The sequence below is a fragment of the Limnohabitans sp. JirII-29 genome (assembly GCF_003063395.1).
Lineage (GTDB): Bacteria > Pseudomonadota > Gammaproteobacteria > Burkholderiales > Burkholderiaceae_C > Limnohabitans.
Window position 1 is genome coordinate 1 of sequence record NZ_NESB01000006.1, and the last position, 112171, is coordinate 112171.

Genomic DNA, 112171 nt, shown 5'->3' on the forward strand with positions numbered 1-112171 from the left:
GTGTTGGCTCGCATCCACAGCCACCCAAATGCCCGCATCGAAGAGTTACTTCCGCACTGCTGGAAGCCCGCAAGTCCGACCGTGTGAACACTCGCCCACAAAATAGGTGGGAAGACCGGACGCTCACTTTTTATTTACAGTGTTTTTGAAATACTTTCGCTTGCACCACCATGCATGGATGTCAAATGCAAAAGCCGTTACTGCATCAATCAGTAACGGCTTTTATTTGGAGGCGCGACCCAGAGTCGAACTGGGCTAAACGGATTTGCAATCCGGTGCATAACCGCTTTGCTATCGCGCCATGTCTTTGACGAAAAAGGGAAGCGGTTGCTTCCCTTGTCAATTTGGAGCGGGAAACGAGGCTCGAACTCGCGACCTCAACCTTGGCAAGGTTGCGCTCTACCAACTGAGCTATTCCCGCAGAACCGCTATTGTAACGCGTTTTTAAAGCGAAATACAAGCGCTTACAAAAATCAATGCTTGACCGCTTCGTTTTTGGGCGTTTCCGTGGCCGCTGTTGCCGCCAAAGCAGGCGCTTCGTCAGGCAACGGCGTGGGCATACGCTCAAGAGCGATCTCTAGCACTTTGTCGATCCACTTGACAGGCACGATTTCCAAGCCGTTCTTCACGTTCTCAGGAATTTCTTGCAAGTCTTTGATGTTTTCTTCTGGGATCAACACCGTCTTAATCCCACCGCGTAGAGCAGCCAAGAGTTTTTCCTTGAGACCGCCAATCGCTGTCACCTCACCGCGCAGCGTGATCTCACCGGTCATTGCAACATCAGCCCGCACAGGAATACCTGTCAAGGCAGAAACCAAAGCAGTGGTCATCGCAGCACCTGCGCTAGGACCATCTTTCGGGGTCGCACCATCTGGAACGTGGATATGAATATCGCGTTTTTCAAGCAAGTCATCAGAAATACCCAAACGACGTGCTCGGCTACGCACGACGGTACGAGCGGCTTCAACGGATTCTTTCATCACATCGCCCAAAGAACCTGTGCGTGTGATGGTGCCCTTGCCCGTCATGATGGCAGCCTCGATGGTGAGCAAGTCGCCCCCAACCTCCGTCCATGCCAGCCCCACCACTTGCCCCACTTGGTTTTGCTGTTCTGCACGACCGTAGGTGTATTTACGCACCCCTAAGAAGTCGGGCAAATTGTCAGCATCCACTTTGACCTGTGGTTTCATTTGCTTGAGCAGCAAGGCCTTGACCACTTTGCGACAAATCTTGGACAACTCGCGTTCGAGCGAACGAACGCCTGCTTCTCTTGTGTAGTAGCGCACGATGTCGCGCACGGCAGACTCGTCCACCACCAACTCTTCGTCTTTCACACCGTTGTTTTTCATCTGCTTAGGCAGCAGATATTTCATGGCGATGTGCGTTTTTTCGTCTTCGGTGTAGCCCGACAGTCGAATGACTTCCATGCGGTCCAACAGCGCAGGGGGAATGTTCATTGAGTTGGATGTAGCAACAAACATCACGTCGCTGAGGTCGTAGTCGACTTCAACATAGTGATCCCCAAACTTGTTGTTTTGCTCCGGATCCAATACCTCGAGCAACGCGCTGGATGGATCGCCACGGAAGTCTGTTCCGAGTTTGTCCACTTCGTCCAACAAGAACAGGGGGTTGCGTGTGCCCACTTTGGTCAAGCTTTGCAAGACCTTGCCAGGCATCGCACCAATGTAGGTGCGGCGATGGCCACGAATTTCTGCTTCATCGCGCATGCCACCCAACGCCATGCGCACATACTTGCGCCCAGTCGCCTTGGCAATGGATTGACCAAGCGAGGTTTTACCCACGCCAGGAGGCCCCACCAAGCACAGGATAGGGGCTTTGACTTTGTCAACACGTTGCTGGACTGCGAGGTATTCCAAGATGCGGTCTTTGACCTTGTCGAGCCCGTAGTGGTCCTCGTTGAGCACGTCTTCGGCATTGCCCAAGTCGTGTTTGATTTTTGTTTTTTTGCTCCAAGGCAGGCCCACCAAGACATCGATGTAGTTACGCACCACACTGGCTTCAGCCGACATAGGAGACATGAGCTTGAGTTTCTTCAGCTCTGCATCAGCCTTCTTGCGGGCCTCAACAGGCATGCGTGCAGCTTTGATCTTTTTTTCGATCTCTTCAATGTCTGCACCCTCCTCGCCTTCGCCCAATTCTTTTTGGATGGCTTTGACTTGCTCGTTAAGGTAGAAATCGCGTTGGTTTTTTTCCATCTGGCGTTTCACACGGCCACGGATTTTTTTATCAACGTTGAGGATGTCCACTTCCCGTTCGAGCTGCTCGAACAGATTTTCCAAGCGGTCTCGTACCAGCGCTAAATCAAGCACCACTTGCTTGTTTTCTAACTTAAGCGGCAAGTGCGCCGCGATGGTGTCGGCCAAACGACCTGGATCGTCAATGCTGGCAATGGAGGTCAAGATTTCTGGAGGAATCTTTTTGTTCAGTTTGACGTACTGGTCAAACTGCTGCATCACAGCGCGGCGCAGAGCTTCAACCTCGCTGTCTGTCTCAGCGGCGAGCACCTCCACAGGTGTCAAATTGGCAGTGAAATGCGATTCGCCATCTTCGATACCGTTTACGCGTGCGCGTTGCTGCCCCTCGACCAACACTTTGACAGTGCCGTCTGGCAGTTTGAGCATTTGCAAAATGGTGGAAACGCACCCGACCTCGAACATATCAGCGACGGATGGCTCATCTTTGGCGGCAGCTTTTTGAGCCACCAGCATGATGCATCGATCTGCGGACATGGCAGATTCGAGCGCTTTGATGCTCTTGGGGCGTCCGACAAACAACGGAATCACCATGTGCGGGAACACCACCACATCGCGCAAGGGCAACAGTGGCAGATCAATCGGGGTAGCAGGCAGCGGGGGTTGTCCAGACATGGTCAGCCTTCCAATAAAAAGGGGACCAGCACTTTCGCCGTCCCCGAGGTGAATCTTTTAGGCCTTTTTGGCGGCCTCTCGGTACACCAACAAAGGGGGTTTATTTTCGTCGATGGTGGCTTCTTCAACCACCACTTTCTCGACATTCGTTGTGTTGGGTAATTCGAACATGGTGTCGATCAGCGATTGTTCAAGGATGGAACGCAAACCTCGGGCACCAGTTTTACGCGCCAAGGCTTTTTTAGCAATTGCTCGCAGGGCACTGGGGCGGACTTCGAGCTCAGCGCCTTCCATCGCAAACAGCTTGCCGTATTGCTTGATCAAGGCATTCTTGGGTTCAGTCAAGATTTGCACCAAGGCGTCCTCTGTCAACTCGGCCAAGGTCGCCACCACAGGCATACGACCCACAAGTTCTGGAATCAACCCAAACTTGATGATGTCTTGCGGTTCCACCTCACCGAACACTTCGGTCAAGCTGCGGCTTTCTTTGCTCTTGACCGTGGCACCGAAACCAATGCCGGAAGCTTCGGTACGGCTTTCGATCACTTTCTCAAGACCGGCAAATGCACCGCCACAAATGAACAAGATGTTGGTCGTGTCAATTTGCAAAAAGTCTTGGTTGGGGTGCTTGCGCCCACCCTGCGGTGGAATGCTGGCCATGGTGCCCTCAATCAACTTGAGTAAGGCTTGCTGCACCCCCTCACCTGATACGTCGCGGGTGATGGATGGGTTGTCAGATTTGCGCGAAATCTTGTCGATTTCGTCGATGTACACAATGCCACGCTGCGCGCGCTCAACGTCGTAGTTGCAGCTTTGCAGCAATTTTTGAATGATGTTTTCAACGTCTTCACCGACGTAACCGGCTTCGGTCAAGGTGGTGGCATCGGCCATGACGAACGGCACGTCCAACATGCGTGCCATGGTTTGGGCCAGCAAGGTCTTGCCAGACCCGGTAGGGCCGATCAACAAGATGTTGCTTTTGGAGAGCTCGACATCTTCTTTTTTAGCGCCTTCTTTGTGCTTCAAGCGCTTGTAGTGGTTGTACACCGCCACAGCCAAGGTGCGTTTGGCAGGCTCTTGTCCAATGACGTAGTTGTCAAGGTTCGCTTTGATTTCTGCCGGGGTAGGTAAATCACCGCGTGTCTCTGCCGCCACATCGCCAGCAGGCAGCTCGTCTCGAATGATCTCGTTGCACAAATCGATGCACTCATCGCAAATAAAGACCGAAGGTCCTGCAATGAGCTTTTTCACCTCGTGCTGGCTCTTACCGCAGAAAGAACAGTAGAGGTTTTTTTCGCCAGAAGCGCCTTTTTTGTCGGCCATGAATTTGCTTTGAGAAGGTGCTAAAAAATGTTGAGTCGATGATACCCAAATCAAAAGCGGCGCTTCTGGGTACGATGACCCAAAAAAGACGCCGCCTTAGAAACCAAACGCTGCGTACTAAGCGCGTTTGTTGATCACTTGGTCGACCAAGCCGTAGTCCTTGGCTTCGTCTGCACTCAGGTAATAGTCACGTTCGGTGTCTCGCTCGATTTTTTCAAGCGGCTGCCCTGTGCGCTCAGCCAAGATTCGGTTGAGTTGCTCACGTGTTTTCAAAATTTCACGGGCGTGAATTTCGATCTCGGTAGCTTGGCCTTGGGTACCGCCCAGGGGCTGGTGAATCATGACCTTCGAATTAGGCAACGAGAAGCGTTTGCCCTTCTCGCCTGCGGCCAACAAGAACGCACCCATGCTGGCGGCCATGCCGATACACAGGGTGGAGACTTGAGGCTTGACGAAGTTCATCGTGTCGAAAATCGCCATACCTGCACTCACAGAGCCGCCTGGTGAGTTGATGTAGAGCGAAATGTCTTTGTCAGGGTTTTCGCTTTCCAAAAACAACAACTGCGCCACCACCAGATTAGCGGTTTGGTCGTTGACTGGACCGACCAAAAAGATCACGCGCTCTTTGAGCAGGCGTGAATAAATGTCGTAAGACCGCTCGCCGCGGCCCGACTGCTCGATCACCATGGGGATCATTCCCAAGGCTTGTGTGTCCAGTGCGCTCATAGTGTTTCCTTGTTGACGAAGACAGATCAGGATTGGCCCATCAATTCGTCGAATGACACGGCTTTGGCCGTGACCTTCGCCTTAGACAAGATGAAGTCGGTCACGTTGTTTTCAATGACGATGGCTTCAACTTCGCCCAAACGGCTCATGTCGCTGTAATACCACTTGACCACATCGGCAGGTTTTTCGTAGCTTGAGGCCAACTCTTCGATGTGCGCTTTGATCTGCTCAGCTGTGGCGTGCAACTCATGATTGCGCACCAACTCAGCCACCACCAAGCCCATGCGCACGCGCTTTTCAGCTTGTGGGCGGAACACGTCGTCAGGGATAGGGGCTTTGTCAGCATCTTTGATGCCACGTGCTTTCAAATCCGCACGGGCGCCTTCGATCATACGGTCCAGCTCAGCTTGCACGCTAGCCTTGGGTAAATCGAGTTCAGCGACCGTCACCAAAGCGTCCAAAGCGGCTTGCTTGTTGCGACCCAGCAAGCGGAACTTCACTTCGCGCTCCAGGTTGTTTTTGATGTCAGCACGCAAGCCTGCCACGGTCGCATCCGCCACGCCCAAAGACTTGGCCAACTCGTCAGTCACTTCAGGCATGTGGGCGGCTTCGACCTTTTTCAAAGTCACCAAGAAGTCGGCTTGTTTGCCCGCTACGTCTTTGCCGTGGTAGTCGGCGGGGAAATTCAGCGGAAAGGTTTTGCTTTCGCCCGACTTCATACCGCGCACCGCATCTTCAAATTCCTTGAGCATTTGGCCTTCGCCAAGCAAGAACTGAAAGTCTTCGGCTTTGCCGCCTTGAAAAGGCTCTCCGTCAATCTTGCCTTCAAAGTCAATGGTCACGCGGTCGCTGTCTTCAGCGGCACCCGTCAACCCACGCTGCGCGAAGGTACGACGCTGTTTGCGCAAGATTTCAATGGTTTTGTCGATGGCGGCGTCGGTCACTTCAGCAGAAGCTTTTTCAACTTCAATGCTGGCCAAGTCGCCCATCTTGACTTCGGGGTACACCTCGAAAATCGCCTCGAAAGCCATTTGGCCTTCTGGAGAGGCTTCTTTTTCAGAGATACGGGGCTGACCAGCGACACGCAGCTTGGCTTCATTGGTGGCAGCTGCAAAAGCCTCGCCCACCTTGTCGTTCATGACTTCGTAGTGGGTGGAATAGCCATAGCGCTGTGCCACGATGTTCATTGGCACCTTGCCTGGGCGAAAGCCGTCGATCTTGACTTGACGGGCAACGCGCTTGAGGCGGGCATCCACTTCCTTGGCAATGACATCCACCGGCAACGTGAGGGTGATCTTGCGTTCCAGTTTTTCCAAAGTTTCAACGGTCACAGCCATGCGGTTTCTCCTAAATTGGCATTGTCAGCAACAGCCCTCAATGGGTCAGTTGCCATGAATCATGTGGTGCGCGGGGCGGGACTCGAACCCGCACATCCTTGCGGACGTCAGGACCTAAACCTGGTGCGTCTACCAATTTCGCCACCCGCGCGGGTTTTTTCAAAGAACAACGGGCGGTCTTTGTGAAAGACCACCCGCCTGAAATCGGTCAACCTGTTATTTTATCCGTTTACGCCGCTGGTTTTGGCCGCTCGACTCGGAACCAGGCAGCGTACATGGCAGGCAAAGACAACAAGGTCAACACCGTTGCCAGCGCCAGCCCCCCCATGATGGCCACGGCCATAGGACCCCAAAACACGCTGCGGGTGAGAGGAATCATGGCCAATACGGCGGCTGCAGCAGTCAACACAATCGGGCGCAAACGCCGCACAGCGGCTTCCACAATGGCCTCCCAAGCCGCCACCCCGTTGGCGCGATCTTGTTCAATTTGATCAATCAAAATCACCGAATTGCGCTGAATCATGCCCATCAACGCGATCACGCCCAGCAATGCGACAAAGCCAAAGGGGCGATCCAGCGCAAGCAAGGCTGCGGCCACTCCGGCCAATCCCAGCGGCCCAGTCAAAAACACCAGCAGCGCACGACTGAAGCTTTGCAACTGCAGCATCAACAAGGTGAAGGTGATGAACAACATCATGGGCATCCCTGCCGAGATGGAGCTTGAGCCTTTGGCACTCTCCTCCACCGCACCCGCGACCTGAATGCGATAGCCTGAATCTTGGGTTTGTGACCATTGCGCTTCCAACTTTCGAAGATCTGGTAACAACTGATCAGTCACCGTCGCACCTTGCAAACCTTCAATGATGTCGCATTGCACCGTGATCGCGTATTCACGCCCTTCACGCCACATCACCCCAGGCTCCCAAGAAAACACGGGTTTGGCGATTTGCGTCAGCGCCACCATGCGACCACTGGCCGTCGGGACATATGCATTGGTCAGGTCACTGATGGCGTCACGCTCATCGACGGGTTGACGCAAGACGATGTCAATCAGTTTGTTGTCTTCACGGAATTGCTCAACCGTGGAGCCGACCAACAACGTACGGGCAGCTTGGGCCAACGATTGGCTAGTCACGCCCAAGGTACGCGCCTTGGCCTGATCAACCTCCAAGCGAATCACTTTCACCGATTCATTCCAGTTGTCGTTCACGCCACGCGCTGCGCTGTTAGCACGCATCACTGCCTTGACCTCGTCAGCATGTTCACGCAAAACCTTGGGATCAGGTCCCACTACCCTAAATTGCACGGGGTATGCAACGGGTGGCCCGCTGGGCAACAGCTTTACACGGGCACGCGCCTCAGGAAATTCTTGCGCCAACATGGTAGGCAGCGCCAAGCGCAAGGACTCTCGACGCTTCAAATCTTCTGGCACCACGATCAACTGCGACACATTGGTCTGCGGAAATACTTGGTCGAGTGGCAAATAAAAACGTGGAACACCTGAGCCAATCCAAGAACTGACTGTTTGCACGCCGGCTTCTTTGAGTAAGCGCTGTTCCACCGCTTGCGTCACGCTCTCGTTGAGTTTGAAAGAGGTGCCTTCAGGAAACCACAGATCCACCAAAATTTCGGGGCGACTCGAATCGGGGAAGAACTGCTGTTGCACACGCCCCATCCCCACCAGCCCCAAGACAAACAACAACACAGTGATGCCAATGGCCTTCCAGCGATGCACCACACACCACATCACCGCCCGGCGAAAGTGCGTGTAGAACGGGCCATCGAACAACTCGTGCTCAGCATGGGGCTTCACATTCAGCAACAAGGTCCCCAAGTAAGGCACAAAGTAGACCGACACCCACCAGCTCAGCACCAACGCAGCCACGGTCACCGCAAAAATGGCATAGGTGTACTCACCCACCGTTGAATTGGCCATGCCAATGGGCAAAAAACCAGCGGCGGTGATCAACGTGCCTGTCAACATCGGCATGGCGGTGACTTCATAGGCAAAGGTGGCCGCACGCACACGGTCATAGCCCTCTTCCATTTTGCGCACCATCATCTCCACGGCGATGATGGCGTCGTCCACCAGTAAGCCCAAAGCGATGATCAAAGATCCGAGAGAGATTTTGTGTAGACCAATGCCTAAATAATGCATCGCCAAAAAAGTCATGGCTAACACCAAAGGAATCGTGATGGCCACAACCAAACCCGGGCGAATGTCTACATGCCAGCCGAACCGTCCACCTTTGTGCAGGCCGAGCGACACGAAACTCACCAACAGCACAATCAAGACAGCCTCAATGAGCACTTGAACAAACTCCCCCACGGAGCTCATCACGGCCTTGGGCTGGTCTTGTACCTGCACAAGTCGCACCCCTGCAGGCAAAGTTTGTTCTATTTTTTGAGTCGCGACCTTGAGCGATTTACCCAAAGCGATGATGTCGCCCTTCTTGGCCATTGAAACACCCAAGGCAATCACAGGTTGGCCCTGGTGATGCACTTTGACAGAGGGCGGATCAATGTAGCCACGCTGCACAGTGGCAATATCCCCCAAGCGCAACTGTTGGCCCGAGCTGCCGCGAATCGGCATGGCTCGCAATTGCTCCGCCGTCTCGAACTGGCCTTCAATACGCACTTGCAACACATCCAGAGGCGCTTGCACCGACCCCGCGTTCTCGACAGCGTTTTCTTGTCCCAACTGTGCCAGCACCGCATTCAAGTCGAGGCCAAGCTGCACCAAGCGCTTTTGTGGAATTTCGATGAATATCTTTTCGTCCTGCACGCCAAACTGTTCCACCTTGGCCACATCAGGCACGCGCAGCAGCTGTTGCCGCACATCGTCGGCAAAGCGTTTCACTTCGGCAGGCGTGAAACCTGGCGCATCCAGTGCATAAATCACACCAAATACATCACCAAACTCGTCATTGAAAAAAGGGCCTTGCACACCCGCTGGCAAGGTGTAACGAATGTCGCCAATCTTTTTTCGTACGGTGTACCAGGCATTGGGCACATCGCTGGGTTTTGTTGAGTCTTTGAGTTGAAAAATGATTTGTGACTCACCTGGCTTGGAGTAACTGCGGATCTTGTCCGCATAAGGAACCTCTTGCAGCGTTCGCTCCAATTTATCAGTCACTTGTTCTGCCACTTGCTGCGCCGTGGCACCAGGCCAATAGGCACGAACCACCATGGCACGAAAGGTGAAAGGCGGGTCTTCGTCTTGACCCAACTGGAAATAGGCTGCGATGCCCAACACCATCAACACCACCATCAGGTAGCGAGTCAGCGCAGGATGTTCCAGGGCCCATTGAGATAAGTTGAATTTATTCATGCTCAATCTCACTTGCGGGCCTGGTAAAGCGAGACCTTTTGTCCCGGGTTCAGCACATGCACGCCCGACACCACCACTTGGTCGCCATTCTTCAGCCCGGCGCTGACCACAGCATCGTTGCCATCAGCAGTATGGACATCGACCGCTTGTGGTTTCACCGTCATGGTTTGCGGGTCAAGCAACCAGACCGATGTCGCACCGCCCTCTTCACGCAAGGCGCTGGTGGGCAACTTCACCACGGCAACACCAGACGCAGCCGCCATAGAAGGCAAAGTCACCGTCACGGTAGCACCCAGCACCACATCGGCCTCATCGCGCCCTAAGCCAGACGGCAACATCGCTTTGACTACGAAAGAGCGGGTCACAGGATCGGCACTGGCAGATACATCACGCACTTTGGCTTGCAAGGTTTTGCCGCTATTCCACAGCCGAACCGCCACAACGCTTCCTGGTTTGAGGGCCGGCAGTTTGTCTTCTGGCACCGAGAACACCACATCCCGTGGACCGTCCAGCGCCAGCCTTACCACCGACTGGCCGGCGGCCAAGACTTGACCTGCACTGGCGTCCACCGCAGTGATCACGCCTGCGCCATCCGCCAGCAAGCGGGTGTAGCTTGACTGGTTGCCTTGCACTGCGTTTTGGGCTTGCGCCTGTTGCCATTGGGCCTGAGCAGATTTGTACGCGGCCTCACGACGCTCCAACTCGGCCGAACTGATGAAGCCTTGTTTGTATAGATCTTGATAACGCTTCAAATCAGCCCCAGCCAAATCACGGTTGGTCTGCGCCACCAACACTTGTGCGGCTGTGGCATCGGATGCCAAACGGTAGTCTTGTGCATCAATGTGCGCCAGCTCTTGGCCTGCTTTGATACGTTGTCCCAATTCGACTGAACGGCTGAGTAATTTTCCAGCGATGCGAAAACCCAAACCTGTCTCCACGCGCGCACGAATCTCACCCGAAAATTCCAAACCCAAATCTGAACTCACCGCCCCCACGGTCATGACCTTCACAGCGCGCACAGGTTCTTGCAAAGGTTCAGCCTTATGACAAGCCGACAGCATCAGCGCACACAGGGCAGACACCACAAAGTAAATCAAAGTAGAGAATTTGTACGGCATAAAGTATTCAAAAATTTAATGACTGACTGGTTATTAATTCTAGCAAGTGAAAAAAAACTGTCAAGCGACAATCCCTCTTCACATGGCAAGCATTGATCATTACGAAAATTTCCCTGTTGCGTCCTGGCTGTGTCCGGCCCATCTACGCCCCGCCGTGGCGGCGCTGTATCACTTCGCCCGTACGGCTGACGACATCGCTGACGAAGGTGACGCCCCGGCACACCACCGCCTCAACGACTTGGCCGAATACCGCGCAGATTTAAACCTCTGCTTAGCAGGCTCAACGACACCAAGCCAACGCTGGCCCGTGTTATTTGCGGCCCTCGCACATGCCGTCCAACAGCATCAGTTGCCAGCCCAACCTCTGCACGATTTATTGGATGCCTTCGAACAAGACGTGGTCTATACCAGCGTCGGTCAAGGCTACCGCAACCGCGCCGAACTGCTGGATTACTGCCGTCGCTCAGCCAACCCCGTAGGGCGGCTGATGCTGCATTTGTACGGGGTGAGTGACAACACCTCGCTGCATCAAAGCGATGCCATTTGCACCGCGTTGCAACTGATCAATTTTTGGCAAGACCGCCCACTTGATTTAGCACGTGGGCGCAACTATTTGCCACAAGCTCACGCCCTTGAAGAAGAACTCCAGTTTGCTCGCGCGCTGATGAACCAGGGCGCGCCTTTGGCCAAGCGTGTCCAAGGGCGCGCAGGATGGGAGCTGCGTGCAGTTGTCCAAGGCGGACTGCGAATTTTGGACAAACTGGAGGCTGAGCAAAATCGCCCTCGCCTCAACCGTACAGATCTGCTGTGCATTGCCTGGCGTTGCTTGCGCATGTAGCCGTCTTCAACAACCCAGATAATGGGTCCTTCATGACACCTCAACAATACGTTCAACAAAAAGCTGCGGCTTCAGGCAGCAGCTTTTATTACGCTTTCTTGTTTTTGCCACCTCAGCGACGTGCAGCGATCACAGCGTTCTATGCGTTTTGCCGCGAGGTCGACGATGTGGTGGATGAAGTCAGCGATCCAGGCGTCGCGCAGACCAAACTGGCTTGGTGGCGCAACGAAGTACACCAAGCCTTCGCGGGTCATCCACAGCACCCAGTGATGCAAGCTCTGCAACCACTGTGTGCAGAATTCGGCATTGAAGAGACCATGTTGCAGTCAGTGATCGAGGGGTGCGAAATGGACCTCACACAAACCCGTTACCTCGACTACCCCAACCTCACCCGATACTGCCATTTGGTCGCCGGCGTTGTTGGCGAGGTATCGGCACGAATCTTTGGCCAGACGGATCCCGCCACCACCGATTACGCACACACGCTGGGGCAGGCATTTCAACTCACCAACATCATCCGTGATGTGGGCGAAGACGCCTTGCGTGGACGCATTTACCTGCCGGTGTCTGAATTACAGCAATTCGATGTGAAAGCACACGAGGTGCTCAACCGTCTTGACTCAGAGCGCTTTCAAGCGCTGATGCAGTTCCAAGCCCAACGTGCCCATGCCTTGTACGACCAGGCTTTGGGCCAACTGCCCACTGCAGATTGGCAAACCCAAAAACCGGGGTTGATGATGGCCAGCATCTACCGCACATTGTTGCGGGAAATCGAAGCCCAGAAATTTCCCGTGCTGCAACAGCGTGTGGCACTGACACCTCTGCGCAAGCTCTGGCTGGCCTGGAAGATGCAAGCTCTCGGGCGCTTCTAAACCAGGGTGTCCATGAAACAAGTCCGCATCGTGGGCGCCGGCTGGGCTGGACTGGCTGCTGCAGTCGCTGCCGTGCAGCATGGCATGCAGGTCCACCTTTACGAAACAGCCCATATCAGCGGAGGACGCGCCCGCAAACTGCCACAGACCTTTGCTGGTCATCCACTCGACAACGGTCAACACGTGTTGATTGGCGCCTACCGAGACACACTGGCCTTGATGCGCACAGTGGGCTTAGAACCCGAAGCCTTGCTCAAGCGCATGCCACTGAACCTGCAATTTGCCAACGGTCAAGGGCTCGCATTGCCCGATGGCCCCGCGCCTTGGAACGTGCTGGCAGGCATCGCACGAGCACGTGGATGGACCTGGCATGACAAAACTCATCTGCTCTACGCCTGTTGGCAATGGCAACGCAATGGCTTCATATGCCCCAGTGACTGGACAGTGACCCAGTTGTGTACTCACAGCAAATTGTCACCCAGCGTATGTGAACAACTGATTGAGCCGTTGTGCCTGTCGGCACTCAACACATCTTTGCACGAAGCCAGTGCCCTGGTTTTTTTACGCGTTCTGCACGACGCACTATTGAGTGGCCCGGGCAGTGCTGATCTGCTAATACCCACGTGCGACCTTGGCGCTTTGTTCCCCGAAACCTGCCTGCGCTGGTTACAAAGCCAAGGTGCGCACATTCACCTGGGCCATCGCATCACCGCTGAAGACTTGATACGCCCAGAGTTTCAACCCCAGCCCAGACAAGCCCTGGTACTGGCGTGCACCGCACGGGAGGCTGCGCGTTTGACCGCGACACACCATCCGCAGTGGTCACAACAAGCAGCAGCCCTCACGCACACCGCCATCACCACCGTCTACCTGCATTGCACAGACAAAGCATTTGCAGGTTTGAGTCAACCCATGGTGGCGCTGCACAGCAGCGCTCAGCAGCCGGCTCAGTTTGTGTTTGATCGCGGCGTGCTGACACAGCAAGCCGGCTTGTTAGCCTGCGTGGTCAGCGCCAGCCAGGGAGAACGCCACGACATCGCTGAACGTGTACAACAACAAGTCTCTCAGCAATTGGGCTTGCAGGATCTTAGCGTCGTGCAAACTGTGGTCGAAAAACAAGCCACCCTGGCCTGCCTGCCCGATCTCGTGCGGCCTGAAACCTGCATTGCACCTCACCTCTTTGCCTGCGGCGACTACGTTCGGGGGCCCTACCCGTCGACCCTGGAAGGCGCAGTACGTTCAGGGCAACAGGTAATCGCACAGTTGCGTCACCTCTGACAAGGTCAAGGGCTGGGGCGAGTCGTGTGTCCAATCACGGGCATGGGTATTGACCCAGACCGTCTGCATGCCCACCCCACGTGCACCCACCGCATCAGCCAAGGCATCGTCACCTACGTGCAGTACCGCCTGTGGGGGCAGACCGAGTTGGCGTGCCGCAGCTTCAAAAATGCGCGGATCGGGCTTGGCCACACCGCAGTCACGTGCGCTCACCGAGGCTTGAAAATAAGGCCCCACTGGCGTGCGAAACACATCTGCATTGCCGTTAGACACCGCCACCAAGGGATAGCGTGCTGCCAAACGCGACAAGGCCTGCACCACCCCGTCGAACACAAATACCTGGTTGCGTGCGGCAAAAAAGGCATCAAACGCAGCCTCAGCCAAATGCTCAGCCTCACCTGCACGGCGCAGGCTCTCCCGAATCGATGCCAAACGCAAAAAACTCAAGTCATGGCTGCGCTCGGGATGACGGGCATCAATCAAAGCACGAATCTCGCGTCGCACCTCCAAATTGGCAGATAAGCGCGCTGTTTGCGGCGCATGGGTGGCCAGCCACTCGGCAAGCACTTGGTCTGCATGGGCGATGGTGGGCGCAATGGGCCACAAGGTGTCGTCGAGGTCGAACGTGATGGCGTGTATTTGGGTGGGGTCAATCATGGCTGGGCGAGAATACCGCATGCTGTTTAAACCTGCTTTCTCCCCCGAACCCTCGTTCCGCCATGGACAAGCCCCGCGCACCGCCGTCTTGCTGTGCAACCTGGGGACCCCTGACGCCCCAACGGCCAAGGCCCTGCGCACCTACTTGGCTGAATTTTTAGGTGACCGACGCGTGGTAGAAATTCCACGCCTGATCTGGCTGGCTATCCTGCACGGCATCATCTTGCGTATTCGTCCTGCCAAGTCGGCTCAGAAATACGCGAGCATTTGGACCGCTGAAGGCTCCCCCCTCAAGGTCTGGACTGAACGTCAGGCCCAAGCCTTGCAACAAGCGTTCCATGCACATGGCCAAGATGTGATCGTCGATTACGCCATGCGCTATGGCAGCCACGACATCCCTACTCAACTCAACGCACTCAAAGCCCAGGGTGCCACGCGCGTTCTGCTGCTGCCTGCCTACCCGCAATACTCTGGCACCACCACCGCCAGCGTGTTCGATGCGGTCTACAGCTGGGGCTTACAGACTCGCCTGCTCCCTGAGTTTCGCTTCATCAACCACTACCATGACGATCCAGGCTACATCACCGCGTTGGCCGAGCGCGTGCGCCACCACTGGGCTGAACACGGTCAAGCTGAACGGTTGGTGATGAGCTTTCATGGCGTGCCTGAGCGCACCCTGCAGTTGGGCGACCCTTACCATTGCGAGTGTTACAAAACGGCGCGTCTTTTGGGCGAGGCTTTGGGGCTGCGCAAAGACCAATACCAAGTCACCTTTCAATCGCGCTTTGGCAAAGCCAAGTGGCTGGAGCCCTACACAGAACCCACCCTCATCGCCATGGCACAACAAGGTGTGAAACGGGTAGATTTGATTTGTCCCGGCTTTACCAGTGACTGCCTGGAAACCTTGGAAGAAATTGCGCAAGAAGCCCAAGAAGCGTTTCATGCCGCAGGCGGAGACACCTTCCACTACATCCCGTGCCTCAACGACAGCCCGCAGTGGGTAGATGCCATGCGCAGCTTATGCCTGCAACACATGGCAGGATGGCCTATGCCGGCAGCTCCAGCAGCAGCACTGGAGATCAGTCGTCAAGAGGCTTTGGCGTTAGGGGCTCAGCAATAAACGGGTGATACATGCGCCCTGCGGGACGCGCAGCTTTGCTGCACCCCGCGCAAGCAATCAAAGAGATTTGGCTGACGCCGCTGTAACCGGTGCGGAAGCCGCAGAGGCAGACGCAGGCGCTACAGCATTTGACGCCGCGGGCCGCGCTGCACTGGCAGATGCCGTCACACCTGAAGTCCACACCTTTGCAGCGGCAGACGTCACGGCGGCGCTGGCCGCCTCGACAACAGGTGCGACATCAGAAGCAGTGGCGAGCTTGTCCACCGCCTCTTGCTCACCATTTGGCACCATCAGCACCGGAGGCGGCGCGGATTCTGTGGCAACAGACTCAGGCGCGGGTCGCATCACGGCGGCCACGCCCAGGGCCGCTGCAAACAGGCCCAGAATCGCCCACAAGGAAACTTTGGCTTTGGGTGCTGACACCGAGGCTTCGTTTGGCGACGCAACAATGGGCTGCGGGGTGTCTGATCCAGTTTCAAGCTCTGTCGGCTGCGACTCAGAGAAAGACGATACGTGGGTCAATGCATCGGTTTCAGCTTGCGACACCATAGCCACCGCCGTCTCCGTCGACAAGGCCACGGCAGGTGCAATGAACCATTGCTCTTGCGTCAGCCCTAATAAACTGCCAACTTTTTTAACGGCTGTGAGTTTGACGCTGACACTGTAAAAAGAACTGGAACCGCCCTCTTCCAGCTGGCGAATCTGACGGATCGACATGCAAGAGCGCGTCGCCATGTCACTCAAGGTCCAGCCACGCGCCTCACGGGCCAAACGCAGGGCCACACCATTGATGGTGGATTCTTGTTCAACAGGTGTCATGGCAATCTAACAGTCAAAAAGTGACAGGTAAATATGATCACTTCACCAACAGCAGCTCACCTTTGATTGATGCGCCCTTCTGGACTGACAGCGTTTGGTACACCACGTGGCCATCGACAGAGGCAGACGACGTCACGATCAATTCGTTGCAAGTGGCTGTCCCTGAAAACTTGCCCTTGATGTGCAAACTGCTGCACGTCACAACCCCGTCAACCTGACCGCGTGCACCAATGGTGAGCTCATCCACCTGGATTTGGCCATTCAATGAACCTTCCACGTGAATCGCACCTTTGGCAGAAATCTCACCACGGAAGGAGAAGCCTTCACTCAGGATAGACGGCTTGGAAGCGGTGGTTGAAATCATGTCCATCATGGTGTTTCTCTGTGGAATAACAGGTGCTGACGCCGAGGCCTGCTGAGCCGCCTCTTGCACATCGTTCTCAACGCTAAGCTCTGAGGCGCTGTCGCTAGGGAGATTAGTGTTGTTGGTTTTGGATTTGTTGAACATATTGTGCCGTCCGTATGACTTTTTGAGGATTGACGGGATAGCCGCCAATCAAGATTTCCAAATGCAAATGCTTGCCCGTTGACGAAGACCCTGTGCTGCCAATGTTGCCCAACACCGAGTCGGTGGTGACTTTGTCACCCAATTTCACATCGATGTTGGCCAAATGCCCATACAAAGACTCCACGCCGTTGGTGTGGCGAATCACCACCGTGTTGCCATACTGCTGGTGGTATTGGGCCAACACCACAATGCCAGGCTTGACGGGATGCACCTTTTCATCACCTGTTTGGCTCAACATATCCAAGCCTGTGTGGAAATGCGTCTGACCCGTGATCGGGTGGCGACGAATGCCGAAATCTGAGGTGACGCTGTAATTGGGCACAGGCATCAAACTAGGCAAGGCATACAACACCTCGCGCAAAGAACGGTTGGTGGCCAACTGGTCTGCCACTTTGCCACGCAACAACGGGTTACCCTTCACATCGTCATCGATGTTGAAACCACCATTGGCTGCGTTTTGCTGAATGATCTTGACAATCTTCTCGGTCAATCCGGAAGACTCCAGTTGCGACTTCATCGTCACGTTCTCTTGTGACACAGCAACCATCGACGTGTCTACAAAACGGCGGATGCTCATGTCTCGATCACGGATGGTTTGAGCCAACGCGACCATTTGCTCATCGTTCATCGACAGCACTTCACCCTGCTCTGAATCTGCGGCACTGCTCAACAAAGCACGGTACACCTCTTCATGTGAGCGCTCCAATTTGGCACGACTCATCATCAGGCTGACGCTGGTGAACAACAACACCAAAATTGCAATCAGCATGGCTCCTGTGACCACGATGCCAGAACGCACCAAAGCACGTTGCACCCGCGCGGTCACATTCAAATAATGGACATCTCCGTTTTGCTCCAGGATGATGCGAGCGTCTTCGTATTGACGCGTCCATCCATCGGACACCAGTCCGGGCAGCATGCGGGCACCCCTAATGAGTCGACGAATCAACATGAGAGAAAGCGCGTCAGACGGCTGGTGCCGTACCGCCGATGCTCACCGCAGAACCGTCTGCCCCTTGGCTCAAAGTTCCTTCGATTTCGCCGCCCTTTTCGATCTCAATTTCCATGTACTGGACTTTGCCGGCAATCTTGCCAGTGGAGCGAACGATCAAGCTTTTCTCACTGATGATGGTGTTGTGCAACTGACCGCGCACATCAATCACTTTGGCCGACACACGCCCAGTGATCTTGCCTGTTGGGCCGATCAACACCTCTTCTGCAGTCAAATCGCCCTCAATCACACCATTGATGATGGCTTTTGAAGGCACAGTGAACGTGCCTTTGACGACCACGCCGTCACCAATAACAACACTTTCAAGCGAATCAGACTGATTGGACATAAAAACTCCTTCTTTTGATTTTAGCAAATAAACTGCCAAAAACTACATAAGAAGGAGGTTTATATTCTTCAATATGGCAAAAAAAAGTGATTCACAACAATAACTTAGAGCACTTTTTGAAAGTATTTCTTAAAATTTTAGAAACAAAGACTTACAAATCTAAAACCAACACAGCTGTTTTGGAACGCGAACAGCAAGGGGTGAATTGATCGTTGGCTGCTTGCTCCTCAGGGGTCAGGTACAGGTCTTTGTGGTCAGGAATACCCTCCAACACCCGAACCAGACAAGTGCCGCAGACACCTTGCTCACAGGCAATTGGCACATCGACGCCTGCTTTGTGCAGTGCGTCAACCACGGTTTGGTCTGCCCCCACCTGAATTTCTTGGCCTGAACTGGCAATCTTGACGGTGAATGCGGCATCCGTTGCGTCATGCACCACCTGACCGCCAAAAAATTCAAAGTGCAATTGGTCTTCAGGCCAAGACTGCGCGCGCGCTGTGGCCAACACCGCATCCATGAAGCCCTTGGGTCCACACACATACAAGTGCTGCCCGGCTTGCGGCACCCCAATCAAGGTAGCCAAACTGACTGGCGGATCCTGCGGGACATCGTCCCAATGGGTGTGCACGCGAGACGCAAACGCTGACGAGGCAAAGCGGTCGACAAATGCAGCCTTGCTGGCTGAACGCGCAAAGTAATGCAAGGCAAAGTCAGCACCGTCGTTCGAGAGCTGTTCGGCCATCGCCATCAGCGGCGTCACGCCAATGCCACCCGCCAACAACAGGTGCTTCTTGGCATCGGTCGCCAACGGAAAATGGTTCTTGGGTGCACTGATCTCGAGCAGCTGACCTTCTTTCACCTGTGCATGCACCGCTTCTGACCCACCGCGAGAGGCAGGGTCGCGCAGCACGGCAATTTGGTAACGCTGCGTCTCGCTGGGTGGGTTGCACAAAGAATACTGACGCACCAAGCCTGAACCTAAGTGCACATCAATGTGCGCGCCCGCCGTGAAGGCAGGTAACACGCCTCCTTCCACAGGCAGCAATTCCAAAGAACAAATACCGTCCGCCTCGTCGCGCTTGCGTGCCACGCGCACTGTCAAAGTTTCAACGGTCATACGGAACCTTCGGCAGCCACACCTTGTTCTTGTGCAATCAAACGGTCCAACACGCGGCGCGATTGCACACCACCCGCGTCAATGTTGAGTTTGAGCAATTCACGTGTCGGATAGGCCAACAGATTTTTTTGTTGCAACTGCAACATCTCCAAGTCTTCGCCAAAAATTTTGCCTTGGCCTTCGCGAATGGTTGCGGTCAGCTCCGCATCGTTGGGCTTGAATTTGCGTGCCATGCCCCAGTGGTACCAAATAGACGTTTCGGTTTCAGGCGTGATGAAGTCCACCACCACACTCGAAGCTTTGACATCATCCGGCGCGTTGTAGCCACCTTTGCCGGCCAAGGCCACGCCCACTTCAATCATCACGTGACTCGGCGGCGAGAAGCGGCAAATCTGCCAACGGTCCACCGGCTGGTCATCGGGCAGGTCGTTGCCGCGCAAAGCCATCTTCCAAAAAGGGGGCGCAGAAATGCCGTCCATGAAACGGCTGGTCACCACCAAGTCACCCTCGGTTTTGGTGGTGCAAGGCACTTCGTCAATCTCTTTTTGCCCGATGCTGTTGGCGTGCACATAGGTCTCGTGCGTCAAGTCCATCAGGTTGTCGATCATCAAGCGGTAGTCGCAGCCAATGTGATACAACCCGCCGCCATAGGCCCAAGCCGGGTTGTCGAAAAACTCGAACACTGGCATCTGACTTTCGTCGGCCAAACTCGCCTCACCAGGCCAGACCCAGACAAAACCATAACGCTCCACCACGGGAAAGCTGCGAATGGCTGGGAAGCCCCGCACACGTTGCCCAGGCATGGAGACCGTTTTGCCATCACAGCCCATTTGCAGGCCGTGGTAGCCGCACACCAGCTTGCCTTCACACACAAACCCCAGAGACAAAGGTGCGCCGCGATGCGGGCAAAAATCTTCCAGCGCGGTAGCTTTTCCGCCATCACCACGGTAGAACACCATGCTCTCGCCACAAATTTTTCGGCCCAAAGGCTTGTCCGTGATCTCTGCAGCCGAACAGGCCACGTACCAAGTATTTTTCAAAAACATCGCCAACTCCTTGTGTCTTGTTTCAGTGATCAGGCAACCTGCGCTGTATCCACGCGGGCTACACCCAGCAATTGGTCCAGCAACTCAGGTGCGTCCAGCAAACTCTCGGCGCTGCCGGTGTGCACCACACTGCCGTGGTCTAGCACCACTGCGCGGTGACTGATGGCCAAGATGGCCTGCGGATGCTGCTCCACAATGATGGCCGACAGGCCTTCTTCGCGGGTGATACGCGCAATTGCACGCAGCAACTCTTCCACGATGATCGGTGCCAAACCCTCCAGGGGTTCGTCCAGCAACAGCAAGCGCGGGTTGAGCACCAAGGCGCGGCCCACAGCCAACATTTGCTGCTCACCGCCCGACAACTGCGTGCCCAAATTGGTCTTGCGTTCAGCCAAGCGCGGAAACATCTCATACACCCGCTCAGGTGTCCACGGTTTGGCACTGTGGCCCGCACGTCCAGGACGCACCACCGCGGTCAAGTTTTCGTGCACCGTGAGCGATTTGAAAATACAACGCTCTTGGGGCACCCAGCCAATGCCGGCAGCTGCGCGCTGGTGCGATGGCATCCCACTCAAGGTTTCGCCGCCCAACACAATGCGTCCGCCGTGCTGACGCGTGGCCCCTGCCAAAGTGTCCATCAAAGTGGTTTTGCCCGTGCCGTTGCGCCCCAGCAAAGCCAAGGTTTCACCCTCGGCCAAAGAAAAGCTCACACCGTTCAACACCACCGCTTCGCCATACCCGGCGCTCAGGTTTTCGACTTGCAGCAAATCAGACATGCGCGCTCTCCCCATGGCCCAAATACACCGCCTTGACTTGCGGATCGTTGGCAATTTCTTGCGGTGTCCCCTCGGTCAACACCGCACCATTCACCAACACTGTGATGCGGTTGGCAAAGCCAAACACCAGGTCCATGTCGTGCTCAATCAACAGCACCGACACATCGCTGGGCAAAGCCGCCACCGTTTGCAGCAGTTCTTCGCGCTCGCCTGCGGGCACACCCGCCACGGGCTCGTCGAGCAACAACACACGCGGCTCACAAGCCAAGGCAATGGCCATCTCCAACAAACGGCGCTTGCCGTAGGCCAAATGCTCGGTGCGTTGGTTCATCACCTCACTCAAGCGGAACATGGCCAGCAATTCCTCACAGCGCGCCACCACCGTCTCGTTGCTGCCCAACACTTGCCACCAGCGGTTGCCCAAACCACGCTGCTGCGACACCACCATGGCCAAAGTCTCCAGCGGCGTCATGCTGTTGAAGAGCTGGTTGATTTGAAACGTCCGCACCATGCCGCGTCGCACACGTTGGTGCGGTGCCAAATGCGTGATGTCTTGACCTTCCAGAGTGATACGCCCTTCCGTAGCGGGTAACACCCCGGTCATCAGGTTGATCAAGGTGGTTTTGCCTGCCCCGTTCGGCCCGATCAAGGCGTGGCGTGCACCACGGGTCACACTCAGATTCACATGGTCGGTGGCCGTGATCCCGCCAAAGCGTTTGACCAAGCCCTCCGTCTTCAAGACGATCTCTTGCGTGCTCATGCCGCACCGCCTTTCTTTGAGAACCAAGTCCAAGGCCGAATCAGACGCTCACGCCCCACCAGCACCAAGACCACCAGGAACAGGCCGATCCAAAACGTCCAATACTGCGGCGTGATGCTGGAGATCACGTCGTGCATGAGCTTGAACACCACCGCACCCACCACACCTCCGTACAACCAACCCACACCGCCAATCACCAACATCAGCATCACGTCAGCAGAGCGCTCCAAAGAGAACACATCCAGCGAGGCAAAGCCCGTGGTCTGTGCCATCAACGCCCCCGCTGCACCCGCAATGCCCGCTGCCACGGTGTAGACCACCGCCAAACGTGCATGCACGTGGATACCAATCGCCATGGCACGCAAACGGTTGTCGCGCACCGCCATCAAGGTGGCACCCCAAGGCGAATGAATCAAACGACGCGCCAACACAAACAACAACAACAGCACCGTCAGCGAATACCAAGCGGCGGTTTGGCCCATCAAATCGAACTCAAAACGTCCCAGCACAGGCCCGAGCACCACGCCCTGCAAGCCATCGGCGCCGCCCGTCAACCAGTCCAGCTTGTTGGCCAGCTCCAACAAGATCAAGGCCATGCCCAAGGTGACCATCAAACGCGTCAAATCGCTGCCACGCAAAATCGTCATCGAGCACAAAGCGCCCAAGCCCGTCGCAGCCACAGTGCCTACCAGCAAGCCCACCAAAGGATCAGGCATCACCAACTTGGCAAACAGTGCAGCGGTGTATGCGCCAAAACCCAAAAAGGCTGCATGCCCTAACGACACGATGCCGGCATAACCCAACACCAAATCCAGGGACACACCGAACAAGGCCACGATGGCAATCTCGTTCACGATCAAGGCGTGCTGCGACACAGCCCACGGTGCCGCAAAGGCCAGCGCCCAAAACAACGGCTCCCACGCCTTGAAGCGTGCGGTGTTCAACAAAGAGTCACGTGCAGTCATCACTTGCCTCCTTGGCGAACAAACAAACCTTGGGGACGCCAAATCAGAATCACCAACATCAGCGAATACACAATGAATGCGCCCAACTTGGGCACGTAATATTTACCCGCCACATCGGCAATGCCCAACAGCAGCGCGGCCAGCAACGGCCCCGTGATCGACGACGTGCCACCCACGGCCACCACGATCAAGAAATACACCATGAACTTGAGTGGGAACGTGGGGTCCAGACCCAACACCTCAGCGCCAAGTGCACCACCCAACCCGGCAAGTCCCGAGCCCACCGCAAAGGTGGCAGCAAATACCACGTTGACGTTGATGCCCAAACCTGCAGCCACCCGCGAGTCGTCCACACTGGCGCGCAAGCGACTGCCAAAACGCGTAGCCGACAACACATACTGCAAAGCCAGCGTCAGCGCCGCGCACACCGCAATGATGAACAGGCGGTAATGCCCCATGCCCAAAGCGCCGTCCCACAGCTCGGTGCGGCCTTTGAGCCACTCGGGCAGTTGCATGATTTGTTGCTGTGAACCGATGAAGTAGTCCACCAAGGACACGGCCATGAAGGCCAGGCCGATCGAGAACAACACTTGGTCCAAGTGCGGCTTGCTGTACATAGGGCGGTACAGCGTGCGCTCCAACACCGCGCCCAACAAGGCCGTGCCCACAAAAGCCACCGGCAGACACACCAAAAATGGCACGTCGTAGTGCTGCATCAGCACCACCGTCAGGTACCCCCCTGCCATGGCAAAAGCACCATGCGCGAGGTTGATGAAATTCATCAAGCCCATCGTCACCGACAGGCCCACCGCCAGAATAAAAAGAAGCATGCCGTAGGCGATGCCGTCAAACAGAATGGTCACTTGGTTTTTCCTGGGTCTTTGACGTCTTTGAGGGTCGAGAACTCTTGGTTGTAGAGCTGACCGTTGACCTTCTCCACCTTGCGGATGTAGATGTTGTGCACCGCGTCGCGGGTCTGCGCGTCGATGAACATGGGGCCACGTGGACTCTCAAAAATTTGCCCCTTCATGGCGTTGAGCAAGGCCTCGCCCGAACCCGCCTTGGTAGCTTTCGCAGCTTCGTAAATCACGCGCATGCCGTCGTAGCCGCCCACGGCCATGAAGTTGGGACGCAGGCCGTTGTTGGCCTTTTCAAATGCAGCCACAAACTTCTTGTTCAACGGCGAGTTGTGGGATGCCGAATAGTGGTGTGATGTCACCACGCCCAAAGCCACGTCGCCCATGCTGTTCAAGATGTCGTCGTCGGTGATGTCGCCGGTGCCAATCATCTTGATGCCCGCTTTGTCCATGCCGCGCTCGGCGAACTGTTTCATCAAAGCAGAACCCGCGCCGGACGGCACAAAAGCAAACAAGGCATCGGGCTTGAGGTCACGCACTTTTTGCAAGAAGGGTGCAAAGTCAGGGTTGCGCAACGGCACGCGCAAGGTCTCGATCACTTGGCCACCGTTGAAGGTGAGACGGTCTTTGAAAAACTTCTCGGCGTCAATGCCCGGGCCGAAATCCGACACCAAGGTCACCACCTTTTTGATGTTGTTGCTTGGGGCCCAATCGGCCAAAGCCACGGCCGCCTGCGGCACGGTGAAGCTGGTGCGCACGATGTAAGGCGACGCTTCGGTGATGCTGGAGGTGGCAGCAGCCATCACCACCAGCGGTGTTTTCGATTGGGTGGCAATCGGCGCTGTGGCCAAGGCCAAGGGCGTCAGGCCAAAACCAGCCAACACATTCACCTTGTCGTTGACCACCATCTCTTGCGCAATGCGACGGGTCACGTCCGGTGCGCTGGTGTCGTCTTTGACAATCAACTCCACCTTCTTGCCAGCCACCATGTCACCGTTTTGCGCCATGTACAAGCGGGCTGCCGCTTCAATTTGCTTACCGGTCGAAGCAAACGGCCCGGTCATAGGCAAGATCAAGCCAATCTTGAACTTGTCTTGTGCCATGGCGCTGCCGACACAAGCCACCATGGCGGCGGCCGTCACGGCGCTCAAGAAAAAACGTTTGTGCATGGGGCTCTCCTGTTAAATATCAAAAAAGGGACGCTCAATGCGGGCGTCGAATCAATCGACCACCGGGCACCGAATCAGGACTGTGCATGGCATCGCGCAAATTGCGCTGTGCCAAGCGGGAATGCTCACGCATGATGGCCTCAGCCCGCGCGCCTTCGCGGCACGCAATGGCGTCGAGCACCTGGCGGTGCTGGTCCTGGGCCACGATCAACATGTCACGTGCTTGGGGTGAGTTGGCCTGCGCCAGCACAAAGCCGGAGGGCGAAGCGAATGGCATGCTCGCCACCCGCTCAAGCTCGGGCCGTAAAAACTCGCTGCCACACAAGTCGGCCAAGATTTGGTGAAACCGACCATTGAGCAGCACGTAATTTGAAAAACCTTCGTCGGTCAGTTGAGACGGTGCCAGCACGACATCGATCTGGTCCAAGCACGCTTGGGCCTGAGACATCGCCACAGGATCGGCCCCGCGCTGCGCCGCCCACTGCGCGGCCAAGCCTTCGATGGCGCCACGCAACTCAATGGCATCCGCCGCATCGCGCTCAGAGAACGTGCGTACCGCATAACCACCACTGGGCCATGCCTGCAACAAACCCTCTTGTTCCAGCCGCATCAGGGCCGCTCGGATGGGTGTGCGCGACACCCCCAAGCGTTCGGCCACCGCCAATTCGGTGATGCGTGCACCGGCGTCTAATTCGCCCGCCAAAATCATGTCGCGCAACTTGAGTTGCACTTTGACAGCCTGTGACCCACCCTCTTCTTGAGGGGCCAACACGGAGGCTGAATTTGACATAGACAAACCGTTCATGCGGCGGCATTGTATACATCAAGGGCATTTTTGAATGCTGAAACAGGCTTATTGAGGGTAACCCCCTGATTTTTGTATCCAATTTTTCAATGACGCGCCTCTCCTGATGTCACCTTCGCAACTGCCGCTACTGCGTGAATCCTGGCGTTGACGCACACTCCATGCATCGCTCAAAAAACAAGACGGAGACAGTTATGAAACGACGCGAACTCATCACAGCACTGCCCCTGGGCATAGCTTTGGCCAGCACAGGCTACGCCCAAAGCGCCTACCCCAACAAGCCCATCCGTTACATCGTGCCAGTGGCTGCGGGGGGTGGCTCCGACATGATTGGGCGCGCTGTCTGCGAACGACTCGGCAAAGTTTTGGGACAACCCATGTTGGTCGACAACCATGGTGGCGGCGGCGGTGTGATTGCCTCACAAATGACGGCCAAATCACCCGCCGACGGGTACACCCTGATGCAGGGCTATGTCGGCACCCACGGCACAGCACCGGCCACGCGCAAGCTGCCCTATGACGCGGTGAAAGACTTCACCCCCATCGGCATGATTGGCAGCACACCCAATGTGCTGTGCATCAACGCGGCGTTGCCCATCACCGATGTCAAAAGCTTTCTCGACTACGTGCGTCAAAACCCTGGCCGTGTCTCCTACGGTTCAGCCGGCGCAGGTTCGCTCACCCACATGACCGCCGAGTTGTTCAAACTGCAAACTGGCGCGTTCATGGTGCACATTCCCTACCGAGGCATTGCACCCGCCACCACCGACTTGATTGCAGGCCAAACCCAGGCCATGTTCCCGGGACTCGCAGCTGCCCTGCCCCATATTCGCGGCGGACGCATCCGAGCCCTGGCGGTCACAGGCAGCCAACGCCACCCACAACTCAAAGACGTGCCCACCATGGAAGAAGCGGGGCTCAAAGGCTTTGACGCGCAGCAGTGGTACGGCATCGTCGGCCCAGCAGGTATGCCTGCGCCCATTGTCAAACAACTCAACGAAGCCTTGGCCAAAGTACTGGCCCAACCAGACTTCAAAGAAAAGCTGTCTGGCGAAGCGGTGGAACTCATCCCCATGTCGCCCGAGGCTTTTGGTACCTATATGAAAGCCGACATCGCGCGCTGGAGCGCATTGGCCAAAGCACGCGGCATCATGCTCGACGCTTGACTCACGCGCGCTCTTACACTCACCCGATTTTTTAACCTTTCCACCCACCACTGACTCAGACTTGTATGGCCATCAACACCACCGTCGCAGCCGACCACAACGCCCCTCCCGTCACCCAAATTTTGGCCAACTACGTTGCCACCCATCCCTCCAAAGGCTGGAGCGATGCGGTTGACCACGAAGCCCATCGCACTTTTCTGAACTGGCTCGGTTGCGCCGTCGGTGCCGCCGACCACGCCGCCGCACGCGCTGCACTGGCCGCCGTGCAAATGCTCGAACCCGCACCCCAAGCCTGCATTGCTGGCCGCAAAGAACGGGTCGACATTGGCAGCGCAGCCTTGATCAACGGCATCACCTCGCACACCTTTGACTTTGACGACACCCACCTCAAAACCATCATCCACCCCGCTGGCCCCGTGGCCTCGGCGCTGCTGCCTCTGGCCGAACACCTGGGCTCTAGCGGCCGTGAGGTGATTGACGCCTTGGTGCTCGGCATCGACGTGGCCTGCCGCATGGGCAACACCGTCTACCCCGAACACTACGACCGTGGCTGGCACATCACCGGCACCACCGGCATGCTGGGTTCAGCCGCAGCCTGCGCACGCTTGCTCAAACTCAACACCGAGCAAACCGCCATGGCGCTGGGCATTGCGGCTTCGCAGCCCGTGGGCTTGCGCGAACAGTTTGGCACCATGACCAAACCCTTCCACCCTGGTGCCGCCGCACGCGCGGGTTTGATGTCGGCCCTGCTGGCCAAACAAGGTTTCACCGCCAGCCCCAAAGCCCTGGAAGCCCCACGTGGCTGGGCCCAAGTGGTCTCCACCAAGTACGACTGGAACGAAGTCACCCACGAACTCGGTAAGCGCTTTGAAATCAGCTTCAACACCTACAAGCCCTTTGCCTGCGGCATCGTCATCCACCCCAGCATCGACGCCTGCGTGCAACTGCGCGAACAAGGCGTCAACGCCGACGACGTGGAACGCATCGAGTTGCGCGTGCATTCGCTGGTGCTCGAACTCACGGGCAAGAAAGAACCCAAAGACGGCCTGCAAGGCAAGTTCAGCGTCTACCACGGCTGTGCCGCCGGTTTGATCTTTGGTCGTGCGGCCGAAGAAGAGTTTGACGACCACATCGTCACCCGCGCCGACGTGGTGGCCTTGCGCAACAAAGTGCAAGCCACCGTGGACAACAGCATCCGCGAAGAAAGCGCCGACGTCACCGCCTTCCTCAAAGACGGCCGCAAAGTCCATGTGTTTGTCGAACACGCCATCGGCTCGGTGCAACGCCCCATGAGCGACCAAGCCCTGGAAGCCAAATTCCATGGCATGAGCGACGCCGTGATTGGCACCGAGAAAACCCATGCGCTGATCCAAGCGTGCTGGAACCTCGGCCAAGCCTCTGACCTGCGTGGTTTGGCTGCGTTGGCCGCACGCTGAAGCGTGTGACGGCTGTGTTCAAACCCATCGCCTCTGCCGACCGTCTGTCTGTGCAAGTCGCAGAACGGTTGGCTGCGGCGATTCAGCAAGGACACCTGAAACCCGGTGACAAACTGCCCACCGAAGCCAAATTGGTGGAGCAGTTTCAGGTCAGCCGCACCGTGGTGCGCGAAGCCTTGTCACGGCTCAAATCGATTGGCCTCATCGAGTCGCTCCAAGGCAGCGGTATTTATGTCAACGCACACCCGGTGTTTCAACCCCTGAACTTCGATGCCAAGCACGCGGCCTCGCGTGAGGCCGTGATTCAAATCGTGGAGGTACGCCGAGCCTTGGAAGCCGAATGCGCTGCATTGGCTGCTGCCAAGAGAACCGACAAAGACGTGCGCGAGATTCAAAAAGCCCTCGACTCACTCGACAAAGCGGTCGCCCGTGGCCACGACGGTGCCGAAGAGGACGTGAAGTTTCACCGCGCCATTGCCAAAGCAGCGGGCAACCCGTTTCTCATCAGCACGCTCGACTACCTGTCGCAGTTTTTGCGCGAAGGCACTCGCGTGACGCGCGCCAACGAAGCACGCCGCAGTGACTTTGCCAACGCCGTGCGCAACGAGCACCACGCCATTGTGCAGGCCATCCAAAACGGTGACAGCAAACAAGCGCAGCGTGCGGCCACGCTGCACATGAAAAATGCAGCCAAACGCATTCAGCAAGCTGACCCCAGTTTTTGGACACAAGAAGGCGGCGTACTGGCCCTGCCATTGGTGAAAAAAGCCTCAGGGTAAACCCCTCTTTTGAGTCCTCCGGGTCGCTTGAAATTTGTATGACAATCACACGAATTTTTTAAAAATACACCATGCAAACCACAGCTCTCACAGTCGGTCTTGTTGGCCTAGGCGCCATGGGCAGTGGCATGGCCGCGTCCTTGCGTCGTGCCGGTCACCCCTTGTATGTGTTCGACGTGCGCCCTGATGTGGCCCAGGCCTTTGTGCGCGAAGGCGGCGTGGCCTGCGAATCGCTGGCCGAGTTGGGTGCCGCTTGCGATGTGGTGATCTCGGTGGTGGTCAATGCCGCACAAACCGAAGAAGTGCTGTTTGGCAAAGACGCCAACGGCATGGGGTGTGCGCACGCCATGAAGCCGGGCAGCGTGTTTGTGATGTGCTCCACCGTCGACCCCAATTGGTCGGTGGCCATGGAAGTGCGCTTGGAACAACTTGGCCTGATGTATGTCGACGCGCCCATCTCCGGCGGTGCGGCCAAAGCTGCCAGCGGCGAGATGACCATGATGACCGCCGCAAAACCTGAGGCCTATGCCAAATGCGAGGTCTTACTGCACGCCATGGCGGCCAAGGTCTACAAGCTCGGCGACAGCGCGGGCGCGGGCAGCAAAGTCAAAATCATCAACCAGTTGTTGGCCGGCGTGCACATAGCCGCCGCCGCCGAAGCCATGGCACTGGGCTTACGCGAGGGCGTAGCCCCCGACGCCTTGTACGAGGTGATCACCCACAGCGCGGGCAATAGCTGGATGTTTGAAAACCGCATGGCCCATGTGCTGGCGGGCGACTACACCCCCTTGTCTGCGGTGGACATCTTCGTCAAAGACTTAGGCCTGGTGCTCGACATGGCGCGTGCCAGCAAATTCCCGCTGCCGCTCTCTAGCACCGCACACCAGATGTTCATGCAGGCCTCGACGGCTGGCTTTGCACGCGAAGACGACAGTGCCGTGATCAAAATTTTTCCTGGCATTGAGTTGCCTCAAAAATCATGAAAACCGTCGACACCTCTGTGCTGCGCGTCGCCTACGAGGAGTGGAACCCACAGGCTGAACACGCCATCGTCTTGCTGCACGGCTGGCCCGACAGCACCCGTTGCTGGGCCCAGGTGGCGCCCGAGCTGGCCGCCGCAGGCTACCGCGTCATCGTGCCTGCGCTGCGCGGTTTTTCGCCCACCACATTTCTCAAACCCGACACCCCACGCACCGGCCAACTCGCCGCCTTGGGCCGTGACTTGGTGGAACTGGTGCAAGCCTTGGATTTGCAACAACCCGTGCTGGCCGGACACGATTGGGGGGCACGTGCTGCGGCCAATGCCTGCGGCCTAGAACCCGGCATCGCCAGCCATTTGGTGATGATGTCGGTGGGCTATGGCACCAACAGCCCAGACCAAACGATCAACCTGGAGCAAGCCCGCAACTACTGGTACCACTGGTACATGGCCACCCCACGCGGCGCAGACAGCGTGCACCATGAGCGCCGTCGTTTCACCCAAATGATGTGGGACACCTGGGCCCCCGAGGGCTGGTACAAGGCGGCAGAGTTTGAAGCCACCGCCGATGCGTTTGACAACGCCGACTGGCCCGAGATCGTGCTGCACTCCTACCGCCACCGCTGGGGCCATGCCCCGGGCGACCCCGAGTACGCAGCCGACGACGCCGCCCTCAACCCCGCCCCGGTGCTGTCACTGCCCACCTTGGTGTTGCACGGCGGCGCCGACAGTTGCAACATCCCTGCGGGTTCGGCGGGCAAAGAACATTTCTTCAGCGGCCCCTACCAACGTCAGGTGATCGATGGTGTGGGTCACTTCCCGCAACGTGAAGCCCCTTATGCCGTGGCACGCGCCATTCTTGACTTTTTGCAAGCGCACGCGAAAACCACTAGCCATGCCATGTGAGTGCTTGGCGATAATTCCAACAATTTCTACAGGAGACCTTTGAATGACCACTCGACTCAAAACAACTGCCTTGAGCACCCTGCTCGTGGGCCTGCTGGCCGCCACCGGCGTCCAAGCACAAACCGTGCTGAAAATCGGTTACCCCACCACGCAAGCCTCGCACTATGGCGTGGGCAGCACCGTGTTTTGCGACGAAATTGAAAAAGGCACGCAAGGCCGCTACAAATGCCAACAGTTCCCCAGCAGTGCCTTGGGCGGTGAGCGCGAAATGATCGAAGCCGTGCAACTGGGCACGCTCGATTTTGTGAACACATCCACCGGCCCCGTTGGTAACTTTGTGCCCGAAGTCAAGATCGTCGACATCCCCTTTCTGTTTCGTGACTACGACCACGCCCGCCACACCTTGGACGGTCCCATTGGCCAAGAAATCCTCACCAAGTTCCCCGCCAAAGGCCTGATTGCCCTGTCGTGGACCGAGAACGGTTTCCGTCACATGACCAACAACAAGCGCGCCATCGTCAAGCCCGAAGATGCCTCGGGCCTGAAGATGCGCACCATGGAAAACAAGGTCCATATGGACGGCTACCGTGCCTTTGGCATTCAGCCCACACCTATGGCCTTCCCTGAAGTGTTTGGCGCGCTGCAACAAGGCACCGTGGACGGTCAAGAAAACCCCATCCCCGTGATCTTGGCTTCCAAGTTCTCGCAAGTGCAAAAGCATTTGTCGCTCACCGGTCACGTGTACTCACCGGCCTTGTTGATCACCTCGCCGCGCGTGATGAACAAACTCAGCGATGCCGACAAAAAAGTGTTCTACGCAGCCGCCAAGAGCGCCACCATTGCCCAGCGTAAAAAGGTCAATGACGACGAAGCCAGCGGCATCGCCCAGCTGGAAAAAGAAGGCATGACCGTGGTGCGCAAAGTCGACGGCCCAGCCTTCCGCAACTCGCTGCGCACGGTGTACGCCGAATACTCGAAAGAGTTTGGCGCAGACAATATCCGCAAAATCCAAGACGTCAAATAAGTCCTCAGGCCTCACACGAGGTCCAAGGCTCAGGCGGGGGCGCGAAGTGCCTGGCACTTCACCTCCCGCTTTTTTGATGGTCCTTTCAATCGCACCCACCCACCGCTGCCATGAAAACTTTTGAACGTTATTTTTTAGCCACCAACCGATGGATGCTCATCGTCATGCTGGCGGTGATGTCGGTCATCATCTTTGCCAACGTGGTGCTGCGCTACACCACCAGCCAATCCATTGAGTGGGCCGAAGAAGTGGCTCGCCACATGATGATCTGGCTCACCTTCATTGGCTGCGGTCCGGTGCTGCGCTACGGCGGTCACATCGCGGTAGAAAACTTGCAAGACAGCTTGCCACGCCCCTTGGCCATCGCCTTGCGTGTGGTGATTGCCTTGTTGCTCACCGGCTTGTTTGTGTTTTGCATCTGGTTCGGCCTGGAATACATGGATCGCACCCAATACCAACAAACCCCCGCCACGCAAATTTCGTTTGCCTACATTTACGCGGCCTTGCCCATTGGCATGGCCATGACTTTGATCCACTGGCTGTTGATCGTGCGTGACTACGTGATCGATCGCCAGTTCGCCTCAGACGCCCACTTCGACGCTACCGCGAGTGCCTCCCTATGAATGCCAGTGTCATCCTCCTCATTTCGGCCTGTATCTACCTGGCCATCGGCGTGCCGGTGGCTTTTGCCCTGGGTCTGTCCACCGTCACCGCACTGCTGGTGTCGGGCAACTTTCCACTCATTGTGTTGCTGAAAGAAACCTTCACGGGCATCGACAGCTTCCCACTCATGGCGGTGCCGTTCTTCATCTTGGCGGCTGAGTTGATGAGCGGCGGCTCGCTCACCGAGGTGCTGCTCAAATTTGCGGGCCAGTTCGTTGGCCACAAACGCGGTGGCCTGGGCTACACCAACGTGGTCTCGCTCACTTTCTTCTCAGGCATTTCGGGCTCGGCATTGGCCGACGCCGCAGGCCCAGGCTCCATGCTGATTCGCATGATGGACAAGGCCGGTTATGGCCGTGCCTATGCAGCCGCACTCACCGCATCCACCGCCATCGTGGGTCCCATCATTCCCCCCTCGATCATCATGATCATCTACGCCTTGGCCGACGACAACGTCTCAGTCGGCGCCTTGTTTGTGGCGGGTTTGATTCCGGGTGTGTTGATTGCCGTGGCCATGTGTGCAGTGAACTGGTATGTCTCCAAGCAACGCAACTACAAAGGCGACAACGAATTTCCCACGCGCAGCGAAATGTGGCAAACCACATGGAAGGCCATGCCCGCCATCTTGCTGCCAGTCATCATCTTGGGCGGCATGCGTGCCGGTTGGTTCACCCCCACCGAGGCCTCAGTGGTGGCAGTGTTCTATGCACTCTTGTGCGGCAAGTACGTCTACCGCACGCTCGAGTGGAAAGCTGTGCCTGACATCTTGTCGCGCTCGGCCCTCTTGACCGCTTCGGTGCTGTTGATCATTGGCATGTCGGCGTCCTTCGCCTGGGTGCTGACCATCGAAGGTGTGCCGCAAATCGTGGCCGGTTGGATTGCCGATATGCACCTGAACGCTTGGACGTTCTTGATCGTCATCAACGTGTTCTTGCTGCTGTTTGGCATCTTCATCGAACCCCTGCCGGGCGTGATGGTGCTGGTGCCCATCCTGGCCCCTGTGGCGGCCAAAGTCGGCATCGACCCGATCCACTTTGCCATGGTGGTGATCTACAACTTGACGTTGGGCATGATCACACCCCCAGTGGGCGGTTTGCTGTTTGTCACCTCCAACGTGTCACGCGTGCCTTTGTCTGACTTGACACGTGAACTCACCCCCTTCTTGTGGGCCCACGGTGCGGTGCTGGTGGTGCTGACTTTTGTGCCAGCGCTCAGCAACTGGCTGCCCCATGTGATGGGCTTCCAATAAAACGCGAGGTTGCATGACCCACCCCATCCGCCTAGGCTGCATTGCCGACGACTTCACGGGTGCCACCGACCTGGCCAACAACCTGGTGCGCGCTGGCATGCGCGTGGTGCAAACCATCGGTGTGCCCACCGAGCCATTGAACGCCGAGTTAGGCGCCGAGGTGGACGCGGTGGTGGTGGCGCTCAAGTCACGCACCATTCCACCTGCGCAAGCCATTGCCCAATCGCTCGATGCCTTGCGCTGGTTGCAAGCCCAGGGGGCCGAGCAGATTTATTTCAAATACTGCTCCACCTTTGACAGCACCGCCGAGGGCAATATTGGCCCCGTGACCGAGGCCTTGATGGCCGCACTGAACACCGACTTCACCATTGCCACACCGGCCTTCCCCGACAACGGGCGCACCGTGTTCAAAGGTTATTTGTTTGTGGGCGATGTGCTGCTCAACGAGTCGGGCATGCAACACCACCCGCTCACCCCCATGCACGACGCCAACCTGGTGCGCGTGCTGCAAGCGCAGTCACAAGGCAAAGTGGGCCTGATCGACCACCGCTGCGTGGCGCAAGGCGCGCAGGCGGTGCTTGCACGCATGGCCGAACTGCAAGCCCAAGGCGTGCGTCTGGCAGTGGTAGACGCCGTCAGCAACGACGACTTGCTGCGCCTGGGGCCGGCCTTGAAACACCTGCCCTTGGTCACCGCCGGTTCAGGGGTGGCCATTGGATTGCCCGCTAACTTTGGCTTGAGCGCCAACCCCAGCGCCAGCCAGTTGCCACCCGCCCGTGGTGCGCAGGCCATCGTCTCGGGCAGTTGCTCCACAGCCACGCGTGGCCAAGTGGCGCATTTCATCGCCAGCGGTCGTCCCGCGTTTGCTCTCGACCCCTTGGTGCTGGCACGCAGCCCCGAGGCAGCAGCCGAGGTGGTGGCGCAGGTCTGCGCCTGGGCCGCGCCCCACTTGGCCTCAGGCCCGGTGCTGGTGTATGCCACGGCAGAGCCTGAAGCCGTCAAAGCCGTGCAAGCGCAACTGGGTGTGGATGCGGCGGGTGCGCTGGTGGAACACACCCTGGCCGACATCACACGTGGCCTGCTCGCTCTGGGCGTTCGCCAATGGGTGGTGGCCGGTGGCGAAACCTCGGGCGCTTGCGTGCAAGCCCTGGACATCACGCAACTGCACATTGGCCCGCAAATCGACCCGGGCGTGCCCTGGTGCCACGCACACACGCCCGTCGGCCCCGTGCACCTCACGCTCAAGTCGGGTAACTTTGGCAGCCCCGACTTCTTCACCAAAGCGCTGGCGCAACTCCAGCATTGACACGCCCATGACCGAAACCCAAGCCCGAGAAGAGATCTGCCGCATCGGCCACAGCCTGTTTGCGCGTGGCTACGTGCATGCCACGGCGGGCAACATCAGCGTGCGCTTGGACGACGGTTTCTTGATCACCCCCACCGATGCCTGCTTAGGCTTTCTCGACCCCGCGCGCTTGGCCAAGCTCGATGCACACGGCCATCAGCTCAGTGGCGACAAGGCCAGCAAAACCATCGCGCTGCACACCCGCATCTATGCCGCCGCGCGTGCGTTTGACGCCCACACCGCCTGCGTCATCCATACCCACAGCACCCACTGCGTGGCGCTGACCTTGCGCGCCCCCCACATGGGCCTCACGCAAAGCACCTTTGCGGCCCCGCACGAACTACTGCCTGCCCTCACGCCCTACTTTGTGATGAAGGTAGGCCACGTGCCCGTGATCGACTACCACCGCCCTGGCGACGCACAAGCCGCCGAGGCCGTGGCGCGCACCATCACCCGCTATGGCGAACAAGGCACGCCTATTCGGGCTGTCATGCTGGCACGCTTAGGGCCCAACGTGTGGCACGACTCCCCTGCTGCGGCCATGGCCACGCTGGAAGAACTCGAAGAAACAGCCCGCCTGGCCTGCTTGGCCCCCACCGACACGCGCGCGCTCAGCGCCAGCCAGATTCAAGAGCTGCGCCAGACCTTTGGTGCGTGTTGGTAAGAGCTGCCCAGGCACAACGCCACACACACCCTGAACGCCTCCGTCTTTTTTTCTTGACGCTTCACACCTCCCAAAGACCATGCCTCAATTCGCCGCCAACCTCACCATGATGTACACCGAGTTGCCGTTTCTCGACCGCTTTGAAGCAGCGGCACAAGACGGCTTTACAGCGGTGGAGTATTTGTTTCCCTATGCGTTTGGAGCCCACGAACTGTCGGCTCGCTTGCAAGCCCACGGCTTGCAACAAGTGCTCTTCAATGCCCCTCCCGGCGGCACCGATGCCGCCAGCATTGACGCGGCTTGGGCAAGCAACACCCGTGGCATCGCCAGCATTCCTGGACGCGAAGCCGAGTTTCAAGCCGGTGTGCAATTGGCCCTGCGCTATGCCGAGGTGCTGCACTGCCCACGCATCCACCTGATGGCCGGCCTGCTGGGTGAGGGCCAAAGCCGCACCAGCAACTTGCCCACCTACCTCAGCAACCTGCGCTGGGCAGCGACCGAGGCGGCCAAGGCGGGCTTGGACGTGCTGATCGAGCCCATCAACACGCGCGACATTCCGGGTTTCTTTTTGAACCGCCAAGACCACGCACACGAAATCATCGAGACCGTGGGTGCCGCCAACCTCAAGGTGCAGATGGATCTGTACCACTGCCAAATCGTCGAAGGCGATGTGGCCATGAAGATTCGGCAATACCTGCCCACAGGCCGGGTCGGTCACTTTCAAATTGCGGGCGTGCCCGAGCGTCATGAGCCCAACATCGGTGAAATCAATTACCCGTATCTGTTTGATGTGATCGACGAAGTCTCGCAAGCGTGCAACTGGCAAGGCTGGGTCGGCTGCGAGTACCGCCCCCGTTTGGGCGGCCAAGCCGGTGGCACGTCGGCTGGTCTGGACTGGTTACGCGCACGCCGCTGATGGCTGGATCAGCCACTCTCCCAGCCACACCTACGTTGCACACACGGCACCCGCTTCACCTTTCACACGCCACTCACTCGTCACGCACCATGTCACAGCACTTCATAAACAACCAATGGGTCGCAGGCGCCTCGGGTGAATCGATCCCCGTGATCGACCCATCGACGGGTGACACCTTTGCCGCCATCGCACGCGGTAACGCCCACGACATCGACCAGGCCGTGGTTGCGGCACGTCAGGCTTACCAAGGTGCTTGGGGTGCCTTCACCGCCGCCGAACGTGGCCGGGTGCTGATGAAACTCGCCTACACCCTGCAAGACCACGCCGAAGAGCTGGCCCAGCTCGAATCGCGCGACTGCGGCAAACCGCTCAAGCAAGCACGCGCCGATGCCGCGGCCATCGTGCGTTACTTCGAGTTCTATGCCGGGGCCGCTGACAAACTGCTGGGCCACACCATCCCCTACCAAAACGGCTACACCGTGCTGACCTTGCGCGAACCGCATGGCGTGACGGGTCACATCGTGCCGTGGAACTATCCGCTGCAAATTTTTGGCCGCAGTGTGGGCGGCGCGCTAGCCGCAGGCAATGCCTGCGTGGTCAAACCCGCTGAAGACGCTTGTCTGTCGTTGTTGCGTGTGGCCGAACTGGCCGCCGAAGCGGGCCTGCCCCCAGGCGCCCTCAACATCGTCACCGGCTACGGCCATGAAGCGGGCGATGTGCTGGTCAAGCACCCGGGCATCGACCACATCTCGTTCACCGGCTCACCCACCATCGGGCAACTGGTGGTGCGCAACGCCAGCGTCAACTACACGCCTGTCACGCTAGAGCTTGGAGGCAAGTCGCCGCAGATCGTGTTTGCCGACGCCGACTTCGACGCCATGGTGCCAGTGGTGGTCAACGCCATCGTGCAAAACGCCGGACAAACCTGCTCGGCAGGCAGTCGCTTGCTGGTGCAACGCTCGGCGTATGAAGAGGTGCTGAGTCGTTTGAGCCAAGCCTTTGGCCAACTGCGCTGCGGCCCAGCCCAGATGGACCTCGATTGCGGCCCGCTGATTCGCCACAGCCAACTCGAACGCGTGCAACACTTTTTGCAGCAAGTGCAGCAAGACGGTTTGCCCATCGCAGGCCAAGGCCAGGTGGTGCCGCAAGCGCCAACTGGCGGTTTTTACCAAGCGCCCACGCTGGTGCGCGATGTGCCAGTGCAACACCGTCTGGCGCAAGAAGAAGTGTTCGGCCCCGTGTTGGCCGCCCTGCCCTTTGACGACGAGGCCGATGCCGTGCGCATCGCCAATGCCACCGAGTACGGCCTGGTCGCCAGCATCTGGACACGCGATGGTGCGCGCCAAATGCGGCTGGCACGTCAGGTGCGCTCAGGTCAGGTCTTCATCAACAACTACGGTGCTGGTGGCGGCATTGAGTTGCCGTTTGGCGGCGTCAAAGCCAGTGGCTGGGGCCGTGAAAAAGGCTTTGAAGCCTTGTACGGCTTCACCGTGCTCAAGACCATTTCCATCCAGCACGGTTGACAGGCAAACCCACCCCAAGGCCAAACGTCCCTCAGATGACGAGGCTCAGAACCCAAACAAGCGTTTGGGGTTGTCCCACATCACTTGCTGCAAGTCCTCTGGACTGAACTTGCGCTCCACGAGCTTGAGCAAGGTGCCGTAGTCCAAGCGGTAGGGCGCTTTCAAATAAGGCCAGTCCGAGGCCCAAATGCAGCGCGACATGCCAAACGCCTGCACCAGTTGCGCCACATGGGCATCCACATCGTCAAACGGAAACAGCTGTTGCGAGAACTTGGCGTAACCTGAAATCTTCACCACCGCTTGGCCACTGCGCCCCAGCGCCAACAGCGCTTGCACGCCGGGTGCTTGCAGGCCGTCGCTCAAGCGCGGACGCCCACAGTGGTCGATCAGCACGGGCACTTGGGTGCGCGCGATCATGGGCATGAGCTCAACCAACTGGTCAGCCTCCACCTGAAACTGCGCCCACAAGCCCAAGGCCGCCATGCGTTGCAGCAAGGGCTCAATGGCTTGGTAGTAAGCCAAGCCATGCAGCGACACGTTGAACGCCACACCCACAATGCCCTGCGCTTGCAGTTCTTGCAGTCGCTCGCTGGATGTGTCGTCGGCCAACACCGCAATGCCTTTGAAGCGCCCTGCCCCTTGTGCAATCGCGTCCAACAAACAGCGGTTGTCAAACCCGTAGCCCGAGTTGGGCCCCACCAGCAGCGCGTGTTGCACGCCGTAGGCATCCATCACGTGGGCGAAGTAGTCAGCAGTGCCAATCTCTTGCCCCTGGGGGTGGTAGGCCACGTCGCTCGCATACGCAAAGCGCTGCGGGTCCAGCACGTGGCAATGGCTGTCTATTTTGGGCAGATCAAAAATCGACACGCCCGCGCCTTAGAACGTGGCCGCAATGGCTTGGTGCAAAGCAGGCGTGATCTCGGGCATGACGCCGAACCAGGCATGGAACGCAGGGCGCGCTTGGTTGAGCAACATGCCCAGGCCGTTCACCGTGGTGTGGCCCCGCGCACGTGCCGCAGCCAACAGCGGTGTTTCCAGCGGAATGTAAATGGCGTCCGACACCAAGGCGGTGGCAGGCAGCGCGTCGAGGCGCACATCCAGCCCAGGCTGGCCGTGCATGCCTTGGTTGGTGGTATTGACCAGCAAGGCCACGCCGTCCATGGCGTCATTGCGCTCGCTCCAGTCGTACACCTTGACACGCTCGCCCAACAAGGCAGCCAGGTCATCGGCCTTGCTGCGCGTGCGGTTGACCAAGCGCACCTCTGGGGCACCTTCGTCCAACAAACTCAAGACCACCGCACGTGCGGCACCGCCCGCGCCCAACACCAATGCGGGGCCTGCGTCAGCACGCCAATCGGGTTGGGCATCGCGCAAGCTTTGGATGTAACCAAAACCATCGTTGTTGAAACCATGCAAGCTGCCATCGGCTTGCACGACGATGGTGTTGATGGCACCCATGCGCTGGGCCACCGGATGCACCACGTCCATCATGGCCATGGCGTTGACCTTGTGCGGGATGGTGATGTTGCAACCGGCAAAGCCCAAAGCGGGCAGGCCACGGATGGCGTCGCTCAATTTGTCGGGTTGTACCGGCAGCAAGGCATAGGTACCGCGCAAACCATATTGAGCAATCCAATGGTTGTGGATCACGGGTGAGCGCGAATGGGCCACGGGCCAGCCCATGACACCCGCCAAAACGAATTTCTGATCAGACACAGATCACCTTATTTTTTGTTGACAGGGGGAAGGATATCGCTCACCACTTGCTTGCCACCGACCACACGGGTCATGTAGCTCTCGCGGTCGAGGTCGCCGTTGGCGTCAAAGCTCACATCCAACAAAATACCCGGATGGTCTTTGGCCGACAGGCTGATGCCGTGCATGGCTGCGGCAAAGGCTTTGGGATCGAACTTGCCAATCTTTTCGGTCACCGCTTTCACGATGTACATGCCGCTGTAGCCCTTCAAGCCATTGTGATCCGAGCGACTTTTGAATTCGCGCTGGAAAGCCTCGTCAAATTTGCGCACCGTGGCTTGCGGTGCATCGGCGGTCAAGCCCACGTGGGCCACGGCACCGTTGGCACTGTCACCGGCGAGTTCAATCACCTTTTGGCTGGTCAGCACCGTCTCACCAATCACCGGCTTGTTGTAGCCCTGCTTGCGCAACTCACGCAACAAACGCGCGGCTTCCTCTTCGTTGGTGTAGACAAACACCGCATCGCTGTTGCTCTGACGCGCTTTGAGCACGGGGCTGCTGAAGTCCAACTGACCAGGTTCGGTAGAAATGTCAGAGGCCACCTTGATGCCGCGTGACTCCAAAGCTTTGACGATCAAATCGCGCCCGCCCTTGCCAAAGTCGTTGTTGGTGTAGATCACGTCCACGTTCTTGGCTTTGACCTTGTCACGGATGTAGTTGGCAATCTTGGGCATGGCCGAGGCTTGCGTGAACGAGGTGCGGAAGATGTAGGGGTTGCCTTGCTGGGTGATGGCCGCAGCCTCACCGCCGGTGAAGTTCGGAATCTCAGCGCGGCGCGTCTCGGCCATGCTGACCAAGATGGAGCCTGAGAACACCGGGCCCATCACCACATACGCACCGTCATCGGCGGCTTTTTGGGCCAAGCCTTTGGAAACGCCGGGGTTGGACTGGGTGTCAAACGCTTGGTAATCGATCTTGCGACCCAAGATGCCGCCTGCGGCATTGATTTCTTTGACGGCCAGCTTGATGCCGTTGTCAAAGTTGGTGCCCGAGGTGGTGCCCGTGCCCGTCAACTCCACCAAACCCACCACCTTGACAGTTGGTTGGGCCATGGCCAAGCCGGCCGTCAAGCAAGCCAGCACAGTGACAGTTTTGAAAATTCGAACCATGGTTGTCTCCTGGGTTGTGATGCGTTTTGAACGTGAGGGAATTTAACAGGTTTGAGGGTGCTGAAAATCTGCTGTTGGACGGCCTATTACGGGTAAAGCCTAGAAGTTGGCACGCTAATCGCTTGTTAAATCTCACGTTCATGCGAACCATGGCGCTCATCACCAAACATCACCCATCAGGAGAAAATTCGTGAAAATTTGCAAACGTTTGTTGCTGTCACTCACCGCTTCACTGTGCTTAGGCAGCATGTTGGGCAGCGCCCACGCGCAATCGGCGCTGGACAACATTCAAAAAACCAAACTCATCAAGATCGCCATCCCCACCGACTTTCCGCCTTATGGCTTTGTCGGCATCGACCTCAAGCCTCAGGGCCTGGACATCGACATGGCCAACTACATCGCCGCCAAGATGGGCGTAGGCGTTGAGTTGCTGCCGGTGAGCAGCGCCAACCGCATTGCGTATTTGCAAACCAAGAAGGCCGATTTGGTGATCTCCACCTTGGGCAAAAACCCCGAGCGTGAAAAAGTGATCGACTTCACCGCGGCTTACTCGCCCTTCTTTCAAGCCATCTTTGCGCCCAAGTCACTCGCCATCAAAAGCATGAACGACCTGGCGGGCAAAAGCGTGGCCGTCACACGTGGTGCCATCGAAGACCAAGAGCTCACCAAGGTTGCTCCGGCCAGCGCCGACATCAAACGCTTTGAAGACAACAACGCCACCGTGTCGGCCTTTGTCTCGGGTCAAACCCAACTGGTCGCCACCGGCGCATCGGTGGCGGGCAACATGATGCAGCGCAACCCACAGTTGGGTGCCGAGTACAAGTTGTTGCTCAAAGACAGCCCCAACTTCATTGGCGTGGCCAAGGGCGAAGACGCGCTGCGCCTGAAGGTCAACGCCATCATTGCCGACGCCAAGAAGTCAGGAGACATTGAAAAGATGGCCCAAAAGTGGCTCGGTCGCGCCGCAGGCCAGTTGCCCGACTGAAGGCTGACACAGCATGCAGATTGAACTGGACTTTGCAGCCGTCTTGTCCCAGTGGCCGCTGCTGGCCAAAGGCGTGGCCTGGACACTGGGGCTCACCGCCATCTCGGCCCTGCTTGGCGGCTTGGCCGGTGTGGGCTGCGCCTGGGTGCGCACCCAAGGCGCCGCTTGGAGCCGCACACTGGTGGGTGTGTATGTGGAGTTGTTTCGCAACACGCCTTTCATTGTTCAGCTCTTTTTCATCTTCTTTGGCTTACCCGCCATGGGCGTCAAGCTCACCCCCGAATGGGCCTCGGTAATTGCCATGGTGCTCAACCTCGGGGCCTATGCCAGCGAGATCGTGCGCGCAGGCATTCAAGCCACGCCGCCCGGCCACATCGAAGCGGCCTACAGCCTCGCGCTGACCCGCATGCAAACCTTTGTGTGGGTGGTGCTGCCGCCCGCCTTGCAACGCGTGTGGCCGGCGTTGGTGAGTCAAATCATCATCGTCATGCTGGGCTCGGCGGTGTGTGGGCAAATCTCCACCGAAGAACTCAGCTTCGCGGCCAACCTGATTCAAAGCCGCAATTTCCGCGCCTTTGAGGCCTTCATCGTGGCCACCGTGATCTACCTGCTGCTGTCCGGCATCGTGCGCTGGGCGCTCAACCAGTTGGGCCAGCGCTTCATCTTTGGAGGCGGCCATGGTTGAGTTCTCACTGTGGGACATCGTGCGCAACTTGCTGCTGGCAGCGCGTTGGACGGTGGTGCTGTCGCTGATCGCTTTCGTGGGCGGCGGGCTGGTGGGTCTGTTGCTGTTGGTGCTGCGCACCACCCACAGCAAGGCCTTGCGTGTTGGCGTGTCGGCCTATGTGCAGGTGTTCCAAGGCACGCCCTTGCTGATGCAACTGTTCTTGGCCTACTTTGGCATGGCGCTGCTGGGCTTTGAGACCTCGGCCTGGACCGCCGCTGCGGTGGCGCTGACGCTCTACAGCAGCGCTTTTTTGGCCGAGATCTGGCATGGCTGCGTGCGCGCCATTCCCAAAGGCCAATGGGAAGCCGCGCAAAGCCTGGCCCTGAGTTTTGGTGAGCAACTGCGCTGGGTCATCTTGCCGCAAGCCGCGCGTGTGGCGGTGGCACCCACGGTGGGCTTTTTGGTTCAAGTGGTCAAGGGCACGGCGCTCGCGTCGGTGATTGGCTTCATTGAACTCACCAAGGCCGGCACCATGATCACCAATGCCACCTTCAAACCTTTCATCGTCTACAGCTGTGTGGCCTTGTTGTACTTCGCCCTGTGCTACCCCATCAGCCTGTACGCCCGTATTTTAGAAAGCAAGCTCCATGTCACACGCTGACCCCCATGCGCCTTTGGCCGTCAACATCCAGGGCTTGCGCAAGTCCTATGGCACCCACGAGGTGCTCAAGGGCATTGACCTGCAAGTCCAAGCGGGTGAAGTGATCGCCATCATTGGCAAAAGCGGCTCGGGCAAGAGCACCCTGCTGCGCTGCATCAACGGCTTGGAGGTGTTTCAACACGGCACGCTCACCGTGCAAGGCCAAGCCTTGGTGTACGACGACGCGGCAGCCATGCGCGCCTTGCGCCAGCAAGTGGGCATGATTTTTCAGTCCTTCAACCTGTTCCCGCACCTGAGCGTGGGCGACAACATCACCCTGGCGCCTGGCTTGGTCAAGAAGACCCCCAAGCCCGAGTTGCAAGCCACAGCGCTTCGGCTGTTGGCACGTGTGGGCTTGTCCGACAAGTTGAACGCCTTCCCAGAACAACTCTCCGGCGGCCAACAACAACGCGTTGCCATTGCACGCGCCTTGGCCATGGCACCCGGCATTTTGTTGTGCGACGAAATCACCTCGGCGCTCGACCCCGAGTTGGTGGGCGAGGTGTTGGCGGTGGTGGAGTCGCTGGCGCAAGAAGGCATGACCTTGCTGATGGTGACGCACGAGATGAACTTTGCGCGCAAGGTCAGCGACCGTGTGGTCTTCATGCACCAAGGTCTGGTCCACGAAATGGGCGCGCCCGACACACTGTTTGCCAACCCGCAAACACCGGAGCTGCAACAGTTTTTGTCTTCGCTGCAATAAAAATTTCCAGCTCAGGGCGACGCGACGCGCAGCCACGCCATCTTGGTGCAAGCACCACCCAAGTTGGTTCACGGCAGCGCCAAAGCCGTGCCAATGGGTTCAAACACCCCCTCAGAAACGTGGCACAGCCTTTGCAACCTCTCCAGTGGGGGTAGAAGCGTTCAGCACCTCGGTTTGACCGATATGCAGGAAATTGCCACCGACAACGAATGCCTTGGCAGGCAGCTTGTTTCGGTGTGCACGCGCGCAACGCAAGGGCTTTGCCATGGTGTGAATCACGCCATTTTTGAAGAGGTCCACATGCCCATGCACACAGCCCCACGTCGCAGCTTCATTGCCAAGTGTTTGTTGCTCAGCGCTTTTGCGCTTCAAGGTCTGGCTCACGCCGACGACAAAATCACCTTCCTCACCAGCTGGTATGCACAGGCCGAGCACGGCGGCTTCTACCAAGCCCTGGCCACAGGCTTGTACAAAAAAGCCGGGCTCGATGTCACCGTGAAGATGGGCGGCCCACAAATCAACGGCATGCAACTGCTCACCGCAGGCCAGGCCGACTTGATCATGGGCTACGACTTTCAGGTCATGAGTGGCGTGGAGAAAGGCTTGCCGGTGGTGACCGTGGCCACCTCGTTCCAAAGCGATTTGCAAGGCATGCTGACCCACGACGATGTGAAGTCGCTGGCCGACCTCAAAGGCAAAACCATTTTGGTGGCCTCGTCGGGGCGTGCCAGTTGGTGGCCCTGGTTGAAAGCCAAATACGGCTACACCGACGAGCAAAGCAAGCCCTACACCTTCAACCTGCAACCCTTCTTTGCCGACGCCAACACCGCGCAGCAAGCCTACCCGTCGTCTGAGCCCTTCCAAGCCATGAAGGGCAATGTGCCCGCCAAGTTCTTCTTGTTTGCCGATGAAGGCTACCCCCCTTACGGCACCACCTTGGTGTCCACCACGGGCTTTGTCAAATCCAACCCCGACGCGGTCAAGCGCTTTGTGCGCGCCACCATGGAAGGCTGGGTGAGTTACTTCAAAAACCCAGCACCCGGCAATGAGTTGATCAAAAAAGACAACCCCAACATGAGCGACGAACAAATTGCGTTTGCCATCAAGCAAATGAAAGACCTCAAGGTCTTGGGTGGCGGTGACGCAGCCAAGATGGGCGTGGGCACCATGACCGAAGCACGCTGGAAAAAAACCTACGACTACCTGGTGAGCGAAAAGTTGATCAAGCCTGAAACACCGTGGCGCAATGCGTTCACGCTCGACTTTGTCAAAGACCTGCGCGTGATGCCCTGACCCTGAGACACACCATGACAGACCCCACACCCCTGCCCGAGATGGCGTCCCACGACAACCCCTGCGTGGACGTGTTGTCCGCGCACAAAACCTACGCCAACGGCACCCAAGCCCTGGCTCCGGTGAGCTTGAGCGTGCGTGCAGGGGAATTTGTCTCATTGATTGGGCCATCGGGCTGCGGCAAAAGCACGCTGCTGAAAATGATGGCGGGCTTGCTCACGCCCACCGACGGACGCATCCGTTGGTGGCGCTCGGGCTTTGACGCGGTGGGCCAGCCCGGCCGTCAGTTGGCCTTTGTGTTCCAAGAGGCCACGCTGATGCCCTGGTGCCGCGTGGCGGCCAATGTGCGTTTGCCACTCGACTTGGCCGGTGTGCCACCCAGCGAGAGTGGGCCTCGTGTGCAAGCCGCGCTAGAGCGCGTGGGCTTGGGCCCTTATGCGCAACGCTACCCCCGCGAACTCTCGGGCGGTATGCAAATGCGCGTGTCCATCGCACGGGCGCTGGTGACACAGCCCAACCTGTTGCTGATGGACGAGCCGTTTGGCGCGCTCGACGAAATCACCCGCAATCGGCTGGACGAAGACATGCGCCAGCTCTGCATTGAACAGAACCTCACGGTGGTGTTTGTCACCCACTCGGTGTACGAAGCGGCGTTCTTGTCCGACCGCGTGGTGGTGATGGCCGCGCGCCCTGGGCGCGTGCATGCCAGCTACGACATTGCGCACAACGGACCGCGCGATGCGGCCTACCGCACCAGCGACACCTTTGGGCGCCACTGCACCGACTTGTCGGCCCTGCTCTACCAGGCCAGCCTGGCCAGTGGCACCGGCGAAGAGGGCACCACGCCTGTGGCCACCGGGAGTGCCACATGAGCCCGTTGATTCGCTCCGAAAAGTTCTTGACCTGGTTTGCCCCCGGCTTGGTGGGCGTGCTGTTGCTGCTGGCCTGGGAAGTCGCTTGCTGGCACTTGGCCGTGCCCGACTACATCGTGCCGCGCCCGAGTGTGATTGCCACCACCCTGCGCTTGGATTTTGTGATCTTGATGAAGTCGCTGTGGGTGACTATGCAAATCACCTTCATGGCGTTTGTGCTGGCCACACTCATCGGCACCTTGATCGCGTTTGTGTTTGTGCAAAGCCGTTGGATTGAAATCAGCTTCTTTCCCTACGCGGTGCTGTTGCAGGTCACGCCCATTGCGGCCATTGCCCCGCTGATCATCATCTGGGTCAAAGACACCATGTTGGCGCTGACCGTGTGCGCCACCATCATTGCCTTGTTCCCGGTCATCGCCAACACCACCCTGGGGCTGCGCAGCGTCAACCCAGGCTTGGCCTCGCTGTTTCGCATGCAGCGCGCGTCTAAGTTGCAAACCCTGCTGCGCTTGCAAATTCCCACCGCCTTGCCTTATTGGTTTGCGGGCTTGCGCATCTCCAGCGGCTTGTCGCTGATTGGTGCGGTGGTGGCCGAGTTTGTGGCCGGCACCGGCGGCCAGGGCGCGGGCTTGGCCTATCAAATTTTGCAGGCGGGTTTTCAAATCAACATCCCGCGTTTGTTTGCCGCTTTGTTTTTAATTTCTGTTGCAGGCATTGCCCTGTTTGTGCTGATGCTGTTTGCCTCCAAGCGTGCCATTGGCCATTGGCACGACAGCGAAGCCACCACCGAAACGTGATCACCGAGACCTGACCCCATGACCAGCACCCTGATTCAAAACGCCAGCGCCATGCTGACCGGCGGCCCTGAGCCCCAAGCACGCACCCGCGCCACCGACCTGCGCATCGAAGGCGACCGCATCACCGAGATGGGCAGCCTCACCCCGCGTGCGGGCGAGACCGTGATTGACGCACGTGGCTGCGTGGTCTACCCCGGCTTTGTCAACACCCACCACCACTTGTTTCAGTCGGTGTTGAAAGGCGTGCCTGCTGGGCTGAACGTGCCACTGTTTGAGTGGCTGCAATCGGTGCCCTACCGCTATGGCCCTTACTTGGGTGAAGAGGCGATTGAGATCGCCGCCACCATCGGCATCGCCGAGTTGTTGCTGTCGGGCTGCACCACCGTGGCCGACCACCATTACCTGTACGGCACCAACATGGGCTACGACCCCAGCGCCACACTGTTCAACGTGGCCGAGCGCCTGGGCGTGCGCTTTGTGTTGCTGCGTGGGGGGGCCACCATGGGACGCTCGTTTGCCACCGACGAGCGCCCGCCCATGCCCACCCAACCGCTGGATGTGTTTTTGCGTGAGGTCGAGCACAGCACGCGTCAGTTCCACGACGCCTCGCCCCACGCCATGCGCAAGGTGGTGATGGCACCGACCACACCGTTTTATTCGTGCACACCCGACGAGCTGCGCGAGATGGCCCGTGCCGCGCGCAGCTTAGGCATTCGCCTGCACAGCCATTTGTCTGAGACCGCTGACTACGTGCGCTTTGCGCGAGACGTGCTCAAGTCTCGCCCGGTGGACTGGTGCGCGGAACACGAATGGATTGGCCCCGACGTGAGCTTTGCCCACATGGTGCATTTGGATGCCGAAGAAATTGCCATTTGCGGCCAAACCCAAACCGCCATCGCCCATTGCCCGCAAAGCAATGGCCGCTTGGGCAGCGGCGTGGCCCCCGTGCAAGCCTTGGCGCAAGCCGGTGCCACTGTGAGCATCGGGGTGGACGGTGCCGCCTCCAACGAAGCCGCCGACATGATCAGCGAACTACATGCGGCCTGGATGATTCACCGCGCCGTCAAAGGTGCCACCGCCCAATCGGTCGAGACCTTGGTGCACTGGGCCACGGCCAACGGGGCCAAAGTGCTGGGACTCGACGAGGTGGGCACACTGGCCCCTGGCATGCAGGCCGACTTGGTGCTCTACGACCTGACCCACCCACGCTACGCCGGTAACCACGACGACGCCACCGCGCCCATCACCGCAGGCGGGGCAGCCCAGGTGCGTCACGCCTGGGTGGCAGGACGCACGGTGGTGCGCGATGGCCAGATACCCGGCTTGGACTTGGCCGAGTTGTCGGCCCGCGCCCGTGCCTTGGTGAAAAAAATCCAGGCCTCTTAACGGCACACGTCACAGCCCACACGTCATCCCTCACAAAGGTCAAGCCATGCGCGTTTTGGTGGTGTTTTGTCATCCGGTGGAAACCAGTTTTCACGCCACGCTGCACCGCGACGTGGTGGGCGCACTCACGCAGGCGGGGCATGAGGTGGACGACTTTGACTTGTACGCCGAAGGCTTCAACCCGGTGCTGTCGCGCGAAGAGCGCTTGGGCTACCACGAAGTGCCCAGCAACCGCGTGCCGGTCGAAGCCTACTTGCAACGCCTGGAGCGTGCCGAGGCTTTGGTGTTTTGTTTTCCCACCTGGTGCTTTGGTTTGCCCGCCATGCTCAAAGGTTTTTTTGACCGTCTGCTCATGCCCGGTGTGGCCTTTGACATCAGCGACCCGGCTCACGTCAAACCCGCTCTCACCCACATCCGACGCATCAGCGCCGTGGTGACCTATGGACGTCCGCGCTGGATGGCGTGGTACATGGGCGACCCACCCCGGCACGTGATCACGCGGTATCTGAAAGTGCTGGCAGGCCCAGGCGTCAAAATTGACTACCACGCCCGATACCACATGAACGTGGCCACGCCCACGCAGCTCACCCGTTTTCGCGATCGCGTTCGCGACGCCATGTTGAAATTTAATTAGGAGTGCCTCTATGTTGGTCACACAACAAGCTGTTTTCAGAAAATTCTGGCATGCCGTCATGCCGCTGTCGCAACTCGCCGACGGCCCCAAACCGTTCACCCTGCTCGGTGAAAACTTGGTGCTGTTCATCGACGACAACGGCGAACCCGCTGCTTTGCAAGACCGCTGCTGTCACCGCACCGCAAAGCTGTCCAAAGGCTGGTGCGTCGACCAGCAAGGCCAGGCCTGTGGCCAAGGCCGTATCCGCTGCGGCTACCACGGCTGGACCTACGACCGCACAGGCAAGGTCGTGCAAATCGTGCAGTACGACGCTGACCGCGCCATTCCACCTGACTACTGCACCAAGGCTTACCACTGCACCGCACGCTACGGCTATGCCTGGGTGGCGCTGGAAGACCCGGTGGCCGACATTCCGCCCATCCCCGAATTTGATGCGCCCGGCTGGCGCACCATTTACCAGTTCTACGAAACCTGGGCCACCAGCCCCGTGCGTGCGCTGGAAAACAGCTTTGACAACTCGCACTTCAGCTTTGTGCACCGCGCCACCTTTGGTGTGGCAGCCTCCCCAAAACCCAGCAAGTACGAGTTGGTGGAGAACGACGCCGGCTTTTATGCCGAGACCATCATCCAGGCCGTGAACCCTGAGCAGTTTCAACAAATCAGCGGCGTGAGCGACCCCATCACCACGCGCCACATGCGCAATGCCTACTTTTTGCCGTTCTCACGTCGCCTGGACATCGAGTACCCCTCGGGCATTCGCCACATCATCATCAACTGCTTCACGCCCATTGACGACGGCCACATTCAGCTGTGCCAATGGCTGTTTCGCAACGACACCGAAGCCGAGTGCCCCGAAGCCATGCTGGTGCACTTTGACGAAGTCATCACACGCGAAGACAAAGACATCTTGGAGTCCACCGACCCCGACGCCGTGGTCGACCTGCGCCGCCGAGGGGTGGAATATTCCATGGACTCAGACCGTCCCGGCATCTTGATTCGCAAACACCTGATGACCCTGCTCAGCCAGTACGGCGAGGCCGAGGTACACCGCGGCAGCTGAAGCCGGCGTCAACGCCCTGGGGGCGGCATTTGTGCTTCACGGCCCCCTGGTCGATAACGGTCCATCACCTGATCCAAGCTGTCGTTGGTGATGGCCGGATTGGCCTGACGCAAGCACGTCAGCAACACCGCTTTGTTGGCATGCGTGCGGTCAGACTCGGGGCGCTGCCCAGCTGGGCTTGGATTGACCTGCGCAAAACAAGCGCGGAACTGCGCGGGTTGAATGCCAAGGTCGCGGCTGATCTGCGCCACCGGGCGCTGTGGATCGTCTTTGAGCACAGGTTGCGCGGCAAGCGAACACACCGTGGCGCATAGCCACGTGGCGAGGGTCCAAGAGCGGGTGTGACGCATGAGAGGCTCCAAGGGCGAGGGAATCTTGGCACATGGTAGCGAGCGTGTGTGGCTGAGACAATGCGAGATAACGGGAACACCCACAAAGGAACACAGCATGGCAATCGGTTGGCTCAAAGTGATTCAGAGCGTCCCCTGGTCGGACGTGATCAGCAACGCCCCCAAAGTGGCCGATGGTGCCAAGGGCCTGTGGGACCGCATGTCTAAAAAAGTGGCCGCAGACACCGAGGCCAGCGACGACGTGACGTCCACCCAGACCGCGCCCACCCACACGCTGGAACAACTGCAAAGCGAACTTGCAGCTTTGCGCAGCAGCCATCTGCAACTGGAAACACAAATGCTGGGCGCCACCGAGCTGATCAACAGCCTAGCGCAACAAAACCAGGACTTGGTGCAACGGGTGGATCGGCTGCAAAGCCAGATGCGGTGGCTTTTCGTGAAAATTCTTGTGGGTTTGGTGGTGGTGGGGTGCGCAGCATGGTGGTTGGGCAGGAGTTCAGGAATTTGACTTTTTGCGCTGTTGTCCAGCGTTCACAATAGCAATCGGTTTATGGCTATTTGCGGCTATATTTGTGGCTATGCTCAACACGGACAACATCAGCATCACGCCCAATGTCTTGGCGCTCATTGCGCAGATAGACGAGTTCAAAGGGGCATGGCGGGCACTGACTTCGTTGGCTCCAGAAAGACTATTGGCGCTACGACACATAGCTACCGTTGAAAGTGCGGCCTCATCGACGCGCATTGAAGGCAGCAAGCTCACCAATGCCGAAGTCGATGCCTTGATCTCGAACATCAAGGCCCAAAAATTCACCACCCGTGACGAACAGGAAGTCGCGGGCTACGCGCAAGTGATAGAGCTGCTTTTCGCGTCTTGGAAACATATTGCCTTCAACGAAAACCATATCCAGCAGTTGCACCGCGATTTACTCCAGCACAGCAGCAAAGATGCGCACCATCGAGGGCAGTACAAAAAGATCTCCAACAGCGTCGCCGCCTTCAATGAGAAAGGCGAACAGGTGGCCGTGGTCTTCGAGACAGCGACCCCATTTGACACGCCTCGCCTCATGCAAGAGTTGGTCGATTGGCTACGCCATACACGTGAGAACAAAACCCTACACCCGCTGCTGATCGTGGCCGTTTTTGTGGTGGTCTTCCTAGAGATTCACCCCTTTGAGGATGGCAACGGGCGCTTGTCGCGCATCTTGACCACACTGCTCATGCTTCAGCTCGGTTACAGCTATGTGCCGTACAGCTCGTTGGAAAGCATCATTGAGCAAAACAAAGGCGGGTACTACATCGCACTGCGCCAGACACAAGGCACGATTCGCACCGACAGCCCCAACTGGCAACCATGGATTGTGTTTTTCCTTTCATCACTGGCATCCCAAGTCAAACGCCTCGCAGAGAAGGTCGAGCGAGAAAAAATGCTCTCTCAACGTTTGCCAAAGCTCTCCGCTGACTTGGTTGCCTTGGCCAGAGAACATGGCAGGCTCACCACGTTGCAGGCCGAGCAACAAACAGGCGCAAACCGCGCCACCATCAAGGCACATCTGGCCAAACTCGCCAAGGACGGTCACTTGGTCAAGCATGGCGTGGGTCGCGGCACTTGGTATGTGGCCTCAAGCCATTGACAAGGCAGGACCCGTATTGGCTAGCGGCACCATCGGCATGAAACCAATGAGCAAGCCAAACGACTCAACCCCGCTCTAAAAAATCTGCAATCAACTCCAAGCGCACTAAAGGGCTGTCAAGCGCCAGCAGGTTTTGCTTCATGGCGTGCGGCAGGGGCAGCAACTCACACCAACGGTTGGCAACCCAACCGCAGTCGTCAAATGCAAACGGTGTGGTCGCGCGCAATGGCTGCGGGCTGGATGCCTCTGCCTGCATGCGCTGAATCAAACTTTCCAGTTGCTGCGCCACATGCACCAAGTCGTCGGGCACGGCCACCACTTGATCTGCGGCCAGGCGCTCGACATCGCCCAACCAAAGGCCGTGTTTGAGCTTGCGTTGCCCCAGCACCTGAAAGCGCTGTTCGCCCACGCAGTCAATGCGTATCAGGCCTGGGTGTGGCGATTGCCATGCGGTGATGCGTGCCATGGTGCCAATGCTTTTGAAAATTTCAGGGGCGTGCCCTGCGTCGCCACGCTTGCGAACGTCGCCCCCTTCGGTGAGAGACACCACGCCAAAGGGCAAACCCTTGCGCAGGCAGCGCCCCACCATGTCAAGGTAACGCTCTTCAAAAATTTGCAGCGGCAAGTGCCCACCTGGAAAGAGCACCGCGCCCAATGGAAACAGCGGCATCTCAGTCATCAGGTTTGTGTCCACTGTGAACTCCATCGTTGTCAAGAAACCTGGAGCACGCAACACGCGTCCCCAATTTATGGTTTCGTCACATCCCGGAAAACATTGAGCCCGACTTGAAACTATTTAAACGCAAGCGGCTGACCAAATAGAGATAACTTCTATGCGTAATAACTGAGCGCGAACCTTAAACCTGCTCTAAAAAATCAGCAATCAACTCCAGCCGCATCAACGGGCTGTCGAGTGTCAGCAGGTTTTGTTTCATGGCGGGAGGCAAAGGCAACAACTCGCTCCAACGGTTGGCCACCCAACCACAATCCCCCAAGGCAAAAGGTGTGGCAATAGGAAATTGCTCGGGGCTGATCACCCTCGCCTGGAGGTGTTGAATCACGCGCTCAAGTTGTTGCGCCACATGCACCAAGTCGTCAGGCACCGTCACTGTTTGGTCTGCCTCCAGGCGTTCCACATCGCCCACCCACAGCCCATGTTTGAGCTTGCGTTGTCCGAGCACTTTGAAGCGCTGCTCGCCCACGCAATCAATGCGCATCAAACCTGGTTGCGGGGCTTGCCATGAAGTGATGCGAGCCATGGTGCCGATGTTTTGAAAAACCTCGGGGGCCTGGTCCTCGTCGCCGGCTTTTCGAACTTCGCCACCGTGTATGAGCGAGACCACACCAAAAGGCAAGCCCTCGCGATGGCAGTGACCCACCATGTCGAGGTAACGCACTTCAAAAATTTGCAGTGGCAAGCGCCCCCCTGGAAACAACACCGTTCCCAAAGGAAACAAAGGCACTTCCGTCATGAGGTTTGTGTTCACCGTTGGCTCCCTGTCGGACACAGGCCCCAAATGTATTCCTTCATCTTGATTTGTGGAACATAAGCGCCAAGGGATCGCTGTTAGCATGTCAAAAATATATGAACTTAGCAGCCTAAGAGAATTCTAAAAGCTGCAAAAATCACAGCGACACTCCTCGAAACGGTTAATACCCTATGTCACACAGCGTCAGTCGCCGTGCCCGGTTGAAACATCTGCTCACACAAACTCGGTGGGTGGCCCATGTCGAGTTCAGTCATTTCCAGCGCGAGGCCAAGCTACGGCTGGCGGCTTTGGTGGTGGCCATCATTCCCTCGATCTACCTGCTGATTTACCTCTCCAGCGTGTGGGACCCGTCGGCTCGGTCCACCTCATTGCCTGTGGGCTTGGTGAATTTGGACCAAGGCTTCACCTACCGTGAAAAAACACTCAACATCGGCAACGACTTGATCAGCGGGTTGCAACACAAAAAGCAACTGGGCTATCAAAACTTCGACAACGAAGCCCAGGCTCGTGAACGGGTGCGCCAAGGAAAACTGGCTTTTGCCCTCATCATTCCGCGTGACTTCAGCGCCAATGCCGTACCGGGCTTGCAAGCTGGGCAAGGACGCTTGGTGGTGTACACCTCGGCGGGCAACAACTATGAGAGCTCTGTCTTGGCATCACAGTTTGCCAAAGCACTGGGTGAAGAGGTCAATCAAACCCTCAATGAGCAGCGTTGGTCACTGGTGCTCAGTGCCAGTGCAGGCTCACAACAAAGTGTGGATCGCCTGCGCTCGGGCATGACACAGCTGCGCAACGGCGCACTGGAGTTGGCCAACGGCACCAGCAAAGCCGAGCTCAGCAGCGTGGGCTTGCACCAAGGAGCGACACGTTTGCAAGATGGCGTGCAACGACTGGCCGACGGCACAGCGCAACTCGGCGGCGGCATCCGATCCATGGAAGCCAGCCTGCCCCCCATCGACGATGTGCGTAACCTTCGCACAGGCGCAGAAGCACTGGCCAGTGGGCACCAAGAGCTCGACAAGGGACTGCAAGAACTGCGACTGGGCAGCCAGCGCATGGCACAGAGCGTGAGCCACTTCAAGACCGAAGCCGACAGCAATGTGTTTGTGCCATCGGCCGTGGCCGATGGGCTTGACCGCGTGCGTCAGGGTGCCGAGCAACTTGACCAAGGTTTGGGGCAAGCCCAAGAAGGTCAACAAAAACTCAGCCAAGGTGCCGCCACGCTCAGCAACAAAATTCGCACGCTCACCTTTGGGGTTCGCGACATGCGCGCTGGCCTGCGCAGCATGACGGGCAAACTGCCCGAAGACAGTCAACTGGATCAACTTCGCAATGGCTCGCTTGAACTGGCTCGCGGCACCAGCCAACTGCATGACGGCTTGCAGCGCCTGCGCGAAGGCTCGCACTACCTGTCAGCCGGCATTGACTTGATGACGCAAGAATTACCCAGCTCGGTGGGCTCGATCGAAGGCAGCCCAGAAGGCCTGGCACATTCCGTCACGCCGATTCTGGAAGTTGATGCCGAAGTGGCCAACCACGGCAGTGGCTTTGCACCCAACATCATTCCGGTGTCGCTGTGGCTGGGTGCAGGCATTGCCGCATTTTTGGTTCACCTGCGTTTGTTGCCTCGCATGGCGCAAAGTTTTTCGCCATGGGCCCAGTTCTTAGGCAAGGTTTCGGTGCCGGCTTCGGTGTGTTTGTTGCAGGCGACCTTGGTGCTGCTCACGGTGTGTTGGGTGCTGGACATCAGCGTTCGGCATCCGGCCATCTTGGCCGTCATGCTGGCGCTGGCGTCGCTCACCTTCGTGTGCATTGTGTATGCACTCACGCGCGCCTTTGGCGATGCAGGCAAAGCGCTGGCGATGTTGTTTCTGGCCTTGCAGGTGTCGGCATCTGGCGGGCTATTGCCCGTGGAACTCAGTGGCAGCTTGTACGCACACATCAGCCCCTGGTTGCCCATGACCTGGGTGGTGATGGGCGTGAAGGCCTGCATGTTCCATGCATTTGAAGGCGATTGGTACACCCCCATGCTGGTGACGCTGTGCTGGGGTGTGGCCAGTGCATGGGTGGCCTGTTTTGCCGGGCAATGGCGCTTTGTGCCTGTGCGACGCATGCGCCCGCTGCTGGATGTGTAGTCAATCGAACTGGGCGCCCGAGCGCTTGACCACATCGCGCCACTTGGCCAACTCGCGTTTGTGCAAGTCCCCCAACTCTTCAGGCGAGCCTCCTGCGGGTTCGTCGCCAATCACGCCAAAGCGTTCTTTGAAGGTGGACGATGCAATGGCGCGGTTGGTGGCCTGATTGAGTTTGTCCAGCACCGGCTTGGGCAAACCGGCTGGTGCAAACACGCCGGTCCAAGTGGGTGCATCAAAGCCCGGCACACCGGCCTCAGCAATGGTGGGAATGTTGGGAAACCCTGGCGAGCGGCGCGCGCCACTCACGCCCAAGGCTTTGACCTTGCCCGAGCGTGCATGGGGTGCGATGGAGTTGAGGCTTTCAAACAGCACATCGACTTGTCCGCTCATCAAATCGTTGATCGCGAGTGCGCCACCCTTGTAGGGCACGTGCACGATCTGCGTGCCGGTCATGAGTTTGAACAACTCACCGCCCACATGGCCGGGCGAGCCATTGGATGATGACGCGTTGGTGAGCTTGCCCGGATTTTTCTTGGCATAGGCCATCAACTCGGCCACGCTGTTGACCGGCAAATTGGGCGACACCGCCAACAGCAAATGACCGCGCGTGACCAAGGCCACGGGTTGGAAATCTTTGTCAATGTCGTAGGGCAGCTTGGCCATCATGTTGGGGCTGATGGCCATGGCCCCCACTGGGCCCAAGCCGATGGTGTAACCATCGGGCGGCGCTTTGGCCACCATGTCCAAGCCAATGGTGAAGCCGCCGCCGGGGCGGTTCTCCACCACGATGGTCTGATTCAGTTGCAGCGAGAGTTCGCTGGCCAAAATGCGCGCCGCCGTGTCGGTGGCGCTGCCTGGGGCTTGCGGCACGATCATGCGAATGGGTTTGTCGGGGTACTCTGCATAAGCACAGACACAGCCCAACCACACGGCCAACACCACCCACCTCTTGTGAAACAACTTTCGCATAAGACACCTCATTGGATGAAAAGGTCAGTCGAATTTGGCACCTGAAGCTTTGATGAGCTTTTCCCATTTGTCGGTTTCTGCGGCCATGTATTTGGCGAAGTCCGCACGGGTGCCACCCAAGGCATCAATGCCTTGGCTCAGCAGTTGTTGTTTGATCTCGGGCGCTTGAATCGACTGGTTGATGGCTTGCGACAACTTGTCTTGCACATCACGCGGTGTGAGTTGCGGCACCAGCACACCAAACCACACCGAGGTTTCGTAACCACTCAAGCCCGACTCGCTGATGGTGGGCAACTTGGGCGCGATGGCCGAGCGTTGCGCACTGGTCACCGCCAAGGCCTTGAGTGCGCCGCTTTGGATGTGCGGCAATGCGGTAGAAGCCGGTGCAAACATCACCGGCACCAAGCCCGACAACACATCGGTCATGGCTTGCGAACTGCCCTTGTAAGGCACATGGCTGAGCTTGACGCCCGCCATCAGGTTGAACAATTCGCCCGACAAATGCGGCGAGGTGCCGTTGCCCGACGACGCAAAGTCAATCGCGCCCGGTTTGGTTTTGGCCAAAGCCACCAACTCTTGCACGCTACTCACGCCCAGTGAGGGATGCACCACCAAGATATTGGGCAAACTCGACACCAGGGTGATGGGGGCCAAGTCGGTCGCAAAGTTGAAGGGCAGGCTTTTGCCCATGCCCGCATTGATGGTGTTGGCTACCGACCCCAACAACAAGGTGTAACCATCCGCAGGGGCACGCACCACACCTTCGGTGGCAATGTTGCTGCTTGCCCCGGGCTTGTTGTCCACCACCACGGCTTGTCCCAAGGTGTCGCCGAGTTTGCGTGCCAGGATGCGCGCTGTCACATCGGCCGAGCTGCCACTGGGGAAACCCACCACCAGTTTGATGGGCTTAGAGGGGTAGCTGCTTTGTCCCCATGCGCTGGCGGCACAGGCCAGCCACAGACCGACCAGCCATGCGCGGCGTGAGGTGTCGCCCAGGTGATGCCTAAGGGTATTCATGTTGTCTCTCTGCGTTGTGGTTGTGACTACGATCCTAGAATATTTTTAGTCTCCTTACTTTTTTACACCGCCATGCCCAAACTCAAAATTGCAGAATGCCGCGAATTCATCCAAACCGTTTCAGCCAAGGCGCTCGACATGAAAGTGCCTGTCGCCATTGCCGTGGTCAACGCCGAGGGCCACTTGTTGGCGCTTGAGCGCATGGACGACGCGGGCTTCATCACCCCCGACATTGCCACCAGCAAAGCCTTCACCGTGGCGGCTTTTCGCTCGATGAGCCCGCGCTTTCCAGACGGCTTGGCCATTCAGCAATGGTTCAAAGAACGCAACCCCCAAATGCTGATCAACGCCTCCATCTTCACGGGCGGCAAGGTGGTGGTGTCGGGCGGCTGCGCACCCATCTTCAAAGGCGACGAGATGGTAGGGGCCTATGGCGTGAGCGGTGGCACCTCGGACCAAGACGAGATCATGGCCATCTATGCACGCGAAAAAGTGGGCTGGGCACACCGTGCGCAAAACGATGCCACACCGCCCGAAGTCCGTGAGCACATCGAAGCGCTGTACCGCAAAGCAGGCCTCGACACGGGCAAGCTCTGAGCGTGCCGCGTAGGCGACACGGCGGCGTTTGATTTCATGGACACTCTCGCATCTTTTTGACTGAGCGAACACAGCATGCCTATTTTGAATATCCGTGGCTTCAACATGAACTATGAGGTGGTGGGCGACAGCGGCCCCTACGTGGCGTTGACCACCGGTGGGCGCCGTGGCTACGCCGAGTTCATTCCCTTCGCGCACAAAATTGCGGCCAAAGGCTTTCGCGTGGTGCTGCATGACCGACGCAACACGGGCGCCTCCGATGTAGTGATTGACGGCCAAGAAGGCGAAGAAGAAATTGCCGCCGACGATTTGATCGCCTTGCTGGGCCACCTCAACGCCCTGCCCGCCTACATTGGTGGCACCTCATCCGGCGCACGCATGTCCATGCTGGTGTACTTGCGCCACCCCAAAGATGTCAAAGGCTTGCTGTTGATGCGCATCACCGGCGGTGACTTTGCAGCCGGACGCTTGCCCGAGATGTACTACAAACAGTTCATCCGCGCGGCCCAAGAAGGCGGCATGGCCGCGGTGTGCGCGACCGAGCAATACCAAGAGCGCATCAAGGCCAACCCCAAGAACCTGGACTACTTGATGAACATGGACCCGGCCCACTACATCCGGGTCATGAGCCATTGGCTCGACATCTTTTTGCAGGGGCCCCGCAAGCCCGTGTTGGGCATGACCGATGAGGCGCTGCGCTCCATCCAAGTTCCCACCTTGGTGGTGCCGGGCAACGACAACACACATGCCTCGGTCAATGGCATTGCCGCGGCCGAGTTGATTGCTGGCAGCGAGTTGTACAACCTGCCCATCGAAGACCAAGACGTGCCGCTGCTGCCGTTCTCAGCCTGGTCTGAGCAAGAGCCCGAGCTGGCACAAGCCCTGGCCGACTTCATGCACCGCGTCGAAGCGCGTGCCCACTGAATCTGTTGAACCTTCGAGGAGATCGATGTGATGTCGTTGAAACAACTCTGTCTGGCTGTGTCATGTGGCCTGTTGCTGCACACCGCGTGGGCGCAAAACTACCCGAGCAAAACCGTGCGCATCATCGAACCCGCAGGCCCTGGCAGTGCCGTGGACGTGTTTGCGCGCAAGCTCACGCCTGGTTTGGCCGACAAGTTTGGGCAGTCGGTGGTGGTGGAAAACCGCCCGGGCGGCAACAGCGCCATTGGCGCGCGCGAAGCGGCCCGTTCGGCGCCCGATGGCCACACACTGTTTCACGCCAACATCAACAACTCGCTCAACGACATCTTGACCAACGATGCCTGCTGCCGTTTGAACGAAGCCTTGGTGCCCGTGACCTTGCTCACCAGCACCCCGCTGGTGATGGTGGCCCACCCGAGCCTTGGCGTGAAAACCTGGAAAGAGTATTTGGCCCTGGCCAAAAACCAACCGCAGTTGTTGACCTTTGCCTCGGGTGGCACCGGCTCCATCACCCAGTTGCTGGGCGTGAAGATCAACATGATGGCAGGCCTCACCGTGCGTGAGATTCCCTACAAAGCCATTGGCGCTGAACTGCCCGACCTGATGGCCGGCCACGTGGCCACCGCCTACTTGGCACCGGTGGTGGTGGCCCAGCACATCCGCTCGGGCAAGTTGGTGGCCTTGGGTGTGGCAGGTGCGCGTCGCATCCCCATCTTGCCCGAGGTGCCCACGCTGGCTGAAGCCGGTTTGCCCGATGCGGAAGCCTCCGGCTGGAACGGTTTGTTTGTGCCAGCGGGCACGCCCAAGCCCATCATCCAACGCTTGCAGGCTGAAGTCAGCGCCATCATGGAAGCGCCCGCCTTCAAAGCCGAAGCCTTGAGCCTGGGTTATGAACTGGGTGGCTCCAGCTCAGAAGAGTTCGCCAGCTACATCAAGTCCGAGGTCGCCAAGTGGGGCCGCGTGATCAAAGACGCCAAGATCAAAGCCGAATAAACAACAACATTGACGGAGAGACACCATGAAGACACCCAGCATCCGACGCGTGGTCACGGGCCACGACGACCAAGGCAAAGCCATCGTCAAGATTGACGAGGTCTGCACCCATTTCAAAGAAGGCCGACCCAACGGCCAGATTTGCAACATCTGGACCACCGACACCGCGCCTGCCGACAACTCGTCGCAAGACGACAAGGGCCAACGTCCCGGCAAGTTCACCATGATCGAAAACGGCACCGTGTTTCGCATCTTGGACTTCCACCCTGGCGTTGAGCAGCGCGTGCACCGCACCGACAGCATCGACTACATCGTGGTGATGTCGGGCGAGATCGACATGGAGCTGGAAAGCGGCGAAGAGGTGCACCTCAAGCAAGGCGATGTGATGGTGCAACGCGGCACCGTGCACAACTGGATCAACCGTGGCACCGAGCCCTGTGTGATGGCCGTAATTTTGATTCACGCTCACCCCGTGCAAGCCGGTGGCAAAACGCTCAACGCTTTTGGTTGACGCCTGACACGCTGTCTCCTACGTGCTTTTGACCTGGGTGATCTGAGCCAAGAATGCTCAGGCCCACAAAAACCACACGCACAGGAGACATCGCCATGACAAAACTTTCTCTCTGGGGGCTGCTGTTAGGCAGCCTCTTGTCTTTCGGCCTGCACGCACAACCCGCAGGCTACGCAGAGCTGGCTGTCGCACAAGGTGCAGCCAACGCACAAGCAGGTGCGCGCAAGTCACCTGCGCATGTGAGCCCGCCGCCGTCAAGCGACGTGAGCCCCGCCATGCAGGCCATGATCGCGGCGCCCTACCCACCCCACTTCAACGCCGACCCGAAAAACCCTGCCGAATGGAAAGAGCTGGTCAACCGCCGTGCAGCCTTGGTGGTGGCGGGCCTGCCTGCTTTGAAAGAGAAATTAGGCGTCACGGTGCAAGCCACGCAGATGGCGGGCGTGCCGGTGTTTGTGGTGACACCCAAACACCCCGTATCGAAAAACAAAAACCGCGTGTTGATGCATGTGCACGGCGGTGGCTATGTGTTTGGCCCCGGCGAGTCGGCCTTGCCTGAAGCCCTGTTGCTGGCCAGCTTTGGCGGCTACACCGTGGTGTCGGTGGACTACCGCATGCCGCCCGATCATCCCTACCCCGCGGCCATGGATGACGCCATGGCAGTGTGGAAAGAACTGCTGAAAAAACACTCGGCCAAACACATGGCCGTGTTTGGCACCTCCACCGGGGGTGCCATGACCTTGTCGCTGGTGCTGCGTGCCAAAGACGAAAAAGTGGCCTTGCCTGCGGCCATTGCGCCCGGCACACCATGGTCGGACATTGCCAAGATTGGCGACACCTACGAAACCAACGAATGGGTGGACAACGTGCTGGTCACCTGGGACGGCTGGCTCGGACGCGCGGCTCTGTTGTACGCCAATGGCCGCGATTTGAAAGACCCCCAGCTGTCGCCCATCTATGGTGACTTCTCACACTTTCCGCCCACCATTCTGACCAGTGGCACGCGTGACTTGTTTCTCTCCAACACCGTGCGCACCCACCGCAAACTACGCCGCGCGGGCGTGGTGGCCGATTTGAATGTGTACGAAGGTCAGTCGCATGCGCAATACGGCTTCAACGCCGACGCCCCAGAAACCCGCGAAGCGTTCACCGACATCGCCCAATTTTTTGACCGCCATTTGGCCCGCTGAATTCATGATCGACGTTGTATGACACGCTTCACCACACAGGGCGCACGCCTGCTCGCGACGGTGCTGATGGCGCTGTCTGCATCGGCCCAAGCGGTCGAACTCAAAGTGCTCAGCGGCAACGGCTCGCGCCCTGCCGTCATCGCCTTGTGCCAACAATTCGAAGCCGCCACCGGGCACAAGGTGGCGGTGGAGTTTGCGGTGAATCCACGGGCCAAGAAAAAAATCCAAGACGGTGAAGCCTTTGACGTCACGGTGCTCAACCCACCCACACTGGACCAAGTCATCCAAAGCGGTCAGGTGCGGGCTGATACACGCCGGGTGATTGGGCGCATTGGGCTAGGCGTGGGCATTCGCCAAGGTGCACCCTTGCCCGACATTCGCAGCGTGGAGGGCTTCAAAAAAACCTTGCTCGCAACACGCTCGGTGGCGTATCCCGGCGAAGGGGCCAGTGGCATTTATTTTGAAAGCCTCATTCAACGCTTGGGGCTTGAAGCCGAGATGAAACCCCGCATGCGCCCCATGTCGGGCGAGTACAACGTCGAGGGCGTGGCGCGCGGCGAGGTGGACATGGTGGTGGTGGTCGCCTCGCGCATGTACGGTGTGCCCGGTGTGCAGGTGGTGGGCTTGATTCCCGACGAACTGCAAACCTGGATTGGTTTTGCCGCAGCGGTTGCCACGCGCAGCGCCCACCCGGCAGAGGCGCAAGCCTTGGTGCGCTTCATGACCAGCCCACCGGCAGACCTGACCTTGCGCCCGATTGGCATTGAGCCCTTCGTCGAGGCGCGTTGAACGCCATTCCCTTGAAGTCTGTGGCCATGCACATCACATCCCCCACTACACACCACGCTCAACACCGCACCCCACCCGCCACGCGCACCGCAGGGCGTGTGGCCAAGTTCTGCTTGCTGGGTCTGTGGCTGGCCAGCGCCACAGCGGCCTGGAGCCAAACACCCAGTGCCAGTTTCCCCAACCGCGCGGTGACGCTGGTGGTGCCATTTTCGACCGGCACCTCGGCGGACGCGATGGCACGTTTGATGGGCACAAAACTCAGCGAGCGCTGGGGCGTGCCCGTGGTGACCGACAACCGCGTGGGCGCGTCGGGTGCGATTGGCTCAGAAGCCGTGGCCAAGTCTGCGGCCAACGGCCACACCTTGCTGTTCACCGCCACCTCGCACGGCACGGTGCCAGCCCTGCGCGCCAAGCTGCCGTTTGACCCGATCAAAAGTTTCGAGCCGGTGGCCTTGATGGCCACCAGTGCCCTGGCCTTGGTCGTGCCACCGCAATTGGGCGTGAAGAACTTCAACGAATGGCTGGCCCTGGTCAAAGCCAAACCGGGTCAGCTCAACTACGCCTCGCCCGGCAACGGGGTGGTGCAGCACCTGGCCATGGCCTTGCTGCTGCAAGAAACCGGCGCCAGCATGAGCCATGTGCCCTACAAAGGCGCAGCGGGTGCCATGACAGATTTGATGGGAGGCCATGTGCAAGCCAGCATCGTGGCACTGCAAACCACCAGCAGCTTGATTCAGAGTGGGCAATTGCAGATGCTCGCCGTGATGAGCGACGAGCGCTCTGCGGTGTTTCCCAAAGTGCCCACCCTCAAAGAACTGGGCTACCCCAATTTGGTGGTGGACACCTGGTACGGCATCTTCGCGCCAGCGGGCACACCGCCGGAGGTGGTGGCCAAACTCAATGGCGACTTCAACACCTTGCTGCAACTGCCCGAGGTGCGCGAGGCCATGACCAAGCACGGACTCAGCCCAGCAGGCGGCAAGCCCGAGCGCTTGGGGCAGCTGCTGTCGCGCGAAGTCACGCGCTGGAAGCAGGTGGTCAGCACGGCCCACATTCAAGCGGACTGAAGCCCGCCACACCCGACAGAGAGACACCATGAGTTTGTTACAAGATTTGGTCATCGCCTCGCGCACCTGTGCCGAGCACGGCGTGATTGACGCCTACGGGCATGTGAGTGTGCGCAGCGAGACATCGCCTGACCGTTACTGGATGGCCCGCGCCGTGGCGCCCGAGCTGATCACCGAAGTCGACTTGCTGGAGTTTGACCTCGACAGCCACCGCATCCAAGACGGTGGACCGCCGGCCTACAACGAGCGCTACATCCACGGCGAGATTTACAAAGCGCGGCCCGATGTGCACGCCATCGTGCACAACCACTCGCATGCGGTGGTGCCCTTCAGTTGCACCGGCTGTCGGCTGCGACCGATATTTCATTTGGCGGCCTTCATTGGCGAAGGCATTCCCACCTGGGACATCCGCGATGCACAGCGCGGCAGCGACATGCTGGTGCGCAACAGCCAACTCGGCCAATCCTTGGCAAGCAAGCTGGGCGCACACCCCGCTGCGCTCATGCGTGGCCACGGCTCGGTGGTGGTGGGTGCGAGTTTGGCGATTGCCGTGGGGCGTACCATTTACCTGGACCACAACGCCAAGATGCAACTGCAAGCCATGCAGATGCAAGCCCTGCAATCGCCCGGGCAGGTGGACGAGGTGGTGTACCTCGACGACGCTGAGGTAGAGGCCTTGTCGTGGCAAGCCTACGCCCGCTCGTGGGACCTGTGGCGTACCCAATGGTTGCCCCGCCTGGCCGCTGAGGCGGCACAGCCCAAAACCACTTCGTCCTGACCCACTTCTGCCTGACGCACACCGATGACACGCCGAACCCTTCTTCAATTCGCACTCAGCGCTGTGGCACTGCTGGCCTGCACAGGAGCGCAAGCACAAAACGCAGCCACGTGGCCCAGCAAAAACATCCGTCTGGTGGTGCCCTATGCCGCAGGTGGTCCGGCAGATTTGGTGGCCCGCGAACTCGCCCTCACCTTGACGGCAGACCTCAAACAGTCGGTGACGGTCGAGAACATGGGCGGCTCGATGGGCGTGCCCGCCTTGGGCGCGGTGGCACGGGCCGAGCCCGATGGACACACCTTGTTGATGGCGGCGGTGGGCAATGTGGTGCTGCAACCCATGCTCAGCAAACACGGCGGTGCCGACCTGGTGGCCAAGCTGCGCCCGGTGTCGATCATTTCCACCGCACCGCATGTGCTGGTGGTCAGCGCCAAGTTGCCCATCAAGTCGGTGGCCGAGTTGGTGGCCTATGCAAAGGCCCATCCGGGTGAGGTGAGCTTTGCCTCTGCGGGCACGGGCGGTACCTCGCACTTAGGGATGGAGATGTTCAAGTCACTCTCCAAAACCGATGTCATCCATGTGCCCTACAAAGGCAGCTCTGGCTCGGTGAACGATTTGATCTCGGGCCAAGTGAGCGCGCTGTTCAGCAGCCTGCCCTCGCTGCAAGGCCTGATCGACAAAGGCTATGTGCGGCTGCTGGCCGCCACCGCGCCCAGCCAATCACCCGCCACCAAAAATTTACCGCTGATGTCGGCCACCCTGCCCGAGTTTGAATACGCCACCTGGTACGCCATGTACGCGCCACTGGCCACCCCACCCGCTTTGGTGGAGCGCATCAACCAAGCCTTGAGCCGTGCACTGAAGAACCCAGCGCTCACCAGCAAGGTAGAAGCCGCAGGCACCGAGCTGCGCGCGGGCTCGGCCGACGAGGTGCTGTTGTGGACACAACGCGACGCGGCCAAGTGGCGTCGCGTGATTCAAGACGCCAAGATCACGCTGGAGTAACGCCGTCCTTAGGGTGGCTGAGGGCGTCAATCTCTGCCGGGCTGTAACCCAGCTCAGCCAACAAGACCGCGTTGTGCTCCCCCAAGCGCGGCGGCGACAGGCGAATGCCCGGGCGCTGACCATCCAGCGTGAACGGCAACAACACCGCAGGCGCGCTGCGCCCATCGGGCAAGGTGATGGGCGACAAGCCGCCACTGGCTTGCAGGTGCGGGTCGTTGAGCAACTCGTGCGGACGGGTGATGGGTGCAAACGGCAAGCCGTGTTGCTCAAACACCGCCGCCAACTCGTGGGCGGACCAAGCGGCCAAGCGTTCGCGCAACAGGGGCATCATCCAGTCGCGGTTGCGCACACGGTCGTTGTTGGTGTGCAAGCGGGCATCGGCTTTGAGGTCGGCAAAGCCAAAGGCGTTGCAAAAAACACCCCAGGCGGTGTCGCTGACCACGGCCAAAAAGATTTGTGCGTCGTCTTTGACCTTGAACACGTCGTAAATGCCCCAGGCCGAAATGCGCGCGGGCATGGGGGCTGCGGCTTGGCCGTTGACAGCAAACTGCATCATGTGCTGGGCCATCAGGAACACATTGTTTTCAAACAAGGCGCTTTGCACCTCTTGGCCCAGCCCCGTCTTCTCGCGTTGCGCCAGCGACGCCATGACACCCAAAGCACCAAACACGCCGCCCATGATGTCGTTCACGCTGGTGCCCGCACGCAAGGGGTCGCCTGGGCGGCCCGTCATGTAGGCCAAGCCGCCCATCATTTGCACCACCTCGTCCAAGGCGGTGCGGTGCTCGTAAGGGCCGGGCAAAAAGCCTTTGTGGCTGACGTAGATCAGGCGTGGGTTCAAGGCTTTCAAGCTGGCGTAGTCCAGGCCGAGCTTGCGCATGGTGCCGCTCTTGAAGTTCTCACTCACCACATCGGCGGTGGCGATCAGGCGCAACACCGCCTCTTTGCCTTCGACCGTCTCCAGGTCGAGCGCCAAACTCTTTTTGTTGCGATTGAACATCGGGAAAAAACCCGCGCCAGAGCCAATCAACTGCCGGGTGGCGTCGCCGTGGCGGCCGTGGCCAATGGGTTCAATCTTGATCACCTCGGCACCCAAGTCGGCCAGCACCATGCCGCAGGTCGGGCCCATCACCATGTGGGTGAACTCCACCACGCGCAGGCCCGCATAGGGGGCAGGCTGCGAGGGTGTGGCGCTTGGGGTGGTGGTATCGGTCATGTGCAATAAATCAAGTGTCAGAGCCAGCCCTTGGGCAGGCCCGCTTCGGGCGTCATGCCGTACAGCGGTTCATCGGGCAGGCCCTCGCGCAGTGGCGCACGTGCGGCGATCAAACGGGTCAAGTCCACGCCGGTGCGCACGCCCATGGCCTCGAACATGAACACCAGGTCTTCGGTCACCACATTGCCTGAGGCGCCGGGTGCGTAAGGGCAGCCGCCCAAGCCGCCCAGCGAGCTGTCAAAGGTGCGCACACCCACGTCATAGGCGGCCAAGCAATTGGCCAGCCCCAAGCCACGTGTGTTGTGTAGATGGGCCGCACCGGTTTTGTCGCCAATGGCGGCACGCACTTTGGTAAACAGACGCCGCACCTGCGCGGGGTTGGCCATGCCGGTGGTGTCTGACAGGCCCGACTCATCGGCCCCCGCCTCCACCACGGCCTGGGCAAGCCACACCACGTCGTCTTCGGGCACCACGCCCTGCAAGGTGCAACCAAAGGCGGTGGAAATGCCGGCTTCGATGTGCACCTGCGGCGCGAGTTCGTTTTTGAGCTGCACGATGGCACGCACCTCGGCCACCATGTCTTCGCGTGTTTTGCGCACATTGGCCATAGAGTGCGCGGCACTGGCCGAGACCGGAATGGTGAGCTTGTGCACGCCCGCACGCAGCGCAGCCTCAGCACCACGCAGGTTGGGCACCAAGGCCATGACGGTCAGGCCCGGGTGGGTCAAGGCGTGACGCACCACCTCGGCGGTGTCGGCCATTTGCGGCAACAGCTTCGCCGGCACAAAGGAGCCGACCTCGATTTCGCGCAAGCCCGCCGCCACCAGGGCATCGAGCCAACGCAGTTTGTGCGCGGTGGACATGACCCGGCTGACCGACTGCAAACCGTCGCGCGGGCCGACTTCGCTGATCAGCACATCAGGCGTGGACGACATCAGAAACAACTGGGGTGGACATGGTGCCAATTTAACCATCGACTGAACGGGTAAAGTGGGCCTGTCGATGAGAAGGAGACACCCATGTTCAACCGTTTTCTAAACCGCACATTGCGCCACACCACCCTGGCCCTGTCGTTGATGGGTGCCAGCGCCCTGTGGGCCCAAACGCCCAGCACCGAGGTGCAGTGGCTGGGCCAATCGGCCTTCAAAATCACCACGCCCGGTGGCAAGACCGTCATCACCGACCCGTGGCTCAAAGCCAACCCGCTGACACCGCCTGAGTACAAAAACCTGGAGAACCTGGGCAAGGTGGATGTGCTGCTGGTGAGCCACGCGCACTGGGACCACTTTGCCGATGCCCCGGCGCTGGCCTTGATGCACAACGTCAAGATGTATGCGCCCGGTGATATGAACCAAACCGCCACTTTGCTGGGCATCTTGCCGCCCGAGTTGTTGCCACGTTTCAACAAAAGCGGCACCGTCGAGCCCGCGCCGGGCATTCACGTCACGGCCGTACACGCCGAGCACTCGTCGGTGCTGGTGTGGAAGAACCCGAGCACTGGCAAGGACGAAGCCCATGTGGGCGGCGAGCCGCTGGGCTTCATCATCACGCTGGAGAACGGTTTCAAGATTTACCACATGGGCGACACCGGCGTGTTTGGCGACATGAAGCTGATTGCCGAGATGTACAAACCGGACCTGGTGTTGGTGCCGATTGGCGGCAACTTCACCATGGGCCCGACCGAAGCGGCCTATGCGCTGAAGGCGTGGTTCAAACCACAAGCGGTGATCCCCATGCACTACGGGGCCAACCCCTTGGCCAAAGGCACCGCCGCGCAGTTTGTCGAGGCCATGAAAGGCAGTGGCATTCCAGTGCTGGCCTTGAAGCCGGGCGAGCACGCCAAGTTTTAAAACTCAGGGCTTGGCGCCCAACACCACCGTGACCATGCGCTCGGGTTGCAAGGTGCGTGCGAAGGCGGCTTGGATGTCAGACGCGCTGAGGCGCTGCACCTTGTCGCTCCAGGTGTCCAGGTAGTCCAAGGGCAAGTCGTACCAGGCAATGTTGCTCACGTTGTCGAGCAACTTGCGGTTGCTGTCCAAGCGCAAGGCAAAGCCGCCAATCAGGTTGTCCTTGGCGGCTTGCACCTCGGCCTCGGTAGGACCATGCTGCACAAAGTCGGCCAGCACCTCACGCGCCACTTGCACGGCTTGAGCCGCTTGGTTGGCGCGGGTCTGCAAGGCGATGCGAAACGCGCCCGCGTGCATGCTGGGTGAAAAGTAACTCGACACGCTGTAGCTCAAGCCGCGCTTTTCGCGCACCTGCGCAGTCAGGCGCGACACAAAGCCGCCACCGCCCAGCACATAGTTGCCCACGGTCAGCGCCAAGAAATCGGGGCTTTGACGCGCGATGCCCGGTTGCCCAATGAACACATGGGCCTGGGCCGACTCAAACGCAATGGCGATGTCTTGCGCGCGCGCTAAAGGCTGCACCTCGGGCACTGCCGGCAAAGCAGCACACGCACGCGCTTGCGGCAAGCCAGCCAGCAGTTGCGTGACCCGTGCCTGGGCTTGCGCCCGGTTAAGTGCACCGACGATGCTCACACGCGCCTGGCAGGCATGCACGTAGCGCGCATGAAAGGCCCGCAGATGCCCCACCTCGATGGCCTGCAAGTGCGCGGGCGTGGTGTCGTAGCCATAGGGGTGCGTGCCGTACACAGCAGCCGCAAACGCGCGCCCAGCCAGATAGCCGGGTTGGGTTTTGGCCTCGGCCAAAGACGCTTGCCAACGCTGGCGCTCGCTGTGCCACACGGCCTCTGGAAAACTGGGGTGCGCCAGTTGTCGCGCCGCCAGTTGCACCGCAGCATCGAGCAGGTCGGTGCGTGTGAGGCTACGCAAGTTCACGCTGAAGCGGTCATTGCTCGCGCCCATGCTCAGCGATGCCCCCAGATCAGCCCAGGCTTCACCCAAGGCGTTTTCGTCCATCGCTGCGGCACCACCCGCAGCGGCAACGCCCTTGCCCATCATCAACGCCGTGGCCGAGGCCAAGCCCACTTGGTTGGCGGGGTCACGGCGCGTACCGGCGTCAAAGTCGATCTGCACATCCACCATGGGCAAGCCAGGGGCCTCCACCAGGTAGACCCGTGCGCCATTGGCCATGACCCAGTGTTGAATCGGAATGCCTGCATGGGCCCATGACGTCAGGCAGGCCAGGGCCAGCCCGCAGAGAGTGCGTGTCCAGCGTGCGGTGTTCATCGTGTGACCTCCACAGCTTGGGTCGATGCGCCGGGTTTGCGCGCTGCGGGGGCAGTGCTGGGCTTGGGCACAGGCAGCGGCTGCAACACTGCCACCGTGAGTTGGGTGTCGTCAAAGTAGCGTTGCGCCACCAAGCGCACCTGCTCAGGCGTGACGGTTTGGAGCCGATCCAGCAACTGTTCGTTGCTGTCCAAAGGCAGGCCCTCGATCCACGAGGTACCGATCTCACGGGCTTGGTTGAACAAGGAATCGCGCTGGTACACCTTGCTGGCCATCCATTGGGCTTTGACCCGACGCAGCTCAGCCTCTGTCACACCCTCTTTGGCGATGCGCTGCACCTGAGCGCGCAAAGCCTGCTCGATGGCGTCGGTGGTTTTGCCCACTGCGGGCACACCGGTGAGCATGAAGACCTGCGGACCACGGCCACTCAAGCCATACGAGGCTCCCACGTCATCGGCCAAACGTGTTGGGCCTTGTGCCAAGGCACGCTCCAAGCGTGCGCCGCTGTAGCCGTCCAACACGGCAGACAACAAGGTGAGTGCCAGACTGTCTTGGGTCTGTTGGCTTTCATCAAAGGCCAACAAGCTGGGCACCTTCCACGACAAACACACATAGGCTTGCTCGGCAGGTGCCTGCACCACCACGCGCTTGATGCCCTTTTGCGCAGGTTCGATGCGCGGCTTGCGCGCAGGCACCACACCCGAAGGCACGCGGCCATAGCTGGCTTGGGCGAGTTGCAGCACGGCTTGTGCATCCACGTCACCCACCACCACCACCGTGGCATTGGCCGGCACGTACCAGCGGCGGTAAAAGTCGCGCGCGTCTTGGGGCTTCATGGCCTCCAAATCGTTCATCCAACCCACGATCGGGCGGCGATAAGGCGACGCCACAAACTGCGTCGCGCTGAGTTGCTCGAACAACAAGGCACGGGGGGCATCGTCAGTGCGCATGCGGCGCTCTTCTTTGACCACTTCCAGCTCGCGGGTGAACTCGTCATCGGGCCACAGGTTGTGGGCAAAGCGGTCGGACTCTAAGCGCATCACATCGGCCAAACGGTGTGCTGGAATTTGTTGGAAATAGCCGGTGTAGTCTTTGCTGGTGAAGGCGTTTTCTCGGCCACCCAAAGCGGCCACCTGGCGCGAGAACTCGCCTGCTTTGACCGTGGGCGTGCCTTTGAACAGCATGTGCTCCAGCACATGGGCCAGGCCCGTGCTGCCATCGACTTCGTCCATCGAGCCCACACGCACCCACAGCATGTGCACTGCGGTGGGCGCACGGCGATCCGCCTTGACCAACAGCGTCATGCCGTTGTCGAGCGTGAAGCGTTGCACCTGCGTATCAGTTTGCGCCTGCGCCGTTTGCACGCCTGCGAGTGCAGCAAAGGTCACCACACACAGGGCCCAGATAGACCGCATGGAGAGGAGGCGCAGGACTGAAGGGTGGTTCATGGTGTGGTTTTCGCGTGGCGTTGGTGGTTGCAGCGTGCGTGGCTGATGGCCAAATTCTCTAGGTGACTGTTACCGCCTTGGCTCAAAGGTTGGATATGTTCCAAGGTGGCGGTGTCGTGTGGCACATGTTGACCACATACCCAGCAAGGTACCACGCCATGCAGTTGACGTGCGACCGTTTTGTAAATCTTGTCTCGGGTGAGTGCTAATCGGCTCAAGGTGAAGGGTCTCCGGCGGTTGTCTGCAAAGAAATTCGATTGTCCATGGGATCACCATTCCTGGCCTTTCGACCAAATGGTTCTGAAAGCTGGGTCACCCGTTTTTGTAACTAACGATTGATAGCTACGCCCAAGAGCGACACATGAGAAGATTTTTACACAATAAATAGTACTTATAGGTTCAAATTATTCATAAGTATCAAAAGTAGAAAAATTAAAAGATGAAGATAGTTATAAGCTTTAGATACTAATTGGTGTCGCCTTTGCACGCTCAAAGTGTTGATTGGACATAGTTATATGAGATAAATGTAGTACGGTGTTGGATCGTCTACAAAAGTCCACATCGTATTCATCCACACACTAGGAGCCCGATGTGAAAGCCATCTCATTTGATACCCCCAAACGCATTGAATACCTTCCCTTCCAAGTGAAGGTTGCACGAGAAGACGTACTGCCTAGAGTCGTTCAACTGCGGGCTGCCGCATACGGACACCATCTTCCTGAATTGGGAGCGCGACTTGCCACCGCAGAATCCGCCGATTACGAAGCGGGCTGCTTGGTGATATGCGCCACATCGCGCATGGACGATGAAGTGTTGGGGAGCATGCGCATTCACACCAATGCACATCGTCCACTGCCATTGGAGAGTTCACTGGAGCTTCCCGAGCACTACACAGGTCTGCGTTTGTGTGAGGCGACGCGATTGAGCGTGGGCAGATCTCCCAACTCCTCGGTGGTGCGCAATGCCTTGTTCAAAGCGTTCTATCTGTTCACGATGCAACAAGAGATTGACTGGATGGTTGTCACTGGGCGTTCCCCCGTGGACCGCATCTATGACGGATTGTTGTTTGAGGATGTGCTGGAAAAAAACACCTTCTATCCCATGCACCATGTGGCCAATCTTCCACACCGTGTGATGAGCTTTGCCCCACCTGAGGCACAGGCGCTGTGGAAAGCCAAAGAACACCCCCTCTATCGCTTTGTGTTTGAAACACACCACCCAGACATCGATGTGACGCACGAATCAGTGTTTCACCCAGAGTCTTTCATTGCTTCTTTGCCCCCCATGCACCACCAGCCTGAGCGCCGACACGCATTCCCGTTCATTTAACCCATAAGTGCCACACACACGGCCGTGTGTGGCACACCAGGTCTCATGTTTCAAAGATACTTTTCCCAGATTGATCCATCCTTACGTCGCGGCAAGACCTATGTAGAACAAGCGCTGACTTTCATGTGTCGCTTCGGTGTGCCGATGGCGTTGCTTGTCTTGGTGGTCCTGATGGCCATTGGCGGCCAAGACACATCGTCACAGCCAGCCATCGCTGTGCCGTTGCATGGCTGGGAGCAAACCACGCCAGACACCAGCTTAGAACAAGCACGCACGGCAGCACTGCAAAGCACGCCGCAGACGACGTTGCCAGCTCAGTTTTCAAAAAATCCTCTTTGGTGGGTCATTCACACACCTGTTTCGGCAGGACAGTTTTTGGTCTTTCCCTCCCGACACGCACTGAGTGTGTCGTGTTGGAGCGCAACAGGAGAGTTATTAGGAACGGCCACACGAGCGGCAAGCGTCGGGGCTTTGCACGTGTCTGGCACGGGCTTCTCGCTGCGCATCAACGCAGCGCAATCGTCTATCTTGTGTCAAGGTCAATTCGAAGGTCCCGCCCGAGTGTCCGCAGCCATCATGTCTGAAACCGCGCTGGAGAGCTTTGAAGTTCACCACAGCAAGCAAGGCGCATTGATTGAAGCTGGCATGGGGGTGCTGGCCTTGTTCATGCTGATCTCAGCATGGATCAACAAGGAACCTGCGCATCTGGTGTTTGGCGTCTGGTTGGGTCTGGGTATGCGCATGGCAGCGCTGTCAGCGGGCACAGACTTTGAATTGATGGGCTGGCGTTTGCCACTGAGCGCACTGATACCGGCGCGCCAGTGGACGATCGCTTTTTATTTCGCCACCACTGTGGTGATGTTTTCAAAACTGTTCAAGACCGAGCTGGAACAAGCGGGTGTCAAAACCCCCACGCGGATCATCCAGGGACTGGCCACGTTGGTGATGGGAGCGGCCGCCCTGCTCTCTTACGGTCATTTTCTGGTCGTGGTCTGGGTCTGCACCACCATCAACGTGGCCTTGATTCTTTACAGTTTGACGCGCGTGTTGATGCAAGGCTTTGACCGTGCGGCGGCCTGGTATGGTGCCTCGATTGTGGTGACGCTGGCCGCGGGTATGTCTGAGGTGGTCGCCGCAGCCTTGAGTCTGGCCAAACCACCGATGATGCTGACATCGGTGTCTGCTGCTGTGATTTCTGCGCTGATGGCGTCTTTGGCCATTGCGGAGCGTATTCGCTCAGAACGCGAGGAGAAAGACGAAGCCAAATCCAGCGCACGGCGTGCCTATGAGGGGTCGCCGATTGGTTTGTTCACCCTGTCGAGTACAGGAACGGTGGTGAAGGGCAATCCAGCCATGCAACGCATGATGGGGTTTGATCCGGTCGGCTGCACACTCATGACACTGCTAGAGCAACAAGCTTGGCACGCGTTGAGCGATGCGTTCGACAACGCCCAAAGCAGTGAGGTAGAGGTACAGGTGGCAGGACTGGGGCCCAACACCGACAAGTGGTTCTTGGTGCGTGGCTCGCTGGATGCCAAGACGCATCAAATTGAAGGCTCCATCCAAGATGCCACCGAAGCCCATGCCTCCAAACAGGCCTTGGAGTTTTTGGCTTCGCACGACCCGTTGACGGCATGTTTGAACTTACGCGGTGCAACCGCTGAGTTGGAACAGATCAAACAAGCCGCTGTAGGTCCTGTGTCGATGGTGTATCTGGACTTGGATCGGTTCAAACTCGTCAACGATTTGTACGGTCATCCTGCGGGCGACCACGTGTTACGCGAGGTGTGCATGCGCATGCGCGCATGCGTTCGCGCGCGCGACGCCATTGCACGTGTGGGTGGCGATGAGTTTTTGCTGGTGTTTCCATCGACAGCGATTGAAGAGGCCCATGCGATTGTTGAAAAATTGATGGCCAGTTTGTGTGAGTCTTTGTTTCACTTTGATGGCAAAAGTTTTTCCCTGAGTGCTTCTGCGGGACTGGTCGAATCAGCAGCCCAAGGATTCCATGCAGAAGACATGATTTCAGCCGCCGATGCCGCATGTCGCATGGCCAAAAAACAAGGTAAGCGGTTGGTGGAGGCCAACAGTGCCTCGGGGTTTTACAAAAAAAACAAAGAGGAATTAGAGATTGCACGGTGCTTGGAAGACGGTCGCATGCCACAAGGGTTGACCTTGTTCATGCAGCCCATCATGAGTCTTAAAAATCCTTTTGCCTCCCTGAATTTTGAAGTGTTGTTGCGGCTCAGGAAACCCGATGGCAGTATTTTGGGCGCGGTCGGGCTGATTGAAACGGCAGAGTTTCTTGGCAAGATTACATTGATCGATCGATGGGTCCTGCGTACCACGCTGGAATGGATCGAGCAGCACATGCCGCACCTGAGTCGTACCAAGTTCATCAGCGTGAATTTGTCGGGTGCCTCGATGAATGACGAAGTTTTTCTCGGCGATGCGTTTGCGATTCTTTCTCAGCACCGAGAAGCAGCCAGCAAACTGTGTCTTGAGATCACCGAAACCGTGGCGCTGACAGACATCAAAAACACGATCAAGTTTGTGGAACGTGCACGTCAGCTAGGACTGCGTATTGCGATTGATGACTTCGGCTCGGGCTTTGCCGGTTTCACTTACTTGCGTGATGTGCCATCTGACTCCTTGAAGCTCGATGGCTCGTTGGTACAAAGCATTGCGACCAACCCCGCAACCCATGCCATCGTGCACGCTTGCGCAGGCTTGGCCCACAGCTTGGGCATGACTTGCGTGGGTGAATTTGCCGAAAACCTCCCCATCATCAAAGCCTTGGTGGATGCAGGCGTCAGTTACGCACAGGGCTACGGCATCAGCAAGCCGGTGGAGCCCGAGCGAATTTTGACGGCGCAGTCGTCAGCCGACTTCATCCAAGACGCGGACACCATGGCCTTTGTGCGCAAACTCAGCTTGATGGACTTCACCGCACGGGCAGACACAGACGATGAACGCTTGTTGCATTGATCGTGTGCAGGCTTGCTGAATCAGAAAATAATTAACACCAAAGAGTCTATTTATTTATAGATATAAATTAATTTGGTTAGCATAAGGCGTTGGGTTAATTTGACTGACTCATCCTGATTAGGACGCGACATGCCGATTTTCGCCTGGACTATTTTTCTGTCTGCTTTTCTGCTTTTCATGGTGCAGCCCATCATTGCCAAGCAAATCCTGCCTTGGTTTGGCGGCGCACCGGCCGTGTGGAACAGCTGCATGATTTTTTTCCAGACCTTGCTGCTGGCTGGTTACGCCTATTCGGAATGGAGCACGCGCAAATTGTCACCGCGTCGGCAAGCGTTGCTCCATTGCACGCTGCTGATCATCAGCCTTGCATTTCTACCCATCATCGCCAGCCTTGATTGGAAACCCCTCGCCAACGAAGACCCGGTTTGGCGCATTCTTTCGCTGCTCACAGCCACCATTGGCTTGCCGTATTTTTTACTCGCGTCAACGGGCCCATTGATTCAGTCCTGCTATGTGCGCTGCCATGGAGGAGATGGCGTGTATCGGCTCTTTGCCCTGTCAAATTTTGGCTCGCTGCTGGCCTTGTTGGCATTTCCTTTGGCCATTGAGTCGGTACTCAACACACACCTTCAGGCCGTGACATGGAGCGTGGCATACGGTGTCTTCATGGTGTTGTGTGGGGCAAGCGTCTTGCTGGCAGCCAGCCCCCGGGCTGTACATGGCGTCTCACCTGAAGAGAGCGACATCACTGCGCCCCCCAGCCTGGGCGCGCAAAGTTTGTGGTTGACGCTTTCAGCGTTGGGGACCGTGATGCTGATGTCTGTCACCAACCACATCACGCAAAACATTGCATCGATTCCGCTGTTGTGGCTGGCCCCGCTGACCTTGTACCTGTGCTCCTTCATCGTGTCGTTTGAAGGACGTTACCAACGCTGGCAATTCCTCTGGCCCTTGCTGCTTTTGCTGCCCGCCATGGCGTGGGGACTGCAAACAGACAATGGAATTTTGAGCATTGAAATTGCTATACCGCTTTATTGCGCGGGCTTGTTTGTGGCGTGCACATTTTTTCACGGCGAATTGGCAGCAAAGAAACCTTCGCCGCAGCATCTGGCGCGGTTTTACTTGATGGTGTCTTTGGGGGGGGCACTCGGGGGCATCTTCGTTGGCGTGGTGGCACCGCGCATTTTCTCGGCCTACTACGAATTGCCTATCGTATTGATGGCAGGCGGTCTCGTCACAATGTTTCTGCTCTACCAATCTGCCAAAAAACCGGATGTTGCACAGGCGGATACGCCACCTGTCACGTCAAATGAAACGCTTAGCGCTGGCATCACGCCATCGCTGCATCGCTCTGTCATGGTGGTTGCAGCTCTCTACGCGACCGTCACCACGGGCTGGTATTTGTACCAATACGAAACAGACTACTTGGGGCGCCGCACCTTACGGATGGAACGTAACTTTTTTGGCGCACTGCGCGTACAAGACAACAAAGTGGGAAGTGAGCGTGTGCGCAATTTCGTGCACGGCGTCATCTTGCACGGACAGCAGTCCTTAAATCCTGAGCACCGACAGAACCCCACCACGTACTTCACCCAAACGTCAGGCATTGGTCGCACCTTCAAAGGCCTTGATGGCGCAGCGCCCTTGCGTGTTGGGGTGATTGGTCTTGGGGCTGGCACTTTGGCCAGCTATGGCCGTCGCCACGATGTCATGCGCTTTTACGAAATCAACCCACAAGTGATCGACGTTGCACACAAACAGTTTTCGTTTCTGGCGGACTCGGCTGGCGCGACGGAAGTCGTCCTCGGCGATGCACGGTTGTCAATGGCGCGCGAGCCAGCACAGCGCTATGACATTTTGGTGGTGGATGCGTTCTCGAGTGATTCAATCCCTATTCACCTGATCACGCTGGAAGCCATAGACGTATTTCTGAAACACGTCAAACCCGATGGTGTGATGGCGTTTCATGTGACCAATCGTTACCTGGATTTGAAAAGTGTGTTGGCCTTGCTGGCTCAAGCACGTGGTCTGACAGCACTGAGCATTTACGACGACGGCTCATCGTCACCCTTGGCTTACTCAAGTTCGTGGGTTTTGCTGGCCAAAAACCCAGAGGTATTGAAGAAGATACCGCTGGAGGGTGAACCCGAAAAAATTAACATCCCCGAAGGATTGAAAGTCTGGACCGATGACTTCAGCAACGTCTTTGAAGTTTTGAAGTTGTAGACGCGCAAAGGGTGCAAGCAAGCAAGCAAGCAAGCAAGCACACGGTCTCTTTGATCTGCTCACACAGCTTCAGTGATTTCAAACCGATAACCCACGCCATAGACAGACGTCAAACAATTGGCATCGGGCTCAATGGCTTGAATTTTTCGGCGCAAATTTTTCACATGCGTGTCAATGGCCCGATCACTGATGTCTCGCAATTCCAAGTGCAAGGCCTCCAGAAGCTGTGCACGCGAAAACACTCGCCCCGGCTGGCTGATGAAAAGCCGCAAGAGTCGGTATTCAAGCGGGGTCAGGTTCAGGCTTTGTCCGCGCCAAGCAATTCGCATGGCTTCATCCTGAATTTCCCAGGGCTTGATGTGTGCTTTGCCGTGACTCTGCGAGCGTCGCAACAAAGCATGCACCCGGGCCATGACTTCACGGGGGCTGAAGGGCTTGCACACGTAATCATCGGCACCTGTATTGAGGCCCAGCAATCGGTCAACTTCGTCCACTCTGGCCGTGATCATCATGATGGGAACATCGCTGAACTGACGGATGGCGCGACACAGGCTCACACCGTCCATGCCTGGCAGCATCACATCGAGCAGCACCAAGTCGGGCATCTGGCGCTGGACAGCATGCAATGCTTGGTTGCCATCGCTCTCAGAGCTGGCACGCCAGCCCTCGTGCGCGAGATAGTCCAGCAACAGCTGTGCAATGCGTGCATCGTCCTCCACAACCAGAATATGACGGGGCTGACTCATACGGCACTCTCTGGCCGGACTGGCAAAACAATCTCGATGCTGAGTCCACCCAAATCAGAGGGCGTGGCCTGGATCGTGCCACCATGGGCACTCACAATGGCGTGGCATATGGACAAGCCCAAACCACTGCCCCCTTGGACGCGAGAGCGTGACAAGTCGCAGCGGTAAAGCGGTTCAAAAATGTGCGCCAAGTCTTGCAAGGGCACACTGGGACTGCTGTCTGAAATCATGAGATGTACGCGTTCATTTGAAACTTTCAAACGGATGCGAATTTGCCCAGGCGCATCCGTATAACGCAGGCTATTTTGCAAAATATTGGCCATCAGTTGCTGAATGCGGTCTGCATCCCAGCACACCCGTTGCGATATGTCGTGGCCTTCGTTGAAGACCATCACTAACCCAGCGTCTTGCGCGCGTCGCTGAAAACGTTCGACACATTGCGCCACGCACTCCACCAAATCGAAGTCCGCAAAATGGCACGACAACGTATGGAGGTCGGACAAGGCCAGCAAGTGCAAGTCGTTGACGATTTTTCCAAGCGACAGCACCTCTTCACGCAACACCACCATGGCTTGGTGTTGCATGGGTCGAACGCCATCACACAGAGCTTCAATGTCACCTTGCAACACCGTCAAAGGGGTTCGCAGCTCGTGGGAAATATCAGCCAGCCAGCGTCGGCGAGAGGAGTCCAAGCGTTCCAAGCTCGCGGCCATTTGGTTGATGTTGTGCACCACCTCATCAATTTCATCGCCTACCGATTGAACCCCCAAACCCACGGGTATGCGTGCAGAAAATTTACCTGTCGCCAGCTGTTGCGTCGCCGATTGCACAGCAATCAACGGCCTCACCCAGCGCCGGGAATGCCAAATGGCACCAAACAAGGCCAGCACCACCAACACACCAGAGATCAACACAATGCCCACGTATTGCGCGAATAAAAATCTGGATTGATCACCCAATATGACGCGAGCCGGAACCATGCGGCCCCATGCCACCACCTGACCATGGCTGTGTACGGGGCGAAGCACTTGCGCTGAAATATCAATCTGTGGCCGCCCCAACAGTGTCTGACCGTCAAGACCCACGATGGACAGCCGATTGGGCAAAGCGTCTGGTCCGCCGGGGGGCGGCCCATGCGAACCATTTGGCGGCGGGTTAAGCCAGCCACGATCTTTCCATGGAAAAGGGTCAGGCAGATCGAAAGGCATACCGCTGAAACGGTTGAGCAAGTCATGGATCGACAAGCCACGGTTTTGCAGAACGTCCAGCCCTTCGTTCTGAATTAATTTTTCAACGCCCGCAGTGAGTTGCTCCAAATGTTGAACATCTTTGGCGGCCAAGTATTCGCCAAAGCCTTGACGCAGATTCCATGCAGTGAAGCCTCCAAGTGCCACAACCGCCAATAAGGCAAAGCTGAGCATGAGCAAGGACAGTTTGTGGACGAGGCGCAGATGCATGGGGTGAAGAAAAGTATCTGCTGAGTAAACCTGAACATTGTGAGCAAAGCGTGAAGATTTTCACACACTGCCATCACATTGCCTTTGCAGAATCAGTCTCGGATTGGCGCAAGCAAAGAGGCGCTCCCATTTTTCTTCAAAGGACTTTATGCAGAAAATTTCTGTCTCTTCACTGAAACTGATCGTGCGCTCGGCGGCCTTGACTGCGATGGCCACACCATGCATGGTGTTGGCACAACCCGTTGACGACGATGCTTGGCACGTGAGTGTCGGCATGGGCCTGATCTCGCAACCCAAGTACCCCGGCAGCAGCGACACCCGAATGGGCCCCATGCCAACTTTCAGCGCCACCAAAGGACGCTTTCAAATAGGTGCCCTGCCCGGTGCAGCCGTGCCTTTGGGCCTGGGATACACCTTGTTGCAAGAAGGCCCTTGGCGATTCGGGGTGGGTATCGGCACCAGCCTGGGCAATCCGCGCGGCGGCAACGACGGTTCGAATTTGTCAGGGCTTGGCGAAATAAAACAAACCACCTTAGGCACTGTATCTGGCAGCTACACACAAGGCCCGATGACGACAATGGCCAACCTGATCACCGACATAGGTGGACACGATCAGGGCACACGCGCGACGCTGGATGTGATGTTCAGGACAAGACCGGGTCGCTTGGTCTGGAGTGCCGGGCCCGGTATCACCTGGATGAACAGTCAATATGCACAAACCTACTATGGCGTGACTGCGGCACAAAGCACCAGCTCAGGCTACAGCACCTACCAAGCGTCGGCGGGTGTCAATGCTGTGCGATTGGGTGCGGGTGTCGATTACGAACTCACTCGCGAATGGCGTCTGAGTGCCAAGGCCAGCGTTTCCAAATTGCAAGGCGATGCGGCCAACAGCCCGACGATTGATAAAGGCACCCAATCGAGCTATGGCGTGTTTGCCAACTACCGTTTCTGAGTCTGCGGCAGCATTGGCATGCCCATCCCCAAGGCCTGCGGCGTTGGGGCTTGTTCGGATGCGTAACAAAAGCCAGCGGCTTGTGCCGCCGCTAGCGTTTGGGCGGGCACGTGGCCACCGTAACACCGCATGGAAGCATGGTGTTGTGTGATGCCACGGGGCAGGACGTAGTGATAAATGCCTTGTGGAAACTCGGGTGTCGGGCTGGTCAAGCCATTGCAGCCATCGAGTTGGGTGGGATCGATGCTGCGGCCATGGATGTCACGATCTCCGTAAATCGGGAAACCATCCAAGGCAACGCCGATCATGTGCGACGGCCCGTCGGCGTGATCAACCACAGAAGTCACACACGACGAATACCCGTGGTAGTGGTAACTGTTACCCGCATCAGCAGGGGTGGGATGGCCACCGCATGTGTCCAAAAAATGGGCTGTGATGTTCTGCCCTTTGGTGCCCTTGAAGCTATACGCCACATTGTCATTGAGTGCCGTCGCCCGGTGGCCCGTGATTTCTGCTGCTTTGTAGAGCGTTGCACCAGACACAAGTAGGCCGATAACCCCCGCATTGGTGGGCGTGGTGGATGGCGCTTGGCGAGGGCAAATATTCACACGGATGGGTTCGTGACGACCGGGGCCTTCATAAGCTCGAACCACCAGCGGCATGCGACTGATGGCTGTGCGTGCCACGGCTTGATTTACGCCTGTGACCTGATTGCGAGCCTGCCCCGTTGTGGGTGGTGACAAATAAAAATCATCCACCGCATGGTTTGGCCTTGCCGCAGGCCAGAGGGTCATGACGCACTCGGAAGGAAAGGTCACCGACATACCTTTCGCCCAAGGTGCGTTACGGTAAACAGTGGCGAATGAAAGTGCAGCCTGAGGTCGCACCAAGACATGCAGTGTGTTGGACTCGGAGCCTGTTCCCGATGCATTGCTGGCGGTGACAGCACATGCATAGCGTGTCCCTGGATTGAGTCCATAGAGGGTGGCCGGGCTCGCAAGTGCCGTGACGGTCAGGTGTTCGCCAGATGCCTGACATGTTGCTGTGTACGAGGCAATGGCAGATTGCCCTGCGGAAAAAGGAGCGATCCACGCCAGACGAACACTGGCCTGCTCAGTCGCTGCATGGATCAGAATCGGAGCTGCGGGAAGTCTGCCCCAGTCACAGCCCGATGACGCAACAGCCATCGCACACAGCAATACCCGAGAGATCTGCAACAGACGAATCCAACGCATTCACTGGACCACAAATTGCCCCATCAACCCAGCGTCTTCGTGGTTCACCATGTGACAGTGGTACATGAAGGGATAGCGGGTATCGGCGGCCTCGTCAAACTTGGCCACGAAGGTGACCGATTCGCCAAGGGGTATGTGGAAGGTGTCTTTCCATCCCTGTTCATAGTTTTTAACAGCCGCAGCACTTGCGTTGCGAGCCACCAGTTTGAATTGCACGCCGTGGATGTGGAATGAGTGTCCAAAAATATTGCCTGCATGGATGGTCCAAGACTCTGTGCTGCCAAGCTTCACCTCTTGGTTGATCCTGTCCATATTGAACCCCACGTTGTTGAACGTGAATGGGTCCCCTGGGCCACGTGCCGTGATGGTCAACGCGCGTGCGTTCGTGGCCTGTGACGTGTTGGGGTACACATGGCTCACCCAACAGGACGGCATCCGAGTCACCGGCTTGTCTGTAGACGCCACGACTTTGATGTTCAAGACGCTGAATGTTTTGTAATTCAACAAACTGCCAAACTCACCCGCTTGATCGGGCTCATAGCCAGCAAAGCCAAAACTCAAGCCTGCATCTGGACCGTTGTAGGCATTCAGGTCAAGGGTGTTGCCCACCGCATCGCCCGATAAGTCCAGCAGTATTTCGTAACGCTCGCCCGGGGACATGATCAAACGCGTCACAGCCACGGGCGCATTGAGCAAGCCGCCATCGCTGGCCACCACATAAAAGCTGCGACCATCGCTCAGGCCCAGGTTGTAGTCGCGCTCAACCTCCGCATTCAAGAGACGCAAGCGCACCAGTTGTTGAGGCAAGCCCACCTGCGCATTCATCACGCCATTCGACAGCATGTGATCGCCATAGGCCGTGTCGGTGTACTGAAACTGATTGGCCACACCCTGTACTTTGGTAAAGCGTCGACTGGTCAGCACCAAAGGAATGTCATCCACGCCATAGGTTCTTGGCAGTTCAAGCGCTGCCTCGGCTTCGTCTTGCACAATGATCAAGCCGACCGCCCCGAGGGTGAGTTGCTTTTGGGTCATCTCATGCATGTGGGGGTGGTACCAATAGGTCGCCGCGTTGTTCTTGACGGTGAAGGCATCGGTCAACCAAGTAGCCCCAGCCTTCACCACCTGGTGCGGCCCGCCATCAACAGGCCCAGGCACCAGCAGGCCGTGCCAATGCGTGGTGGTGGGTTCAGCCAATTGGTTGGTGACTTGCATTCTGGCCCGCGACCCTTTTTTCATGACCAAGGTTGGCCCCCCAAAGCCAGCCCCGTTGTAACCATAGGTGTTGGTGTGGGGCCCCTCGCGGTAGGGCACGGTGCTGGCAGACAGTGCCAGGTCAAACGTGGTCACCCCTTGACTGAGCGTGCCGGTATGCAACGGCGCAATGGGCAAAGCGTTGAAGTTGCGGGGCTGATTGGCGTGCAAATCGCTTGAGGGCACAAGGCGTGGGGGCGCATGGCGTGGTGGTGGCCCTATGCATCCCAGAAGAACAGTGGTTGAGGCCAATGCAGAACCCGCCATGAACTTGAGGTGCTCGCGTTTGCCCAGATCGACTGGCTTGTTCAATGTCTTTTTCATGACCACGCACCGATGAATAGATGGGCATTGATTCTGAAAAAAAATTGTGGAGGAATTGCGAAGTTTGATCTGTATTAATTAAATCTCTCAAAATAATTTACACATATTTGCAACACATTTTTTTCTCAGAATAAGAACCAGGACATGCCGTCCTAGCCAACCTCTAGGAGAAAAAATGAACACCCAACGACTGCAAGTGTTACGCGCCGTCATGGCTTCTTGCATGGCGCTGTATGGCATTGCACTTTGCGCTCAACCGACAACAGGTGGAGGTATGCCGCCAGCCCCCCCTCCTGAATCACTGGCAGCCTGCAAGACGCTGAAGTCTGGTCAGGACTGCAATTTTTCGAGCCCACAAGGCACCCTCAAAGGCAGTTGCTGGGCCCCCGAAGGCAAGCCACTGGCCTGTCGGCCATTGAACGCCCCCGAGGGTGGCATGCCTCCTCCCAAATAAATCTCACGCAGTTCACACCATGACTCGCTTTCGTTGCATCAAAACAAGTCTTGCCATCGTCATGCTTGCCTCACTCTGGGGTTGCGGCGGTGGAGGTGGATCTACAACCGCGGAGACGTCTTGTAGTGCATACAGCTCCACGGGCACGACATCCACCAGCAATACGGACACGGGCACAACTGCTGGGGTGTTTTGCAGCTACGCGACCAAAATACAAATCAGCTCTTACTCGGTGTTGAAGGCAGGTACATGTGCCATCGTGACGTGGTCTTGCAGCAGCACAACGCGCTCAGTCAGCGCCAATGGCTTGCCAGACTACACGCTCAGCAGAACCGTCAACAGTGTGAGTGTGACGGACAGTGCATCCAACATAGCTTTCCCCAACGTATACAACCCCAACACCATCGTGGCTCAGAGCGTTTCTAAGTCCATGACATTGACGCCCACCCAAACATCTGCCGTCACAGCCAGCAACAGTGGTACGCAAAAGTTAGGGGTGGCATTGAATGGCATCGTGTTCGACCCGAGCACGGCAGGCACCTGCAACAACTCTGGGACTATTTGCGAATTGGGTGGAGGAAATTACGCTTGGAATATTGAGGCTTTGGGTCAGAGCAGCTTCAAGTTTGGAACAGACGACAGCAACGCACACGTGCAGCCCCAGGGAACCTACCACTACCACGGCAATCCTGTACAGCTTGTGACAAAACTCAACCCAACCAAATCGACCACTGGCATGACCCTCATCGGTTGGGCGATAGATGGTTTCCCGATCTATTCACCGTACGGGTATACAGATCCATTGGACACAACTTCTGCGATCAAGGAGATCGTCAGCAGCTACCAACTCCAAACATCCCCTGATGCCAATCGTCCTTCCACCACCACCTACCCTCTAGGAGCCTTCACGCAAGACTATGAATACGTGGCTGGGTCGGGTGATTTAGACGCATGCAACGGTCGCACTGGTAAAACGCCTGAATTTCCCAACGGCACTTACCACTATTACGCCACCAACACCTTCCCTCACCTTCAACGTTGCGTTTATGGAAAGCTCAATTAGCCACGCAAATCTCGTCGTCAGGCCCTTCAAAAAATCCACTGCATGGCCGAAGTGGGGGTTGATGGCCACACTGTCATCACTCGTTGTCATGTCGTTGCAAGGCTGTGTTGAGCCACATGCAGCCAGCGTCAACCCAATGTCTCTGAGGGCCAACCAAAGTAGCACCGTAGGAGTGTTGTGTGATTACGCACAAGAAGAATTCAACAGCACGCCATCGGTCAAGGCCACCAGCAAAGCCCGTTGGTCGTGTGAAGGTTCTCGGCGCAAATTGACAGCCAACGGCATTCCCGACCACCCCACGGGCGTTTTTCCCAACCCTGGCAACCCAGAGACGATGTCTGAACAGCGCATTCAAGTCTCGATGCCGTTGTTTCCCGAGGCCACCCCCTCCATCACCCGCAAAGGCGGGCCGCGTGTGATGACGGGCTATGTCCTCAACGGCATCAAGATAGATCCAGGCACTGCGGGCACGTGCAACGATGCAGGCACCCATTGCCCAATGGGGCCAAGTTTTGGGCGTTGGAACATTGAAGCAATGGGCCAATCCTCATTCAACTTCGGCACCGATCCCAGCAATGCACACGTGCAACCGAGTGGCACGTACCACTACCACGGCATTCCAGAAGAGTTTGTGGCCAAGCTCAACAAAGGGGTAGCCATGACACTGATTGGCTGGGCTGGCGATGGATTTCCTATTTATGCGCGCTACGGTTACAGCGTTGCGTCCGACGCTCACTCTGCACTCAAAGTGATGCAGGGCAGCTACCGACTCAAGGCCACACCAGATGCCAATCGGCCCCCGACCAGCTTGTACGCCATGGGCACGTTCGAGCAAGACCGTGAGTATGTGGCAGGACTGGGCGACCTGGATGAATGCAATGGCCGCATAGGGGTGACGCCTGAGTTCCCTCAAGGCATTTACCACTACTACGCCACCGACAGCTACCCCTATTTGCAGCGGTGCATGAAGGGCAAGCTATGAGGCATTGCGCTTGAATGCGCCGATGGATGTCTAGACATTCATGCAAGGCGCAGGTGGTGAACGCCTGGCTGTGAATGGTCATGCTGCTTGCCAGCACGACAGTCCACGCACACCTGATGGTGGCTCAGCGCGGCACACTGAACCTGGTTGGCGATGGGGCTTACATGGTGATGTCGCTGCCCACCACGGCGTTCAAAAACATCGATGACGATGGCGATGGGCGGCTGTCCTATGTGGAGGGCAATGCACACCGGCGCGAGATTGAGACACAAATACGCGCGGGCGTGCAATTGGCTGGGCCGCAGGGACTGGCCCCTCTACAAGGCGTGATATTCACCCTGTCACCGCCTGACGATGCACCCACGGCACCCGCCCAACAACTGGTGGTGTTGGGCCGATTTGCGTTAACACCACCTAACACGGCATGGCAATTCAAGTTGGACCTGTTCGGCAGCCGAGCCGATGAACAAACACAACACGTCACCGTGACACGTGGTGAAGAATCACAACTCATGACCTTCACGCCAGCGCGGCGCACGCTGGAGGTTTTACCCTCTGGCTGGACCGTGTTTGTCGATCAACTGACGCTAGGCGCGGAACACATTTTGACGGGCGCAGACCATGTGTTGTTCTTGCTGGTGGTGCTGGCCGCAGGGTGGCGCGTGCGACACATGCTGGTGGCCTTGACGTGCTTCACAGCAGGACATGCCGTCACCCTGATCGCGTGCAACGTCTTGGGCTGGACGGCCCCTGCTGCGCTGGTAGAGCCGGCCATTGCAGCCACCATTGTGGGCATGGCGGGGTTTGACCGATGGTGCGTGCACCGGGCGCAAACACCGCCAGCGGCGGTGCGCTGGGTCGGCGTGTTTGGCTGTGCCTTGATTCATGGGTTAGGTTTGGCACAAGCATTCAGCGACCTGGGTTTGAGCGGCAGTCGCAAGGTGTTGAGCTTGGCTGGCTTTAACCTGGGCATTGAACTGGGGCAACTGGCCGTGGCAATGGCAGCAGTCGCTGCGTTTCAAGCCATGCGTCACTTGTCTGGCAACGCATCGATCAAGCTCGACAACGCTTGGATCTCGTATGGTGCGATGGCTTTGGGCATGGTTTGGTTTTTTGAAAGATTACTCGTCAGCGCTTAAGACGAGCCCCGGGCACTTGCGCCAATATTTTTTTGACGATGTTCCAGCACTCACGCATCGCCATGCAAAGCTACTGTCCCCAGACCATTTGCCCCAACAAGCGCCCAGGTAGCAGCGTGAAGATGCCAGGGGTGACACAGGCCAACCAATACAGATACTGCATGGTCTTTCGGTGCGCGTCATGTGCCCGATGCATCACCGAATGGATGGCAACTGTTGGCGTGAGTTCCATCGTTTCAACTTAGCTTTTCAGTTGGGGGGTAGCACGGGTAGCGCGTGTCTTGCTCTCTGACTCTGCGGCCAAAGCGCGGAACATTTGGGTGCCCAAGCTCGTGATCAATTGCGGCAATTGATCGGCGGGGATGGTTGTTTTTTTCAGGCTGCCATCCACCAAAAGGGTGGATAAGCCATGCACCGTCGCCCAGGCATGGAGCACCCATGGCTCTGGGTTTCCCTTGGGAACAGCGCCAGCTTTTTGACAAGCTTGAACCGCATCGCATAACAGTTGAAAAGCACGCTCGCCCGCCTGAGCCCGAGCCGCATTTTCTTTGCCATGCAAATCCCCACGAAACATCACCTTGAAGTGTCCGCGGTGAGAGACAGCAAACATGATGTAGGCACACCCCAGAGCTTGCAAGTTGGCTGCTGGCGTTTGTACGGCAGCCTCGCTCGCGTGCCTCATGGCTGATGCAAGCAACTCGAAACCTTCTTGTGCAATGGCTGCCAGCAACTCTGAGCGGTCCGCAAAATGGTGGTAAGGCGCCCCAGGGGAAACACCTGTGCGAACGGCCAAATCTTTCAACGTGAGCGCATCCACCCCACGCTGATCAATGACCTTGAGCGCCGTCTGCACCAACGCACGTCGTAAGTCACCGTGGTGGTAATCGGCCTTCTTGATGCGCATGCCGTTTGACTTGGATGTTTGAGCCAACCCACGCTCCTCTACTTGGATGGTCTCAACATTTTTTCACCACTGCGGGCCACCATGTCTCTGGGGGCCAACCGAACCGAATTGGCGAGCAACCAATTCTTGATGCCAATGATTCGGGTGGGTGCCTGCCCCTGAATGGCCATCAACGCTTGTTCGGCAACTTGTTCGGGTTGAATGGTTTTAGAAAACACGCTGGTTTGTCTGACCGAAGCATCGTCTAATTTGTCAATGAATTGCGTCTCTACCGCGCCAGGGCATAGGGCCACAACATGAACGCCTTTGCCACGGTACTCCGCCCACAGCGCCTCACTGAAACTCAACACAAAGGCCTTGCTGGCCGCATACACGGCCATGTAGGGCGCAGGTTGAAACGCCGCAGTCGATGCCAAGTTCAACACCACACCTGTGCGGCGTTCAAGCATGCGGGGAATGAACGCATGTGTGAGGCTCACAACAGCTGAAACATTCACGGCAATCTCCTCTTGCTCGACTTCCGGTGACAGTGTTTCAAACGGGCCATAGGTCCCCAAGCCCGCGTTGTTCACCAAGATATCCACAACAACGCCTTTGGATGCCAGCTGGCTGTGTAGATGAGCCCCGCAGTTGGGTTGCGACAGGTCCAGCACAACAGCGGTAGCGCTGACGCCGTATTGACGGCTCAGCGCATCCGCCAGTTGCGCAAGCGCTGCCTGAGAACGTGCCACCAGAACAAGGTTGACGCCCTCGGCCCCCAGTCTGGATGCAATGGCTTTTCCGATGCCCGAGGATGCACCGGTGATGAGTGCAGTTTTGCCTTTGAGCTGAGCCATGGTCAGTACCCCATTTGAATTTTGATGGTCGTTGGACTGTCTGCATTCAGCACAAACGAAGCTTCCTTGAACCGAGGGGCTGAAAAAGCAGGTCGCTCATTGTTGGAGGCCGCATACCCCTCTTTGGGCATGCCCACAAAGTTTTTATTCAGCTTGCCGTTTTTGTTTTCATCGTGAAAAACGATGGCTGCATAAGTTCCTGAAGCGACATTTTTGAACTCACACGTGGCGCGATTTGCATCAATCGCGACGTGTGTTTCTTGGTAAGCCTTGGCATGGACTTCAGGATAACCATCGGCAGAGTTGAACAACAAACAGCCCACATCTCCGGTAGCGCTGCGAACTTGAGAAACCTCCACGCGCAGGGTTTTGTCAGCCGGTTCAGCCGCCATCGAATGGGTGGTCAAAGCACAAAGAATGAGGGGAAAAACAAAGCGAACAGCACGCATGAAGACACTCCTTTTGAAACAATCTAAGTAAAGTTTAGATTCGATTAAATGCGAATGCCAACAAAAATTAATCACTAATGATTAAAAAAATAGAGCACTTACCCTTGAGGCATTGGCGACACCTGGGCGACATGGGCCATGGATTCCACCCTTGTCACAGGCACGGTGCCCCGTTAGCTTCAGGTCTGTTTTGATTCCTCAGCTCACGTCGGGTTTTCCTCCATGCCTTCCTCCCCCACTTCTTTCGCACTGGCACGCTTCAAGGTGCTGGACTTGACACGCGTTCGCTCGGGGCCGACCTGTGTGCGTGTGTTGGCCGACTTTGGGGCCGATGTGATTCGCATCGAATCGCCCCCAGGCGTCGACCCCAACGAAGGCGCTTTGGGCGGGCGCGAAACCTACGACATGCTCAACCTGCACCGCAACAAGCGGGCCATCACGCTGAACTTGAAAGAGCCCGAGGCGCGAGAGATTTTTTACCGGCTGGTGCAAACCGCCGACGTGGTGGTGGAGAACTTTCGCCCGGATGTGAAGTTTCGTTTAGGTCTCGATTACGACAGCCTGGCAGCCATCAACCCACGCATCATCTTGGCCAGTATTTCTGGCTTTGGTGAGGACGGTCCTTACCGCAAGCGCCCAGGCTTTGACCAAATTGCCCAAGGCATGGGCGGCATGATGTCGGTCACGGGCTTGCCCGGCCAAGGCCCAGTGCGCGCAGGGATTGCAATTGCAGACTCAAGTGCCGGCAACTTTGCCGCCATGGGCGTGATGGTGGCGCTGCTGGAGCGCGAAACCTCGGGCCGTGGCCAATGGGTGCAAACCAATTTGCTGCAATCGATGATTGGCCTGTGCGATTTCCAAGCGGCACGCTATTTGATTGATGGCGAGGTGCCACCACAAGCCGGCAACGACCACCCGTTTGCCACGCCCATGGGCACGTTTCAATCGTCCAACGGGCACTTCAACATTGGGGCCTCGGGCACCACGCAGTTTCGTGCGCTGTGCACCGTGCTCGGGCGCTTGGACCTGCGCGATGAACCGCGCTACCAAACCAACCCAGGGCGCTTGAAAGACCGCAGTTACCTCAACGCCGAGCTGAACCGCGCTTTCGCCCAACACACCACCCAGCACTGGGTGGACTGCCTCAATGAAGCCGGTGTGCCCTGTGGCCCGATCTACAACATGCAAGAGGTGTTTGACGATCCACAGGTTCAACATTTGAAGGCAGCCGTCACGGTACACAACGCCAAGCGCGGTGACATTCGTGTCGTGGCGCAACCCATCACACTCACGCGAACCCCTGCCAGCGTGCGGTCCAGCCAACCCCAACTGGGCGAGCACAACCACGAGGTGCTCACCAGCCTGGGGTACACCGAATCACAAATCGCCGCATGGCAAGAAAAAAAGGTCATCTGACGTGTCCACACCTGAACCCCACGCCCCCGGCACACTGCAAAGTTTCAAACGCGGACACGTCGGCCATGTCGTGTTCAACAACCCCCGCAAATTCAATGCGATGAACTACGACATGTGGGCCGCCCTGCCCCAGGTCATGCAAGATTTTGTGGATGACACCGACATCCGGGTGATCGTGCTCAGCGGTGCAGGCGACAAAGCCTTTGTGTCGGGTGCCGACATCAGCCAATTCGACACCATGCGCACGGGCGACGCCAACATCGTTTACTCGCAAGCCTCCGAAGCGGGCTATGCCGCCGTGCTCGATTGCCCCAAACCGACCGTGGCCCAAATTCAAGGCATATGCATGGGCGGTGGTTTGGGTTTGGCGCTCAACTGCGATGTGCGCATTTGCGCCAGCAACGCCAAATTTCGCATGCCTGCGGGCCGACTGGGCTTGGGCTATGCCTTCGATGGCGTGAAACGTTTCACCGAAATTGTGGGCGTGGGCCACACCGCCGATTTGTTTTTCAGCGCCCGCATCTTTGACGCGCACGACGCACTGGCCATGGGCTTGGCTAAGCAAGTGGTGGTCCCTGAAGCCTTGTCGGCCACCGTGGATGACTACACCCGCACGGTGTGCGAGAACGCGCCCCTCACGCTGGCTGCTGCCAAGCGCGCGCTGTTGGAGCTGCGCAAGAACCCCGAGCAACGCGACATGGCCTTGATGCAGGCCATGGTGAACGCGTGCTTTGCCAGCCAAGACTACCAAGAAGGCCGACAGGCCTTTGCGGCCAAACGCCCCCCTGTTTTCAACGGTCACTAGGAGTACACGCCCATGTTCAACGGTTTGTCACGTCGCTCGTTTCAGTGGTTAGGCGCTGCCTGCTTGTGCAGTGCACTGTCGGTCTTGGCACAACCCTACCCCAACAAACCGATTCGCTTTGTGGTGGGTTACCCGCCAGGCGGCTCGGGTGACTTTGTCACACGCACCGTGGGTGAGGCCATTGCCGCAGAGCTGGGCCAGTCGGCCGTGATTGACAACCGCCCTGGCGCTGCGGGCAACTTGGCCAGCGAGATCGTGCTCAAAGCACCCGCAGATGGCTACACCCTGCTGGTGGGCAGCAACCCCTACATCAACAAAGCGCTGTACAAAAAGCTGCCCTACGACATTGAGAAAGACTTTCAACCCGTCACCTTGTTGGCCAATGGTCCGATGGTGATTGCTGTCAACAACAACCTGCCCGTGCACAGCATCAAAGAGTTGATCGCCTATGCCAAGAAGAACCCAGGCAAGCTCAACTTTGCCTCCAGTGGCAACGGTTCAGCACCGCACATGGCAGGGGTGTTGTTCAACAGCGTGTCGGACTTGGACATCTTGCACATCCCCTTCAAGGGTGGCGCACCTGCCGTGCAATCGGTGATCGCGGGCGACACCCAGGTGATTTACGGCACCTCGCCCGTGGTGCTGCCGCAGGTTCGCGGCGGACGCATTCGGGCCTTGGCCATCACCACGCAAGAAAAATCGGGCGCCATCCCCGGCATCATGGGCATGAAAGAAGCGGCCCTGCCTGACTACGACATCAGCTTCTCTTTCGGTTTGTATGCGCCCTCTGCCATGCGTGCAGAAGATATCAAGAAGGTGTTTGATGCTGCGGTCAAGGTGCTCAAGCGCCCGGACATTCGCGACAAGCTGGCCACGCAAGGTATGGACCCTGCGCCCAATGCATCCCCTGCTGAATTTCAGGCCCAAAACCTCAAAGACGCCCCCATGTGGGCCAAGCTGGTGGTGGAGTCGGGGGCCAAGGTCGATTGACCCACGCTGCAACACGTTCGCATTTTTTATCTCACACGGAAAACACCCCACATGAAAACTCAGTTGCCTCATCGGCTCTTCAATTTACTTGCCTTGAGCTGTGCGCTGCTGAGCGCATGCAGCACACCCTCAGGGTCTTTGGCACTCAAAGACATGGGCTCCTTCCATATCGGTGGGCGCGAAGTAGAGCTTTCGGGCAAACCCATCAAAGAAGTGCTGTTCTCGCAAGGCGGTGTTCCGGCCAAGGTGGACCCCAATGGTGTCTACCAAGTCGAGCAAATGTATGTGCAGTACTTTGTGCCCGCCACCGAAAAAGGCAAGCTGCCTTTGTTGATGTGGCATGGCGGCGGCTTGAGTGGTGTGACGTATGAGACCACACCCGACGGTCGCGAAGGCTGGCTCAACTACTTCATCCGCCAAGGCTGGACGGTGTACAACAGCGACGCCGTGGAGCGCGGCCGTTCAGGCTGGGCCATGTACCCCGAAATCACCAAAACCGACCCGGTGTTCTTGACCAAAGAAAATCCGTTTGAACGTTTTCGCATTGGCAATGGCCCTGGCAGCTACAACCGCGACCCCGCCAAGATGAAGCCACTGCCCGGCAACCAGTTCCCCACCGAGGGCTACGACAACTTCACCAAACAGGTGGTGCCGCGCTGGACCAGCACCGACGAGCCCACCATTGCCGCCTACATTGCGCTGGTGGACAAAGTGTGTCCGTGTGTGGTGCTGGCGCACTCACAAGGCGGCCCCTTTGGCTACAAAGTGGCGCAAGCGCGGCCCGACAAAGTCAAGGCGCTGGTGTTGGTGGAGCCCGCAGGCGTGGGCGACATCAGCCAAGCGGCCAAACTCAAAGACATCCCCAGCTTGAGCATTTATGGCGACTACATTGCCAGCGATGCCCGTTGGCCCACCATCCGTGCCAATAACATCAAGTTTCATGACGCCATTCGCGCTGCTGGGGGCAAGCCCGATTTGGTGAACCTGCCTGAGATCGGTATTCAAGGCAACAGCCACATGATGATGATGGACCGCAACAACCAGCAGATTGCGCAAGTGATTCAACAGTGGTTGTCCAACAAAGGGTTTGTGCGCTGAGTAGGCTGAATGGGGTTTCATGCTTTCACGAACCCCATCAATGAAGTGACTTGTCGATGGTATGGTTGGTGAGCAACCCACACAAAGCGAACCCATGACTGAAGTTGACTTCGAGCAAATCAGCGCCTATCAGCGCTACAAGCTGATGGCCAGCCTGATCGTGCCTCGACCCATTGCCTTGGTGACAACACTCGGAGCCAACGGTGTGGCGAATGCCGCACCTTTTTCCATGTTCAACATGGTGGGTGAAGACCCACCTATTGTGATGTTGAGCATCAACCGGCTCACCGATGGACGGCTCAAAGACACGGCAGCAAACATCCTGAACCAAGGTGAGTTTGTGGTGCACATGACCGACGAAGCCATGGCCGCCAAAATGCACGCCTGTGGCGAAGCCTTGCCCTCGCACGTGAGTGAGTTGACGCATGTTGGCTTGACCAGCGCGGCATCACACACCGTCAAGCCACCTCGCATCGTTGAAGCGCCTGTTGCTTTTGAATGCGTGCTGCATGAAACGCTGGAAACACCGAGTCGTTATGTGTTCATTGGCCGTGTCAAATGGTTGTCGGCACGCGATGGGCTGATTGACACACAGGCATGGCGCGTCAATTTGCGTGACTACCACCCCGTTGGTCGATTTGGTGCCAGCTTTTACACCACCACACGCGACAGATTTTCAGTTGAAGAGGTCGCTGGCGTTGCTGCGCCTACATCGACACCCATTGATGAAATTTGAATGAGGCCTTTATTTGAATGAGGCCTTTTCAAGGCCTCTTGCTGCGAGTACGGGCAACTGATGGCAAACCAAGTAGCTACGTCCATGTGCATGTTGCCAAGCAAACCCAATGACACCTTCAGAATGTGTGTCTTAGGTGAGTAACCTGAACTGCACAGGCGAGCGTTCAAACGCGTTGCATTGCGCCATCTGAGCAATCGTGTCGTCCAAATCTTCAAAGCGAAATGCAGCGGTCCAGCGATGGATTTTTTGCATGGCAGCCATCCAAGGTACCGCATCGCCTTGGCGACTGAGCACACGCAGGCTATCGAGGTACTCTTCACGAAACAGTGTTGGCACGATGATTCGGCAGCTTCCAACGGCAGAGAGTTCGGCATTCATGACCAAACGGGCCAAGCGACCATTACCGTCGGTGAAGGGGTGTACCTCGGACACGATGAACATGGCCAGCAATGCCCTCGCAGTGCCGGCAGGAACGCTGGGCAGCAATTGCGTGCCTTGAACCAACGTGCCCCGCACTAACTGAGGGGCAACAAACTCTGTGTGGCCTGCGCGATTGGTCAAGACTTTGAATTCACCGGGACCAACTTCTGGACGCTCTTGCATCTGATCGGCATGTCGAGCGCGCAGTTGGTTCAGCACGGGTTCGCCGCTGGCCAGTGTTTGCAAGGCCCAGCTGGGCTGCAATGCTTGTCGAAACACACCAAGAATGTCATGCGAATCTTTGGGCCGCTCAGCAATGGGCTGGCCTTGCAGGACAAACGCACGTGCATGCTGCACATCGAACTCGGTGCCCTCGATGAAGTTGCTGAAATACGACTCGAGAAAAGCGAAGTTGGCTCGCGCGGCCTCGGTCTGCACGACAGCAGCAGGCTGCGCCAAAGGGGTAGACCGCAACTGGGATGCGAGCTGTTCAAACAGCGCCAAACGCTTGGGGTCGTAAGGCATATGCCAGAGCTCAGCGCCCTGCCCGCCCCAAGAGACTAGGACTTGCGATGGCTGGGCACAGAGACTGGAGATTCCGCCCCAAAACATTCCTTTGACAGAATATTCCATGGAGGATATATTCAATCCATGTGGGAAGTTGAATACACAGATGAGTTCGAGGAGTGGTGGTCGAGCTTGACAGAAGACGAACAGGTGTCTCTTGCCGCCTCGGTCCAGCTACTGGAAGAGCGTGGCCCCGCACTGGGTTTTCCGCACAGCAGTGGCATCAACGGTTCCAAACACGGCCACATGCGAGAGCTTCGAACCCAGCACGGCGGGAACCCTCTGCGCACGCTGTACGCATTCGACCCTCGACGCGCCGCGATCTTACTGATTGGCGGCGACAAAACAGGCGATGACCGCTGGTACACAACCAATGTGCCTATCGCTGACCGGCTGTACGACGAACATCTTGAGGAACTGCGAAAGGAAGGACTGATTGATGACTAAAAAATTTGCCAACCTGCGGGCTAGGATGACGCCAGAATCGCAAACGCGCGCCGACGAAAAAGCTCGCGCGATGCTGGCTGAAATGCCTCTCAACGAACTCCGTCAGGCACGTGGCCTGTCCCAGAAAATGCTGGCTGAGGTGCTGCACATCCAGCAACCGGCCGTTGCCAAGCTGGAAAAGCGCACCGACATGTACCTGTCCACCCTGCGTAGCCACATCGAAGCCATGGGCGGTGAACTGGAAGTCGTTGCCCGATTTCCCGACGGTGCCGTCAAGATCAGCAACTTTTCGGACCTTGAACGACCACTGGCCGCCTGAGAAATCAGGCCTCCCATCCCATCGTCTATGCAAACGGCCGTGCAGTCCACCAAGTGAGATGGGCATGCCATGAAGCGGACGATCACCAACACACACCAGGTTAGAAGCAGCGGTTTGGGAATTGCTTCACACGGCACTCAACCAGTGGAGTGCGGCCCAGAGATTCGTGTGGTTGGTGGTGGTGTCTGTTGCGCCTGCACCAGCAGATCAAACACAATCCGCGCAAAGTTGGCAGCTTTGCTTGGGTCGGCCAGTAGCTGCATCATCTGGTTCTGGTGGGCTTCGCTGCTGTCGAGGATGGCGTCGTCAATGGCTTTGGAGAAGTCACCCAGCAAGGCCTGTTCGGGCGAGTTGTTCTCGATCTGCTTCATCACCTTGATGTTCTCGCCCACCTTGTCGCGGATCGTGTAGGCGTAGTTCACCATGTCTTTGTCGGTGAGCTGGTCGGTCACGAACACCTCATTGAGGCGGTTGATGATCTGCGACAGATACTCTTCTTGTCTGTCCTTTGGCTTGGCCGTACCCAGGCCTTCGCCTGGCTCCAGCTTGTACTCACCCGTATTTTCTTTGAGCAGCAAATCCTGCTGACGAATTTTGGCTACACGGTAATGGCTGAGCATCACGTTGTCTAGGTCGATGTCGTCTTCATTCAGCACCGTTTCGCGCAGCATAGGGCGCAGGTTGCGCGCGTACAGACTGAGCTTTTCCAAGTCGGTATCGTCGTAATCCACGATCTGCGACATGAACTCGTAAAAGCGCACAAACGTGCCCAGGTCTTTCTTGAAGATTTCGAGCGCGTCTTTTTCCTTCTGGCATTCCTTCAGGCTTTTCTCGGCGTTCGCAATCAGCACTGCATCGCCCGTTTTCTGCGTGCGCTCAAACATCTCCTTGGCGATTTTGAAAGCCTCCACCGCCGACTTGTAGCGCAGCTGCCAGCGTTGCACCGCTGGCTTGCAGATATTGGCAATCGCGGCGTTGCTCTTGTTCTTCACATAAAACGCGGCGCAGAACTGTTCCACTTCCTGCCACATAAAAATGCCACCCGCCCGCAGCTTGTCTTGCAGCGCAAAGATCAGGTTGGGGTCGGACACGTCCAGTAGCTCCGCTGTCTGGAAGTAAGGCTGAAAGGCCTCCAGAATCTCATCCGGCTCGTTGAAGAAATCCAGCACAAAGGTGCCCGTCTCGGCCTTGTTCGGGTAAGTGCGGTTCAAGCGCGACAGCGTTTGCACGCACTCCACCCCGGCCAGCTTCTTGTCCACATACATGGCGCACAGCTTGGGCTGGTCAAAGCCGGTCTGGAACTTGTTGGCGACGATCATCACCTGGTAATCGTCCGAATCAAAAGCCTTGCGCATATCGCGGCGCTTGAGGTTCGGGTTCATATTGGTTTCGGTGAACTTTTCACCAACCAAGTCGGCGGCATTCGGGTCTTTGTCGGTGAACACCACCTCACCCGAAAACGCCACCATGGCATGAATCTTCTGGTAGCCCTTCTCTGATATGTACTTGTCAAAACAATGCTTGTAGCGCACCGCCTCCTTGCGCGAGCTGGTCACCACCATGGCCTTGGCCTGCCCGCCCAGCAAGCCCATCACGTTGTGTTTGAAGTGCTCCACAATCACCATCACCTTTTGGGCAATGTTGTGGTCGTGCAGGCGCACCCATTGGTTGAGCTTCACCTTGGCGCGCTTGCTTTCCACTTCCGCGTCGGCAGCCTGCACCTTGAGCGCCAGCTTGTACGCCACCTTGTAGTTGGTGTAGTTCTTGAGCACATCGAGGATGAAGCCCTCCTCAATCGCCTGGCGCATGCTGTACACATGAAACGCCGCTGGCTTATTGGTAACGGACGCCACCTCGTCAGGGCGCGGCACGCGGCCAAACAGCTCCAGCGTCTTGGCCTTGGGCGTGGCGGTAAAGGCAAAGTAGCTCAGGTTGCCTGATGCACGGCGCGAAGCCACTGTGGCAGCGATGATGTCGTCGCTATCAAGTTCTTCACCCTCCTCCCCGGCTTCCTTCATCAGCACCTCTTTGAGCTGCCGCGCCGTCGAGCCGCTTTGCGACGAATGCGCCTCGTCCGCAATGATGGCGTAACAGCGCTCCTTCAGGCTCACGCTGTTTTCAATCGCCTTCAACACATGGGGAAAGGTCTGGATGGTGACGATGATGATGGGCTGGGCCGACTCCAATGCGCCCGCCAGCTTCTCAGACTTGGAGCCGTCGCCTTCCTTGTTGTTGATGCGCCCTACCACGCCATCGGTATGTTCAAACTGGTAGATCGTGTCTTGCAACTGCGCGTCCAGCACGGTGCGGTCGGTCACCACAATGACCGAGTCAAACTGCTTCTTGCCGTCAAGCTTGTACAGCGATGAGAGCTGGTGCGCCACCCAGGCAATCGAGTTCGACTTGCCCGAACCCGCGCTGTGCTGAATCAGGTACTTCTGCCCCGGCCCCTCGCTGCGCGCCGCCGCCAGCAGCTTGCCCACCACGTCCCACTGGTGGTAGCGCGGGAAGATCATGCTTTCCTTCTTGTACTTGCGGCCTTCCCAGTCTTCCTTGTCCTCAATCTGCAAGTGCACAAAGCGGGCCAGGATGTTGAGCAGGTTGTCCGGCAGCAGCACCTCGTTCCACAGGTAATCGGTGGCGTAGCGGTTGATGTCGTCCGGCACATCATTGCCCGCGCCGCCATCGTGCGTGCCTTTGTTGAAGGGCAGAAAGTAAGTGCCCTCCCCCTCCAGCCGCGTGGCCATATGCACCTCATACTGGCTCACCGCAAAGTGCACCAGCGCGCCACGCTTGAAGGTCAGCAGCGGTTCTGGTTTGCGTGCCACCGGGTCCACGGGCAGGCGCGTGGTTTTGTACTGCCGAATAGCGCGGTCCACCGCCTGTTTAAATTCGCTCTTCAGTTCCAGCGTTGCCACCGGCACGCCATTGACGAACAGCACCAGATCAATCCGCCACGCCTTGGCCTTGGTGCCCGTCTCAAGCAGGTGTGCATCCGTGGCCCACGGGCTGTACACCAGCTCCGGCACCACGCGCAGGCGGTTCTTGGCGTAACGCGCCAAGGTGTCTGGGTTCAGGTCATGCTCGGGTTTGAACTGGCACAGCGACAAACGCGCATTGCGGTCGCGCAGCTCGTGGCGCAGCACGCCCAGCGTGCCAAAGGTGCGGGTGTCTTTGTGCGTGGCGTTCGGGTCGGCCTTGCCCAGCTGGGTGGCAACCAGTTGCAAAAACTTCTGCTCCGCATCCTTGGGGTGGTTGGCGCAAAACTTTTGCCACTGCGCGTCTTGCGTCTCTTGCACAAAACCCAGCGCATCCTCGGGGTACAAGGCCAGTTCGCGGTTGTACTTGTCCGGCGATCCGAGCAACCAGCCGTTGGCCAGCAACTGGCGAATGATGTCGTCTTGAAAGATGCGTTCGGTGGCTTGGTCGCTCATGGCTGTGTGCTAAAGAGATTAGGGTGGGTCAGGTGGGTGCTTGCCAGTCGCGCACGTCGATCTTGCCGGTGACGGCAGAAGAGATCAGGGCGGTGCGGCGTTCTTGGAGCAGAGAAATACCCGTCGATGCTTGTTGCTCCAGTGCATCGAATGACTCCATTCGTTTGCGAACGGTGGCGTTGATTTCAAGTTGCTCTTCGTTAGGCGGCACAGGGAAAACACTTGATGACAAATATTCGTGCTCAATGCTTTCAACAGTGGCGCCCTCCTTCGACCATTCCAACAGCAGCGGTGGAATATTCCCGAGGATGAAATTTGCCGCGAACTCAACACTCATTTCTGGGATAAAAGACAACGCCTTCATATCTTGGTTGAGGGTGACCGGAACTGTATTGATTGCGATAGGAATGGTTCTTTGCAATATTCCTGAGCGGACAACAATTAATAAAGCGCCAGCATCTACAAAGTTGGTAGATGAACCCTGTACAGCCGCTTGCGTAATCTTGTCTTGGCTATCGTTAATCCAGAAGCTTTTCATATCCTTGGGAGACACCCATGGAATATTGCCGTCAGTCCAGTAGCTCAGGTTATCTTTGCTTGGTGTGCCGCCGCCACAAAAGGTGCATAGATACTTTAGCGGTTGCAAATCCCAGTGCGCAGGCACTTCGCCTAGCCACTCCACGCCGGATTCTTTCATCGGAGCATTGGGGTTGAGGCCTTTGGTGACGGCATGGCTGATGACAGCTTGGCGCTTTTCCTTGAGCAACTCAATCAGACGCTGCTGCTTCTCGATCAAGGCATCAATCTTCGCCGTTTCGTGGTCGAGGAAAGCGGCAATATTTTTTCTACTTTCGCTGTTTGTAGGAATTGCGAATACGTAATTGCCCAGATTCTCTTGGGTCATGCTTGGCAACGCGGTATTGGTTGCATAGCGTGAGAATTGAATGGTTAGCGCAAGGTAGTACAGAAATTTCGGGTCAACGTCCTCGTTAACTTCCGTGTAATACATCGTATCCACGGTCCAAAATGGCTCATTTATGTAGAGAGGCTTATCGATGGTTCCCTTACGGCCAAGAAGAACAGAGGCCTTGTTGTAAGTGAATTGTGACGCGTATGAGAATTGGCCCCCTGAACCGATTACAGGGTAGCCTTCATCAGCCTCAACCCTTTTGTAATCCTGTCCATTTTTTATTCGTGCCATGAACTTCAGTGGGCACAATTTCCATTCGCTGGGCACTTTGCCGAGCCATTCAACGCCGGAATCCCGGTACCACGGATAAGCCTTATACCGACTCATTCCGCCTCCCCCTGACCCACGTTCGCCAAATAAAACTCATGCAGTTTGGCCTGTAGCAGTTTCTTGTCCGGCCAGTGGGTCTGGCGGCTGCACTTGAATAAGCTGGCCGCATCTGGGTGAATTTGTCTCACCAGTGGTGCGACTTTTGGCAATAGTGTCAGCAGTGGTGACACTAATTGCGGCGCGGAACAAGCCAAGTCGCTCACGAATGCACCTCGCGCAACAACGCCATGATCTCGGCGCTCACGGCATCCAGATCGGCATCAATTTCTTCCAGCGGGCGCGGCGGTTGGTACTGGTAGAAGTGACGGTTAAACGGAATCTCAAAACCGACGATGCCGATCTCGCCATCTTTGGCGTCGCGCTTGCTGGCGTCTATCCACGCATCGGGCACATGGGGCTGCACTTCGGCGATGAAGTAGGCCTCCACGCTTTCGCTGACCGTGCGGCTGGGGTCTAGGGACACGTTTTCAAAATCACGTAGCTCGCCATCGGCTTGGTATTCAATGATGCCTTTGTGAACTTTCTTGATCACCTTTTCGGCGGCGGGGTTCTTCCAGCTCACGGCATCGGCCATCTGCTTTTTTTCTTTGGCGTCCAGCGTGATGCCTGCCTGTTTGCTCGCGGCCTTGATGGCTTCGTCATAACCATTGAAGTCGTCATGCTGGGCACTGCCGATCACGTCTTGCAGGGCGCGGGCTTTGCGCAGCACGGCCTTTTGTGCCAGCCAGGTGTTGGCATCGAGCAGGTCTTTGATCTGCTTTTCCTTGAGGTCGGCAAAGTGGCTTTTGAGATAGGCGCGAATTTCGACGTGGTGCTGGCCTAGCTGGCCGTACTGCGGGCAGCCCGCCTCGTCGCTCCACTGCGCTTGCCCATATTCGCTGTAAATCCACTGCATGGCGCTGCCGAGTGCGCCAGACTCAAAGCGCAGGCTGGCGATGCGCTCATCGCTGAACTGCCACGACAAACGCAGCGGCCGTTCGATGGTGATGCGGCGGTAGCCGAACTCATGCGTGGCAAAAATTTTGCTGGCGAAGGTTTTGATGGCTTCGGGCTTGGGGTTGGCAGCTTGGCGGCCACGGTTGCTTTTGACTTCAGCCGGTTTATCGAGCGCCTGCGCTTCGACCACCTCAAACTTGCCAAAGCAGCGGGTGATGGTGGCGATGTCGGCCTCGTCCATCACATGGCGCTTGCTGCCCAGCGATTTGCGCATCTTGCCGCAGAGGTTGGCACCGTTGATGAGCTGCACCTTGCCTTTGCGCTCGGCAGGCTTTTTGTTCGAGAGCACCCACACATAGGTGGCAATGCCGGTGTTGTAGAACATGTCGGTGGGCAGGGCGACGATGGCTTCGAGCAGATCGCTCTCCAGAATATGGCGGCGAATTTCGGATTCGCCCGAGCCCGCGCCGCCCGTAAAGAGCGGCGAGCCATTGAGGATGATGCCAATGCGTGAGCCACCGTCTTTCACATCGCGAAGCTTGCTGATGAGGTGCAGCAAAAACAGCAGCGAGCCGTCGGACACACGCGGCAGGCCGGGGCCAAAGCGGCCATCGAAGCCTTTGAGGGTGTGCTCGTCGGCAATGTCGCCTTCGATCTTTTTCCAATCCACGCCAAAGGGCGGGTTGGAGAGCATGTAGTCGAAGTTGCTGGCGTAAAGGTGGTCGTTGGAGAGCGTGTTGCCGAGCTTGATGTTGCTCACATCTTGCCCCTTGATGAGCATGTCGGCCTTGCAGATGGCGTAGCTCTCGGGGTTCAGCTCCTGACCAAACGCGCGCATGACAGCTTGGGGGTTCAGCTCGTACACATATTCCATGCCCGCTGACAAAAAGCCGCCGGTGCCTGCCGTGGGGTCGTAAATGGTGCGGATGATGCCGGGCTTGGTGAGGGCTTCGTCGTCCTCCATGAACACCAGCGAGGTGGTGAGGCGCACGATGTCGCGCGGGGTGAAGTGTTCGCCAGCAGTGTCGTTCGAGCTTTCGGCAAACTTGCGGATCAGCTCTTCAAACACCAAGCCCATCTCATAGTTGGAAACGGCCTTGGGGTGCAGGTCCATGGTGCGGACCTTTTGCACCACCTTGTAGAGCAGGTTGGCGTCGCCCAGCAGGCCAATGAATTCGGCGAACTTGAAGTGGTCAAAAATCTCGCGGGCGTCTTTGGAAAAGCACTGTATGTAGCGTTCCAGATTGGCCTTGATGCCCGACTCGCCCAGGGTGCTCAGGTCCATGGGTGAGGTGTTGAAGAAAGACAGCCCGCCTGTGGCGCGCAGAAGCAGCTTTTCCTTGGCCTCTTCAGCAATGGCCATCTTCTCCACCTTAGCCGCTTCCGCCAGCACGGCAGACTTGCTACTTTCCAACACACATTCCAGACGGCGCAGCAGGGCAAAAGGCAGGATGACGCGGCCGTATTGGCTCTGACGGAAATCGCCGCGCAGCAGGTCGGCCAGCGCCCACAGGTCGGCGGCGAGGTTATTGGTTTCTTGGGTCATACATTACGAACGAGGGGTTGGGGTTTCAACCGTATGAGGTCAAGTATTGCATGGGCTTGCGGGTGAATTACCGAACCGTTACCTGTTCGGGCTTTGCAAGGAGTGCTACTCCCAACAGACGCAAGCTGGCAATACCGCTGCTGGACGTTAAAAACAAAAGAGCCCCGCAAACACTAGGTTTGCGGGGCTCTTGAGGGGCATTGTAGGACTACAAAAAACCCAATCTTGGCGGAAACGGAGGGATTCGAACCCTCGATGAGGCTCTACACCCCATACTCCCTTAGCAGGGGAGCACCTTCGGCCACTCGGTCACGTTTCCAGCAGGTGAGTATTATGCCTTAGCTTGGTCCAGGTCGAACGCCTTGTGCAAGGCCCGAACTGCCAATTCCATGTATTTTTCGTCAATCACCACCGAGGTTTTAATTTCGCTGGTGGAGATCATTTGGATGTTGATGCCCTCTTCGCTCAAGGAACGGAACATTTTGCTGGCGATGCCCACGTGGCTGCGCATGCCAATGCCCACGATGGAGACCTTACAAATTTTGGTGTCGCCTTGCACATCCGTGGCGCCCAAAGCGGGCAACACTTTTTCTTTCAACAAGTCGGTGGTGCGGGCGTAGTCGTTGCGGTGCACGGTGAAGCTGAAATCGGTCAAACCACCTTTGCTGATGTTTTGAATGATCATGTCCACTTCAATGTTGGCATCGGCCACAGCACCCAAGATTTGGTAGGCAATGCCTGGCTTGTCGGGCACGCCGACCACAGAAATTTTGGCTTCATCACGGTTGAATGCGATGCCCGATACGATGGCTTGTTCCATTTGTTCGTCTTCCTCAAAGGTGATCAACGTGCCAGATTTGGCCTCTTCGTGGATGTCAATGTCCCACGGGGTGAAGCTGGACAACACGCGCAGCGGCACCTTGTATTTACCCGCAAATTCAACCGAGCGAATTTGCAACACTTTGCTGCCCAAAGAGGCCATTTCCAGCATCTCTTCAAAGCACAAGGTCTGTAAGCGACGTGCTTCGGGCACCACGCGCGGGTCGGTGGTGTAAACGCCGTCAACGTCGGTGTAAATCAAACACTCGTGGGCTTTCATGGCAGCGGCGACGGCCACAGCCGAGGTGTCTGAGCCGCCACGGCCCAAGGTGGTGATGTTGTCGTGCTCGTCTTTGCCTTGAAAGCCGGTGATGATGACCACGCGGCCTGCATCCAAGTCAGCACGCACACGTGCGTCATCGATCGACTCGATGCGCGCCTTGGTGAACGCGCTGTTGGTGCGAATAGGCACTTGCCAACCGGCGTAGCTCACCGAGGGCTGGCCTTCGGCTTGCAGCGCAATGGCCAACAGAGCCGACGAGGCCTGCTCGCCAGTAGAAGCCAGCATGTCGAGTTCGCGGTTGTAGGCCGAGTCGGCTTTGGAGGGAGCCAGCTCTTTGGCCAAACCCAACAAACGGTTGGTTTCTCCGCTCATGGCCGAAGGAACCACCACCATTTGATGGCCAGCACGGGCCCACTTGGCCACGCGTTTGGCGACGTTGCGGATGCGCTCTGTCGAGCCCATCGAGGTGCCGCCGTATTTATGAACAATCAATGCCATGTTGCGTGAAAAGGGTTAAAGATCAAAGCAAAGCTAAAGATTGTAGCAACGCAGCACCACCCCATCGCGCCTGACAAAGCCACGCCCCACCTTGATGTCGATGTGATGTCCTCGGGTAGTGCACGCTTTGAGCTGCGCCAACAGTTCGTGCAATTGCGCTGTGTTGGGGCGTTGTTGCTGAGTGGCCAGCCAGTGACGCAATACATTGCTTTGTCGCGCGACGCTCAAGCCTTGCAAGGCTTTGATGTGGGGTGGGTCGCCCACGGTTTGCAGGTCTTGCTCTGCCACTTCTTGCAAAAGCTCTTGGGCCTGTGCGGCATGGGCCGCACTGCGCGCAAAGGTCTCGCGAAAGGATGGAAAAGCGGCCTCTAGCACGGGCAGCAATTGCGCGCGAATGCGATTGCGGGTGTAACGGATGTCTTGGTTGGTGGGGTCTTCCACCCAGGTTTGACCCAAGTGCTGCAAGGCATTGCGCAAACTCGCGCCCGAGGCTTGCAACCAGGGGCGGTGGTAAGTCACGCCGTCTCGCACCATCACCTTGGGCATGCTGGCCAAGCCAGGCAAACCCGCGCCGCGTGAGAGTGCGAGCAGCAAAGTTTCCACTTGGTCATCGGCATGCTGCGCCAGCACCACATGCTGAACTTGGCCATCCCAATGCTGCTTCACTGCATCACTCAAAGCTCGGTAACGGGCTTGGCGGGCGGCGTCTTCGGGGCTTTCTCCACTCGCGTGTGCAGCGTTGACGCGCTGCACCACCAAAGGCACATCAAACTGCTGGCACAACTCGATGCAGTGGATTTCAAAAGTGTCGGCGGCTTGCTGCAAACCGTGGTGCACATGCACTGCAAACACTTGGCCCGGCCAGCGGGTGGCACAGGCGATCAGCATGGCGGTGGAATCGGCCCCGCCGCTCAAGGCCACGCCTAAGGGCAAGACCTGCTGGAGTGCATCCAGCGACGGAAAATCAGCGGGCGTCGGCTTTGGTGTCGTTGTACCGGCCATAGCTTTGCAGACGTTCGTAGCGCTTGTCCAGCAACTCTTTGACCTTGAGGTCGGTCACCTGACGCCACGCGTCGTTCAAGCCACGCTTGAGCTGTGCGGACATTTGTTTGGGGTCACGGTGTGCGCCACCCACAGGTTCGTTGACGATTTTGTCGATCAGCCCCAGCGCTTTGAGCCGGTGAGCCGTGATGCCCAAGGCTTCGGCAGCATCTTCGGCACGGTCTGCGGTTTTCCACAAAATGGAGGCGCAACCTTCAGGGCTGATGACCGAGTACACCGAGTACTGCAACATCAACACCTGGTCTGCCACGCTGATGGCCAAGGCGCCGCCCGAGCCACCTTCACCAATGATGGTGGTGATGATGGGCACTTCGAGTTGGGCCATTTCAAAAATATTGCGGCCAATGGCCTCGCTCTGGCTGCGCTCTTCGGCGTCAATGCCGGGGTAGGCGCCGGGTGTGTCAACAAAGGTGAACACCGGCAGCTTGAATTTTTCAGCCGTCTTCATGAGGCGCAAAGCCTTGCGGTAGCCCTCGGGGCGGCTCATGCCAAAGTTGCGGGCTGCACGTTCTTTGGTGTCGCGGCCTTTTTGGTGACCCAGCACCATGCAAGCGTTGCCATTGAAGCGCGCCAAACCACCCACAATGCTCAGGTCGTCAGCAAAATGACGGTCACCGTGCATCTCTACAAAGTCGGTGAAGATGTCGTTGATGTAGTCCAACGTGTAAGGACGCTCGGCATGGCGAGCAATCTTGGTGATTTGCCAGGGCGTGAGGTTGCTGTAAATGTCCTTGGTCAGCTGCAAGCTTTTCTTGCTGAGCTGATCAATCTCCTCCGAAATATCGACCGCCGACTCGCTTTGCACATAGCGCAGCTCGTCAATCTTGCCTTCCAGCTCGGCAATCGGTTGTTCAAAATCGAGGAAAGTTTTCTTAGCCAAAATCAATTACTCCTTAGCTGCTCAGTATTCAACCGGCAGCGGATCTAGCGAGCGCCAAATATACCAAGTCGCCACGCTGCAATAGGGGGCCCAGGCGGCAGCTACCTCGCGCACTTCGCTGCGGCTGACGGCCTCCCCTGAAAAATAGTTGTGGCTGATGCCGTTGATCAAGCCCACGTCGTCGAGCGGCAGCACATTGGGCCGCATGAGGTGAAAAATCAAGAACATTTCAGCCGTCCAGCGGCCAATGCCGCGGATGGCCACCAGCTCTTCGATGATGACTTCGTCCTCCATCTCAGCCCATTGGTTCACATGCAACGCACCGCTGTCAAAGTGCAAGGCCAAGTCCACCAAGTATTCAATTTTTCGGGCGGACAAACCTGCCGCACGCATGTCGTCTACCTTGAGTTTGAGCACATTGGCGGGAGAGATTTTGCGAGGCAACAGCGCAAATCGATCCCACACGCTTTGGGCCGCTTTGACGGAAATTTGCTGCCCCACAATACTGCGCGCCAGCGTGATGAAAGCATCGCCGCGCGACTGCAAACAAGCGTCGCCCAATTGAGGGATGAGGCGCTTCATCACCCGGTCTTTTTTGACCAAGTGCTTGCACGCTTCGGCCCAGTAGGCGGGCGTCGCAATGGTGATTTTTTCTTGGCGAGCCATCATCACCCGCGTTCCCAGGTGGTACCCGTGGGCGAGTCTTTCAGCAGCACACCCTGCGCAGCCAGCTCTTGGCGAATTCGGTCAGCTTCGGCAAAGTTTTTGGCGGCTTTGGCCGCAGCACGAATCTTTATTTGCTCATCAATATATTTTTCATTTGATACGACCTGGACTGAATCTGTCACACCGAATGATTCGTTTATTTTCAAGATAAGACTTCTGCCTTTTCCTTGCAAAAACTTTCTAGGGTCTTGCTGCAACAAGCCAAGCACACCAGCCAATGCTTTGAGTAACCCCGACATCACCGTCGACTGCGTGCGATTGACCTCTGTTGCCAAATCGAACAGTACAGCCAAAGCTTCAGGCGTACCAAAATCTTCGTTCATAGCTGCTTTAAACCGTGCAGCATAAGTGTTGGACCAATCAACGACTGCAACTTGAGGGGGTACCGTATCCAGCGTGGTGTAAAGCCGAGTAAGTGCAGAACGTGCATCAACCAAATGTTCATCGCTGTAATTGAGCTGGCTTCGGTAATGACTACGTACGATGAAAAATCGAACGATTTCTGCTCCGGTGTGTATATCCCCATAACTATTGAGCACATCGCGGATGGTGAAGAAATTGCCCAAGCTCTTGGACATTTTTTCGTTGTCCACATTGATGAAACCGTTGTGCATCCACACGCGGGCCATGGGTTTGTCAAACGCGCCTTCGCTTTGGGCGATTTCGTTTTCGTGGTGAGGAAACTGCAAGTCGGCACCACCGCCGTGAATGTCAAAGCTCTCGCCCAACATCTCGCAACTCATGGCCGAGCACTCGATGTGCCAGCCGGGTCGCCCTGCCCCAAACGGACTGGCCCATTTCACTTCATCGGGCTCGCTGGCTTTGGCGGACTTCCACAACACAAAGTCCATCGGGTCGTGCTTGCCGTCGTCCACGGCCACGCGCTCACCGGCTTGCAACTCGTCGAGCGACTTACCCGAAAGCTTGCCGTAACCCGCAAACTTGCGCACGGCGTAATTCACATCCCCGTTGCTCGCACGATAGGCCAAACCTTTGTTTTCGAGCGTGCCAATCATGGCCAACATTTGGGGGACGTAGTCCATCGCGCGGGGTTCAAAACTGGGGCGCTCAATGCCCAGTGCGTCGGCGTCTTGGTGCAAGGCGTCGACCATGCGATCGGTCAGGGCGCGCACGGTCTCGCCGTTCTCGACCGAACGTTTGATGATCTTGTCGTCAATGTCGGTGATGTTGCGCACATAGGTCACGCGGTAGCCACTGGCTTTGAGCCAGCGCTGCACCACGTCAAAAGCCACCATTGAACGGGCATGGCCCAAGTGGCACAAGTCGTACACCGTCATGCCGCACACATACATGCGGACATGTCCAGGTTCGAGCGGCGAAAAAGTCTCCAGCGCACGCGAAAGCGTGTTGTGAATGCGAAGCGTCATGAGTGAATCGTTAAGGACCGCAGATTGGGTCAACAAGGGTGCAAAGGCAAAGGGTGATGAAGACCCGCTGTTTTACAATGGCTCTCAGTATACAAAGCACATGAAAAACCCTCAGCACACTTTTGCCAACCCGCGTGACATCGGTCATGTACTGGGCAGACACGGCATCTTGGCCTGGGGGTTTGCGCTGGCCTGCGTGGTGACATCCACCTTCGCGCAATCCGATGTGGGCCCCGCTTGGCAGCCAGGAGAATTGGCCAGCACCACCCAAACCGACGACCACCAAGAAGTGCGCAAACTGTTGCGCCAAGCCAAGTACACCGCCGCGCTGTCGTGGATTGATCGCAGCTTGACCAAAAACCCACGCGATCCGCAGATGCTGTTCTGGCAGGCTTTCATTCACGAACAAACCGGTCAACCCGACAAAGCCCTGCCCATTTACCTGGGGCTCACGCAAGACTACCCCGAGCTGGCCGAGCCGCACAACAACCTGGGTGTGTTGTATGCCGCCAAAGGCGACTACAACCGTGCCAAAGAATCGTTTGAGGCGGCCTTGCGCGACAACCCCAGCTATGCCGCGGCCCACGAGAACCTAGGCGATGTGCTGCTGCACTTGGCTCAACAGTCTTATGCACGTGCCTCGTCCCTAGACCCCAAACATCGCACCGCAGCACAAAAAGTAGAGCGCCTCAAACCTGCACTTGAACTGAGCCAAAGCAAACCATGAACCTGTCCTTCATCTCTCGGCGTGCCCTGTGCACGATCACCCTGGCCCTGTGCGGCTTGGCCGCACAAACCACCTTCGCACAAGACGCACCCCGGGTGAAATTTACCACCAATGCGGGTGACATCGTGGTCGAGGTCTACCCCGACAAAGCCCCCAAGACGGTGGAAAACTTTTTGCAATATGTGCGTGACAAGCACTACGACGGCACCATCTTTCACCGCGTGATCGGCAACTTCATGATTCAAGGCGGCGGCTACGACCAGCGCTACATGGAGCGCCCCACCCGTGCGCCCGTGGTGCACGAAGGCCGTGAGGCCTTGGCCAAAGGCGGTCCACGCAACACCGTGGGCACCATCGCCATGGCGCGCACCAACGTTCCCAACTCAGCCACCTCACAGTTTTTCATCAACGTGGCCGACAACGGCTTTTTAGATCCCAGCCCACAGCAACCCGGCTACACCGTGTTTGGCCGCGTGGTCTCTGGCATGGAGGTGGTGCAACGCATCAAGGCAGTGCCCACCAGTTCCGGCGGCCCCTTCGCCACCGATGTGCCACGCACGGCCATCGTCATTCAATCTGCAACCCTTGAGAAGTAAATCATGAGCAACCCACAAGTCGAACTGCACATCTTGGACCACGGCGTCATCACGCTGGAACTCGATGCCGAGAAAGCCCCCAAGTGCACGGCCAACTTTTTGAGCTATGTGGCCAAAGGCCATTACGACAAAACCATCTTCCACCGCGTCATTCCTGGCTTCATGGTGCAAGGTGGCGGCTTCGAGCCCGGCATGACCCAAAAGTCATGCGATGAGCCCATTCAAAACGAAGCCAACAACGGCCTCAAAAACAACCACTACACCGTGGCCATGGCGCGTACCTCAGACCCCCACTCGGCCACGGCTCAGTTCTTCATCAACGTGGCAGACAACGGCTTCTTGAACCACACCGCCCCCAGTGCGCAAGGCTGGGGCTACGCCGTGTTTGGCAAAGTGGTCAGCGGCATGGACGTGGTCGACAAAATTGCAGCCGTCAAAACCGGGCGCAAAGGCTTCCATGACGACGTGCCCAAAGAAGACGTGGTGATTGAGAAAGCGGTTGCGCTCTAAAGCGCCACCCGTAGGGCCAGCCGACATGTTCACGCCGTCACCGGCTTTGTCACCTGGCCTGTTGCCTGATGCGGTGTCACACATCCAGGCAAGCTCCACCTGGCAACAGGTGGATTTCATCTCTGACGTGCACCTCGATGTGCACGATCAAGACACCTTCCTCGCTTGGTCCCATTACATGGCCCATACACAGGCCAATGCCCTGTTCATCTTGGGCGATCTGTTCGAGGTGTGGGTGGGTGATGACACCCAAGAGCCGTTTGCTTTGCAGTGTTTGTCGGTGATCCAGCGCACGTCGCAGCGTTTGCCGGTTTACTTCCTCTGTGGCAACCGAGATTTTTTGTTGGGTGCCGACGCCTTTCGGGCATCGGGCATGCACGCTTTGAGCGACCCCACGGTGTTGTCTTTGGGGGTATTTCGTATTTTGCTGAGTCACGGCGACAGCCTGTGCTTGGGCGACCACGACTACCTGGCTTTTCGCGACCAAGTGCGCCAGCCCGCATGGCAAGCGCAGTTTTTGGCACAGCCTTTGGCGCAGCGACAAGCCACTGGGCAAGCCATGCGTGCCCAAAGCGAAGCACGCAAACGCACGCACACCGACTATGCCGACGTGGACACGCCAGCCGCACGCAGTTGGCTGCAAGCCACCCAATGCCAAGTGCTGTTGCATGGACATACCCACCGACCTGCGGTGCACGA

At 57.7% G+C, this 112171-nt stretch carries 107 protein-coding genes, 4 tRNA genes and 1 pseudogene (1 of these 112 cut by a window edge); 58 read left to right on the plus strand and 54 right to left on the minus strand.

The genetic code is table 11. From position 1 onward, the window contains the following. Positions 1-227: 227 nt before the first annotated feature. The 9 genes from B9Z39_RS10440 to B9Z39_RS10480 all read right to left on the minus strand — a co-directional run bounded on the left by B9Z39_RS10440 (position 228) and on the right by B9Z39_RS10480 (position 10723). A tRNA-Cys gene (locus tag B9Z39_RS10440) sits at positions 228-301 on the minus strand. Positions 302-345: 44 nt separating this feature from the next. Next, positions 346-421: transfer RNA gene (locus B9Z39_RS10445), tRNA-Gly, on the minus strand. A 52-nt stretch (positions 422-473) separates the two neighbouring features. Next, positions 474-2888 carry an endopeptidase La gene (gene lon, locus B9Z39_RS10450; protein ID WP_108301683.1) on the minus strand — a complete coding sequence of 805 codons (2415 nt, stop codon included), beginning with the start codon at positions 2886-2888 and terminating at the stop codon, positions 474-476. Positions 2889-2945: 57 nt separating this feature from the next. Next, entirely contained in the window at positions 2946-4211 is a 1266-nt protein-coding gene (gene clpX / locus B9Z39_RS10455) for an ATP-dependent Clp protease ATP-binding subunit ClpX (RefSeq protein WP_108301684.1), read from the minus strand. Positions 4212-4328: 117 nt separating this feature from the next. Beyond that, on the minus strand, positions 4329-4937 hold the full coding sequence (gene clpP / locus B9Z39_RS10460) for an ATP-dependent Clp endopeptidase proteolytic subunit ClpP (RefSeq protein WP_100144176.1): 609 nt from the start codon (positions 4935-4937) through the stop codon (positions 4329-4331). Between the two features lie 26 nt (positions 4938-4963). Beyond that, the gene (tig, locus tag B9Z39_RS10465) at positions 4964-6274 is read right to left on the minus strand and encodes a trigger factor (protein ID WP_108301685.1); all 1311 of its coding nucleotides are present in this window, start codon (positions 6272-6274) and stop codon (positions 4964-4966) included. Positions 6275-6338: 64 nt separating this feature from the next. Beyond that, positions 6339-6425, minus strand: a tRNA-Leu gene (locus B9Z39_RS10470). Between the two features lie 78 nt (positions 6426-6503). Continuing rightward, positions 6504-9605 (minus strand): efflux RND transporter permease subunit, encoded by a 3102-nt coding sequence (locus tag B9Z39_RS10475; protein WP_100144172.1) that lies wholly within the window; start codon positions 9603-9605, stop codon positions 6504-6506. 8 nt (positions 9606-9613) lie between these two features. Then, the gene (locus B9Z39_RS10480) at positions 9614-10723 is read right to left on the minus strand and encodes an efflux RND transporter periplasmic adaptor subunit (RefSeq protein ID WP_108301686.1); all 1110 of its coding nucleotides are present in this window, start codon (positions 10721-10723) and stop codon (positions 9614-9616) included. Between the two features lie 82 nt (positions 10724-10805). Here B9Z39_RS10480 and B9Z39_RS10485 point away from each other — a divergent pair, with 82 nt between their 5' ends. From B9Z39_RS10485 to hpnE, 3 genes are read left to right on the plus strand one after another with little or no spacing between them, the layout of a single operon-like run. After that, complete coding sequence (locus B9Z39_RS10485; RefSeq protein WP_108301687.1) at positions 10806-11561, plus strand: squalene/phytoene synthase family protein; 756 nt, start codon at positions 10806-10808, stop codon at positions 11559-11561. 32 nt (positions 11562-11593) lie between these two features. Then, on the plus strand, positions 11594-12433 hold the full coding sequence (hpnD, locus tag B9Z39_RS10490; RefSeq protein ID WP_108301688.1) for a presqualene diphosphate synthase HpnD: 840 nt from the start codon (positions 11594-11596) through the stop codon (positions 12431-12433). A 12-nt stretch (positions 12434-12445) separates the two neighbouring features. Then, positions 12446-13711, plus strand: coding sequence for a hydroxysqualene dehydroxylase HpnE (hpnE, locus tag B9Z39_RS10495; protein WP_108301689.1), 1266 nt, complete (start codon positions 12446-12448; stop codon positions 13709-13711). Here hpnE and B9Z39_RS10500 read toward each other — a convergent pair. Further along, complete coding sequence (locus tag B9Z39_RS10500; RefSeq protein WP_108301690.1) at positions 13673-14368, minus strand: HAD family hydrolase; 696 nt, start codon at positions 14366-14368, stop codon at positions 13673-13675. The genes hpnE and B9Z39_RS10500 overlap by 39 nt on opposite strands. 19 nt (positions 14369-14387) lie before the next feature. On the opposite strand from B9Z39_RS10500, the gene hemH reads away from it, so the two are divergent. After that, entirely contained in the window at positions 14388-15488 is a 1101-nt protein-coding gene (gene hemH / locus B9Z39_RS10505) for a ferrochelatase (protein ID WP_233248981.1), read from the plus strand. A 57-nt stretch (positions 15489-15545) separates the two neighbouring features. On the opposite strand, the gene B9Z39_RS10510 is transcribed toward hemH, so the two are convergent. The 12 genes from B9Z39_RS10510 to B9Z39_RS10565 form a co-directional block, all read right to left on the minus strand. Next, positions 15546-16307 (minus strand): RodZ family helix-turn-helix domain-containing protein, encoded by a 762-nt coding sequence (locus tag B9Z39_RS10510; protein ID WP_108301692.1) that lies wholly within the window; start codon positions 16305-16307, stop codon positions 15546-15548. A gap of 37 nt (positions 16308-16344) precedes the next feature. Further along, on the minus strand, positions 16345-16680 hold the full coding sequence (locus tag B9Z39_RS10515; protein WP_158236106.1) for a polymer-forming cytoskeletal protein: 336 nt from the start codon (positions 16678-16680) through the stop codon (positions 16345-16347). A 103-nt stretch (positions 16681-16783) separates the two neighbouring features. Beyond that, positions 16784-17794 (minus strand): M23 family metallopeptidase, encoded by a 1011-nt coding sequence (locus B9Z39_RS10520; RefSeq protein WP_158236105.1) that lies wholly within the window; start codon positions 17792-17794, stop codon positions 16784-16786. Positions 17795-17840: 46 nt separating this feature from the next. Next, the gene (locus B9Z39_RS10525; protein WP_100144151.1) at positions 17841-18215 is read right to left on the minus strand and encodes a polymer-forming cytoskeletal protein; all 375 of its coding nucleotides are present in this window, start codon (positions 18213-18215) and stop codon (positions 17841-17843) included. A gap of 151 nt (positions 18216-18366) precedes the next feature. Next, positions 18367-19332, minus strand: coding sequence for a PDR/VanB family oxidoreductase (locus B9Z39_RS10530; RefSeq protein WP_108301694.1), 966 nt, complete (start codon positions 19330-19332; stop codon positions 18367-18369). After that, on the minus strand, positions 19329-20378 hold the full coding sequence (locus B9Z39_RS10535) for an aromatic ring-hydroxylating dioxygenase subunit alpha (protein ID WP_108301695.1): 1050 nt from the start codon (positions 20376-20378) through the stop codon (positions 19329-19331). The genes B9Z39_RS10530 and B9Z39_RS10535 overlap by 4 nt, the downstream gene beginning before the upstream one ends. A 29-nt stretch (positions 20379-20407) precedes the next feature. Next, entirely contained in the window at positions 20408-21154 is a 747-nt protein-coding gene (locus tag B9Z39_RS10540; RefSeq protein ID WP_100144145.1) for an ABC transporter ATP-binding protein, read from the minus strand. Continuing rightward, the gene (locus B9Z39_RS10545; protein WP_108301696.1) at positions 21147-21914 is read right to left on the minus strand and encodes an ABC transporter ATP-binding protein; all 768 of its coding nucleotides are present in this window, start codon (positions 21912-21914) and stop codon (positions 21147-21149) included. The genes B9Z39_RS10540 and B9Z39_RS10545 overlap by 8 nt, the downstream gene beginning before the upstream one ends. Next, positions 21911-22879: a branched-chain amino acid ABC transporter permease gene (locus B9Z39_RS10550; RefSeq protein ID WP_100144141.1), complete on the minus strand. Its 969-nt coding sequence runs from the start codon at positions 22877-22879 to the stop codon at positions 21911-21913. Before B9Z39_RS10550 ends, B9Z39_RS10545 begins: the two co-directional genes overlap by 4 nt. Further along, the gene (locus B9Z39_RS10555; protein ID WP_255416821.1) at positions 22879-23742 is read right to left on the minus strand and encodes a branched-chain amino acid ABC transporter permease; all 864 of its coding nucleotides are present in this window, start codon (positions 23740-23742) and stop codon (positions 22879-22881) included. The genes B9Z39_RS10550 and B9Z39_RS10555 overlap by 1 nt, the downstream gene beginning before the upstream one ends. After that, entirely contained in the window at positions 23739-24905 is a 1167-nt protein-coding gene (locus tag B9Z39_RS10560) for an ABC transporter substrate-binding protein (RefSeq protein ID WP_108301697.1), read from the minus strand. Before B9Z39_RS10560 ends, B9Z39_RS10555 begins: the two co-directional genes overlap by 4 nt. Before the next feature lie 34 nt (positions 24906-24939). Further along, positions 24940-25695 carry a GntR family transcriptional regulator gene (locus B9Z39_RS10565; RefSeq protein WP_369823276.1) on the minus strand — a complete coding sequence of 252 codons (756 nt, stop codon included), beginning with the start codon at positions 25693-25695 and terminating at the stop codon, positions 24940-24942. A gap of 209 nt (positions 25696-25904) precedes the next feature. Here B9Z39_RS10565 and B9Z39_RS10570 point away from each other — a divergent pair, with 209 nt between their 5' ends. From B9Z39_RS10570 to B9Z39_RS10625, 12 genes are all read left to right on the plus strand, one after another. Beyond that, positions 25905-26876 carry a tripartite tricarboxylate transporter substrate binding protein gene (locus tag B9Z39_RS10570; RefSeq protein ID WP_108301698.1) on the plus strand — a complete coding sequence of 324 codons (972 nt, stop codon included), beginning with the start codon at positions 25905-25907 and terminating at the stop codon, positions 26874-26876. A gap of 65 nt (positions 26877-26941) precedes the next feature. Further along, a complete protein-coding gene (locus tag B9Z39_RS10575; RefSeq protein ID WP_108301699.1) occupies positions 26942-28312 on the plus strand; it encodes an MmgE/PrpD family protein in 1371 nt (456 codons plus the stop codon). A gap of 5 nt (positions 28313-28317) precedes the next feature. After that, complete coding sequence (locus B9Z39_RS10580) at positions 28318-29091, plus strand: FadR/GntR family transcriptional regulator (RefSeq protein ID WP_108301700.1); 774 nt, start codon at positions 28318-28320, stop codon at positions 29089-29091. 71 nt (positions 29092-29162) lie between these two features. Then, the gene (gene ltnD, locus B9Z39_RS10585) at positions 29163-30074 is read left to right on the plus strand and encodes an L-threonate dehydrogenase (RefSeq protein WP_108301701.1); all 912 of its coding nucleotides are present in this window, start codon (positions 29163-29165) and stop codon (positions 30072-30074) included. Further along, positions 30071-30976 carry an alpha/beta fold hydrolase gene (locus tag B9Z39_RS10590; protein WP_108301702.1) on the plus strand — a complete coding sequence of 302 codons (906 nt, stop codon included), beginning with the start codon at positions 30071-30073 and terminating at the stop codon, positions 30974-30976. The genes ltnD and B9Z39_RS10590 overlap by 4 nt, the downstream gene beginning before the upstream one ends. A 43-nt stretch (positions 30977-31019) precedes the next feature. Continuing rightward, positions 31020-32000: a TRAP transporter substrate-binding protein gene (locus B9Z39_RS10595; protein ID WP_100144127.1), complete on the plus strand. Its 981-nt coding sequence runs from the start codon at positions 31020-31022 to the stop codon at positions 31998-32000. 110 nt (positions 32001-32110) lie between these two features. Continuing rightward, positions 32111-32623, plus strand: a complete 513-nt coding sequence (locus B9Z39_RS10600) for a TRAP transporter small permease (RefSeq protein WP_100144125.1) — start codon at positions 32111-32113, stop codon at positions 32621-32623. Continuing rightward, positions 32620-33912, plus strand: a complete 1293-nt coding sequence (locus B9Z39_RS10605; protein WP_108301703.1) for a TRAP transporter large permease — start codon at positions 32620-32622, stop codon at positions 33910-33912. Before B9Z39_RS10600 ends, B9Z39_RS10605 begins: the two co-directional genes overlap by 4 nt. Before the next feature lie 13 nt (positions 33913-33925). Continuing rightward, a complete protein-coding gene (gene otnK, locus B9Z39_RS10610; protein ID WP_108301704.1) occupies positions 33926-35218 on the plus strand; it encodes a 3-oxo-tetronate kinase in 1293 nt (430 codons plus the stop codon). 7 nt (positions 35219-35225) lie between these two features. Beyond that, positions 35226-35921 carry an aldolase gene (locus B9Z39_RS10615; protein ID WP_108301705.1) on the plus strand — a complete coding sequence of 232 codons (696 nt, stop codon included), beginning with the start codon at positions 35226-35228 and terminating at the stop codon, positions 35919-35921. 79 nt (positions 35922-36000) lie between these two features. Then, positions 36001-36837, plus strand: a complete 837-nt coding sequence (otnI, locus tag B9Z39_RS10620; RefSeq protein ID WP_108301706.1) for a 2-oxo-tetronate isomerase — start codon at positions 36001-36003, stop codon at positions 36835-36837. A gap of 89 nt (positions 36838-36926) precedes the next feature. After that, a complete protein-coding gene (locus B9Z39_RS10625; RefSeq protein ID WP_108301707.1) occupies positions 36927-38360 on the plus strand; it encodes an aldehyde dehydrogenase family protein in 1434 nt (477 codons plus the stop codon). 45 nt (positions 38361-38405) lie between these two features. Here the strand turns inward: B9Z39_RS10625 and B9Z39_RS10630 are convergent, their stop codons facing one another. The 3 genes from B9Z39_RS10630 to B9Z39_RS10640 are packed head-to-tail and all read right to left on the minus strand — an operon-like array spanning position 38406 to position 41224. Further along, the gene (locus tag B9Z39_RS10630; RefSeq protein WP_108301708.1) at positions 38406-39227 is read right to left on the minus strand and encodes an amidohydrolase; all 822 of its coding nucleotides are present in this window, start codon (positions 39225-39227) and stop codon (positions 38406-38408) included. A gap of 9 nt (positions 39228-39236) precedes the next feature. Further along, on the minus strand, positions 39237-40076 hold the full coding sequence (locus B9Z39_RS10635; protein ID WP_108301709.1) for a shikimate dehydrogenase: 840 nt from the start codon (positions 40074-40076) through the stop codon (positions 39237-39239). 8 nt (positions 40077-40084) lie between these two features. After that, positions 40085-41224, minus strand: coding sequence for an ABC transporter substrate-binding protein (locus B9Z39_RS10640; protein ID WP_108301710.1), 1140 nt, complete (start codon positions 41222-41224; stop codon positions 40085-40087). A gap of 247 nt (positions 41225-41471) precedes the next feature. Here B9Z39_RS10640 and B9Z39_RS10645 point away from each other — a divergent pair, with 247 nt between their 5' ends. The 10 genes from B9Z39_RS10645 (at position 41472) to B9Z39_RS10695 (ending at position 50321) form a co-directional block, all read left to right on the plus strand. Beyond that, positions 41472-42209, plus strand: a complete 738-nt coding sequence (locus B9Z39_RS10645; RefSeq protein ID WP_108301711.1) for a transporter substrate-binding domain-containing protein — start codon at positions 41472-41474, stop codon at positions 42207-42209. 13 nt (positions 42210-42222) lie between these two features. After that, positions 42223-42894, plus strand: a complete 672-nt coding sequence (locus tag B9Z39_RS10650) for an amino acid ABC transporter permease (protein WP_108301712.1) — start codon at positions 42223-42225, stop codon at positions 42892-42894. Beyond that, entirely contained in the window at positions 42887-43537 is a 651-nt protein-coding gene (locus tag B9Z39_RS10655; protein WP_108301713.1) for an amino acid ABC transporter permease, read from the plus strand. Before B9Z39_RS10650 ends, B9Z39_RS10655 begins: the two co-directional genes overlap by 8 nt. Then, entirely contained in the window at positions 43524-44279 is a 756-nt protein-coding gene (locus B9Z39_RS10660) for an amino acid ABC transporter ATP-binding protein (RefSeq protein WP_108301714.1), read from the plus strand. Before B9Z39_RS10655 ends, B9Z39_RS10660 begins: the two co-directional genes overlap by 14 nt. 300 nt (positions 44280-44579) lie before the next feature. Then, the gene (locus B9Z39_RS10670; RefSeq protein ID WP_233202449.1) at positions 44580-45572 is read left to right on the plus strand and encodes an ABC transporter substrate-binding protein; all 993 of its coding nucleotides are present in this window, start codon (positions 44580-44582) and stop codon (positions 45570-45572) included. 14 nt (positions 45573-45586) lie between these two features. Then, entirely contained in the window at positions 45587-46444 is an 858-nt protein-coding gene (locus B9Z39_RS10675; protein ID WP_108301716.1) for an ABC transporter ATP-binding protein, read from the plus strand. Then, a complete protein-coding gene (locus B9Z39_RS10680) occupies positions 46441-47241 on the plus strand; it encodes an ABC transporter permease (protein ID WP_100144095.1) in 801 nt (266 codons plus the stop codon). Before B9Z39_RS10675 ends, B9Z39_RS10680 begins: the two co-directional genes overlap by 4 nt. 18 nt (positions 47242-47259) lie before the next feature. Further along, positions 47260-48627, plus strand: a complete 1368-nt coding sequence (locus B9Z39_RS10685) for an amidohydrolase family protein (protein ID WP_100144094.1) — start codon at positions 47260-47262, stop codon at positions 48625-48627. 46 nt (positions 48628-48673) lie between these two features. After that, positions 48674-49261, plus strand: coding sequence for an NAD(P)H-dependent oxidoreductase (locus B9Z39_RS10690; RefSeq protein WP_100144092.1), 588 nt, complete (start codon positions 48674-48676; stop codon positions 49259-49261). 10 nt (positions 49262-49271) lie between these two features. After that, positions 49272-50321 carry a Rieske 2Fe-2S domain-containing protein gene (locus B9Z39_RS10695; RefSeq protein WP_108301717.1) on the plus strand — a complete coding sequence of 350 codons (1050 nt, stop codon included), beginning with the start codon at positions 49272-49274 and terminating at the stop codon, positions 50319-50321. Between the two features lie 8 nt (positions 50322-50329). Here B9Z39_RS10695 and B9Z39_RS10700 read toward each other — a convergent pair whose 3' ends face one another. Continuing rightward, on the minus strand, positions 50330-50671 hold the full coding sequence (locus B9Z39_RS10700; protein WP_199221200.1) for a hypothetical protein: 342 nt from the start codon (positions 50669-50671) through the stop codon (positions 50330-50332). A gap of 97 nt (positions 50672-50768) precedes the next feature. Between B9Z39_RS10700 and B9Z39_RS10705 the strand changes: the two genes are divergently transcribed. Together B9Z39_RS10705 and B9Z39_RS10710 are read left to right on the plus strand one after the other, a co-directional pair. Next, positions 50769-51179: a hypothetical protein gene (locus B9Z39_RS10705; RefSeq protein ID WP_108301718.1), complete on the plus strand. Its 411-nt coding sequence runs from the start codon at positions 50769-50771 to the stop codon at positions 51177-51179. A 70-nt stretch (positions 51180-51249) separates the two neighbouring features. Next, entirely contained in the window at positions 51250-52305 is a 1056-nt protein-coding gene (locus B9Z39_RS10710; RefSeq protein ID WP_108301719.1) for a Fic family protein, read from the plus strand. A gap of 64 nt (positions 52306-52369) precedes the next feature. Here B9Z39_RS10710 and B9Z39_RS10715 read toward each other — a convergent pair whose 3' ends face one another. Further along, the gene (locus B9Z39_RS10715; protein ID WP_233248982.1) at positions 52370-52984 is read right to left on the minus strand and encodes an LON peptidase substrate-binding domain-containing protein; all 615 of its coding nucleotides are present in this window, start codon (positions 52982-52984) and stop codon (positions 52370-52372) included. A gap of 178 nt (positions 52985-53162) precedes the next feature. Continuing rightward, on the minus strand, positions 53163-53777 hold the full coding sequence (locus B9Z39_RS10720) for an LON peptidase substrate-binding domain-containing protein (protein WP_199221207.1): 615 nt from the start codon (positions 53775-53777) through the stop codon (positions 53163-53165). Positions 53778-53965: 188 nt separating this feature from the next. On the opposite strand from B9Z39_RS10720, the gene B9Z39_RS10725 reads away from it, so the two are divergent. After that, positions 53966-55930, plus strand: a complete 1965-nt coding sequence (locus B9Z39_RS10725) for a YhgE/Pip domain-containing protein (RefSeq protein WP_108301721.1) — start codon at positions 53966-53968, stop codon at positions 55928-55930. Here the strand turns inward: B9Z39_RS10725 and B9Z39_RS10730 are convergent, their stop codons facing one another. Next, positions 55931-56899 (minus strand): tripartite tricarboxylate transporter substrate binding protein, encoded by a 969-nt coding sequence (locus B9Z39_RS10730; protein ID WP_158269494.1) that lies wholly within the window; start codon positions 56897-56899, stop codon positions 55931-55933. Between the two features lie 24 nt (positions 56900-56923). Continuing rightward, entirely contained in the window at positions 56924-57916 is a 993-nt protein-coding gene (locus tag B9Z39_RS10735; protein ID WP_108301723.1) for a tripartite tricarboxylate transporter substrate binding protein, read from the minus strand. 72 nt (positions 57917-57988) lie between these two features. On the opposite strand from B9Z39_RS10735, the gene B9Z39_RS10740 reads away from it, so the two are divergent. The 9 genes from B9Z39_RS10740 (at position 57989) to B9Z39_RS10780 (ending at position 65770) form a co-directional block, all read left to right on the plus strand. Further along, positions 57989-58513 carry a heme-binding protein gene (locus B9Z39_RS10740; RefSeq protein WP_108301724.1) on the plus strand — a complete coding sequence of 175 codons (525 nt, stop codon included), beginning with the start codon at positions 57989-57991 and terminating at the stop codon, positions 58511-58513. A gap of 75 nt (positions 58514-58588) precedes the next feature. After that, positions 58589-59437, plus strand: a complete 849-nt coding sequence (locus B9Z39_RS10745; RefSeq protein WP_108301725.1) for an alpha/beta fold hydrolase — start codon at positions 58589-58591, stop codon at positions 59435-59437. 30 nt (positions 59438-59467) lie between these two features. Next, positions 59468-60430, plus strand: coding sequence for a tripartite tricarboxylate transporter substrate binding protein (locus B9Z39_RS10750; RefSeq protein WP_108301726.1), 963 nt, complete (start codon positions 59468-59470; stop codon positions 60428-60430). A gap of 25 nt (positions 60431-60455) precedes the next feature. After that, a complete protein-coding gene (locus B9Z39_RS10755) occupies positions 60456-60941 on the plus strand; it encodes a cupin domain-containing protein (protein ID WP_108301727.1) in 486 nt (161 codons plus the stop codon). 95 nt (positions 60942-61036) lie between these two features. Then, positions 61037-62131, plus strand: coding sequence for an alpha/beta hydrolase (locus tag B9Z39_RS10760; protein ID WP_100145047.1), 1095 nt, complete (start codon positions 61037-61039; stop codon positions 62129-62131). Positions 62132-62149: 18 nt separating this feature from the next. Then, on the plus strand, positions 62150-62920 hold the full coding sequence (locus B9Z39_RS10765) for a substrate-binding domain-containing protein (protein WP_100144058.1): 771 nt from the start codon (positions 62150-62152) through the stop codon (positions 62918-62920). A 26-nt stretch (positions 62921-62946) separates the two neighbouring features. Beyond that, a complete protein-coding gene (locus B9Z39_RS10770; RefSeq protein ID WP_146183319.1) occupies positions 62947-63987 on the plus strand; it encodes a tripartite tricarboxylate transporter substrate binding protein in 1041 nt (346 codons plus the stop codon). A 28-nt stretch (positions 63988-64015) separates the two neighbouring features. Further along, positions 64016-64765, plus strand: a complete 750-nt coding sequence (locus B9Z39_RS10775) for a class II aldolase/adducin family protein (protein ID WP_108301729.1) — start codon at positions 64016-64018, stop codon at positions 64763-64765. Positions 64766-64789: 24 nt separating this feature from the next. After that, complete coding sequence (locus tag B9Z39_RS10780; RefSeq protein WP_108301730.1) at positions 64790-65770, plus strand: tripartite tricarboxylate transporter substrate binding protein; 981 nt, start codon at positions 64790-64792, stop codon at positions 65768-65770. Here the strand turns inward: B9Z39_RS10780 and B9Z39_RS10785 are convergent. Both B9Z39_RS10785 and B9Z39_RS10790 read right to left on the minus strand, forming a co-directional pair. After that, positions 65757-66986 (minus strand): CaiB/BaiF CoA-transferase family protein, encoded by a 1230-nt coding sequence (locus tag B9Z39_RS10785; RefSeq protein WP_108301731.1) that lies wholly within the window; start codon positions 66984-66986, stop codon positions 65757-65759. The genes B9Z39_RS10780 and B9Z39_RS10785 overlap by 14 nt on opposite strands. Positions 66987-67003: 17 nt before the next feature. Beyond that, entirely contained in the window at positions 67004-67921 is a 918-nt protein-coding gene (locus B9Z39_RS10790) for a hydroxymethylglutaryl-CoA lyase (RefSeq protein ID WP_108301732.1), read from the minus strand. Between the two features lie 84 nt (positions 67922-68005). Here B9Z39_RS10790 and B9Z39_RS10795 point away from each other — a divergent pair, with 84 nt between their 5' ends. Then, positions 68006-68836, plus strand: coding sequence for a metal-dependent hydrolase (locus tag B9Z39_RS10795; RefSeq protein WP_100144045.1), 831 nt, complete (start codon positions 68006-68008; stop codon positions 68834-68836). Positions 68837-68839: 3 nt separating this feature from the next. Here the strand turns inward: B9Z39_RS10795 and B9Z39_RS10800 are convergent, their stop codons facing one another. From B9Z39_RS10800 to B9Z39_RS10810, 3 genes are read right to left on the minus strand one after another with little or no spacing between them, the layout of a single operon-like run. Further along, a complete protein-coding gene (locus tag B9Z39_RS10800) occupies positions 68840-70177 on the minus strand; it encodes a pitrilysin family protein (protein WP_108301733.1) in 1338 nt (445 codons plus the stop codon). After that, positions 70174-71592 carry a M16 family metallopeptidase gene (locus tag B9Z39_RS10805; RefSeq protein ID WP_369908128.1) on the minus strand — a complete coding sequence of 473 codons (1419 nt, stop codon included), beginning with the start codon at positions 71590-71592 and terminating at the stop codon, positions 70174-70176. Before B9Z39_RS10805 ends, B9Z39_RS10800 begins: the two co-directional genes overlap by 4 nt. A gap of 29 nt (positions 71593-71621) precedes the next feature. Then, a complete protein-coding gene (locus tag B9Z39_RS10810; protein ID WP_108301735.1) occupies positions 71622-71843 on the minus strand; it encodes an HNH endonuclease in 222 nt (73 codons plus the stop codon). Positions 71844-72216: 373 nt separating this feature from the next. On the opposite strand from B9Z39_RS10810, the gene B9Z39_RS10815 reads away from it, so the two are divergent. The 3 genes from B9Z39_RS10815 (at position 72217) to B9Z39_RS10825 (ending at position 78168) form a co-directional block, all read left to right on the plus strand. Continuing rightward, positions 72217-72954 (plus strand): hypothetical protein, encoded by a 738-nt coding sequence (locus B9Z39_RS10815; RefSeq protein WP_146183320.1) that lies wholly within the window; start codon positions 72217-72219, stop codon positions 72952-72954. A gap of 45 nt (positions 72955-72999) precedes the next feature. Further along, positions 73000-75942: a bifunctional diguanylate cyclase/phosphodiesterase gene (locus B9Z39_RS10820; protein ID WP_146183321.1), complete on the plus strand. Its 2943-nt coding sequence runs from the start codon at positions 73000-73002 to the stop codon at positions 75940-75942. A 129-nt stretch (positions 75943-76071) separates the two neighbouring features. Further along, positions 76072-78168, plus strand: coding sequence for a spermidine synthase (locus B9Z39_RS10825; RefSeq protein WP_108301738.1), 2097 nt, complete (start codon positions 76072-76074; stop codon positions 78166-78168). Between the two features lie 59 nt (positions 78169-78227). Here B9Z39_RS10825 and B9Z39_RS10830 read toward each other — a convergent pair whose 3' ends face one another. Continuing rightward, complete coding sequence (locus tag B9Z39_RS10830) at positions 78228-78914, minus strand: response regulator (protein WP_108301739.1); 687 nt, start codon at positions 78912-78914, stop codon at positions 78228-78230. Then, positions 78911-80371 carry an ATP-binding protein gene (locus B9Z39_RS10835; protein WP_108301740.1) on the minus strand — a complete coding sequence of 487 codons (1461 nt, stop codon included), beginning with the start codon at positions 80369-80371 and terminating at the stop codon, positions 78911-78913. Before B9Z39_RS10835 ends, B9Z39_RS10830 begins: the two co-directional genes overlap by 4 nt. 148 nt (positions 80372-80519) lie before the next feature. Here B9Z39_RS10835 and B9Z39_RS10840 point away from each other — a divergent pair, with 148 nt between their 5' ends. Continuing rightward, a complete protein-coding gene (locus B9Z39_RS10840; protein ID WP_100144026.1) occupies positions 80520-81326 on the plus strand; it encodes a MipA/OmpV family protein in 807 nt (268 codons plus the stop codon). Here the strand turns inward: B9Z39_RS10840 and B9Z39_RS17170 are convergent. The 3 genes and pseudogenes from B9Z39_RS17170 to B9Z39_RS10850 all read right to left on the minus strand — a co-directional run bounded on the left by B9Z39_RS17170 (position 81314) and on the right by B9Z39_RS10850 (position 84139). Further along, entirely contained in the window at positions 81314-82120 is an 807-nt protein-coding gene (locus tag B9Z39_RS17170; RefSeq protein WP_233248983.1) for a YHYH protein, read from the minus strand. The genes B9Z39_RS10840 and B9Z39_RS17170 overlap by 13 nt on opposite strands. A 123-nt stretch (positions 82121-82243) precedes the next feature. After that, positions 82244-82561 (minus strand): annotated as a pseudogene (locus B9Z39_RS17270) (fibronectin type III domain-containing protein); the annotation flags it as partial. Next, positions 82562-84139, minus strand: coding sequence for a multicopper oxidase family protein (locus tag B9Z39_RS10850; RefSeq protein WP_108301742.1), 1578 nt, complete (start codon positions 84137-84139; stop codon positions 82562-82564). A 175-nt stretch (positions 84140-84314) separates the two neighbouring features. Here B9Z39_RS10850 and B9Z39_RS16910 point away from each other — a divergent pair, with 175 nt between their 5' ends. The 4 genes from B9Z39_RS16910 (at position 84315) to B9Z39_RS10870 (ending at position 87777) form a co-directional block, all read left to right on the plus strand. Further along, positions 84315-84593, plus strand: a complete 279-nt coding sequence (locus B9Z39_RS16910; protein WP_146183322.1) for a hypothetical protein — start codon at positions 84315-84317, stop codon at positions 84591-84593. Between the two features lie 19 nt (positions 84594-84612). Then, positions 84613-85656, plus strand: a complete 1044-nt coding sequence (locus B9Z39_RS10860; protein ID WP_100144018.1) for a YHYH protein — start codon at positions 84613-84615, stop codon at positions 85654-85656. An 88-nt stretch (positions 85657-85744) separates the two neighbouring features. Beyond that, on the plus strand, positions 85745-86638 hold the full coding sequence (locus B9Z39_RS10865; protein WP_199221201.1) for a YHYH protein: 894 nt from the start codon (positions 85745-85747) through the stop codon (positions 86636-86638). Between the two features lie 74 nt (positions 86639-86712). Further along, positions 86713-87777: a HupE/UreJ family protein gene (locus B9Z39_RS10870; protein WP_108301744.1), complete on the plus strand. Its 1065-nt coding sequence runs from the start codon at positions 86713-86715 to the stop codon at positions 87775-87777. A gap of 70 nt (positions 87778-87847) precedes the next feature. Here the strand turns inward: B9Z39_RS10870 and B9Z39_RS16990 are convergent, their stop codons facing one another. From B9Z39_RS16990 to B9Z39_RS10885, 4 genes are read right to left on the minus strand one after another with little or no spacing between them, the layout of a single operon-like run. Beyond that, positions 87848-88009 (minus strand): hypothetical protein, encoded by a 162-nt coding sequence (locus B9Z39_RS16990; RefSeq protein WP_158236101.1) that lies wholly within the window; start codon positions 88007-88009, stop codon positions 87848-87850. A gap of 9 nt (positions 88010-88018) precedes the next feature. After that, on the minus strand, positions 88019-88708 hold the full coding sequence (locus B9Z39_RS10875) for a TetR/AcrR family transcriptional regulator (RefSeq protein WP_146183323.1): 690 nt from the start codon (positions 88706-88708) through the stop codon (positions 88019-88021). A gap of 11 nt (positions 88709-88719) precedes the next feature. Further along, positions 88720-89517 (minus strand): SDR family oxidoreductase, encoded by a 798-nt coding sequence (locus tag B9Z39_RS10880; RefSeq protein ID WP_108301746.1) that lies wholly within the window; start codon positions 89515-89517, stop codon positions 88720-88722. Positions 89518-89519: 2 nt separating this feature from the next. Continuing rightward, positions 89520-89966 (minus strand): DUF2141 domain-containing protein, encoded by a 447-nt coding sequence (locus tag B9Z39_RS10885; protein ID WP_108301747.1) that lies wholly within the window; start codon positions 89964-89966, stop codon positions 89520-89522. 222 nt (positions 89967-90188) lie between these two features. Here B9Z39_RS10885 and B9Z39_RS10890 point away from each other — a divergent pair, with 222 nt between their 5' ends. The 5 genes from B9Z39_RS10890 to B9Z39_RS10910 all read left to right on the plus strand — a co-directional run bounded on the left by B9Z39_RS10890 (position 90189) and on the right by B9Z39_RS10910 (position 95011). After that, positions 90189-91382 carry a CaiB/BaiF CoA-transferase family protein gene (locus B9Z39_RS10890; protein WP_108301748.1) on the plus strand — a complete coding sequence of 398 codons (1194 nt, stop codon included), beginning with the start codon at positions 90189-90191 and terminating at the stop codon, positions 91380-91382. Position 91383: 1 nt separating this feature from the next. Further along, positions 91384-92187: an enoyl-CoA hydratase gene (locus B9Z39_RS10895; protein ID WP_108301749.1), complete on the plus strand. Its 804-nt coding sequence runs from the start codon at positions 91384-91386 to the stop codon at positions 92185-92187. A 12-nt stretch (positions 92188-92199) separates the two neighbouring features. Continuing rightward, complete coding sequence (locus tag B9Z39_RS10900) at positions 92200-93177, plus strand: tripartite tricarboxylate transporter substrate binding protein (RefSeq protein ID WP_100144002.1); 978 nt, start codon at positions 92200-92202, stop codon at positions 93175-93177. 51 nt (positions 93178-93228) lie between these two features. Continuing rightward, positions 93229-94275 (plus strand): esterase, encoded by a 1047-nt coding sequence (locus tag B9Z39_RS10905; RefSeq protein WP_108301750.1) that lies wholly within the window; start codon positions 93229-93231, stop codon positions 94273-94275. Between the two features lie 94 nt (positions 94276-94369). After that, positions 94370-95011, plus strand: a complete 642-nt coding sequence (locus B9Z39_RS10910; protein WP_108301853.1) for a flavin reductase family protein — start codon at positions 94370-94372, stop codon at positions 95009-95011. A gap of 132 nt (positions 95012-95143) precedes the next feature. Here the strand turns inward: B9Z39_RS10910 and B9Z39_RS10915 are convergent, their stop codons facing one another. Next, entirely contained in the window at positions 95144-95959 is an 816-nt protein-coding gene (locus B9Z39_RS10915) for a Fic family protein (RefSeq protein WP_199221202.1), read from the minus strand. Positions 95960-96085: 126 nt separating this feature from the next. Between B9Z39_RS10915 and B9Z39_RS10920 the strand changes: the two genes are divergently transcribed. Both B9Z39_RS10920 and B9Z39_RS10925 read left to right on the plus strand, forming a co-directional pair. Further along, positions 96086-96448: a type II toxin-antitoxin system RelE/ParE family toxin gene (locus B9Z39_RS10920; RefSeq protein ID WP_108301752.1), complete on the plus strand. Its 363-nt coding sequence runs from the start codon at positions 96086-96088 to the stop codon at positions 96446-96448. Beyond that, complete coding sequence (locus B9Z39_RS10925; RefSeq protein WP_108301753.1) at positions 96441-96767, plus strand: XRE family transcriptional regulator; 327 nt, start codon at positions 96441-96443, stop codon at positions 96765-96767. Before B9Z39_RS10920 ends, B9Z39_RS10925 begins: the two co-directional genes overlap by 8 nt. Positions 96768-96904: 137 nt before the next feature. Here B9Z39_RS10925 and B9Z39_RS10930 read toward each other — a convergent pair whose 3' ends face one another. The 9 genes from B9Z39_RS10930 to cysS form a co-directional block, all read right to left on the minus strand. After that, positions 96905-100201, minus strand: coding sequence for a type I restriction endonuclease subunit R (locus B9Z39_RS10930; RefSeq protein WP_108301754.1), 3297 nt, complete (start codon positions 100199-100201; stop codon positions 96905-96907). 28 nt (positions 100202-100229) lie between these two features. Further along, positions 100230-101498: a restriction endonuclease subunit S gene (locus tag B9Z39_RS10935; RefSeq protein WP_108301755.1), complete on the minus strand. Its 1269-nt coding sequence runs from the start codon at positions 101496-101498 to the stop codon at positions 100230-100232. A 202-nt stretch (positions 101499-101700) separates the two neighbouring features. After that, positions 101701-103983: a class I SAM-dependent DNA methyltransferase gene (locus tag B9Z39_RS10945; protein WP_108301757.1), complete on the minus strand. Its 2283-nt coding sequence runs from the start codon at positions 103981-103983 to the stop codon at positions 101701-101703. Between the two features lie 226 nt (positions 103984-104209). Then, positions 104210-104302 (minus strand) — tRNA-Ser (locus tag B9Z39_RS10950). 12 nt (positions 104303-104314) lie between these two features. After that, entirely contained in the window at positions 104315-105583 is a 1269-nt protein-coding gene (locus B9Z39_RS10955; protein WP_100143998.1) for an aspartate kinase, read from the minus strand. A 33-nt stretch (positions 105584-105616) separates the two neighbouring features. Next, on the minus strand, positions 105617-106585 hold the full coding sequence (gene tilS / locus B9Z39_RS10960) for a tRNA lysidine(34) synthetase TilS (protein ID WP_108301758.1): 969 nt from the start codon (positions 106583-106585) through the stop codon (positions 105617-105619). Beyond that, entirely contained in the window at positions 106548-107525 is a 978-nt protein-coding gene (locus tag B9Z39_RS10965; RefSeq protein WP_108301854.1) for an acetyl-CoA carboxylase carboxyltransferase subunit alpha, read from the minus strand. The genes tilS and B9Z39_RS10965 overlap by 38 nt, the downstream gene beginning before the upstream one ends. Positions 107526-107546: 21 nt before the next feature. After that, a complete protein-coding gene (locus B9Z39_RS10970) occupies positions 107547-108194 on the minus strand; it encodes a DNA-3-methyladenine glycosylase (RefSeq protein ID WP_108301759.1) in 648 nt (215 codons plus the stop codon). Next, on the minus strand, positions 108194-109639 hold the full coding sequence (cysS, locus tag B9Z39_RS10975) for a cysteine--tRNA ligase (protein ID WP_108301760.1): 1446 nt from the start codon (positions 109637-109639) through the stop codon (positions 108194-108196). Before cysS ends, B9Z39_RS10970 begins: the two co-directional genes overlap by 1 nt. A gap of 100 nt (positions 109640-109739) precedes the next feature. Here cysS and B9Z39_RS10980 point away from each other — a divergent pair, with 100 nt between their 5' ends. The 4 genes in view from B9Z39_RS10980 to B9Z39_RS10995 are tightly spaced (at most 25 nt apart) and all read left to right on the plus strand, a layout consistent with a single transcriptional unit that may run on beyond the window. Beyond that, a complete protein-coding gene (locus tag B9Z39_RS10980) occupies positions 109740-110366 on the plus strand; it encodes a tetratricopeptide repeat protein (RefSeq protein ID WP_158269495.1) in 627 nt (208 codons plus the stop codon). After that, positions 110363-110962, plus strand: coding sequence for a peptidylprolyl isomerase (locus B9Z39_RS10985; protein ID WP_108301761.1), 600 nt, complete (start codon positions 110363-110365; stop codon positions 110960-110962). Before B9Z39_RS10980 ends, B9Z39_RS10985 begins: the two co-directional genes overlap by 4 nt. Before the next feature lie 3 nt (positions 110963-110965). Continuing rightward, positions 110966-111472 carry a peptidylprolyl isomerase gene (locus B9Z39_RS10990; RefSeq protein WP_100143985.1) on the plus strand — a complete coding sequence of 169 codons (507 nt, stop codon included), beginning with the start codon at positions 110966-110968 and terminating at the stop codon, positions 111470-111472. Between the two features lie 25 nt (positions 111473-111497). Continuing rightward, a protein-coding gene (locus B9Z39_RS10995; RefSeq protein WP_108301762.1) for a UDP-2,3-diacylglucosamine diphosphatase crosses the window boundary here: on the plus strand, positions 111498-112171 show its 5' portion. Its footprint extends 157 nt past the window's final position; only the first 674 of its 831 coding nucleotides appear in the window; its start codon is at positions 111498-111500; its stop codon lies off the right edge, out of view.

What these genes read in the sequence shown, in the direction of transcription:
- B9Z39_RS10650 (WP_108301712.1), top strand. Translation starts at nt 42,223, where the DNA reads ATGCAGATTGAACTGGACTTTGCAGCCGTCTTGTCCCAGTGGCCGCTG.
- B9Z39_RS10565 (WP_369823276.1), bottom strand. Translation starts at nt 25,695, where the DNA reads ATGTCAAATTCAGCCTCCGTGTTGGCCCCTCAAGAAGAGGGTGGGTCA.
- hpnE (WP_108301689.1), top strand. Translation starts at nt 12,446, where the DNA reads ATGAAACAAGTCCGCATCGTGGGCGCCGGCTGGGCTGGACTGGCTGCT.
- B9Z39_RS10980 (WP_158269495.1), top strand. Translation starts at nt 109,740, where the DNA reads ATGAAAAACCCTCAGCACACTTTTGCCAACCCGCGTGACATCGGTCAT.
- B9Z39_RS10850 (WP_108301742.1), bottom strand. Translation starts at nt 84,139, where the DNA reads ATGAAAAAGACATTGAACAAGCCAGTCGATCTGGGCAAACGCGAGCAC.
- B9Z39_RS10605 (WP_108301703.1), top strand. Translation starts at nt 32,620, where the DNA reads ATGAATGCCAGTGTCATCCTCCTCATTTCGGCCTGTATCTACCTGGCC.
- B9Z39_RS10745 (WP_108301725.1), top strand. Translation starts at nt 58,589, where the DNA reads ATGCCTATTTTGAATATCCGTGGCTTCAACATGAACTATGAGGTGGTG.
- B9Z39_RS10515 (WP_158236106.1), bottom strand. Translation starts at nt 16,680, where the DNA reads ATGATGGACATGATTTCAACCACCGCTTCCAAGCCGTCTATCCTGAGT.
- B9Z39_RS10935 (WP_108301755.1), bottom strand. Translation starts at nt 101,498, where the DNA reads ATGAGTCGGTATAAGGCTTATCCGTGGTACCGGGATTCCGGCGTTGAA.
- B9Z39_RS10880 (WP_108301746.1), bottom strand. Translation starts at nt 89,517, where the DNA reads ATGGCTCAGCTCAAAGGCAAAACTGCACTCATCACCGGTGCATCCTCG.
- B9Z39_RS10715 (WP_233248982.1), bottom strand. Translation starts at nt 52,984, where the DNA reads ATGACTGAGATGCCGCTGTTTCCATTGGGCGCGGTGCTCTTTCCAGGT.
- B9Z39_RS10535 (WP_108301695.1), bottom strand. Translation starts at nt 20,378, where the DNA reads ATGTTTTTGAAAAATACTTGGTACGTGGCCTGTTCGGCTGCAGAGATC.
- clpX (WP_108301684.1), bottom strand. Translation starts at nt 4,211, where the DNA reads ATGGCCGACAAAAAAGGCGCTTCTGGCGAAAAAAACCTCTACTGTTCT.
- B9Z39_RS10475 (WP_100144172.1), bottom strand. Translation starts at nt 9,605, where the DNA reads ATGAATAAATTCAACTTATCTCAATGGGCCCTGGAACATCCTGCGCTG.
- B9Z39_RS10570 (WP_108301698.1), top strand. Translation starts at nt 25,905, where the DNA reads ATGAAACGACGCGAACTCATCACAGCACTGCCCCTGGGCATAGCTTTG.
- B9Z39_RS10705 (WP_108301718.1), top strand. Translation starts at nt 50,769, where the DNA reads ATGGCAATCGGTTGGCTCAAAGTGATTCAGAGCGTCCCCTGGTCGGAC.
- B9Z39_RS10780 (WP_108301730.1), top strand. Translation starts at nt 64,790, where the DNA reads ATGACACGCCGAACCCTTCTTCAATTCGCACTCAGCGCTGTGGCACTG.
- B9Z39_RS10790 (WP_108301732.1), bottom strand. Translation starts at nt 67,921, where the DNA reads ATGTCGTCCACGCCTGATGTGCTGATCAGCGAAGTCGGCCCGCGCGAC.
- tig (WP_108301685.1), bottom strand. Translation starts at nt 6,274, where the DNA reads ATGGCTGTGACCGTTGAAACTTTGGAAAAACTGGAACGCAAGATCACC.
- B9Z39_RS10520 (WP_158236105.1), bottom strand. Translation starts at nt 17,794, where the DNA reads ATGCTGCCCGGACTGGTGTCCGATGGATGGACGCGTCAATACGAAGAC.
- B9Z39_RS10905 (WP_108301750.1), top strand. Translation starts at nt 93,229, where the DNA reads ATGAAAACTCAGTTGCCTCATCGGCTCTTCAATTTACTTGCCTTGAGC.
- B9Z39_RS10865 (WP_199221201.1), top strand. Translation starts at nt 85,745, where the DNA reads ATGTCGTTGCAAGGCTGTGTTGAGCCACATGCAGCCAGCGTCAACCCA.
- B9Z39_RS10735 (WP_108301723.1), bottom strand. Translation starts at nt 57,916, where the DNA reads ATGAATACCCTTAGGCATCACCTGGGCGACACCTCACGCCGCGCATGG.
- B9Z39_RS10830 (WP_108301739.1), bottom strand. Translation starts at nt 78,914, where the DNA reads ATGAGTCAGCCCCGTCATATTCTGGTTGTGGAGGACGATGCACGCATT.
- B9Z39_RS10680 (WP_100144095.1), top strand. Translation starts at nt 46,441, where the DNA reads ATGAGCCCGTTGATTCGCTCCGAAAAGTTCTTGACCTGGTTTGCCCCC.
- B9Z39_RS10685 (WP_100144094.1), top strand. Translation starts at nt 47,260, where the DNA reads ATGACCAGCACCCTGATTCAAAACGCCAGCGCCATGCTGACCGGCGGC.
- B9Z39_RS10655 (WP_108301713.1), top strand. Translation starts at nt 42,887, where the DNA reads ATGGTTGAGTTCTCACTGTGGGACATCGTGCGCAACTTGCTGCTGGCA.
- B9Z39_RS10765 (WP_100144058.1), top strand. Translation starts at nt 62,150, where the DNA reads ATGACACGCTTCACCACACAGGGCGCACGCCTGCTCGCGACGGTGCTG.
- B9Z39_RS10625 (WP_108301707.1), top strand. Translation starts at nt 36,927, where the DNA reads ATGTCACAGCACTTCATAAACAACCAATGGGTCGCAGGCGCCTCGGGT.
- B9Z39_RS10510 (WP_108301692.1), bottom strand. Translation starts at nt 16,307, where the DNA reads ATGACACCTGTTGAACAAGAATCCACCATCAATGGTGTGGCCCTGCGT.
- B9Z39_RS10970 (WP_108301759.1), bottom strand. Translation starts at nt 108,194, where the DNA reads ATGATGGCTCGCCAAGAAAAAATCACCATTGCGACGCCCGCCTACTGG.
- B9Z39_RS10775 (WP_108301729.1), top strand. Translation starts at nt 64,016, where the DNA reads ATGAGTTTGTTACAAGATTTGGTCATCGCCTCGCGCACCTGTGCCGAG.
- B9Z39_RS10675 (WP_108301716.1), top strand. Translation starts at nt 45,587, where the DNA reads ATGACAGACCCCACACCCCTGCCCGAGATGGCGTCCCACGACAACCCC.
- B9Z39_RS10740 (WP_108301724.1), top strand. Translation starts at nt 57,989, where the DNA reads ATGCCCAAACTCAAAATTGCAGAATGCCGCGAATTCATCCAAACCGTT.
- B9Z39_RS10690 (WP_100144092.1), top strand. Translation starts at nt 48,674, where the DNA reads ATGCGCGTTTTGGTGGTGTTTTGTCATCCGGTGGAAACCAGTTTTCAC.
- otnK (WP_108301704.1), top strand. Translation starts at nt 33,926, where the DNA reads ATGACCCACCCCATCCGCCTAGGCTGCATTGCCGACGACTTCACGGGT.
- B9Z39_RS16990 (WP_158236101.1), bottom strand. Translation starts at nt 88,009, where the DNA reads ATGGAACTCACGCCAACAGTTGCCATCCATTCGGTGATGCATCGGGCA.
- B9Z39_RS10560 (WP_108301697.1), bottom strand. Translation starts at nt 24,905, where the DNA reads ATGCACAAACGTTTTTTCTTGAGCGCCGTGACGGCCGCCGCCATGGTG.
- B9Z39_RS10660 (WP_108301714.1), top strand. Translation starts at nt 43,524, where the DNA reads ATGTCACACGCTGACCCCCATGCGCCTTTGGCCGTCAACATCCAGGGC.
- B9Z39_RS10760 (WP_100145047.1), top strand. Translation starts at nt 61,037, where the DNA reads ATGACAAAACTTTCTCTCTGGGGGCTGCTGTTAGGCAGCCTCTTGTCT.
- B9Z39_RS10825 (WP_108301738.1), top strand. Translation starts at nt 76,072, where the DNA reads ATGCCGATTTTCGCCTGGACTATTTTTCTGTCTGCTTTTCTGCTTTTC.
- B9Z39_RS10985 (WP_108301761.1), top strand. Translation starts at nt 110,363, where the DNA reads ATGAACCTGTCCTTCATCTCTCGGCGTGCCCTGTGCACGATCACCCTG.
- B9Z39_RS10820 (WP_146183321.1), top strand. Translation starts at nt 73,000, where the DNA reads ATGTTTCAAAGATACTTTTCCCAGATTGATCCATCCTTACGTCGCGGC.
- B9Z39_RS10840 (WP_100144026.1), top strand. Translation starts at nt 80,520, where the DNA reads ATGCAGAAAATTTCTGTCTCTTCACTGAAACTGATCGTGCGCTCGGCG.
- B9Z39_RS10720 (WP_199221207.1), bottom strand. Translation starts at nt 53,777, where the DNA reads ATGACGGAAGTGCCTTTGTTTCCTTTGGGAACGGTGTTGTTTCCAGGG.
- B9Z39_RS10670 (WP_233202449.1), top strand. Translation starts at nt 44,580, where the DNA reads ATGCCCATGCACACAGCCCCACGTCGCAGCTTCATTGCCAAGTGTTTG.
- B9Z39_RS10890 (WP_108301748.1), top strand. Translation starts at nt 90,189, where the DNA reads ATGCCTTCCTCCCCCACTTCTTTCGCACTGGCACGCTTCAAGGTGCTG.
- B9Z39_RS10480 (WP_108301686.1), bottom strand. Translation starts at nt 10,723, where the DNA reads ATGCCGTACAAATTCTCTACTTTGATTTACTTTGTGGTGTCTGCCCTG.
- B9Z39_RS10900 (WP_100144002.1), top strand. Translation starts at nt 92,200, where the DNA reads ATGTTCAACGGTTTGTCACGTCGCTCGTTTCAGTGGTTAGGCGCTGCC.
- B9Z39_RS10595 (WP_100144127.1), top strand. Translation starts at nt 31,020, where the DNA reads ATGACCACTCGACTCAAAACAACTGCCTTGAGCACCCTGCTCGTGGGC.
- B9Z39_RS10870 (WP_108301744.1), top strand. Translation starts at nt 86,713, where the DNA reads ATGGTCATGCTGCTTGCCAGCACGACAGTCCACGCACACCTGATGGTG.
- B9Z39_RS10695 (WP_108301717.1), top strand. Translation starts at nt 49,272, where the DNA reads ATGTTGGTCACACAACAAGCTGTTTTCAGAAAATTCTGGCATGCCGTC.
- B9Z39_RS10910 (WP_108301853.1), top strand. Translation starts at nt 94,370, where the DNA reads ATGACTGAAGTTGACTTCGAGCAAATCAGCGCCTATCAGCGCTACAAG.
- B9Z39_RS17170 (WP_233248983.1), bottom strand. Translation starts at nt 82,120, where the DNA reads ATGACCCTCTGGCCTGCGGCAAGGCCAAACCATGCGGTGGATGATTTT.
- B9Z39_RS10930 (WP_108301754.1), bottom strand. Translation starts at nt 100,201, where the DNA reads ATGAGCGACCAAGCCACCGAACGCATCTTTCAAGACGACATCATTCGC.
- B9Z39_RS10805 (WP_369908128.1), bottom strand. Translation starts at nt 71,592, where the DNA reads ATGCGGTCTATCTGGGCCCTGTGTGTGGTGACCTTTGCTGCACTCGCA.
- otnI (WP_108301706.1), top strand. Translation starts at nt 36,001, where the DNA reads ATGCCTCAATTCGCCGCCAACCTCACCATGATGTACACCGAGTTGCCG.
- tilS (WP_108301758.1), bottom strand. Translation starts at nt 106,585, where the DNA reads ATGGCCGGTACAACGACACCAAAGCCGACGCCCGCTGATTTTCCGTCG.
- B9Z39_RS10750 (WP_108301726.1), top strand. Translation starts at nt 59,468, where the DNA reads ATGTCGTTGAAACAACTCTGTCTGGCTGTGTCATGTGGCCTGTTGCTG.
- B9Z39_RS10640 (WP_108301710.1), bottom strand. Translation starts at nt 41,224, where the DNA reads ATGGTTCGAATTTTCAAAACTGTCACTGTGCTGGCTTGCTTGACGGCC.
- B9Z39_RS10590 (WP_108301702.1), top strand. Translation starts at nt 30,071, where the DNA reads ATGAAAACCGTCGACACCTCTGTGCTGCGCGTCGCCTACGAGGAGTGG.
- lon (WP_108301683.1), bottom strand. Translation starts at nt 2,888, where the DNA reads ATGTCTGGACAACCCCCGCTGCCTGCTACCCCGATTGATCTGCCACTG.
- B9Z39_RS10615 (WP_108301705.1), top strand. Translation starts at nt 35,226, where the DNA reads ATGACCGAAACCCAAGCCCGAGAAGAGATCTGCCGCATCGGCCACAGC.
- B9Z39_RS10835 (WP_108301740.1), bottom strand. Translation starts at nt 80,371, where the DNA reads ATGCATCTGCGCCTCGTCCACAAACTGTCCTTGCTCATGCTCAGCTTT.
- B9Z39_RS10800 (WP_108301733.1), bottom strand. Translation starts at nt 70,177, where the DNA reads ATGAACACCGCACGCTGGACACGCACTCTCTGCGGGCTGGCCCTGGCC.
- B9Z39_RS10540 (WP_100144145.1), bottom strand. Translation starts at nt 21,154, where the DNA reads ATGTCTGATTTGCTGCAAGTCGAAAACCTGAGCGCCGGGTATGGCGAA.
- B9Z39_RS10545 (WP_108301696.1), bottom strand. Translation starts at nt 21,914, where the DNA reads ATGAGCACGCAAGAGATCGTCTTGAAGACGGAGGGCTTGGTCAAACGC.
- B9Z39_RS10885 (WP_108301747.1), bottom strand. Translation starts at nt 89,966, where the DNA reads ATGCGTGCTGTTCGCTTTGTTTTTCCCCTCATTCTTTGTGCTTTGACC.
- B9Z39_RS10860 (WP_100144018.1), top strand. Translation starts at nt 84,613, where the DNA reads ATGACTCGCTTTCGTTGCATCAAAACAAGTCTTGCCATCGTCATGCTT.
- B9Z39_RS10725 (WP_108301721.1), top strand. Translation starts at nt 53,966, where the DNA reads ATGTCACACAGCGTCAGTCGCCGTGCCCGGTTGAAACATCTGCTCACA.
- B9Z39_RS10645 (WP_108301711.1), top strand. Translation starts at nt 41,472, where the DNA reads ATGTTGGGCAGCGCCCACGCGCAATCGGCGCTGGACAACATTCAAAAA.
- B9Z39_RS10485 (WP_108301687.1), top strand. Translation starts at nt 10,806, where the DNA reads ATGGCAAGCATTGATCATTACGAAAATTTCCCTGTTGCGTCCTGGCTG.
- B9Z39_RS10500 (WP_108301690.1), bottom strand. Translation starts at nt 14,368, where the DNA reads ATGATTGACCCCACCCAAATACACGCCATCACGTTCGACCTCGACGAC.
- B9Z39_RS10600 (WP_100144125.1), top strand. Translation starts at nt 32,111, where the DNA reads ATGAAAACTTTTGAACGTTATTTTTTAGCCACCAACCGATGGATGCTC.
- B9Z39_RS10550 (WP_100144141.1), bottom strand. Translation starts at nt 22,879, where the DNA reads ATGACTGCACGTGACTCTTTGTTGAACACCGCACGCTTCAAGGCGTGG.
- hemH (WP_233248981.1), top strand. Translation starts at nt 14,388, where the DNA reads ATGCTGTTTAAACCTGCTTTCTCCCCCGAACCCTCGTTCCGCCATGGA.
- B9Z39_RS10730 (WP_158269494.1), bottom strand. Translation starts at nt 56,899, where the DNA reads ATGCGAAAGTTGTTTCACAAGAGGTGGGTGGTGTTGGCCGTGTGGTTG.
- B9Z39_RS10710 (WP_108301719.1), top strand. Translation starts at nt 51,250, where the DNA reads ATGCTCAACACGGACAACATCAGCATCACGCCCAATGTCTTGGCGCTC.
- B9Z39_RS10785 (WP_108301731.1), bottom strand. Translation starts at nt 66,986, where the DNA reads ATGACCGATACCACCACCCCAAGCGCCACACCCTCGCAGCCTGCCCCC.
- B9Z39_RS10575 (WP_108301699.1), top strand. Translation starts at nt 26,942, where the DNA reads ATGGCCATCAACACCACCGTCGCAGCCGACCACAACGCCCCTCCCGTC.
- B9Z39_RS10530 (WP_108301694.1), bottom strand. Translation starts at nt 19,332, where the DNA reads ATGACCGTTGAAACTTTGACAGTGCGCGTGGCACGCAAGCGCGACGAG.
- B9Z39_RS10945 (WP_108301757.1), bottom strand. Translation starts at nt 103,983, where the DNA reads ATGACCCAAGAAACCAATAACCTCGCCGCCGACCTGTGGGCGCTGGCC.
- B9Z39_RS10920 (WP_108301752.1), top strand. Translation starts at nt 96,086, where the DNA reads ATGTGGGAAGTTGAATACACAGATGAGTTCGAGGAGTGGTGGTCGAGC.
- cysS (WP_108301760.1), bottom strand. Translation starts at nt 109,639, where the DNA reads ATGACGCTTCGCATTCACAACACGCTTTCGCGTGCGCTGGAGACTTTT.
- B9Z39_RS10795 (WP_100144045.1), top strand. Translation starts at nt 68,006, where the DNA reads ATGTTCAACCGTTTTCTAAACCGCACATTGCGCCACACCACCCTGGCC.
- B9Z39_RS10955 (WP_100143998.1), bottom strand. Translation starts at nt 105,583, where the DNA reads ATGGCATTGATTGTTCATAAATACGGCGGCACCTCGATGGGCTCGACA.
- hpnD (WP_108301688.1), top strand. Translation starts at nt 11,594, where the DNA reads ATGACACCTCAACAATACGTTCAACAAAAAGCTGCGGCTTCAGGCAGC.
- B9Z39_RS10915 (WP_199221202.1), bottom strand. Translation starts at nt 95,959, where the DNA reads ATGCCTTACGACCCCAAGCGTTTGGCGCTGTTTGAACAGCTCGCATCC.
- B9Z39_RS10990 (WP_100143985.1), top strand. Translation starts at nt 110,966, where the DNA reads ATGAGCAACCCACAAGTCGAACTGCACATCTTGGACCACGGCGTCATC.
- B9Z39_RS10925 (WP_108301753.1), top strand. Translation starts at nt 96,441, where the DNA reads ATGACTAAAAAATTTGCCAACCTGCGGGCTAGGATGACGCCAGAATCG.
- B9Z39_RS10770 (WP_146183319.1), top strand. Translation starts at nt 62,947, where the DNA reads ATGCACATCACATCCCCCACTACACACCACGCTCAACACCGCACCCCA.
- B9Z39_RS10700 (WP_199221200.1), bottom strand. Translation starts at nt 50,671, where the DNA reads ATGCGTCACACCCGCTCTTGGACCCTCGCCACGTGGCTATGCGCCACG.
- B9Z39_RS16910 (WP_146183322.1), top strand. Translation starts at nt 84,315, where the DNA reads ATGAACACCCAACGACTGCAAGTGTTACGCGCCGTCATGGCTTCTTGC.
- clpP (WP_100144176.1), bottom strand. Translation starts at nt 4,937, where the DNA reads ATGAGCGCACTGGACACACAAGCCTTGGGAATGATCCCCATGGTGATC.
- B9Z39_RS10755 (WP_108301727.1), top strand. Translation starts at nt 60,456, where the DNA reads ATGAAGACACCCAGCATCCGACGCGTGGTCACGGGCCACGACGACCAA.
- B9Z39_RS10525 (WP_100144151.1), bottom strand. Translation starts at nt 18,215, where the DNA reads ATGTCCAATCAGTCTGATTCGCTTGAAAGTGTTGTTATTGGTGACGGC.
- ltnD (WP_108301701.1), top strand. Translation starts at nt 29,163, where the DNA reads ATGCAAACCACAGCTCTCACAGTCGGTCTTGTTGGCCTAGGCGCCATG.